Annotated in this window: 97 protein-coding genes, 2 tRNA genes and 2 pseudogenes; 46 read left to right on the forward strand and 55 right to left on the reverse strand. The window is 39.7% G+C overall.

Annotated features, from left to right (window positions below; all coding sequences use genetic code 11):
• The 3 genes from L8106_RS11795 to crcB all read right to left on the reverse strand — a co-directional run.
• Positions 1 to 404, reverse strand: a 404-nt coding sequence (locus L8106_RS11795) for a DUF2235 domain-containing protein (RefSeq protein WP_009784530.1), incomplete at its 3' end; no start/stop codon positions are given.
• 39 nt (positions 405 to 443) lie between these two features.
• A complete protein-coding gene (locus L8106_RS11800) occupies positions 444 to 2,084 on the reverse strand; it encodes a peroxidase family protein (protein ID WP_009784531.1) in 1,641 nt (546 codons plus the stop codon).
• Between the two features lie 453 nt (positions 2,085 to 2,537).
• Positions 2,538 to 2,990 carry a fluoride efflux transporter CrcB gene (crcB, locus tag L8106_RS11805; RefSeq protein WP_009784532.1) on the reverse strand — a complete coding sequence of 151 codons (453 nt, stop codon included), beginning with the start codon at positions 2,988 to 2,990 and terminating at the stop codon, positions 2,538 to 2,540.
• A gap of 177 nt (positions 2,991 to 3,167) precedes the next feature.
• Between crcB and L8106_RS11810 the strand changes: the two genes are divergently transcribed.
• The 3 genes from L8106_RS11810 to L8106_RS11820 all read left to right on the forward strand — a co-directional run bounded on the left by L8106_RS11810 (position 3,168) and on the right by L8106_RS11820 (position 5,486).
• Complete coding sequence (locus L8106_RS11810; RefSeq protein WP_009784533.1) at positions 3,168 to 3,869, forward strand: leucine-rich repeat domain-containing protein; 702 nt, start codon at positions 3,168 to 3,170, stop codon at positions 3,867 to 3,869.
• Between the two features lie 174 nt (positions 3,870 to 4,043).
• A complete protein-coding gene (locus tag L8106_RS11815; protein WP_009784534.1) occupies positions 4,044 to 4,925 on the forward strand; it encodes a zinc metalloprotease HtpX in 882 nt (293 codons plus the stop codon).
• 159 nt (positions 4,926 to 5,084) lie between these two features.
• Positions 5,085 to 5,486, forward strand: coding sequence for a hypothetical protein (locus tag L8106_RS11820; protein WP_009784535.1), 402 nt, complete (start codon positions 5,085 to 5,087; stop codon positions 5,484 to 5,486).
• Positions 5,487 to 5,581: 95 nt separating this feature from the next.
• Here L8106_RS11820 and L8106_RS11825 read toward each other — a convergent pair whose 3' ends face one another.
• The 3 genes from L8106_RS11825 to L8106_RS11835 form a co-directional block, all read right to left on the reverse strand.
• Entirely contained in the window at positions 5,582 to 5,998 is a 417-nt protein-coding gene (locus L8106_RS11825; protein ID WP_009784536.1) for a hypothetical protein, read from the reverse strand.
• 104 nt (positions 5,999 to 6,102) lie between these two features.
• A complete protein-coding gene (gene argS, locus L8106_RS11830; protein ID WP_009784537.1) occupies positions 6,103 to 7,860 on the reverse strand; it encodes an arginine--tRNA ligase in 1,758 nt (585 codons plus the stop codon).
• A 76-nt stretch (positions 7,861 to 7,936) separates the two neighbouring features.
• Positions 7,937 to 8,533, reverse strand: a complete 597-nt coding sequence (locus L8106_RS11835) for an allophycocyanin alpha chain-like protein (RefSeq protein WP_009784538.1) — start codon at positions 8,531 to 8,533, stop codon at positions 7,937 to 7,939.
• Positions 8,534 to 8,757: 224 nt separating this feature from the next.
• On the opposite strand from L8106_RS11835, the gene L8106_RS11840 reads away from it, so the two are divergent.
• Both L8106_RS11840 and L8106_RS11845 read left to right on the forward strand, forming a co-directional pair.
• Entirely contained in the window at positions 8,758 to 9,228 is a 471-nt protein-coding gene (locus tag L8106_RS11840; RefSeq protein ID WP_009784539.1) for a hypothetical protein, read from the forward strand.
• 346 nt (positions 9,229 to 9,574) lie between these two features.
• Positions 9,575 to 10,756, forward strand: coding sequence for an MFS transporter (locus L8106_RS11845; protein ID WP_009784540.1), 1,182 nt, complete (start codon positions 9,575 to 9,577; stop codon positions 10,754 to 10,756).
• A gap of 33 nt (positions 10,757 to 10,789) precedes the next feature.
• Here the strand turns inward: L8106_RS11845 and L8106_RS11850 are convergent, their stop codons facing one another.
• Positions 10,790 to 11,416, reverse strand: a complete 627-nt coding sequence (locus L8106_RS11850) for a ribonuclease H-like domain-containing protein (RefSeq protein ID WP_009784541.1) — start codon at positions 11,414 to 11,416, stop codon at positions 10,790 to 10,792.
• A gap of 30 nt (positions 11,417 to 11,446) precedes the next feature.
• Complete coding sequence (locus L8106_RS11855) at positions 11,447 to 11,872, reverse strand: CAP domain-containing protein (RefSeq protein ID WP_232228469.1); 426 nt, start codon at positions 11,870 to 11,872, stop codon at positions 11,447 to 11,449.
• A 14-nt stretch (positions 11,873 to 11,886) separates the two neighbouring features.
• Here L8106_RS11855 and L8106_RS32970 point away from each other — a divergent pair, with 14 nt between their 5' ends.
• From L8106_RS32970 to L8106_RS11865, 4 genes are all read left to right on the forward strand, one after another.
• Positions 11,887 to 12,030, forward strand: a complete 144-nt coding sequence (locus L8106_RS32970; RefSeq protein ID WP_198012934.1) for a hypothetical protein — start codon at positions 11,887 to 11,889, stop codon at positions 12,028 to 12,030.
• 192 nt (positions 12,031 to 12,222) lie between these two features.
• Positions 12,223 to 13,923 (forward strand): AAA-like domain-containing protein, encoded by a 1,701-nt coding sequence (locus L8106_RS11860; RefSeq protein ID WP_009784543.1) that lies wholly within the window; start codon positions 12,223 to 12,225, stop codon positions 13,921 to 13,923.
• Positions 13,924 to 14,422: 499 nt separating this feature from the next.
• On the forward strand, positions 14,423 to 14,590 hold the full coding sequence (locus L8106_RS30470; RefSeq protein WP_009784544.1) for a LysM peptidoglycan-binding domain-containing protein: 168 nt from the start codon (positions 14,423 to 14,425) through the stop codon (positions 14,588 to 14,590).
• 340 nt (positions 14,591 to 14,930) lie between these two features.
• On the forward strand, positions 14,931 to 18,587 hold the full coding sequence (locus L8106_RS11865) for an AAA-like domain-containing protein (protein WP_009784545.1): 3,657 nt from the start codon (positions 14,931 to 14,933) through the stop codon (positions 18,585 to 18,587).
• 400 nt (positions 18,588 to 18,987) lie between these two features.
• Here the strand turns inward: L8106_RS11865 and trpB are convergent, their stop codons facing one another.
• From trpB to egtD, 4 genes are all read right to left on the reverse strand, one after another.
• The gene (gene trpB / locus L8106_RS11870) at positions 18,988 to 20,226 is read right to left on the reverse strand and encodes a tryptophan synthase subunit beta (protein WP_009784546.1); all 1,239 of its coding nucleotides are present in this window, start codon (positions 20,224 to 20,226) and stop codon (positions 18,988 to 18,990) included.
• Between the two features lie 200 nt (positions 20,227 to 20,426).
• The gene (locus L8106_RS11875; RefSeq protein ID WP_009784547.1) at positions 20,427 to 21,758 is read right to left on the reverse strand and encodes a TRAP transporter large permease subunit; all 1,332 of its coding nucleotides are present in this window, start codon (positions 21,756 to 21,758) and stop codon (positions 20,427 to 20,429) included.
• 109 nt (positions 21,759 to 21,867) lie between these two features.
• Positions 21,868 to 22,428: a TRAP transporter small permease subunit gene (locus L8106_RS11880; RefSeq protein ID WP_009784548.1), complete on the reverse strand. Its 561-nt coding sequence runs from the start codon at positions 22,426 to 22,428 to the stop codon at positions 21,868 to 21,870.
• Between the two features lie 212 nt (positions 22,429 to 22,640).
• Positions 22,641 to 23,687, reverse strand: a complete 1,047-nt coding sequence (gene egtD / locus L8106_RS11885; RefSeq protein ID WP_009784549.1) for an L-histidine N(alpha)-methyltransferase — start codon at positions 23,685 to 23,687, stop codon at positions 22,641 to 22,643.
• A gap of 322 nt (positions 23,688 to 24,009) precedes the next feature.
• Between egtD and L8106_RS11890 the strand changes: the two genes are divergently transcribed.
• Positions 24,010 to 26,328 (forward strand): GAF domain-containing protein, encoded by a 2,319-nt coding sequence (locus L8106_RS11890; RefSeq protein ID WP_009784550.1) that lies wholly within the window; start codon positions 24,010 to 24,012, stop codon positions 26,326 to 26,328.
• Positions 26,329 to 26,530: 202 nt separating this feature from the next.
• Here the strand turns inward: L8106_RS11890 and L8106_RS11895 are convergent, their stop codons facing one another.
• A complete protein-coding gene (locus L8106_RS11895; RefSeq protein WP_009784551.1) occupies positions 26,531 to 26,950 on the reverse strand; it encodes a hypothetical protein in 420 nt (139 codons plus the stop codon).
• A gap of 136 nt (positions 26,951 to 27,086) precedes the next feature.
• Between L8106_RS11895 and L8106_RS11900 the strand changes: the two genes are divergently transcribed.
• A complete protein-coding gene (locus L8106_RS11900) occupies positions 27,087 to 27,851 on the forward strand; it encodes a hypothetical protein (protein WP_009784552.1) in 765 nt (254 codons plus the stop codon).
• A gap of 35 nt (positions 27,852 to 27,886) precedes the next feature.
• On the opposite strand, the gene L8106_RS11905 is transcribed toward L8106_RS11900, so the two are convergent.
• From L8106_RS11905 to L8106_RS11915, 3 genes are all read right to left on the reverse strand, one after another.
• A complete protein-coding gene (locus L8106_RS11905; protein WP_009784553.1) occupies positions 27,887 to 29,248 on the reverse strand; it encodes a mechanosensitive ion channel family protein in 1,362 nt (453 codons plus the stop codon).
• A 242-nt stretch (positions 29,249 to 29,490) separates the two neighbouring features.
• Positions 29,491 to 30,156, reverse strand: coding sequence for an SDR family oxidoreductase (locus L8106_RS11910; protein WP_009784554.1), 666 nt, complete (start codon positions 30,154 to 30,156; stop codon positions 29,491 to 29,493).
• Positions 30,157 to 30,228: 72 nt separating this feature from the next.
• A complete protein-coding gene (locus L8106_RS11915; protein WP_009784555.1) occupies positions 30,229 to 33,156 on the reverse strand; it encodes an NACHT domain-containing protein in 2,928 nt (975 codons plus the stop codon).
• 173 nt (positions 33,157 to 33,329) lie between these two features.
• Between L8106_RS11915 and L8106_RS32115 the strand changes: the two genes are divergently transcribed.
• The 5 genes from L8106_RS32115 (at position 33,330) to L8106_RS11935 (ending at position 37,344) form a co-directional block, all read left to right on the forward strand.
• A tRNA-OTHER gene (locus L8106_RS32115) sits at positions 33,330 to 33,456 on the forward strand.
• Positions 33,457 to 33,495: 39 nt separating this feature from the next.
• A tRNA-Arg gene (locus L8106_RS32120) sits at positions 33,496 to 33,639 on the forward strand.
• Between the two features lie 267 nt (positions 33,640 to 33,906).
• Positions 33,907 to 35,508 carry a TROVE domain-containing protein gene (locus tag L8106_RS11925; RefSeq protein ID WP_009784557.1) on the forward strand — a complete coding sequence of 534 codons (1,602 nt, stop codon included), beginning with the start codon at positions 33,907 to 33,909 and terminating at the stop codon, positions 35,506 to 35,508.
• 421 nt (positions 35,509 to 35,929) lie between these two features.
• Positions 35,930 to 36,265 carry a hypothetical protein gene (locus L8106_RS11930; protein ID WP_009784558.1) on the forward strand — a complete coding sequence of 112 codons (336 nt, stop codon included), beginning with the start codon at positions 35,930 to 35,932 and terminating at the stop codon, positions 36,263 to 36,265.
• A 647-nt stretch (positions 36,266 to 36,912) separates the two neighbouring features.
• A complete protein-coding gene (locus L8106_RS11935) occupies positions 36,913 to 37,344 on the forward strand; it encodes a hypothetical protein (protein WP_009784559.1) in 432 nt (143 codons plus the stop codon).
• 42 nt (positions 37,345 to 37,386) lie between these two features.
• Here the strand turns inward: L8106_RS11935 and L8106_RS29575 are convergent, their stop codons facing one another.
• Positions 37,387 to 38,889: a Hemolysin-type calcium-binding region, RTX gene (locus tag L8106_RS29575; protein ID WP_009784560.1), complete on the reverse strand. Its 1,503-nt coding sequence runs from the start codon at positions 38,887 to 38,889 to the stop codon at positions 37,387 to 37,389.
• 727 nt (positions 38,890 to 39,616) lie between these two features.
• Between L8106_RS29575 and L8106_RS11945 the strand changes: the two genes are divergently transcribed.
• Positions 39,617 to 40,486, forward strand: coding sequence for an SHOCT domain-containing protein (locus tag L8106_RS11945; RefSeq protein ID WP_009784561.1), 870 nt, complete (start codon positions 39,617 to 39,619; stop codon positions 40,484 to 40,486).
• Positions 40,487 to 40,636: 150 nt separating this feature from the next.
• Here L8106_RS11945 and L8106_RS11950 read toward each other — a convergent pair whose 3' ends face one another.
• From L8106_RS11950 to L8106_RS11980, 7 genes are all read right to left on the reverse strand, one after another.
• A complete protein-coding gene (locus L8106_RS11950; RefSeq protein ID WP_039896107.1) occupies positions 40,637 to 41,464 on the reverse strand; it encodes a transglutaminase family protein in 828 nt (275 codons plus the stop codon).
• A gap of 304 nt (positions 41,465 to 41,768) precedes the next feature.
• Positions 41,769 to 42,923 (reverse strand): hypothetical protein, encoded by a 1,155-nt coding sequence (locus L8106_RS11955; RefSeq protein ID WP_009784563.1) that lies wholly within the window; start codon positions 42,921 to 42,923, stop codon positions 41,769 to 41,771.
• Positions 42,924 to 42,973: 50 nt separating this feature from the next.
• Positions 42,974 to 43,600 (reverse strand): HPF/RaiA family ribosome-associated protein, encoded by a 627-nt coding sequence (locus L8106_RS11960; RefSeq protein ID WP_009784564.1) that lies wholly within the window; start codon positions 43,598 to 43,600, stop codon positions 42,974 to 42,976.
• A gap of 59 nt (positions 43,601 to 43,659) precedes the next feature.
• A complete protein-coding gene (locus tag L8106_RS11965; protein WP_009784565.1) occupies positions 43,660 to 44,427 on the reverse strand; it encodes an SH3 domain-containing protein in 768 nt (255 codons plus the stop codon).
• A 176-nt stretch (positions 44,428 to 44,603) separates the two neighbouring features.
• The gene (locus L8106_RS11970) at positions 44,604 to 47,729 is read right to left on the reverse strand and encodes an anion permease (RefSeq protein ID WP_009784566.1); all 3,126 of its coding nucleotides are present in this window, start codon (positions 47,727 to 47,729) and stop codon (positions 44,604 to 44,606) included.
• Between the two features lie 529 nt (positions 47,730 to 48,258).
• Positions 48,259 to 49,761 (reverse strand): TrkH family potassium uptake protein, encoded by a 1,503-nt coding sequence (locus L8106_RS11975; RefSeq protein ID WP_009784567.1) that lies wholly within the window; start codon positions 49,759 to 49,761, stop codon positions 48,259 to 48,261.
• Between the two features lie 221 nt (positions 49,762 to 49,982).
• Positions 49,983 to 50,354, reverse strand: coding sequence for a phage holin family protein (locus tag L8106_RS11980; RefSeq protein WP_009784568.1), 372 nt, complete (start codon positions 50,352 to 50,354; stop codon positions 49,983 to 49,985).
• 239 nt (positions 50,355 to 50,593) lie between these two features.
• Here L8106_RS11980 and L8106_RS11985 point away from each other — a divergent pair, with 239 nt between their 5' ends.
• Positions 50,594 to 50,779: a YqaE/Pmp3 family membrane protein gene (locus L8106_RS11985; protein ID WP_009784569.1), complete on the forward strand. Its 186-nt coding sequence runs from the start codon at positions 50,594 to 50,596 to the stop codon at positions 50,777 to 50,779.
• Positions 50,780 to 50,854: 75 nt separating this feature from the next.
• Here the strand turns inward: L8106_RS11985 and L8106_RS11990 are convergent, their stop codons facing one another.
• The 3 genes from L8106_RS11990 to L8106_RS12000 form a co-directional block, all read right to left on the reverse strand.
• Positions 50,855 to 51,694, reverse strand: coding sequence for a hypothetical protein (locus tag L8106_RS11990; protein WP_009784570.1), 840 nt, complete (start codon positions 51,692 to 51,694; stop codon positions 50,855 to 50,857).
• Positions 51,695 to 51,891: 197 nt separating this feature from the next.
• Positions 51,892 to 52,374, reverse strand: coding sequence for an ankyrin repeat domain-containing protein (locus L8106_RS11995; protein WP_009784571.1), 483 nt, complete (start codon positions 52,372 to 52,374; stop codon positions 51,892 to 51,894).
• Between the two features lie 113 nt (positions 52,375 to 52,487).
• Positions 52,488 to 52,814 (reverse strand): TMEM14 family protein, encoded by a 327-nt coding sequence (locus L8106_RS12000; protein WP_009784572.1) that lies wholly within the window; start codon positions 52,812 to 52,814, stop codon positions 52,488 to 52,490.
• Positions 52,815 to 53,061: 247 nt separating this feature from the next.
• Here L8106_RS12000 and L8106_RS12005 point away from each other — a divergent pair, with 247 nt between their 5' ends.
• The 4 genes from L8106_RS12005 (at position 53,062) to L8106_RS12020 (ending at position 57,215) form a co-directional block, all read left to right on the forward strand.
• Positions 53,062 to 54,399 (forward strand): ATP-binding protein, encoded by a 1,338-nt coding sequence (locus L8106_RS12005; protein WP_009784573.1) that lies wholly within the window; start codon positions 53,062 to 53,064, stop codon positions 54,397 to 54,399.
• Positions 54,400 to 54,543: 144 nt separating this feature from the next.
• On the forward strand, positions 54,544 to 54,969 hold the full coding sequence (locus L8106_RS12010; RefSeq protein ID WP_039896108.1) for a tellurite resistance TerB family protein: 426 nt from the start codon (positions 54,544 to 54,546) through the stop codon (positions 54,967 to 54,969).
• A 211-nt stretch (positions 54,970 to 55,180) separates the two neighbouring features.
• Positions 55,181 to 56,230 carry a hemopexin repeat-containing protein gene (locus tag L8106_RS34450; RefSeq protein WP_009784575.1) on the forward strand — a complete coding sequence of 350 codons (1,050 nt, stop codon included), beginning with the start codon at positions 55,181 to 55,183 and terminating at the stop codon, positions 56,228 to 56,230.
• A gap of 37 nt (positions 56,231 to 56,267) precedes the next feature.
• On the forward strand, positions 56,268 to 57,215 hold the full coding sequence (locus L8106_RS12020; RefSeq protein WP_009784576.1) for a putative 2-dehydropantoate 2-reductase: 948 nt from the start codon (positions 56,268 to 56,270) through the stop codon (positions 57,213 to 57,215).
• A 10-nt stretch (positions 57,216 to 57,225) separates the two neighbouring features.
• On the opposite strand, the gene L8106_RS12025 is transcribed toward L8106_RS12020, so the two are convergent.
• From L8106_RS12025 to L8106_RS12045, 5 genes are all read right to left on the reverse strand, one after another.
• On the reverse strand, positions 57,226 to 58,656 hold the full coding sequence (locus L8106_RS12025) for a 2-succinylbenzoate--CoA ligase (RefSeq protein ID WP_009784577.1): 1,431 nt from the start codon (positions 58,654 to 58,656) through the stop codon (positions 57,226 to 57,228).
• A gap of 65 nt (positions 58,657 to 58,721) precedes the next feature.
• A complete protein-coding gene (locus tag L8106_RS12030; protein ID WP_009784578.1) occupies positions 58,722 to 59,696 on the reverse strand; it encodes an o-succinylbenzoate synthase in 975 nt (324 codons plus the stop codon).
• Positions 59,697 to 59,702: 6 nt separating this feature from the next.
• Complete coding sequence (gene menH / locus L8106_RS12035) at positions 59,703 to 60,497, reverse strand: 2-succinyl-6-hydroxy-2,4-cyclohexadiene-1-carboxylate synthase (protein ID WP_009784579.1); 795 nt, start codon at positions 60,495 to 60,497, stop codon at positions 59,703 to 59,705.
• Positions 60,498 to 60,535: 38 nt separating this feature from the next.
• Positions 60,536 to 60,724: a hypothetical protein gene (locus L8106_RS12040; RefSeq protein WP_009784580.1), complete on the reverse strand. Its 189-nt coding sequence runs from the start codon at positions 60,722 to 60,724 to the stop codon at positions 60,536 to 60,538.
• Between the two features lie 235 nt (positions 60,725 to 60,959).
• Positions 60,960 to 62,459: a type II CAAX endopeptidase family protein gene (locus L8106_RS12045; RefSeq protein WP_009784581.1), complete on the reverse strand. Its 1,500-nt coding sequence runs from the start codon at positions 62,457 to 62,459 to the stop codon at positions 60,960 to 60,962.
• Positions 62,460 to 62,639: 180 nt separating this feature from the next.
• Here L8106_RS12045 and L8106_RS12050 point away from each other — a divergent pair, with 180 nt between their 5' ends.
• Positions 62,640 to 62,858 carry a helix-turn-helix domain-containing protein gene (locus L8106_RS12050; protein WP_009784582.1) on the forward strand — a complete coding sequence of 73 codons (219 nt, stop codon included), beginning with the start codon at positions 62,640 to 62,642 and terminating at the stop codon, positions 62,856 to 62,858.
• Positions 62,859 to 63,452: a ScaI family restriction endonuclease gene (locus L8106_RS12055; RefSeq protein ID WP_009784583.1), complete on the forward strand. Its 594-nt coding sequence runs from the start codon at positions 62,859 to 62,861 to the stop codon at positions 63,450 to 63,452. It begins immediately after the preceding gene.
• Here L8106_RS12055 and L8106_RS12060 read toward each other — a convergent pair.
• A complete protein-coding gene (locus L8106_RS12060) occupies positions 63,436 to 64,311 on the reverse strand; it encodes a site-specific DNA-methyltransferase (RefSeq protein WP_009784584.1) in 876 nt (291 codons plus the stop codon). The genes L8106_RS12055 and L8106_RS12060 overlap by 17 nt on opposite strands.
• 79 nt (positions 64,312 to 64,390) lie before the next feature.
• Positions 64,391 to 66,073 (reverse strand): dihydroxy-acid dehydratase, encoded by a 1,683-nt coding sequence (gene ilvD / locus L8106_RS12065; RefSeq protein ID WP_009784585.1) that lies wholly within the window; start codon positions 66,071 to 66,073, stop codon positions 64,391 to 64,393.
• Positions 66,074 to 66,412: 339 nt separating this feature from the next.
• Between ilvD and L8106_RS12070 the strand changes: the two genes are divergently transcribed.
• The 3 genes from L8106_RS12070 to L8106_RS12080 all read left to right on the forward strand — a co-directional run bounded on the left by L8106_RS12070 (position 66,413) and on the right by L8106_RS12080 (position 69,305).
• Positions 66,413 to 67,246 carry a pentapeptide repeat-containing protein gene (locus L8106_RS12070; protein ID WP_009784586.1) on the forward strand — a complete coding sequence of 278 codons (834 nt, stop codon included), beginning with the start codon at positions 66,413 to 66,415 and terminating at the stop codon, positions 67,244 to 67,246.
• 85 nt (positions 67,247 to 67,331) lie between these two features.
• Positions 67,332 to 68,348 (forward strand): pentapeptide repeat-containing protein, encoded by a 1,017-nt coding sequence (locus tag L8106_RS12075; protein WP_009784587.1) that lies wholly within the window; start codon positions 67,332 to 67,334, stop codon positions 68,346 to 68,348.
• Between the two features lie 27 nt (positions 68,349 to 68,375).
• Positions 68,376 to 69,305 (forward strand): 3'-5' exonuclease, encoded by a 930-nt coding sequence (locus tag L8106_RS12080; protein WP_009784588.1) that lies wholly within the window; start codon positions 68,376 to 68,378, stop codon positions 69,303 to 69,305.
• Positions 69,306 to 69,317: 12 nt separating this feature from the next.
• Here L8106_RS12080 and pgsA read toward each other — a convergent pair whose 3' ends face one another.
• From pgsA to L8106_RS12100, 4 genes and pseudogenes are all read right to left on the reverse strand, one after another.
• A complete protein-coding gene (gene pgsA, locus L8106_RS12085; protein WP_009784589.1) occupies positions 69,318 to 69,836 on the reverse strand; it encodes a CDP-diacylglycerol--glycerol-3-phosphate 3-phosphatidyltransferase in 519 nt (172 codons plus the stop codon).
• A gap of 171 nt (positions 69,837 to 70,007) precedes the next feature.
• Entirely contained in the window at positions 70,008 to 70,706 is a 699-nt protein-coding gene (locus L8106_RS12090; protein WP_009784590.1) for a sugar transferase, read from the reverse strand.
• A gap of 440 nt (positions 70,707 to 71,146) precedes the next feature.
• Positions 71,147 to 72,532: an alanine/glycine:cation symporter family protein gene (locus L8106_RS12095; RefSeq protein ID WP_369748243.1), complete on the reverse strand. Its 1,386-nt coding sequence runs from the start codon at positions 72,530 to 72,532 to the stop codon at positions 71,147 to 71,149.
• Between the two features lie 184 nt (positions 72,533 to 72,716).
• Positions 72,717 to 74,079, reverse strand: a pseudogene (locus L8106_RS12100) (DUF3370 domain-containing protein).
• Between the two features lie 393 nt (positions 74,080 to 74,472).
• On the opposite strand from L8106_RS12100, the gene L8106_RS12105 reads away from it, so the two are divergent.
• The 6 genes from L8106_RS12105 to L8106_RS29580 all read left to right on the forward strand — a co-directional run bounded on the left by L8106_RS12105 (position 74,473) and on the right by L8106_RS29580 (position 80,648).
• Positions 74,473 to 75,024 carry a transposase gene (locus L8106_RS12105; RefSeq protein WP_009784594.1) on the forward strand — a complete coding sequence of 184 codons (552 nt, stop codon included), beginning with the start codon at positions 74,473 to 74,475 and terminating at the stop codon, positions 75,022 to 75,024.
• Between the two features lie 706 nt (positions 75,025 to 75,730).
• Positions 75,731 to 76,291: a Uma2 family endonuclease gene (locus L8106_RS12115; protein ID WP_009784595.1), complete on the forward strand. Its 561-nt coding sequence runs from the start codon at positions 75,731 to 75,733 to the stop codon at positions 76,289 to 76,291.
• A gap of 140 nt (positions 76,292 to 76,431) precedes the next feature.
• Positions 76,432 to 79,107 carry an alanine--tRNA ligase gene (alaS, locus tag L8106_RS12120; protein ID WP_009784596.1) on the forward strand — a complete coding sequence of 892 codons (2,676 nt, stop codon included), beginning with the start codon at positions 76,432 to 76,434 and terminating at the stop codon, positions 79,105 to 79,107.
• Positions 79,108 to 79,160: 53 nt separating this feature from the next.
• A complete protein-coding gene (locus tag L8106_RS12125) occupies positions 79,161 to 79,379 on the forward strand; it encodes a DUF2283 domain-containing protein (protein ID WP_009784597.1) in 219 nt (72 codons plus the stop codon).
• Between the two features lie 32 nt (positions 79,380 to 79,411).
• Positions 79,412 to 79,615, forward strand: coding sequence for a hypothetical protein (locus tag L8106_RS12130; protein ID WP_009784598.1), 204 nt, complete (start codon positions 79,412 to 79,414; stop codon positions 79,613 to 79,615).
• A 205-nt stretch (positions 79,616 to 79,820) separates the two neighbouring features.
• Positions 79,821 to 80,648: an HNH endonuclease gene (locus L8106_RS29580; RefSeq protein ID WP_009784599.1), complete on the forward strand. Its 828-nt coding sequence runs from the start codon at positions 79,821 to 79,823 to the stop codon at positions 80,646 to 80,648.
• Positions 80,649 to 80,718: 70 nt separating this feature from the next.
• Here the strand turns inward: L8106_RS29580 and L8106_RS12145 are convergent, their stop codons facing one another.
• Both L8106_RS12145 and L8106_RS12150 read right to left on the reverse strand, forming a co-directional pair.
• A complete protein-coding gene (locus tag L8106_RS12145) occupies positions 80,719 to 80,997 on the reverse strand; it encodes a DNA-binding transcriptional regulator (protein ID WP_009784600.1) in 279 nt (92 codons plus the stop codon).
• Entirely contained in the window at positions 80,998 to 81,252 is a 255-nt protein-coding gene (locus tag L8106_RS12150; RefSeq protein ID WP_009784601.1) for a helix-turn-helix transcriptional regulator, read from the reverse strand.
• A 162-nt stretch (positions 81,253 to 81,414) separates the two neighbouring features.
• Here L8106_RS12150 and L8106_RS12155 point away from each other — a divergent pair, with 162 nt between their 5' ends.
• The 3 genes from L8106_RS12155 (at position 81,415) to L8106_RS12165 (ending at position 82,335) form a co-directional block, all read left to right on the forward strand.
• Complete coding sequence (locus tag L8106_RS12155) at positions 81,415 to 81,609, forward strand: hypothetical protein (protein ID WP_009784602.1); 195 nt, start codon at positions 81,415 to 81,417, stop codon at positions 81,607 to 81,609.
• Positions 81,610 to 81,725: 116 nt separating this feature from the next.
• Positions 81,726 to 81,968, forward strand: coding sequence for a hypothetical protein (locus L8106_RS12160; RefSeq protein ID WP_009784603.1), 243 nt, complete (start codon positions 81,726 to 81,728; stop codon positions 81,966 to 81,968).
• Entirely contained in the window at positions 81,949 to 82,335 is a 387-nt protein-coding gene (locus L8106_RS12165) for a type II toxin-antitoxin system VapC family toxin (RefSeq protein ID WP_039896111.1), read from the forward strand. The genes L8106_RS12160 and L8106_RS12165 overlap by 20 nt, the downstream gene beginning before the upstream one ends.
• A gap of 58 nt (positions 82,336 to 82,393) precedes the next feature.
• Here L8106_RS12165 and L8106_RS12170 read toward each other — a convergent pair whose 3' ends face one another.
• The 4 genes from L8106_RS12170 to L8106_RS12185 form a co-directional block, all read right to left on the reverse strand.
• Positions 82,394 to 82,579 carry a type II toxin-antitoxin system HicA family toxin gene (locus L8106_RS12170; protein WP_009784605.1) on the reverse strand — a complete coding sequence of 62 codons (186 nt, stop codon included), beginning with the start codon at positions 82,577 to 82,579 and terminating at the stop codon, positions 82,394 to 82,396.
• Positions 82,579 to 82,800: a type II toxin-antitoxin system HicB family antitoxin gene (locus L8106_RS12175; protein ID WP_009784606.1), complete on the reverse strand. Its 222-nt coding sequence runs from the start codon at positions 82,798 to 82,800 to the stop codon at positions 82,579 to 82,581. The genes L8106_RS12170 and L8106_RS12175 overlap by 1 nt, the downstream gene beginning before the upstream one ends.
• A gap of 150 nt (positions 82,801 to 82,950) precedes the next feature.
• Positions 82,951 to 83,520, reverse strand: coding sequence for a GNAT family N-acetyltransferase (locus tag L8106_RS12180; RefSeq protein WP_009784607.1), 570 nt, complete (start codon positions 83,518 to 83,520; stop codon positions 82,951 to 82,953).
• Positions 83,521 to 83,560: 40 nt separating this feature from the next.
• Positions 83,561 to 83,998: a GNAT family N-acetyltransferase gene (locus L8106_RS12185; RefSeq protein ID WP_009784608.1), complete on the reverse strand. Its 438-nt coding sequence runs from the start codon at positions 83,996 to 83,998 to the stop codon at positions 83,561 to 83,563.
• Positions 83,999 to 84,097: 99 nt separating this feature from the next.
• On the opposite strand from L8106_RS12185, the pseudogene L8106_RS32125 reads away from it, so the two are divergent.
• From L8106_RS32125 to L8106_RS12195, 3 genes and pseudogenes are all read left to right on the forward strand, one after another.
• A pseudogene (locus L8106_RS32125) lies at positions 84,098 to 84,280 on the forward strand (nitrate ABC transporter ATP-binding protein); the annotation flags it as partial.
• Positions 84,281 to 84,441: 161 nt separating this feature from the next.
• Positions 84,442 to 85,278, forward strand: a complete 837-nt coding sequence (locus L8106_RS12190; protein WP_009784610.1) for a nitrate ABC transporter ATP-binding protein — start codon at positions 84,442 to 84,444, stop codon at positions 85,276 to 85,278.
• Positions 85,279 to 85,439: 161 nt separating this feature from the next.
• Entirely contained in the window at positions 85,440 to 90,992 is a 5,553-nt protein-coding gene (locus tag L8106_RS12195) for an ATP-binding sensor histidine kinase (protein ID WP_009784611.1), read from the forward strand.
• Between the two features lie 4 nt (positions 90,993 to 90,996).
• On the opposite strand, the gene L8106_RS12200 is transcribed toward L8106_RS12195, so the two are convergent.
• Positions 90,997 to 92,259 (reverse strand): YihY/virulence factor BrkB family protein, encoded by a 1,263-nt coding sequence (locus L8106_RS12200; protein ID WP_009784612.1) that lies wholly within the window; start codon positions 92,257 to 92,259, stop codon positions 90,997 to 90,999.
• Positions 92,260 to 92,325: 66 nt separating this feature from the next.
• Here L8106_RS12200 and L8106_RS12205 point away from each other — a divergent pair, with 66 nt between their 5' ends.
• On the forward strand, positions 92,326 to 92,955 hold the full coding sequence (locus L8106_RS12205; RefSeq protein WP_009784613.1) for a hypothetical protein: 630 nt from the start codon (positions 92,326 to 92,328) through the stop codon (positions 92,953 to 92,955).
• A 25-nt stretch (positions 92,956 to 92,980) separates the two neighbouring features.
• Here L8106_RS12205 and thrC read toward each other — a convergent pair whose 3' ends face one another.
• The gene (gene thrC / locus L8106_RS12210; RefSeq protein WP_009784614.1) at positions 92,981 to 94,072 is read right to left on the reverse strand and encodes a threonine synthase; all 1,092 of its coding nucleotides are present in this window, start codon (positions 94,070 to 94,072) and stop codon (positions 92,981 to 92,983) included.
• A 272-nt stretch (positions 94,073 to 94,344) separates the two neighbouring features.
• Between thrC and L8106_RS12215 the strand changes: the two genes are divergently transcribed.
• Positions 94,345 to 94,614 (forward strand): hypothetical protein, encoded by a 270-nt coding sequence (locus L8106_RS12215; RefSeq protein ID WP_156803651.1) that lies wholly within the window; start codon positions 94,345 to 94,347, stop codon positions 94,612 to 94,614.
• Positions 94,615 to 94,911: 297 nt separating this feature from the next.
• Positions 94,912 to 95,955, forward strand: a complete 1,044-nt coding sequence (locus L8106_RS12220) for a fatty acid desaturase (protein WP_009784616.1) — start codon at positions 94,912 to 94,914, stop codon at positions 95,953 to 95,955.
• Between the two features lie 78 nt (positions 95,956 to 96,033).
• Here L8106_RS12220 and L8106_RS12225 read toward each other — a convergent pair whose 3' ends face one another.
• Complete coding sequence (locus L8106_RS12225) at positions 96,034 to 96,465, reverse strand: DUF29 family protein (RefSeq protein WP_009784617.1); 432 nt, start codon at positions 96,463 to 96,465, stop codon at positions 96,034 to 96,036.
• Positions 96,466 to 96,778: 313 nt separating this feature from the next.
• On the opposite strand from L8106_RS12225, the gene L8106_RS12230 reads away from it, so the two are divergent.
• Positions 96,779 to 98,305, forward strand: a complete 1,527-nt coding sequence (locus L8106_RS12230) for an AAA family ATPase (protein WP_009784618.1) — start codon at positions 96,779 to 96,781, stop codon at positions 98,303 to 98,305.
• Between the two features lie 2 nt (positions 98,306 to 98,307).
• Complete coding sequence (locus L8106_RS12235) at positions 98,308 to 99,033, forward strand: hypothetical protein (RefSeq protein ID WP_009784619.1); 726 nt, start codon at positions 98,308 to 98,310, stop codon at positions 99,031 to 99,033.
• Between the two features lie 143 nt (positions 99,034 to 99,176).
• On the opposite strand, the gene L8106_RS12240 is transcribed toward L8106_RS12235, so the two are convergent.
• The 3 genes from L8106_RS12240 to L8106_RS12250 form a co-directional block, all read right to left on the reverse strand.
• Positions 99,177 to 100,526: a DNA-processing protein DprA gene (locus L8106_RS12240; protein WP_009784620.1), complete on the reverse strand. Its 1,350-nt coding sequence runs from the start codon at positions 100,524 to 100,526 to the stop codon at positions 99,177 to 99,179.
• Positions 100,527 to 102,626 (reverse strand): RecQ family ATP-dependent DNA helicase, encoded by a 2,100-nt coding sequence (locus tag L8106_RS12245; protein WP_009784621.1) that lies wholly within the window; start codon positions 102,624 to 102,626, stop codon positions 100,527 to 100,529. It lies immediately after the preceding gene.
• A 238-nt stretch (positions 102,627 to 102,864) separates the two neighbouring features.
• Positions 102,865 to 104,694, reverse strand: a complete 1,830-nt coding sequence (locus L8106_RS12250) for a serine/threonine-protein kinase (RefSeq protein ID WP_039896116.1) — start codon at positions 104,692 to 104,694, stop codon at positions 102,865 to 102,867.
• Between the two features lie 355 nt (positions 104,695 to 105,049).
• Between L8106_RS12250 and glcD the strand changes: the two genes are divergently transcribed.
• Positions 105,050 to 106,525, forward strand: coding sequence for a glycolate oxidase subunit GlcD (gene glcD, locus L8106_RS12255; protein ID WP_009784623.1), 1,476 nt, complete (start codon positions 105,050 to 105,052; stop codon positions 106,523 to 106,525).
• 407 nt (positions 106,526 to 106,932) lie between these two features.
• On the opposite strand, the gene L8106_RS12260 is transcribed toward glcD, so the two are convergent.
• Both L8106_RS12260 and rpiA read right to left on the reverse strand, forming a co-directional pair.
• Positions 106,933 to 108,114: an aldo/keto reductase gene (locus L8106_RS12260; protein ID WP_039896120.1), complete on the reverse strand. Its 1,182-nt coding sequence runs from the start codon at positions 108,112 to 108,114 to the stop codon at positions 106,933 to 106,935.
• A 104-nt stretch (positions 108,115 to 108,218) separates the two neighbouring features.
• Positions 108,219 to 108,929 (reverse strand): ribose-5-phosphate isomerase RpiA, encoded by a 711-nt coding sequence (rpiA, locus tag L8106_RS12265; RefSeq protein WP_009784625.1) that lies wholly within the window; start codon positions 108,927 to 108,929, stop codon positions 108,219 to 108,221.
• A gap of 351 nt (positions 108,930 to 109,280) precedes the next feature.
• On the opposite strand from rpiA, the gene L8106_RS12270 reads away from it, so the two are divergent.
• Positions 109,281 to 112,604, forward strand: a complete 3,324-nt coding sequence (locus L8106_RS12270; RefSeq protein WP_009784626.1) for a tetratricopeptide repeat protein — start codon at positions 109,281 to 109,283, stop codon at positions 112,602 to 112,604.
• Between the two features lie 23 nt (positions 112,605 to 112,627).
• On the opposite strand, the gene L8106_RS12275 is transcribed toward L8106_RS12270, so the two are convergent.
• The 3 genes from L8106_RS12275 to kaiC form a co-directional block, all read right to left on the reverse strand.
• Positions 112,628 to 112,960 (reverse strand): circadian clock KaiB family protein, encoded by a 333-nt coding sequence (locus L8106_RS12275; protein ID WP_009784627.1) that lies wholly within the window; start codon positions 112,958 to 112,960, stop codon positions 112,628 to 112,630.
• Between the two features lie 45 nt (positions 112,961 to 113,005).
• Entirely contained in the window at positions 113,006 to 113,329 is a 324-nt protein-coding gene (locus L8106_RS12280) for a circadian clock KaiB family protein (RefSeq protein WP_039896123.1), read from the reverse strand.
• A 67-nt stretch (positions 113,330 to 113,396) separates the two neighbouring features.
• Positions 113,397 to 115,124, reverse strand: coding sequence for a circadian clock protein KaiC (gene kaiC, locus L8106_RS12285; protein WP_009784629.1), 1,728 nt, complete (start codon positions 115,122 to 115,124; stop codon positions 113,397 to 113,399).
• Positions 115,125 to 115,343 lie beyond the last annotated feature (219 nt).

Genomic DNA, 115,343 nt, shown 5'->3' on the forward strand with positions numbered 1-115,343 from the left:
TTCGGTTTGATAAAAGAATCCCGGTAAAGTTCATAGGCTTGGGAGGCGAGGCGAATGTAGGGACGGGAAAGTAAACCGGAATTGTAAATTAATCCGGCTAAACTCCGAACCGTATAAGCACCCCGACTAAAACCAAATAGATAGATTTCATCTCCTTCATTATAGTTGAGACAGAGAAAACGATAACCGTCTTGAATGTTTTTATCAATTCCCTGACCAAATGCTCCTCCCAGTAGCAAATCCAATCCGCCTTCACTGCCAATTCCCTCGTCATAAAATACGATTTGGGGAACACCATCGCTGGCAATTGTTTTAATCGCTTGAGCAATTTTGACGACATTTGTGGGGTAGGGATTATTCAGTTTTTGCCAAGTTCCGTCACAACAAACGACCAAACGTTTCATGGGTTAAACTTCCTTTGTAAGTCTCTATTTTTTGTCTAATTATCGATGATCGTTACGATAAAACGTGACTTTATAAGGCTGATCTTTTTGAGGGACGTTACGATTAACTAAATCAGAGACAAGCTTGGTTTCGTGAAGAATTTCCCAACCCACTGGAGAAAAGGTATCTTGATTAAAAACTGGCGGGGCTAATAGAGGATTGGTTAAGACTTGAGAAAAGGCATCTACCCCAATTAATCGTCCGACTAACGACCCTAATGCTGAATTTTCTCGCGGATCTTCGGCATAAAGTCCGACGTAGAATTCTATATTTTCGACGTTACCATACAAGCGTGCAAGTTCTTTTTGAGCGTCTTCGTCGCTGGTAATTTGATCGAAGTCTGTTACCCGAGGAAATTTACACATTTCCCGGTAATCATTGTAGCTTGCCATTTGTGCTTTTCGTCCCAGTTTAATACTCGGAACTTCAGTCATATCTACCAGAAAATCGGGGGTATTATGTAAACCTATTTGGGTCGCAGGTTGAGAACAAGTTTCTTCCATTAATGCCCCAATTCCCTTGTCGATAATCATCTGATTATTCCACAAAGAAGAATACAACGAAACCGGTTCACCATTATACAGAAATGTTTCGGGAATGGCACTATGCCAGCGATAGACAAAATCAAATTCTAATGTCACCCAATTTTCGCGATACCATCTTTCATCCGTAAACGCAAAGGGATCAACAACGAAGTTAAAATGGTAGGGCGTGATATGATTAACATAGTCTTCCGCCACCAGTTTTAACATAATGGCAACGAGAATATTTCGGGCGGTTTGGAAGAGACGTTCATCATCCCATTCTGTATAATTTTTGGCTAAAATATCACAAAGGCGATTGTGTTCCCGCAGACAAATTACATTCAACATCACATAGCCAATCTGGACGTTAGCCCGTTCAACTCCCATTGCAAATAGTTTGGCTTTTCGTTCGGGTGGGAGTCTTTTTTCATCATTTAACGTTTCGTAAAGTCCTTCAAATTCGGGTTTGACTTTGCCTTGTTCAGCATCTTCGTAATAAAATGGAGGATATTCTTCACCGTTGATGATTTGGCTTTTGAGTTTACCGCCTTGATGGGTTCTTAATAAATGGGTTTGTTTGGGTTTTAGTCCATAAACGTTACACAAATCAATATGATGATTGGAAGTGTTTTTAAATTTATTGTTGTGATCGATGCGAAGAAATCCATCGGTAAACCACTGCACAAAATAAGGAAAGAGTAATGTTGATTTTTGGGAATAACGGGTGATAGGCTTGCCGTTTGCATCCTTTTTTTTATGATACAAAATCGCTAAATCTTCGACGGGGGGAAGATTTCCTTCTCGGTTAAATTTGGGATCGGGGGGTAAATGACGCCCAACATAGGTGCGATCAGTGAGTGATTCCCAGGAGGTATAAGTGTCGGTTTTCTTAGGAATATCCGTTCCGGGAATATGTTCTTCTAGCGTCATCATGCTAAAAGGATAGGGACGAGGTGGAATTTTATAAATGGCACTGTTAATCAGATATTTATTAACACTAAGTTTGAGATGTTCATTGTCTTGAATAAAGTTCCAAACTCCTTCAAGATTAGTTAGAGCAAAGGTTTCAATCTTATTTCTGAATCCATCTCTGGATGTATCTCTTTTAGCGTTCATAATTAAAGCTCCTTAGATTTGAATGAATCTATTTGTTCGCGTGCAAGAACCTCGATTAAGTATGAGGTGGATTTATTATAGATCAGAAATTAAAAACTATTCTGATTAACACATTGTTTTAACAAAATTGACTTAAATTCATTTTTATAAAAAAAAATTAACATAAGATGCTGTTCATTCTTGCTCTTTTCAACTGGACAACGAGTGATAGATTGGCTACTGCTCTTAAACCAGCTTAAGACTTAAACTCCAGTCAGAAAAAATAAAGTCTATAAAGTTAGTCTTTTTCCTGACTTTTTTGGATATTTTTTGTCTTACACAGAAAAACTCTCTAATGTCAATCTATAAAGTTAGTTCAATTATTAAATTTTTCCGATCTTTTTTTGGTGAGGTTGAAGGAAGTGAAAGCCAACAATTCTTCGAGTTGTAATTGTAGAGAACTTAAGGGCAATTCTATCGCATCAATAAACGAGCGCAACTCATTCCGATTTGAATTCCAATAATACCGATAATTGCACTTCCCATCCAATAAAAAATAGCCGTTTCTAAGCGACTATCTCGCAGCAAGCGATGGGTGTCTAACTCGTAGGTAGAGAAGGTGGTGTAAGAACCCAAAAAACCCACAGCAAGTAATAAAACTAACTCCGGTGAAATCACTGCAATTCGTTCAGAAAAGGAAACCAAAAAACCCATTCCTATACATCCGGTGAGATTCACAAAAAACGTCCCATAGGGAAAACTTGTACCGAAACGACTGGCTAACCATACCGTTAAATAATAACGAGTTAACGCCCCAGCGATCGCCCCCAATCCAATCGCTATCGGATTACGGATCATCGGTTGACTAAAAGCATCAGAGAAGGAAGTTGATAAAGAACTCAAAAAGGCAATTAAAATTCTGATCATTACAACTGATCCGCGCAGCAATTAACAAAAACAGGCTGAACTTGATTATAATACCACTGAGGTGATCGTCTCTACAGAATTTTGGAAATATCACTCTCACCAATTAACCGAACTTTAAAGTATGAATGCTATACTATAAATGATACAAACAACTAATAACTCAAAAGAGAATTATTCGTGAAACGTCAGTTATCATTCCTAATCAATCTCTTATTGGCGATCACAGTATTTGTTGATCCATATACAGGAATCGCTGAGTCTAAATCCCCAAAAACTGAACTGCTAACAGAATCCGAATTAACCCCAGACGAAACCACTCATACCGAATCGGTTGCAGAAGAAGATAGCTTTATGGACTGGTGTCTGAATCGAGAGCAACTTCCGATCGCAGCCAGACGAACAATGAGTGTTATTTTACAACGAGCCGGAACCTTTAACTGCGCTCGCGCTTCAGAAAATCTCACCAGCCTTTCTCAACTGGATTTGAGTACCAGTCAAATCTCTGATCTTAGTCCAATACAATCTTTAAAAACAATTACCCGACTGAAGCTAATTAATAATCAAATCACCGATTTAACGCCTCTGAAATCTTTAACCAATTTAACCGAACTCAACTTAAGTTATAACCAAGTTAAAGATGTTACCCCTTTACAGTCTCTAGAAAATTTAAAATTATTAAACCTTAGTTACAATCAAGTTAAAGATATCACCCCTTTACAATCCTTGAATAAGCTGAATGAACTCAACCTCAACCATAATCAAGTTGCCGATATTAGTTCACTTCAGCCCTTAGAACGATTAACTTATTTGTTTGTTCGCAACAATCCGATTCAGGATGAAACTTGCCCAATTAGGCCTAAGTATATTTGTCAGTTTTGAATCTAGCCCAACATTTAAACTACAAGATTGATCAGGCTGATTCCCCAAGTCTGAGCGTGAGTTAAACCGTAATCAAAAATCGGTATTCCCGTCTTAACTTGAGCGAATCATCTCCCGTTACAATAGAGGCAATCTTAACAAACTCCGGGTTTGAGAGCCAAAGGAGAGAAACGGATGAACCTCTTAAAAACAGTTGTATTATTAGGAATACTGAGTGGTTTACTGATTGCGATTTGCTCTTGGGTCATCGGTGGAACAACAGGTTTAATAGTCGGATTAGGAATCGCCGCCGTCACGAACCTGGGGTCTTGGTTTTACTCCGATAAAATTGCCTTAGCTGCTTATCGCGCCCAACCCGTCAGCTATGAACAAGCGCCCGAACTCCACAACATGGTCAAACAACTGTGCGATCGCGCCAATTTACCCATGCCAGGGGTCTATATTGTCCCCACTCAGGCGCCGAACGCTTTTGCAACAGGTCGCGACCCCCAAAATGCCGCAGTTGCCGTCACAGAAGGGATTCTTAAGCTCTTACCCGAAGATGAACTCGAAGGGGTAATCGCCCACGAACTGACCCACATCAAAAACCGCGATACGCTCACTCAGGCGGTAGCGGCGACCATTGGGGGGGCAATTTCGGCGATCGCTCAATTTGCGACTTATGCGATGTGGTTTGGAGGAGGTTCACGCAATAATAATCAGGGTGGAAATCCAATCGGTATTCTGTTAACGGTGATGCTGGCTCCGATCTCGGCGACGGTAATTCAAATGGCGATTTCCCGAACCCGAGAATATTCGGCAGATGCGGGGGCGGCAAAATTAACCCAAAATCCGAGAGGACTCGCCCGGGCGCTGCAACGATTAGATAGTATGGCGCGACAGGTTCCCCTCAGAGCAAATCCGTCTTTTGAACCACTTTTGATTATGAATGGATTTTCGGGTCAAAAAATGGCGAATTTGTTCTCGACTCATCCTTCGACTGAAGCTCGGGTACAAGCGTTATTGAAGATTGAGCAAGAAATGTCTAGTTTGCCATCTGATTCGCTCTCAGGTTAAAGTTAAAACGGATTTGATTATTGATGGTGGCTCGTATATTCTGAAACGATAGAAAGTATCGCAAAACGATACGATACAATAGGTGAAAAGGTTTACTTTTTCCCGAATTAACTGAGATAAAACTGAAAGATAGATTGATCAACCGACTGAGGATAAATAATGACTGAAGAACAAAATGTACCGAAAGAATCTGCTTTGGTCGAAACCCCTTCTACTCAAGTGACTGCTACTTCTGAATCTTCCGGGACTAAACCCCAGAAAGAAACAGAAGCTTTACTCGAAGCGATTCAGAATTTGGTCAAAGTTGAAATGCAAACCGCAGCCGAAATCAATCGTGATGCTTATACTGAAGCGGTGAAAAATGTTAGAGAGAGAATTGAGCAGATTCGATTGATTGATAAAGATCAAATTGAGTCCTCTTTCAAACAGTTTGAGACGGATGCAGAAAGCAACTTTCAAGGAATTGTTAAAGATTTATCCGATTTAGGTGAACGCTTAACCAAAGCCACTCAAGCATTCTGGGATGTCTTAACTGCATCGGATGACTCTAAATCCAAATAAATCCAAATCTACATCAGTTCAGTGATGAGATAGAAAAGCCCGGTTTCTCAATGAAATCGGGTTTTTAGTGAAGTATTCAATTGGAAAAAATTAGTTTATTGTCGAACCATTTCCTCTCTAGAGACTCGACATCCAGTATTGAAAATACTTGCACCACATTCAAGCGGAAAAACTTTCTGTTCCATCTTGGCACTACAACTAATGTAACCATTATCATCGGTATCGCGCATCATACAATCAATCGCTTCCGCGCCAGACTCAGAAGACCATGTTCTTAAACCCATCATGGCAACTTTATGAGGATAATAGAATATAAAAAGACCCACACCCACTGCAATGATCCCTGCTAAAACTAAACCCAGTTTAAACTTCCAACTGTTGAGGAATCCTCCCACTCCACCCGTATTATCAGGGGGTGTAGAAGGACGAGGCGGGGGTACTACGGGGGCTGTCGTTTTAGTTTCGGCGACTGTTTCAATCTTTTTTGTGCTTTCGGGTTGAACTTCAGACATAAAATTGCTCCTCTGTATTTTTTAATCTAACGAATCTCTACAATTTTTTTAGTTAAAATTCCACATTGTTTCCCGAGTATAATCTTAGTGGAACTTTTCTCAACTTACATCCGCTCTAGGACAGATATGCCCAACAGGGATAATCCTAATTTTAACGTGCGTGCGGTCAAATCGCATAGCCCTAAACGAGAGATTCGTTGAGCGTCTTCTGCTTTCAACACGGGACATTGATCATAAAATTGATTAAACTTTTGACTGAGTTCAAATAAATATTGACACAAACGGTTCGGAAGCAACTCTATCGCCACCGTTTCAATCACTTCATTTAACTGTAATAAATGCTTGGCTAAGGTAAACTCTGCTTCTTCTTGAAGCTGCATTTTTGCCTCGGTTCCCACTTGTTTAAAATCTATTTCTCCTTTGCGACGAATTCCTTGAATTCTGACATAAGCATAGAGTAAATAGGGTGCTGTATTTCCTTGCAGAGAAAGCATTTTATCAAAACTAAAGACATAGTTACTGGTGCGATTTTGGCTGAGATCTGCGTATTTTACCGCACTCATTCCCACGACTTGCGCTACGTTTTCAATAAACTCTTTTGACTCAGTTCTTCCTTCTTCTTTTAAGCGAGTTTCTAAATCTTTTCGAGCGCGATTAATCGCTTCATCCAACAAATCTCGCAGTCTCACGGTTTCCCCAGAACGAGTTTTTAACTTCTTGCCATCTTCGCCTAAAACTAACCCAAACGGAACATGAATAACGTCCACTTCATCGGGTATCCAACCGGCTTTTCTCGCCACCTGCCAAACTTGAGTAAAATGATTAGCTTGACCAGAATCAGTCACATAAATCATTCGATCTGCTTGATCTTGATTAATCCGATATCGTAGCGCCGCTAAATCCGTTGTTGCATAATTGTATCCGCCATCAGACTTCTGTACAATTAACGGTAACGCTTCCCCTTCTTTATTTTGAAACCCATCTAAAAAGACACATTTCGCACCTTGATTTTCTTCGAGTAACCCCGTTTTCTCTAAATCTTTGACAACTTCCGATAAAAACGAATTGTAAAACGATTCTCCTCGTTCTTTGAGTTGAATATCCAATAAATCATAAATGACTTGAAATTCTCGTCGAGATTGTTCACACAAAATAGTCCAAGCCCGACGACTATCTTCAGCACCCGCTTGTAACTTCACCACTTCTTGACGAGAGGCTTCTTTAAACTCATTATCTTCATCAAAGCGAACTTTGGCTTGGCGGTAAAAAGCAACTAAATCTCCGATATCTAACGCATCGGCTGTCGTTAACGCTTCGGGATAAACTTCTCGTAAATAAGTAATTAACATTCCAAATTGCGTTCCCCAATCTCCCACATGATTGAGACGCAAAACATCATCATCAAGAAATTCTAAAACCCTCGCAATCGAATCCCCAATAATCGTCGATCGCAAATGTCCAACGTGCATTTCTTTAGCAATATTAGGGCTAGAAAAATCAACAATTACCTTTTGCGGATTGTCAACCGTTGGAATTCCTAAGCGTTCATCTGTTAAAATATTATTCAGTTGAGCTTCTAAATATTCTGGCTTCAGACGCAGATTAATAAATCCTGGCCCGGCAATTTCTGGCGGTTCACACAGATCACTGATCTCTAATTTTTCTATAATTTGAGTGGCGATCGCCCGGGGATTACTTTTCAAAGCCTTCGTGAGAGACATCGCCACATTACATTGATAATCCCCAAATTTAGGATTACTCGTCGGAACCAACATCGGATCAGTTCCCGCCATTTCCTGACCAAACGCAGCGACAATCGCGTGATCAAATTTAGCTCTTAAGTGTTCGACGGTAGAAGGCATGGAAAAGGATCAAGTTTTGATAGGGGATTACCAGTTCTTATCATAAAGGAATCTTACTCCAAATCGCTGATCAATCTCAGGGGAGGAAGCGACGCATTTGGGTAATGAGATGATCAAAGTAAGGGGCGATCGCTTGGGGATCAGTAACAGGTAAACGTTTTAAACTGGCGGTTTTCAAGCCTTCTAGCCCAGAAACCATCGCCTGTAGCGGCACATTTAATTCTTGATACAGCAATTCCATATAATATAGTCCTTCTTCACTGGTGTATTCAGTTTGGCCTCCAGCGATTCCGTAGGTGATACTGCGGAGAAAATGCCAAAAATCCCGCCAGCAAGCCTTAGCCCGTTCTGGAGGATAAAGATCGCCCCCTGGATCGGTAATCGCTGGATATTGACTTAAAAGGGTTTCGCGGCTTTCGGTAACGATTGTATTGGCCTGATCGCGCAGCAAACGAACCACACCAACTCGGGCGAGGGCGGCGGATTTTTCAGCTTCGGGGAAGGTTCCGAAGGTGGCGACTAACTGATCGAGATCGGTATCACTGGGATAACGTCCTTCATCATCTGCGGCTTGAAACATCGCAACAGTCGCCGGAGGATAGGTGGATTCCCAATTCGCAAAGCTGACTATTCGGGCTTTGGGAATGAGTTGTTTGGCTCGTTCGGTGAGCATAATTTTTTTGGTGTTTATATCCTATTCCAGATTATCAGATCTTTATTTTTTCTAGAAAAGTTAATTGATCGGATCGTACTGGAGGTGAAATCTGGTCAATCACACTTAGATTCCGGAAACTTTAAGAAAATTAACACTTTATTCCGTGAATCTACCAATACCATAATCAGAACGCTATGATAGCTTTGAATCAGGCAGGACTATTAACAAAAGGTAGAAAGATAATGGATTCCCTAAATACAAAAGAAAATTTAAAAACATTAGAAAAAGTAACCCCTGATACATCAAAAGCAATGGAGAACTCTAACTTAACAATGATGAGTAGCTTAGGAGTGGTCGGTGGATTTGGAAGTGCTGCAATCAGTACACCTGCAACGTTTGCCGGGGTAGTGGTGTGTGTGGCAGCTTATGGTGCGAAAAAAGCGATTCAAGACAAGGACAGTTGCGCTCTAATTTCAGTGGCGGGCGGTGCATTTACAGGCGTAGGAATTTCGGCAATTTTAAGCGGGATGAGCTTAGTTGCCGCAGAAACAGCAGTCGGCATCAGTATGGCGCCGGTGGTTGCCGCAGGTGCCACGATTGGACTCGCCAGTTATGGTTTAACAAGATTGGCTCAACGAGTGATGACCCTTCAGTTTTCTAATCCTTTCCCTTCTAAAAATACGATTATTATTCCCGTGCGTTCTAAACTTTAAGCCGATTCAGTCTATTGTTGAAACAGCGATTGAGAAGTAACGCTTTAATTAGTTTGTGGAGTTAAACATCTTCAACAGGGTGTCTTTATTAGAAAATAAGTCTTAAAAATCAGGGGATTGCTAAAAATTTCTACTTAAATCCTCATTTGAACCCTCGAAAAACCATTACAAATTGTTAAGCATCGGGTTGAGTTCTCCGTATATTCACGGAAAGAGTGAAAAAATCAACGGAAGCTTTTGATGAATTGCAGCGTTAATCGATTCCCCTCAACTGTATTTGATCAAAGTGGTGAGCGTGACGGACTTATGATAAAAACAAGGGGTTAACTTTTGGTTTAGATTCAGCATGAATTCCCCCTCTAGAAACGCTGCGTTTAAATTTGTGGTTCTGTTGGGAATTGTCAGTCTATGTGCCGATGCAACCTATGAAGGTGCCCGGAGTATCAATGGGCAATTTTTAGGATCTCTAGGTGCGAGTGGTACTGTTGTGGGACTGGTTGCGGGATTTGGTGAATTAATTGCCTACGGGTTACGTCTATTTATTGGTTTTCTCAGCGATCGCACTCGTCAGTATTGGCGGATCACAACGATTGGATATGCGATTAATACTTTCGCTGTTCCCTTGTTAGCTTTAGCGGGGAGTTTACCTGTAGCGGCGGGACTGATGATTGCGGAACGGACTGGAAAAGCGATCCGAACTCCTCCCCGAGATGTTTTATTATCTCATGCAGTGACGCAAGTGGGGACAGGGTTTGGTTTTGGTGTACACGAAGCGTTGGATCAAATTGGGGCGGTATCTGGGCCATTAATGGTGGCGGCGATTTTGTCTCTGCAAAATGATTATTCTGCGGGTTATGCAGCGTTAATGATTCCGGCGGTGATTGGGTTAATTGTACTACTCACTCTACAAAAAGTTTATCCAAATCCCCGTGAATTTGAACTCGCAAATCGACCAATTCTCAAAGCTGAAAAATTTCCCAAAGCCTTTTGGTTGTATTTGGGATCAGTGGTGTTAATCGCCGCCGGATATGCTGATTTTCCCTTGATTGCCTATCATTTTCAACAGGTGAATCTGAGTGATACTAATTCAATTCCGTTGCTGTATGCTTTAGCAATGGGCGTTGATGCGATCGCCGCTATTTTATTTGGACGACTCTTTGATCGAATTGGACTATTGAGTTTAGCGATCGCGGCTTTTTTGGCTTCAGTATTTGCACCGTTGGTTTTTTTAGGAACGCCTCAACTGGCTATTGTTGGTATGATTCTCTGGGGAATTGGTATGGGGGCGCAAGAATCGATTATGAAAGCTGGAATTACCCGAATTGTTTCTGCGGATCAGCGAGGTTCTGCGTTTGGAGTTTTTGCAACAGGTTATGGTTTAGCCTGGTTTTTAGGGAGTGTGTTGATGGGGATTTTGTACGATCGCTCTCTCCTAGTTTTGGTGATTTTTTCTGTTGTCATTCAACTGCTAGCATTCCCGCTTTTGTTGTGGGTTAATCGCCAGATGAATACATCCAACCCTCAATAAGTTCTTGGTTTGTATATTTGGAAATCTCCGATATTAGTGATGCTCAAAGATATCTTTATAATGCAATAAATCTAAGGTGACAATCGTTGGTAGACAATCAAAGCAATTTTGAGCTAAATCTAAGCGTTCTTCTCGCTCTAACATCACCATCAGTTTTTGCTGAACATTCAACAAATATCGCACATCATTAGCGGCATAGTTGAGTTGATCTTCGGAAAGATTGCCCACATTTCCCCAGTCTGAACTTTGAGAAGATTTATCGAGTTCGACTTGTTCGAGTTCTTGAACCAGTTCTTTTAAACCATGTCTTCCGGTGTAGGTTCGAGCGAGTTTACTGGCAATTTTTGTACAAAAAACCGGATTAACATCAATATCTAAATAATACAGCAGCGTTGCCATATCAAACCGAGCAAAGTGAAAAACTTTCAGCGTGTTACTGGCTTCTAACAGCTTTTTTAAATGAGGGGCTTCTGTTTGATCTTTGGCAATTTTAACCGCCGTTACTTGACCTTTAGGATCACAAAGCTGCACCAAACACAAGCGATCACGCCAGGGAAGTAAACCCATTGTCTCCGTATCGACAGCTAACCGATCAGCCGTTAAATAACTTGATAGAATGTCTTCTGAAATATCGCGATCGCAAACTTGAAAATTACTCATAAGGAAAAAACAATGAAACTCTAAATTGGATCACCGACTACGAACAAAAATCTGAGTAAAATAATACTCTCCCTTCGCATTTCTGGCAATCCCAATCCCAGTTAAATTAAAATTTCCTTCCATATTGCGACGATGACCCTCACTATTGATCCAGCCTTCAACTACTTTTTTACCTGGGTTAGCATATCCCATATTATACCCCACATTTTCGGCAATCATTCGATAAGGAATCATCTCGCCAATTGCCTGAAATCGTTGTTTTGATCCATCGTGGCTAAATTCGACTTGTCCACTCGCCATCGCCTCGCTATGCTTGAGTGCTTCCTCGCTAATACGCGGATCAAGTTTGAGGGGAGGTAAATTTTGTGAGGCGCGATATTCATTGACTTGTTGATGAACAGACTGTTTTAACTCATCCACATCAGAAACACTTTGAGCAATTGGAAAAGAGGACATTTGAGGAATAGAGAATGAAGAATCAATGGGGGTTTGAAAATCCCGTTCCTTCAAAAATAACACAATTATCACCATTGCGGGAATGGCAAAAGGAAGAATATGCGATCGCGGCTTGGACATCGGTTTGTAATTCTAATCAATTCTATTCTCTATTGTAATTATTTTTCTCCAGTTTCGAGTTAATGATAATAGTCTTCAGCCTTTAGAAGGGTTAGAAAATCTCCCAATTCCCTTTTAACTCTCCCTAAATCTTTCCGGGATTTTTTAGAGTATTAATTAATAGAATATGTTAAGATCGCCTATAAACCTTAAACTCAGTCGGAATTCGGGATTGTTTCATCTATCAATTTATGAGTAATTCTAGCCGAAAGAAAAAAACCATATTATTTCTAGCTGCAAACCCCAAACAAACAAACCATTTGCGACTGGATCAAGAAGTAAAAGAGATTCAAAAAGGATTAGAAAGAGCCAAAAAACGCAGCCAGTTTAATCTAGAGTCTCGTTTTGCTGTTACCGCCAGAGAAATGCAACGAGCGGTGTTAGAATTACAACCCCAATTTGTCCATTTTTCTGGGCATGGTGCAGGAGAAAATGGTTTAGTTTTAGAAGATGAAACCGGACAAGTTAAGTTTGTTAGTGCGAAGGGATTGACGGATTTATTTCAGTTGTTTAAAACTGATATTGAATGCGTTGTTTTGAATGCTTGTTATTCAGAAATTCAAGCTAAAGCGATCGCCTATCATATTCCCTACGTGATCGGAATGAAGCAGCAAGTCGGAGATCAAGCCGCTCAAGAATTTGCTATCGGATTTTATGATGCGTTAGGGAATGGTAGAGATATCGAATTTGCCTACAAATATGGTTGTACAAGTATCAGTATGGCGGGAATTCCTGAAGAACTGACACCAGTTATTAGAACAAAACCCGATGAATCAAACGCCGAAGATATTGAGGAAATAGAGGAAGATTCAAAGCCCGAAAATACAGTGATAGAAAATCCCCGTTCCTCTGAAACTTCCACTCTTTTACTTACTGAATTAGAGAACCCAGAAGGTTCAGTTAGTCTCAATTCTCCCTTTTATATCGAACGTCCACCCATAGAATCAGACTGCTATGAAACTATCTTAAAACCGGGAGCATTAATCAGAATAAAAGCACCCCGACAGATGGGAAAAACCTCTTTAATGCAGCGCATTCTCGCTCACAGCAAACAAAACGAATACCACACCGCCTATCTAAATTTTCAGTCAGCCGATAGCGATTTTTTCAGCAATATTGATGATTTTTTGCGCTGGTTTTGTGGAATGATAACAGAAGAATTAGAACTCGAAGATCGGCTAGAAAACTTGTGGAAAGGTAGCCTCGGAAGTAAAGCAAAATGTACAAACTATTTTCGTCGCTATCTTCTCAAGACAATAAATGAACCTTTAACGTTAGGCTTAGATGAAGTCGATCAGGTTTTTCAACACTTAGAAATTGCTCAAGAATTCTTTAGTTTGCTGAGAGTTTGGCACGAAAACGGCAAGAACCAACCCGACTGGAAAAAACTCCGTTTAGTAATTGCTCATTCTAAAGAAGTTTACATTCCTCTGAATATCAATCAATCCCCTTTTAACGTGGGTTTACCGATAGATTTACCCGAATTAACCTTTGAACAAATTAGCGAGTTAGTCAAAAGACACGGGTTAAACTGGTCGGTGCGGGAGGTAAACTCGTTAATGGAAATGGTAGACGGACACCCGTATTTAGTCAGAAAAGCGCTCTATGAAATGACACGCCATCAGTTAAGTTTTGCCGAATTTATCGAGACAGCACCCACCCAAAGCGGAATCTACAACGATCATTTACGGCGACATTTGTTGAACTTGCAAGATAATGAAAAATTAGCCGAAGCCATGAAGAAAGTTGTCTTCAAAAATGAACCCGTTCGACTCGAAGAAAGTCAAGCCTTTCAACTGCGAAGTATGGGTTTAATTAAACGGGTGGGAAATGATGTGGTTCCCCTTTGTAATCTCTATCGTCTCTATTTTAGCGATCGCTTTGGGGAATAATATGACCTGCCAAAAACCCGGTTTATCGGAGTTACTGGGTTTTTATTCCAACTGTTCTTTGATAAAATACAAACAGCAATAGGGGACGGGTTTATATAAGTGACTTCCGGAAAATATACATTTATACAGAACTCCCCTATAGTAATATTATCAATCATTTGTAGCAACAAGTATTTAAAGATTTTATAGGAATTATTTAAAACAAATTATTTGCTGATAGCTACGAAATGTTAATATTAGAGGAGTCGAATCGAAGCGCGAGAATTGTTAAGCAAAGTGAATTTATAAAGTTCGGGGAATCCCCGAAGTTAAATCATTTACCCCACTGCCTAAACCTAATACAGAAGCAGGTTTCAGCCTGTAAATTGGTTCATTTGCTTGGGTGCAGTAAGTCAGAATATCCTCGAGAAAACATCTCTAAAAAATGGTGATGTTGATATTAGTGTCGCTCATTTAAGCGACAAAACATCTACCTCAATGAGCACAGGAAGGAGAATCTATGTCTCGAACTTTTGCCATCAAAGCTATCAAAGCAGGTGACACCCTATTCAAAATCGCTGAACAATTTTATGGGGATGGTAATTTATGGACAAAAATTGCTGCGGCTAATGGGGATATTTTACCGGAAAATTTGAAACCGGGTCAATATATTACGATTCCAAATTAATCAGAATGTCGGGTGGGTGAGAAGAATTCCCCTAAATCTTCTGCCCCCTAAATCTCCCTTAGAAAGGGGGACTTAATTTCCCTAAATGCCCCGGAGAGATCCCCCTAAATCCCCCTTAGAAAGGGGGACTTAATTTCCCTAAATGCCCCGGAGAGATCCCCCTAAATCCCCCTTAGAAAGGGGGACTTGAATCCCTCTTTTCCCCCTTTTTTAAGGGGGGCTAGGGGGGATGAGAAGTCGGAAGTTTTCTTAAAAATTTTTGAAGAGTATTAATTCATTGAATATGGTAAAATATTTGAGCAAGCGTTTTGAACCGTAAAAGGCGATCGCACGGGGAAAAATGAGTCATTCATCTGAGTCGAATTTTAGCTATCAGGTGGGAGGAAGTCTACCCGCAGACGCCCCAACTTATGTAAAAAGACAAGCGGATGAACGCTTTTATCAGAGACTCAAAGCGGGTGATTTTTGCTATGTTTTCAACTGTCGTCAGATGGGGAAATCTAGCTTAAGAGTGCGGACAATGCAACGACTTCAAAGCGAAGAAATTGCTTGTGTGGCGATCGATATTACCGGAATAGGAACGTTTGATATTACGCCGGAACAGTGGTATTTGAGCGTGATTGATGGGATAATAGATAATTTAGACCTCTACGAAATCTTTGATTTAGAGGAATGGTGGGAAAGTCTCAACTCTCTGTCTATTATTCGCAGATTTAGTAAATTTTTTAGCGATAAACTCTTACCACTTGTTCCTCAAAATATAGTTATTTTTATTGACGAAATTGATAGTATTCTCAGCTTACCGTTTAATATAGATGACTTTTTTGCCGTTATTCGAGACTGCTACAACAAACGCGCCGATGAACCCATTTATCAACGTTTAACGTTTGCCTTATTAGGCGTAACAACTCCGGCAGATTTAATTCAAGACCAACGACGAACCCCTTTTAATATTGGTCACGCTATCGAACTCAACGGCTTTCAACTTCACGAAGCCGAACCGCTCAAAAATGGGTTTATTTCATTAACAGAAAATCCCCAAGCGGTGTTAGAAGCGGTGTTGTATTGGACAAACGGACAACCCTTTTTAACGCAGAAAGTTTGTAAACTAATTCGGGAAAATTCGGCTGAAATCACACCGGGAAATGAGGCTGACTGGGTGGCGGAATTAGTACAAAATAAAATTATTAATCAGTGGGAATATCAGGACAATCCCGAACATTTAAGGACGCTACGCGATCGCCTATTGAAAGCGGAAGAAAAACGCACCGGACGTTTATTAGGACTCTATCAACAAATCCTGCAAAACAAAGAAATTCCCGCCGATAATAGCCCCGAACAAATGATATTGAGACTGACGGGTTTAGTCGTGCAAACCGGGGGAAAATTGCGGGTTTATAACTCAGTTTATCAAGCAGTTTTTAACTCCCATTGGGTCGAAGAACAACTGGCTAAATTACGACCCTACGCCTCAGCCATTAACGCTTGGGAAAAATCCGGTCGAACCGATGAGTCCCGGTTGTTGAAAGGGGAAGCGTTAACCGAGGCGAAAACCTGGGCAACGGGCAAAAGTTTGAGCGACCAAGATTATCAGTATTTGGCAGCCAGCGAACAACTTGATAAACGAGAAATTCAGGCAACATTAGCCGCAGAAAAACAAGCCAATGAGATTTTAAAACAAGCTAACGATGTTTTAACGAAAGCCAAAAAACGCGCTACTATTATTTCTGTCTTAATTTCGATAGGAATATTGGGTTTATCTTCAGTGATAGCAGTTTTGTCTATTAAAAAAGCGGAGGACAATCTCAAGTTAGCAGAAGTCCACCTCACCAGTGCGAATGCAAAGGAATTACTCATCTCCGGTCAAGGACTGCAATCAATAATAACAGCACTGGAAGCAAGCCAAGACCTGAAAAAATTACCGACTTCTCTCTGGTCAAAAGTGAATACAGAGGGGACGGTGATGTCAGTCCTTCACAAAGTTCTTGATCGACCCCAAGAACAGAATAGTATCAATGGGCATGAGAGTGGTGTCATCGCTGTGGCATTCAGCCCGAATGGGGATATGATTGCCTCTGGGAGTGCGGACAACACGGTGAAACTGTGGAAGCCCGATGGCACCTTAGTTCAGACTTTGCAGGGGCATGAGGATTCTGTCATCGGTGTGGCATTCAGCCCGAATGGGGAAATGATTGCCTCTGCGAGTTTTGACAACACGGTGAAACTGTGGAAGCCCGAGGGCATCTTGGTGAAGACTTTGGAGGGGCATGAGGATGGTGTCAACGGTGTGGCATTCAGCAGAGACGGGGAAATGATTGCTTCTGGGAGTTGGGACAAGACGGTGAAACTGTGGAAGCTAGATGGGACTTTAGTTAAGACTTTGCAGGGGCATGGGGGTTCTGTCTTCGATGTGGCCTTCAGCCCGAAAGGGGATATGATTGCAACTGCTGGTCACATGACGGTGAAACTGTGGGAGCCAGATGGGACTTTGGTGAAGACGCTATCAGGGCATGAGAATGAGGTCAGGGGTGTGGCATTTAGCAGAGACGGGGATATGATTGCTTCTGCGAGTTTAGACAAGACGGTGAAACTGTGGAAGCCCGATGGGACTTTGGTGAAGACTTTGCAGGGGCATGAGAATCTTGTCTACGGTGTGGCATTTAGCCCCAATGGGGATATGATTGCAACTGCCAGTGCTGACAACACGGTGAAATTGTGGGAGCCAGATGGCACTTTGGTGAAGACGCTATCAGGGCATGAGTATTCTGTCTTCGGTGTGGCATTCAGCCCGAATGGGGATATGATTGCCTCTGCGAGTGGGGACAATACGGTGAAACTGTGGAAGCTTGATGGCACTTTGGTGAAGACTTTGCAGGGGCATGAGGATGGGGTCTTCGGTGTGGCATTCAGCCCGAATGGGGATATGATTGCCTCTGCGAGTGATGACAACACGGTGAAACTGTGGAAGCTTGATGGCACTGAAGTCGCAACTTTAGAGGGGCATGAGAATACTGTCATCGGTGTGGCATTTAGCCCGAATGGGGATATGATTGCTTCTGCGAGTGAGGACAACACGGTGAAGTTGTGGAAGCCGGATGGCACTTTGGTGAAGACTTTAGAGGGGCATGAGAATGGTGTCTACGCTGTGGCATTCAGCCCGAATGGGGATATGATTGCATCTGCGAGTGATGACAACACGGTGAAGTTGTGGACGGTTGATCTGGATGACCTGATCGCAGAAGGTTGTACAGTAGTGAGAGACTACCTGAAAAATAACCCCAATGTCACCGAAAAGGAACGGCGTCTTTGTGGGGTAGAAGCTTCCGCAACGGCTTGGTTTTTGCAGGGCGAACAGTCAGCAAGACGGGGTAATATTGATGAAGCGGTTGATCGGTTTAAACAGGCTGTTAAACTTGACTCGAATTTCAGTTTAAATTTAGCCGCAGCGAGTTTAGTGAGAAGTGGAGAGTCGTTAGCACGGAATGATGTTGATCAAGCGATTTTAGCGTTTCAAACTTCGTTAGAATTTGACCCCAGTTTAACGTTTAACCCGGAGAATAAAGCGAATGCTATTGCTTCGATTTCGGAAGGAAGGAATTTAGCAGGAAATGGTAAAATAGATGAGGCATTAGCTCTGTTTGAAAAGGCTCAAAAATTAGATGCTGATTTAAAAATAGATGCTCGGGATTGGTATACACTTTGTTGGCAAGGTAGCCTGAATAAGCAAGCGGAAAAGGTGATGTTTGCTTGTGAGAAAGCAGTTCAACTCAGGCCTAAAAATGAAACTTTTATCAATAGTCGGGGTTTAGCTAGGGCGTTAACGGGTGATTTTGAGGGGGCGATTAAGGATTTTGAAATGTTCGTTGAATGGACGAATAATGATTTCGTTGAATGGACGAATGATGAGAAGAATAAAGCACAGCGAAAAGGTTGGATAGAGTCGCTGAAAAAGGGTGAAAATCCGTTGACTGATGAGGTATTGAAGGGGTTGCGTTGAGGTTAATTTTCTTGGGAGATCCCCCTAAATCCCCCTTAGAAAGGGGGACTTTCATTTCAATTTAACTTCTTAAAAAGGGGGACTTTCACCGCTCTTTTTCCCCGGCCTCCCCACCCCCCTTTATAAGGGGGGATCAAGGGGGGATTAAGGGAGGTGCCGTAGGCGGAGGGATTAAGGGGGCTAGGGCGGATAAAAGGGGACTTTCATTTCAATTTCGTCTCTCTAATTCCCCTTGGAGATCCCCCTAAATCCCCCTTAGAAAGGGGGACTTTCATTTCAATTTAACTTCTTAAAAAGGGGGACTTTCACCGCTCTTTTCCCCTTCTTTTCCCCCCTTCCAAAGGGGGGCTAGGGGGGATTATTGGGGATCAAGGGGGGATTAAGGGGGCTAGAAGGGATCTTAATCGAGGAACTTGGCAACCGTTTGAACATCTTTGTCACCCCGTCCTGAACAGTTTAAAATAATCCGAGGACTGCCTTCTAACTGCGGACAAAGAGTTTCTAAATAAGCGATCGCATGGGCGGTTTCTAGCGCTGGAATAATCCCTTCTAACTGCGACAACCGTTTAAACGCATCCAAGGCCTGTTGGTCGGTGACACTATAATACTCCGCCCGTTGGCTGTCTTTCAAAAAGCTATGTTCTGGCCCAACACCGGGATAGTCCAACCCCGCACTAATAGAATGGGGTTCGATCACCTGTCCGTCATCATCCTGCAACAGATAACTCATCGCCCCATGCAACACCCCAACTTGTCCTTTTGTCAAGGTAGCAGCGTGTTTCCCCGTCTCGATGCCCTCACCTGCGGCCTCAACGCCTATTAACCGCACCGAGGGTTCGTTGACAAACTCGTGAAACAGTCCCATCGCGTTAGAACCCCCGCCCACACAAGCCATTAAAATATCCGGTAAACCGCCCCATTTTTCCAGACATTGGCTGCGGGTTTCAACGCCTATCACCCCATGAAAGTCTCGTACCATCATTGGGTAAGGATGTGGCCCGGCAACAGAACCGAGGATGTAGTGCGTTGTTTCTACGTTCGTTACCCAGTCTCGAATCGCCTCAGAGGTGGCATCTTTGAGGGTGCCAGTCCCCGCCTCGACGGGTTTAACTTCCGCCCCCAGCAGGCGCATTCTAAACACGTTCAGGGCTTGTCTGTCCATGTCGTGAACGCCCATATAAATCACACATTGCAAGCCAAACCGCGCACAAACCGTAGCTGTGGCGACGCCGTGTTGACCTGCCCCGGTTTCGGCGATAATCCGCTGTTTCCCCATTTTGAGGGCTAATAACGCTTGAGCCAAGGCATTATTAATCTTATGGGCGCCGGTGTGGTTGAGGTCTTCCCGTTTCAGGTAAATTTGCGCTCCGCTGCCGTCGGGTTTGGCGTAATATTGGGTTAAACGTTCGGCAAAGTACAACGGACTCGGACGCCCGACATAATCCCGCAACAGTTGTTGTAATTCTTGTTGAAATTCGGGGTCGTTGCGGTATTGTTTGAAGGCGGTTTCTAATTCCGCTAAGGCAGGCATCAGGGTTTCGGGAACGTATTTGCCCCCAAATTTGCCGAAGCGTCCAAGGTCGTCGGGGCGTTGGGTGGAAGTGGGTTGAGAATCTGGGCGGAGGGGTGTTGTAGTCACTGGCTCAAAACGTTAACTGAACGATTGATATATTATATAAAAAATTGGGTTTTGAGATGGGGTAATCAGTTTGAGACGGGTTCAAAACAGTGATCACTGATTACTTCCCAGAATTGTAGGGCGGTTTCAAAAACATCTTTCCTTTTCCCTTTCCTCGTAGGAGAGGGTTAGGGAGAGGTAAAAGGGAAACTCAACCCGACTCAATTTGCTGCGGTCAACGAGGGTAAAAAGCTGACAATTTGTGGAAAGATCACAATCAGGGCTAAGACGATTAATTGCAGGATAATAAACGGAATTGCCCCTAGATAAATGTCTTCTGTTTTGACTTCGGGCGGCGCAACACCTCGTAAATAAAATAAGGCAAATCCAAACGGAGGAGTCAGGAATGAGGTTTGAATATTGGCGCCGATAACCACCCCAAACCAAACTAAATCCATCCCAAAATTTTGGGCGATGGGAACGAGTAACGGCACGACAATAAACACAATTTCAAAAAAGTCAATAAAAAATCCCAGAATAAAAATCAATAACATCGTAATCAATAAAAAGCCGATTTCTCCTCCGGGTGTATTAGAAAGGGAGTCTCTGACTAATTGTTCGCCGCCGAGTCCACGAAACACTAAACTAAAGGCTTTGGAACCGATTAAAATAAACATCACCATGCAGGTTGTTCGCAAGGTGGCATCACAAACTTGACTGAGATTTTCCCAACTGAGTCGGCGATTTGCTGCGGCTAAAATCATCGCCCCAACACAACCCACGGCACCCGCTTCTGTTGGAGTTGCAATCCCAAAAAAGATAGTTCCTAAAATTAAGGTGATCAGTAATATTGGCGGAATTAAAACTTTAATAATTCGGCCTCCGAGTCCCGGTGCATCTAAGACTTCTTGGGGTAATGCCGGGGCAATATCTGGGCGCAAAAAGGCTACAATTAACACATGAATTAAAAACGCTGCCGTCATTAGCAAACCTGGAATTAAAGACCCCATAAATAAGTCGCCAACTGAAACCCCAAGTTGATCGCCTAAGACGACTAAAACCACACTGGGCGGAATAATTTGTCCGAGGGTTCCTGATGCGACAATTACTCCGGTTGCTAGTTTTTTGTTGTAGCTATATCGCAGCATTGTGGGCAAAGAAATTAACCCCATTGCAATTACAGTAGCCGCGACAACACCTGTGGTTGCTGCAAGTAATGCGCCGACAATAATCACTGCAACGGCTAATCCTCCCCGTACTCGTCCGAATAAAATCCCCATTGTTTCTAAGAGGTCTTCAGCAATGCCAGATTTTTCTAACATTGACCCCAAAAAGATAAAATAGGGAATGGCAAGTAGGGTGAAATTATTCATTGTCCCGAAGATTTGTTGAGGCATTGCTGACCAAAAAATCGGGTCAAATATTCCCAACGCCATCCCCACAAAGGTAAAAATGAGGGCGACTCCTCCCAGGGAAAAGGCGACAGGATAACCAATGGCAAGGAAGACTAACACTGCCGCAAACATCACAAGACTTAACAGTTCCGGGTTCATAGAGTTTGATAATATTAAATCTAATTTTAGTTAAAAAAACGGGGGATTTATTATGCAGATTTAGGAACTTGACAACCTAAAATAACTCAATAAAATTCTGAGTCTTCCGCTATTCTATTGCTCGGCGATTTGGATCTTCTGTTTCCGGTGAGAGAATTCCTTTGAAGATCGCAAAGTTTTTAATAGCCTCAGAAATGCCTTGAATAATTAACAACACAAAACTAACAATAATTAAGCTTTTAATCGGATAACGCGGTAAACCACCCGGATCAGGTGAAGTCTCTAAAATTTTCCAGGAATTGCTAATTGTCCCCCAAGAATAAAAAATCACCATCACCGAAAATGGAATCAGAAACAATACACTTCCCAAAAAATCAACTAAGGCTTTGTATTTTGTATTGAGGCGACTTTGTATCACATCAACCCGAACGTGTTCATTATGTTTTAAAGTGTAAGCAGCACCCAACAAAAAGATCACATCAAAAATATACCATTGGGTTTCAATCAGGGCATTAGAACTTAGGTTTTGACCGACAGATCGCCCAATATAGCGACCAACAACATTCCAAGTTCCCACACCAATCATCAATAAGGCAAACCAATAAACAATCCGACCAATAAATTCATTAAACTGGTCAATCAATCGAGAAATCTGCAACAGAACTTGCACAATTAACTCCAATATGTAATCAATTTAACAGATAGACTTTCGTTAATCTTATATCATTAAAAGTAGGGTGCATCAAATGAATTACTTTCCATCCGGTAAAAGAAAGATAAAATCACTTAATGCACCGACAGATCATAGGATCTATCAAACAGATTGCTACCCATTCTACTCAGGAAAAGATTGGGCAATCATTTGATCCACTTTACACCCCGTTAACTGTTGGCTTCAACCTGACACAGCAACACCGCAAACCAGGGGTGAGAATCAGTCCAAACTTTTAAGGTTGTCAACCCCTGAGACTTCAGGTAAGCCTGCATTTGGTCTAAGTCAAACTTCCGAGAAATTTCAGTGCGAAGGGTTTCTCCAGCGTCAAATTCAACCGTTAAGTCCAGACTCCGTAACTGAACAGTTTGCGATCGCAGACTTCGCAGGTGCATTTCAATCCGATGCTCTTGTTGATTGTAAAATGACCAATGTTCAAATTGCTGTAAATTGAAATTCCCTTGAAAACGGCGATTGAGATGTTGCAGCAGATTCAAATTAAACGCCGCAGTTACTCCTTGAGCATCGTTATAAGCCGCTTCTAAAATATGAGGAGGTTTTTGCAAATCTATCCCCAAAAGAAAATATTCTCCGGGTTGTAATGCGGTGGTAATGTCAGCAAAAAATTGATCCGACTCCACAGGTGAAAGATTTCCCAAGGTACTCCCGAGAAAACTAATCATCCGTGTCGGTAAAGGAGAAGGATTGAGTTGAGCGAGTGCTTGTTCATAGGTACTCACCAAACCGTGAACCTGGAGAGAAGGATAATCTTCTAACAATTCATAAGCACTTTTTTCTAAAATTCCTCCGCTAATATCAATCGGTAAATAGCGTAGAGGATGACTTAAGCTTTGGTAAGCATCCAGCAGAATTCGAGTTTTTGTCGAACTCCCACTTCCCAACTCGACCAGTTCACAAGGCCCTGTTAAACGAGCAATTTCTGAGCTACAGTTTTTGAGGATAGCGGTTTCTGTGCGAGTCGGATAATATTCCGGCACCTCACAGATTTGCTCAAATAACACCGAACCACGATCATCGTATAGATACTTAGGCGAGAGGGTTTTAGGCGTTTGAGTTAACCCGTGAATGACATCAGTTGCTTGAGCAATCTCTGACTCCAGAGAAGCCGCTTCACTAACGAGATGTTCGATCCACAGCCGTTTTTCGAGTAACGAGTGATCGCTTGAAGTGGAAGTTGATGGGTTTGAAATTTGCATTGCAACTTAGCTAGACGTAGCAATTGAGAAAAACGCCGACTTGTCAAGTCATTTTGAGATAACACTAACAAATTTAAGACGATCTCGTTAAATATTGTCTCATAATTGGTGAGCTTGAGTCGAACTTTGACAAACTTCAATTAGAAGTTATTTCTTTTGGCGAACTCATAAATAACTCTAAAGACGCATTCTGGCATCTATCTGGTGGTTGATGGTAACGGGTCAGTCAAAAATTGTGCTACGATCGCGACAAATAGGGAGTGATATCCCTGATGTCATCCACCCTTTAACCTAATCCGCTATTGCTGTGGGAAACTCGCTCATGTGCGTCTCTCTGTCTAATTCTGAACACTACCAATCCCCATCAGAAAAAACTGCTCCTACTCCGAAAAAATCTAAGCGTTTGAATACTCAGTCGTCTACTGAATTGTCTTCTTTATCCCCGATTACTCCCGAACCCGAACCCAAAACCGAACTGCAAGCCTGGCAACTTCCATTTAATCTTCAGCATTGTAGTCGCACTCTACTGGCTGTTGTGGAACCCGATAGCTTTAGATTGCACTATGGGAATCGTTCTTTTTGTCAGTTACTTGAAATTGACAGCGCTTACCTGTGTTCAGAGGATCATCAACTGAACATTTTTAATCAATTTCAACCTATTACAGAAATTAACTTAGAGCAACTTTATCGCTATCATCTACTTCAACAAATTTTATCTAAATATTATCACATTAATCTCGAATCTTTACAAATCATCGAGCAATCTGTTCTTGTTTCTCATCATTTTTCCTCTAAAAAAAAGAACTGTTTTATTCGTTTTTGGTTAAACTCCCAAAGTTGTGAAATCAATCGTATTGATCCCCATCTGGATGAATTTGCTCAAATCCGCGAACAACTCGAACTTTCTCAACTCAAGCAACCCGGTAAACTAGCAGCCCTCGCTCAACAATTACAATTAGACAACTACCGCATTGAAGGAATGATCGTTCTTGAAGGCGTAGATGTTACCTTGAGTGAACAAAAGCGTCTATTGATTGATCAACTTCTCAATCGCAATTTAATTCGTCAGCGTCAAGGTTGGGAACAAATCGAACAAAGTTTGCGATCGCTGTTTCAAGCCAATTCTAGTCTTCTTCTCCGGTTTAAGGGAAATCAAGCCAAGCTATCTTTCAGTTTAGATACTAAAGCCGCAGCTCCGACTGTTTATAATTTAGAAACTTTAAAAGACTCTTATTTATTTGAGGCGGCTCATCGCAATCAAGTGATGATTATTCCTGAATTACAACGAGATTTTCCGACTGAATGTGAACGTCTACTCTACAATCAAGATATTCGCTCTTTGTTGCTGATTCCGTTGGTGATTCAATCTCATTTTAGTTCTTCTCCAGAGGAACAAATTTTAGGAATTATTGGACTGGGAAGTCATCAGAGCGATCATTTTCATCCTAATGATATTAAACTTGCTCAAGAACTAATTCCGGCTTTAATCACAGCTTTTCACTTCTCGACTCAGCAACGATTGAGTAATATTCGCAATCTTCATCCTTCTGTTGAATGGCGGTTTTTGCAAGAAGCTGAACGTCGGAGTTGGGGACTTTCACCTCAAGCCATTGTTTTTGAACAGGTTAATCCTCTCTACGGAATTTCTGATATTCGGGGTTCGTCGGAGGAACGAAATCACGCGATTCAGGCGGATTTACTCACCCAGTTTCATTTGGGGTTAGCGGTAATTGAGGCAGTTTGTCAGGCTCAACAGACGGCTCTCGGTGAACAATTGCGTCAAGATCTCGTTGAATATATTACTCAGATTGAAGAAAAGATAACGGTTGATGGTGAAGTGCGAGCAACTGATTATTTAAAGACTCATTTAGAAATTTATTTTGACTACTTTTGTGAATGTTCTGCGGATGTAGAAGCCGCAGTTTATGCTTATCGTGAGGCTTGTGATAATAAGCATCGCTGTGTTTATACTGAGCGATCGCGGTATGATGAGATGCTGAATTTAATTACAGTTAGTCTGCAAAAAAGCTGGAATAAATGGCAAGAGGAGATGCAAAAGATTATTCCTCATTACTGTGATGTTGAGTGCAGTGATGGAATGGATCATATGCTGTATGTCGGGGAGTCAATTGATGCTCGGTTTAGTTTTTTTCATCTCAAAAGTTTGCGTTATGAACAGTTACGAGCGGTTTGTGATTGTGCGAGAACGGCGTTGAAATTGAAAACAGAAGGGAAGATTAGTTTGGAGTTGGCGCATCTAATATTAGTTCAGCATACGACAATTGATATTTTTCACGATGAGAATACAGAACGAGTGTTTGATGTACGAGGAACTCGGGATATTCGCTATGAAATTGTTAAAAAGCGGATTGATAAAGGGGTTGACTTAGAAACTCAAGAACGAATTACACAACCGGGAAAATTAACAATTGTCTATTCCACTGAAGAAGAATCAGATGAATATCAACAATATTTACGGTATTTAACCCGTGAAAACTGGGTAGAATCTCAACTAGAAGTGGGTTCAGTTGCGCCTCTACCTGGTGTTAATGGCTTGAAATATATTCGGGTGAAAGTGATTGCAGATAAAGAAGAAGGGGTGCATCATTCTTTAAAATTCTACACCCCTCATCCTGAGTAGCATTCACTCATCAAACCCTTAATCAGGAGTTAAGGTCTTTACCTTAACAGATAGTTAATGGCAAAATCAAGCTTCAAAAAATGGGAAATTCTTACATCACAGATAAAGTAAACTTAACAGTAAAAAAGGACATTCAAGCTGATAATTTGCCATTCAGTTAACGAAAAGATATCGGACAAATCAGTTAACTAAATCCTTGGAGTTATTTGCTAAAAACGACTTCTTTTTGAGCAGATTCTTCTTCTGAAGTTGCGGTATTCTCTTGTATCTCTAGTTCGCCGCCAGGAGCTTCTGGATGCACATTCGCCCCATCGTTGACTTCATCGGTACTGTCAAAAGACATCGCTGCCAATTCAGCATCACGCCGACGCTGATACCATAAACCCAGTCCGAGAAAACCCGCAGTTCCAGTCGCCGCAGCAATTCCGGCTGCTTTAGCGATGTCTTTGGATGTCCACAAGTTCTTCCAATTGACAGAAATTTTATCGGTTGAGTTGAAGCTGCTAGAGCCGGATTTTAACTTATTGTATAAACAAGCTTCCGCAGAAGTTGAACCTAAAATCAGGCTTCCTGCAATGGAAACCGTTGAAAGAGCGGTGATTAAGAATTTAAACTGAGTCATGGTCATTCAAAAAGAAAAATTTTGCCTATATCTTAATACAACTCCTAAATTTTTGCAGTATATTCTTGTACCAATTTTTGTAAAACTTGTCATACTTAAAGATAAGTTGTGCTAATACAAATTAAGTTGATTTGATATGAACCTTTTGACTCAAGTTCTTCACATTGTTGGGAGTGGCGCGAGTGCCTACATTACCGCTCGTAACCTGCGAGATGCTCAAACTCGCCCGAACTTACTGGCTGGCTTTCAACTGGCGGAGTCGGGTTCAGTTCCGTTTTTGGAGAAACTTCGCGATCGCGCCTTCAGCGAAGGAGACACTTGGCTGGCCGAACATTTGGGACGTCATGCTAATGACGAAAAACGTCATGGTCAAATTTTTGCCCAAGCCCTCAAACGCCATCAGAAACAAGTGATCGACTTCAAGCAACAAGCCCAACAACAAGACAAACAAGATAAAAAAGAACGTCAGCGTAGTCCTTTTTTTGATGCGTACTTTAAAGATTATACCTCTGAACAACTCAAGGCGGAAAACATCGACTGGATCGTGTTTATGGGGAGTACCTACATCCTTGAACTCGATGCCAGCAAGGACTTTGCACGCATGGCGAATGTTTTACCCGATGATGATCTGGTGACGGCTAGCACGAAAAAAGGCATTCTCAGCGTCGCACAAGATGAAACCCGTCACGCGGCTTACCTTCTAGAAGCTTTACATCGTCGTTTGACTGCGGTTGAAATTGCCAGCGTTGTCGATCAGTGGCGCACTCGCAAAGTTGATGCGTTATTAGCGATGGTGACTAATTTTGTCGAACGTCAAGGTCAAATGCGATCGTTGGTTCAAGATGCGACACCTTCTGAAACAAATGACGAAACTGAACTCACAGAATTAACCGCAGCATAATTTGTAGGGTGGGTTAGCGTAGTGTAACCCATCTTTTATTCTTGATTTAATTGAGCGGTAACATTGCCATTGACTTGATTGGGTAGATTGCGAAAAACCAAGGTATAAATATCCGTTGGCATATCAATATTTGCCTGTTCTAATGCTTCTTTAATGGCTTGAGTGACGTGAGAAGTTGTGGCTAAATAGCCCGCTCGTCGAGAATCTACCCAAAACCGTACTTCTAAGTTAACGGTACTGGGCGCTAGTTCTTTAACTAAAATATCAGCAGCCGGATTTGTTTCCACCTCGGGCATATTATGGAGAGCATTTAAAATAACTTTTTGCGCTGTACTGAGATCCTCACCATAATCAATTCCTACAATGACTGAACTACGACGACGAGGAGAAGCTGTATTGTTAATAATGCTCGCTTGGAAGACTTCTTGATTAGGGATATAAACCAAACGTCCGTCGTAGGTTCTCAGTGTTGTTCCTCGCAGTTGAATTTGAGTAATCGTGCCTTCAAAATTGTCAATCACCACCTGATCGTTAATTCTAAACGGACGAGCTGCGAGTAAAATGACTCCAGAAATATAGTTACTTAAAACATCTTTGAGACTAAAACCAATTGCCACACTGGTTAGTCCCAAAGCACCCAAAAGAGCTGCAAAATCTAACCCTAAAACACCCAAAGCCACAATACTTCCTAATACCCAAATACCACCATAACTCAACCGCCCAATTAAGACTTCGGTGTTAGAATCGCCTTCGGTTTTTTGCGCCCATTTGAATGCTGCATAACGAACACCGCTCGCTACTCCCCAAGTAAAAAAAGCAACGATTAATGCACCAATAAATGCAGGTAAATTGCTAATCGTATCTCTAAAAAATTGGCGAACGGTTTCATATAAGCGCTGTCCAACATCAATCGCTAAAGGACGTTTATCAAAGGCTATATTGAGTTGCTCTTTCCACCTTTGCGCCAGGACTTCTAATTCTAAACCAAAATCTTGAGCATCTTGCTGAGTTACGGTCATTAAAACACGGTTTTTTACTTGTAATGTAGCAATATTTTGATTGGAGTTAATATTAACTGAAACCGGGGGAATTGAGTCAGATTGAGACAGTAAACTAGCAATTCTACGGTTAATAATTTTAGCGCGATCGCTAGCACTCACTTCAGCCAAACTTCCAATCTGAAAAATTGGTCTTCCTCGCACTAAAACATCTGAAAAATATAAGCCATCTTGACTTTGATTGACTGGACCCGCTGAAGATTGCTGCGGAGTAGGAACGATAACATCTTCAGTTTGAGCAATACTCAGGGGTGTAATGAGAACAAATATCGTTATACTAATAAAAAGAATAAAGGGAAGCTTAAGTTTTCGACGTAAAAATAACTTAAAATATTTCATTTAGATAATTGTGATTCAAGTTAAAATCAAATCAAAGTTCAATAATTAATATAAATAAGATAAATTATTAGGTAAGATTTTACTTCTATCTTAAGATAGATTATTATTTGTGATTTTTGGTGTAACGCAGATATCGGTGAGATGCTTGATTTTGTTCAGAATGACATTCAAAAAATTATCAGCTTTTATTCTCCTTATTATTCCTCCTCATTTTAAGCGTTATCAGCCCAATTGAAAATCAATTACCAAGGTAAAACTTCGCCATTAGAATGCCAAAATGTTCCGGTATTTTCTAGGTTCAATTGATCAATTCGAGCCAGTAATCCCCGGACTGATTCTTCGGGAGTAATTCCCGAGTCGGTAAAGTTTGTCATCCGAGTTTTTACTAATCCGGGATGCAGGATAGCAACTGCAATTTGACGAGGTTTTAAGTCATGGGATAAGGATTTTCCAGCCATCGATAAGGCGACCTTTGACATCCGATAACCATAGGAACCTCCAGAAGTATTATCTTCAATTGAACCCATTCTACTGGTCATTATGATGACTTTTGAACTATTTCTTAGCTTCGGAAGTAACATCTGAGTTAAGCGTAATGGCCCGATTGCATTGATTTCAAACTGTCTGCGAATACTCTCAAAATCGAGGTTATCAAGAGAGATTCTTTCAACAATTCCAGCATTATTAATTAATACATCAATCATCCGATCACCCAAACGTTTAACTAGCTCAGAAATACAGCTTTCAGAAGTAATATCGATATTGGTTATAATTTCTATATTTAAAGCCTTAAGTTCATCGGAAGCTGAACGACAAACGGCAATCACATCATCTCCTCGCCTTTGAAGTTGGCGACAATATTCTAACCCAATTCCTCGATTTGCTCCTGTAACCAGATAAGTTGCCATTTTATTTTTAAATCCGTAAAGTTTCTATATTCGTTAGTTTAAAGTTAATTAGAGGAGACGTCAAATCAAAATTTAAACCTGATGCCAAGCAGCATAAAAATCTACATAGGACATTTGTTGAACAGCGTACCACAACAACTTATAAATTTCTAGGGCTTGAGGAGAGCGATCACCTTGATTTACAGCAATTGCATACTCTTTTAAACTCGTGACAATTAATGGAAGCTGTTCTTCAAGCAATCCTAATTTCAAAGCTTCTACAGTGTTTCTATAGGTTCTCTGAGTTTGTTGGGGGATTTGTAAACTCTCAATTAAAACAGAGATAGCTTTTGAATATCCAGGGTGTAGCTTCAGTAAAGAAATTGCATATTTCCGTTTTGATTTAATTTCATTGGTTGTCGCCAGTCTATGCTTGAAAACGGTTATTGCTTTATCTGGATTTTTGTGTTGTTTTTGGATCTGAATTTGAGTCGGTTTAGCTTGCCCATAATCGAGGGAAAACTGTGTTTTCAAGAGAGAATTTTCCGGCTCAATTTGGTACAAATCTTTAATCACTCTTGATCTAATTTTTTGAGGAGTTGAAGGGGATTTTATAAGATCAACTAAAGTGTTAATTGCAGTTGTATTTCCAGAATCTATTTTTCCCAGTCGATAGGCAGCTTTACGGCGAAAACTTTCTTGGGAAGCCGAGTGCAGAATTTCCGTTAAAGTCTTGATGGCGAGAGGATGACTGATACTCACTTGTCCTAAGCTGTAAGCAACCTCCATTTGAGTGATTTCATCTGGTGCAGTTTCTAATAATTTTAATAACGTGTTTTCAGCAACTTTGTTACCCCGATCAAAGTTTTTCCCTAAACTATAAGCAATTAGCCAACAAATTCGGGGATGCTTTAAGGATTGTATATAATTTTCAAGCTGTTTAATCACTCGAAGTCGATCTGTAGAAAATAAAGCAATTCTCACTCGTTCCAAAATAGGTGCTGGAAAAGTTAACCATTTTTGTTGAGTCGGATTAAATTCACCATAACACCAATGAATTAATTGACCAATTATTTCATCTGCTTGACTAAACTCGGAAAATTCTGATAGTCCAGAAGCGGCTAAACAGTAAGCTTGATATTGATAAAATTGACCACAATCATCGTCAAAATTGGCTAAAGCTTGAAGAAATTCTTCTTTCTCTGAATTCTCTAGATCTAGCCGACCTAACCAGAGTAAAATGATTTCTTGCCATTGAGGTGCAAAAATGCGATAATACAAATCTGTTTTATCTAGAAAAAATTGCCAGTTTGCAATCGCTTGAGCCGCAAAATATTCTTGAAAAGTTGAATGATAAAAGGCATAAATTCGCTCGCCTGTTGTCGCCGAAATCCCCACCGGATGCAACCAACCGAGTTGTAACGCAAAAGCAAACAAGTTGATTTCGTCAGTATCAAGAACGGTTTCGATAAAAGATTGACTGAAACGAAACTTCATTTCTATTTGTAAGAATGCGTTTAAAGCTAACTTACCAAGCACTTGATTTAATCGTTGACGCTGTGCTAAACTTGTTGGAAATCTATCTTGTTTCCAGTCATAAAGTATTTGCACAAATTGTTGATATAGTGCAGCTTTTGTACTCGGAAAATTTCCCTGCATGACTGTCCAAATTCGACAGAGAAGCGCTAAACATAGAGGATTTTTAACAGTATCTTGAATTCGCTGACGTGCGGGCTTTTCAAGTTCAGTAAAAAGATGATCACCCAGTTGTGACTGATGCTGAAACCATTTTTTAATAAACTGTTCAATTTGATTTAAGGATTTAGAATGATGATGACAAAAACTTAAATTGCGATAGGTAACAAAATCTTCTAGGGGATTTTTACCCATTTCCCAAACGTTAATTCGACAGGTGAGAATAATATGAGCATCTGCTATCCAACCCCGCAGTTGACGCGCAACTGAACTTAATGCGGCACTCGATTCAATTGCCATTTCATCAATCGCATCTAAGAGCAACCAAACTCGTCCCTGCTGAAATAATTCTGCAAATTGCTGTTGGAGTTCAGGCGAAATAATAACTTGACGGGTGGAAATTTTTAGCCAATCTTTGAGTAAATATTGATCGAGAGTTTCTCCTTGTAAATCCGCTAAAGAAATCCAAATTGGAAAAAAATTATGTTCTAATAATTCATTAGCAATTCGTTGTAATAATGTTGTTTTTCCTGAACCGGGTTCTCCGATAATGGCAATGCGTTGAGAGACTTCACAAGTCAGTAACTGTTGTAGAAATAACTCAGGATTGATAACGTCTTGAATCTCAATATCCTCAGCATCATTAAATTCCCAACTTTGATCACTTTGGAGTTCTGTTTGTGATCGCCATTCAACTAAACCAAGAGGAACATAAACTTCCTGAAGTTCAAACGTCACACCATCACTCACCGTTAAAGGATTTGTCGTTAAGCGTTGAATTTGTTGAGTCTGCAAACTCTCTCGACACCATTTCAACCAAGGATTAGAGTCTTCATTAGAATTTTCTAGCTTTTGAAATTTTTTTTGATCGCCAGTAACTTGTTTGGATTTTTGCGGGCGGCGTTGTTCCCATTCCTGATTAAACTGTTGTAAAATAGCCGTGCGATCGCGTCGCTTGTACCAAAACGTTAAAGTAAAGTGCCAGGTTTCCGAACCTCGCTTAACTGGACGATGATCTTCTAAAATTTCTAAAAAATCTGTAAGACGGTTTAACGCTTCTTTAATTTGAGGAACTGTTAGCGCATTTCCAGTCAGTTCGATCAACGCTTCTAGAAATCGCAGCTTTGTTTGTACGATTAATTGTCGTTCATCTTTCCAATCGGTTTTAATCTCTCGTTGCAAGCGTTCTAAAGCGATTTCATCACAGTCTAACTCGTCGTTTGCATAGTCCAACAAAGCGGTGAGTAACTGTTTAGTGCGGTTTTTGGCTTGTGGGCCATAACTGGTTCGCGGCATTTTTTCAACAAAGTTGGGGGAATCCCCCATCTCAACAACTTCCCCTATCTCTCAAGTGTAGTCTACATCTAGCTTTGCGGTGTCAAGCTCAAAATTCGATTAGGGGAATATTGTCACTTTATCTTATAAACATAGCAAACGAGAAGCAAACCAAAAGTTAGAAATAATGTGGGTTTTAATCCGATTAATTGCTAGTCATTTATGTGGCGGGTCGCTTAATTGGTAAAGCACAATTTTGCCCTTTGGGACGCAGATTTAGGGTTATCGTCTGTAACACGAATCCCCCCTTAATCGCTGAGATGCGGGTTCAATTCCTGCTCCGCTACACCAACAAAATTCGGAAATTAGAATCAAAATTTCCACGATCTTTGGCAGGTAGTTTAACGGTAGAACGCTAAAAATTCCTGATTCACTGATTGTCTGAAAAGGCTTAAGAATGAGGGTTATCGCCTTCTAAGCGAGAGGTGTGGGTACTCTGCGAGAAGGCTTCGCCAACAAATCCCACTCTGCCAATTGGGATTCATCTCAAAACAGAATTTTTTCAAACAAATTTGCCTTAAAGGGCCGGAGAAAAAATGTTCAATCATACTCTTTATTTACGATTTATATTTCCGATTACTTTAATAATCTTAATTATTAATTCGAGTAAAGTATGGGCTTCTGTCGCCAATCACGATTTTCATTATTCTCAATATCAGCCTCCAGTTACTAATAATGGTGGTTCTCTATTTTATCGTTTTAATTATAACAAATTAATTAATAATTAACAAGGACAAAAACATGAAATATAACTTTTTTGTGTCTCAAAATAAAACTCCTCAAAATCAACCACTTCCGGGGCGTAAAACTGAAATGACGCAAGGACGTTCAGGCGGATGGATGTTCAAAGCAGATATTTGGCAAGTGTTAAGACGTTGTTTATTAATTGGAACTTCTCAAGGTGCTTTTTACGCTGGAAAATATGAACTAACTCAAGAATTTGTCGATACCATTCAACTTGCAATTGAAGCCGATCCTCGTCGAGTTGGCGATGAAATTCTTTATGCTTCCGATGGACGTTCTATTAATAATAGTGCTCCGATTTTAGCCCTGGTTTTGTTATCGATGGGAGAAACGCCAGAAGCGAAACTTGCCTTTACAGAAATCTTCCTACAAGTTGTGCGTACTGGAAGCCATTTCTACGAATGGTTAAGCTATACCAAAGCAATGCGAGGATTTGGTAAAGTTGTTCGAGAAGCAGGAAAAGCTTGGCTGTCTAATCAGGATGTAAAAGGACTCGCTTATCAACTGTTAAAATATCAACAACGTCAAGGATTTTCTAGCCGCGATGCGTTGCGTTTGTTTCATGTTAAACCAACAACAGAAGACCATGATTTACTCTTTAATTGGGTGATGAACGGTTGGGAAGAATTACCTTCGGATATTCCTTCGGAAGCCTTAAAACAAATTTGGTGGTATGAATGGTTAAAACGTCACCCAGACAAAACTCACAAAGCAATTTCTCAAGGTCGTTTAACCCATGAAATGGCGGCACCTGTAGGAAAAATGGACAAACAAGCTTGGCAGTTATTATTCAATGAAATGCCGATAGGTGCAGTGTTAAGAAACTTAGGTTCTCTAACTCAATTAGGAATTTTAAGTATGAATGAACGGAAGAATATTCAACGAGTAGCTCATGTTCTAAACAACCGTGAATATCTCCGAAAAGCACGAATTCACCCGATTGATGTGTTAAAAGCACTAAAAACCTACCAGTCTGGGGGAAGTTTAGGACGGAGCAAAAAAACTTGGACTCCTGTTTCTCGAATTGTAGATATTTTAGAGGAGGCGGTAGAGTTGTCTTTTGATGTGATTGAACCGACATATCAAGTGTTTGTACACGCTATTGATATCTCTAGTTCGATGTCTTGGAATACTGTTTCTTCTATCGGTTTAACTTGCTGTGAAATTGCGACAACGATGGCGTTAGCAACTGCAAAAGCTGAGAAGGATTACTTTATTCGAGGATTTTCAACAGAGTTTATAGACTTGAAAATTACCGCAAAAGATTCTTTTAAAACGGCAATTAACAAAGCCAATAGTAAAAACTTTGGTGGTACGGATGCGACGGTTGTTTATGATTGGATGATGCGTCAAAAGTTACAAGCAGATGTGATTTGTTTTTGGACAGATAATGAAACTTGGGCGGGACAAAAACATCCTAGCCGTGCATTAGCAGAATACCGTCAAAAAATTAATCCAAAAATCAAGGTGGTTTATGTGACGCTTGCGCCCTATAATATCACCTTAGTTGATCCAAATGATGATAATTCTTGGGATATTGCAGGATTTGACCCAGGTACTCCGCGACTGATTCAAATGTTAGCAACAGGTGAACTTTAACTAACTTGATTTCTTGATCTTCCCAAAAACAATGAAGATCCAGTTATCGGTAGTTTAATTTAACCAAAAACTTCAGAGAAATAATCTTAATTTTTCTTAAAACGGATCACACCTCTCCACCTCAAGAACTCTGAATTTTATTTGAGTTCAATATTGTCCCTTTACCAAGAATCTGTCTATATGGGTAAAAGGAAATGAGGAAAATTGTTCTGGCTCAATTCCGGGGGGGGTGGATCGCATTTTTCTCCAAAATATTTAGAATCCATCAAGGTTCGATGATCTCTGTGGTGGCCACTGTGAAAAATATTAAATTTTTCATAAATTTAGATCATTCTGCACAGATACATTTATAATTGCAGTGTTAAACACTGTATTGTGTTGATTTTTATTAAGAAACACAGAGAAAATAGGAGATAAATTTATGGGCTTTCTAGGAAAACTATTTGGTAAAAAAGAAGAGGAGAAAGCTGCCTCAACACCTAAAGTAGCGGTTTCAAAAGCAGCAACCGAAAAATCTATTGCACCCGAAAAAGTAGGGATTGATGGTGACTTTGATGAAAGTGGTTTAGCTAAACGTGTTGCTCAAGCATTAGATGATGCAAATATCTCAGATAACGTGGGTCTTTGGGTTGCACAAAAAGGTAGCACTGTTATCTTGAAATATAATGAAGATGCCAAGGACGTTTTAACAAAAGCAGAGCAAGTTGCAAAAGGAGTAGAGGGCGCAACTGGAGTAGAAACAGTGCCTAATAGCTAATAGATTGACTTGAAAATAAAGTGAGATAAACTGCATTAAAATACGTTGAGTGTGAGTATCTGGCTTAGTAAAATTCAGAACTCACACTTAATTTTAAACCTTTGAACACAACTAAGTCTGATCGACCTTTCCTGTTTTCTCAATTTTTTCAATAATCTATCAGCTAACATTTTTTGACTCTACTAAACTTGGTATCAAACCAGAAGTTTTGTGATCACAAACAACATTCATTTAAGGTAAAAAATATCAAATAAAGACAATGCAGAAAAAAACTTATTATTTAGCATCTTTTATCTTCTTCATTGTAGGGTTTCTCTGGATGTTCGTGAAGTTAATCGCTAATACTGAAAGATTTACAGTCATTATGATTGGTTGTTTTATTGTTGGGCTAGTTTACTTTTTTTTGGGATCTCGACTCAAAAATTAAAATCAGAATAAAACAGCTCCCTACTCTGAAGTCTGTTTATATAGTAAGATTGAGTGAGTTATAAACTTTCGGCAAGCAAGATTCCCGCACTATAAGCTTTTTGATCTCGTCAGCCTTCACCAATTATTTCTTATTGCTATATAAATCTGAGTTAATGTTATAATAGTTAGGGAATAATCTAGACTAAAATTTTTTAATGTAGATCTGATCAAATTTTAGAATGATTATTCATGTTCCCTCTAAAGCAGGTCAACGAAAAAAATATTGGCGGCGCGTAATTGATTTTGTCGATCTAAATCAGACAACCGGATATGCTTTTCAAGGATATCGAGTTGAAGCGGATCAATTAATTGAATTAGAAATTGGTAATTTTTTACTCACCTACGATGAAATAGGTTCTATGAAACGTTGGTATCCTCACGTTTGCTTATATCAAGTTCGAGCTGATATCGAATCTCCTTTAGAAGAAAGATTTACTTGGCGTGGAAAAACCGCTAATCGAAATTGGAACCGTTCTTGGGCTTTGTCAGTGCGCGATCCCATTGCTGAAATTGTGAATGAAGACCGTTTATCCTATGAAGATTTGATTGATTGGGATAAAATTTCAACAGATCGCTTAAAGGAAGAATTGAAGCGTAGAGGAGTTGTTTAATCTACGCTTTTGTATCCTGGAAATTATTTAATAAGAGTTAATCTAGACTACAATAAAAACTTCTTGTGTCAGTACCACGGGATTAAAAACAGCAAGTATCTGTTCGCCAAAATTAATTTGAGTCCCTTGAAATATGGGTTCAATTGTTAACTGTTCAAACGTTAGATTATCTGTTAAACCAATAAAATCAATACCAATTTCAAAATCTTGAATTTGATCAGTTTCTTCATTCGTTGCTAGAATAAAGACATCTACTCCTGGACCTCCCTGTAAAGTATCAAAACCCATACCTCCTCTTAAGATATCATCATCAAGTCCCCCAAATAACTGATCATTTTCTGAGCCACCAATCAAGATATCACGACCTGCATCTCCGTTAATCAAATCATCACCAATCCCTCCATAACTCGTGTCATTTCCCTCACCTCCCCAGATTACATCATTCCCCGATAAACCGCTGATCAAGTCATCTTCTGCATATCCGATTAATTCATCTCCTTGATAGGTTCCAGCAAGATTATCTCTGTTATTTGTTCCTTTAAAACTCAAGTCTGTATTGAATAAAACTCCCTGTTTTTGATCTTTGGTATTGAGATCAACAATCCCTCGATTAACACGTTCATCTTCGGTTAAAATTCCTTGTCTGAGAGTATTAAGAGAAATTAAAGGATAAGTCAATCTGAATTGATTTTCAACTAAGGGATTATCAAGTTGGTCTAAACTTTTAGAACCGCTAACAGATAACTCAGAGGGTAAATTAAACCCCTCACCTGCAAGTAATTGAGTAAAAAAATGATGAGCATAACCATGTGCTTTTGCTCCAAACCAGTCATTAAATCGATTAGAATCGGGTTGATTCCATGCCTCCCCTTGATTAAGATAAAGATCAAGAGTATTTTCATTATCAAAATTCAGTACAGGTAGAGGATTTTCATATCCGAGATTACTCGTTGTATGAATTGCAATGACTCGCGTTGCGTCTCCTTTATCCAAGCGTTCTGGGATAGATTGAAAAGTTGCTAATGTTCTCTGATTAAAATTTGCATTTTCAAATCCTGGCCCTGCGGGATCTAAACCAATAATCGTTCCAATCTTCTGATCATTCGGCGAATATTGTCCAGCAAATCCAGCAACTTGAGCGCCTAAACTATGACCAATTAATGTAATTGTTTCGGGTTGAATAACATCAGAACTAACATATCGATAAAGCATTTCTTGAACCGCTTTTCCGACAAACTCTGTCTTTTGAGCCTGTTGAGGATAGTTGAAAAAATCTGTAACTTTTTGACCCGCATCCCAACTAACTAAAATAACGTTAGCATCATCTTCTTGTTTAGAGATTTCCGTCGCTATTTTTCGCATCCAATTATCTGATTCAACCTCATTAGGTATTCCGGGATTATCGCGAAAGCCATGAGTAATCACATAAGTAGGACGCCCGGAAGTCAGATCAGAATCTTCAAGTTCTTTAAGGGTTTTATTGTCGTTTAAAATATAAAATTTAGCCCACTCACTCACAGGATGATTAACAGTTAAGTTATCCATGAGATCTTTCCCCAAGTTGATCATTTTAGTATAGATACATTACCTTTATTTTAATCAACTTATCTAACGGTTATATGCGTTCCTGAGCCACTCTTTCAGGTGTCATGCAGAAGGTGATGACTTTTTGATGTTATTCATTTTAATCATCATGCTCTGAGTGGTTGTTTAAACACTTGTTAACCCAGGAAAGATATTCTCCGCCAGTAACCAATTTTAGGAGTGGCATAGTCCTCGAAGTCAGGGCCTTACGCCCTTACAGAGAACAGGAGACAGCCAATAGCGGATCGCTCAAACCCTCTCTCCAAGGGCGCGCTTACAATGCTGACGAAGAGAGGGAACAGGGATAAGAAAAAACTGGGTACGGCTACGCCTCCGAGAGATTTAGGTATCTGATAAACAATTTAGTGGGGGGGTTTGCTGAGGTTATTTGTTAGAGACCTCGATCTAGCTAGGTGGAACCTGCCCCTACGAAACTGGTGAGGTGTATTTGAAAGGGGTACAGACTTGCTGAATCAATCAACTCGTAAAATTACTGAGATCTCTGAGATTTTTAGTACATACAAGATTTGAAAGTTCAGTGATTGTACGCTGGCATATCTAAGAATACAAGTTTAATATTAAAGATAGAGATAGAAACTTTGAGATTGTCACTGGCACAACCAAGCTTATATTTCTCGGAAATATTCATCTCTCTACTTCTTACTCAATCAGCTTAAAGGAGAAACAAATGGCAATTAACTATTACTTAGAAAACAATGAAGATTCTCGAGAATTCGTCTACAAAAATCTTTTACTTTGGTTTAAAGATAAGCAATACAAAGTTGAAGGAACAGAAGCTGATGGTACTTACTTAATTCAAGCGCAAAAAGTTGGTAAAATCAGGACTGTGCTGGGGACAAATCTAGCTTTCAAAGTCAAAGTCTATAAGTCAAATGACCTCACGAATCCGCCTGAATTTATTGTAGAAACTAGCACAGGTAAATGGATACAAAATATTGCTGGAGCCGGAGTGACTGCGATGTTTTTAGGAGGATTGACTGTATTAACAGGTTTAGCTGGAGCGGGTTGGGCTTTAGTCGTAGAAAATGAAATAATCACCTATATTGAAGAAGAATTGAAGTTTAAAAAGATTCAAAAATCTATAAATTCATCTGAGCTTGAACCTCTAAGAACCTCTATTCATTCGTCCGAAAAAGAGAATCATTATAAAGCTCAAAATAATTCTGCTCGTCAAAAAGCAATATTAAAAGCAGATCAAGACTTAAAAAAACTCGAAGCAGCCTTAGCTAATAATGTTCTAACCGAAGAAGAATTTGCCGCTAAAAAGCAATATGTAGAGAATCAAATCGATGAATACGAAATTGAGTTGATAATTGAAGAAAAGTTGATTCGGTTTCAGGAAGCGTTTACAGATGGGATTTTAACAGCAGATGAATTTGAGGCTAAAGTTCACCAAGTTGAAGAAGAAGTGAGACATCAGATGATTGATCAACGGCTTGAAGAAGAAAAAGAGCAAGTTTTAATGAAATTGAAAGCCGCATTAGATAACGGTATTTTGACACAGGATGAATATGCTCAAAAACTAGCACTTCTGTGATTTCTCCCGAAACCAAGCTTCGCTTCGCTTGTACGCATCGTCGAGAGAACTGGAGAGAAACCTGGTTTCGCCGAAGTTACCAGGTTTTTAGAAACGTTTAATATGATTGATTTCGTAATTGTTAGTCATCTCGTTTCAATGACGAACAGCCTAAATACAGGTAATTGCCCCTAATGTTGCTTGCGGAGGTTCTTCAGTTAAACAGTCTACTGAAACGCTGATATCTTCGAGTTGAGCTGTTCCAAAAATTGTAGCAAATGACATATCAGCCGCATCTCGTCCAGTGCCAATTCGCACAAATCCTTTACGGGGAATTAAACGAGTTGCATCAAATAAATACCAGCGAGAGCCTAAATAAGCTTCAAAAACCGCATGAAAATCTGGTGGTTCTAAACCATAAGCATAGCCACTGACAAAGCGAGCAGGAATATTTAAAGCACGACAAAATGCTATACCTAAATGAGCAAAATCACGGCAGACTCCAGAGCGTTGAGTAACGATTTCATAAGCGGAAGTATGAGCATCTGTACTTCCAGATAAGTAAGTAACATTATCATAAATCCAATTACAAATTGCAGTCACTCTAGAATAATCTGGCAAAAGATGACCAAATTCATGATTGGCTAAATTGAATAATTGATCTGACTCACAGTATCGCGAAGGATAAACATAGTTTAAGACTCTTAAGGGGAGTTTTTCTGGTGAAATTTCCGGAATTAGATTAGGGTTATCTTCTCCTAAACAAAGAGCGACAGTCGCTTGATAAGACACTTGCAATTTTCCGGGGGGAGCGGTTAGTCTCAAGATTCGGTTTTTCAGCGTTGGTGACACATATTCTTCAGAGTTTATTGCAGGTTCAATCTGAAGATGTTCTTCTAAAACCTGTTGGTAACTATTATTAACAGCACTAATGTTAAAAATAAATGTGCTATCGGTTGTCAGATCGTATTTTAATTGACATCCCACTTGAAACTTCATACTTTTGATTTCCTTGAGTTTATGTGAGCTTAAAAAAGAAGCAATTGATTTGAACTTAATTTTTGAAAAATTGAATGTAGTTTTTTGATTAATATTCAACTATAGCATAGTTATTATTTTTTTAAAACCCATCTTTATTTTCCCTCTACTTATATTAAGAGAGTGAATGGGGTGGATATTTAAATATTCTTCTCTCTCTCTATCAGAAAAGGACATTTATTCCTATATAAAAAAATCAGAGTCAAGAAGAAGATTAACTCCTGTCTTAACTCTAAATTATTATGCAATTACTCACCCTCGATTTTTAGTAACGAAATGTCGCAGCAATTCGAGCGTGATCCGGAAGCTTTTCAGGAACATCGATATAAACTGCACCACCATTAAGGAAGGTATGAATCGTTGCAAAGTCTAATAGATCCTCATTTTCGGGCTGATCTTCTCGTTGCAATGTAATTTCATGGGTTTGAGGATTAAACTGACCCCATTGCTGCTCATTTATTGCTACAAACAGAGAGTCAATACGTTGATCATAAGCTGCTTTCATAATTTCTTTGAGATCACGAGAAGCTTTTTCAGGGTTATTTCCCATCAATTCTTGATACTCAGTCGCTGCTTTTTCTTGAGACTCTTGGAAATAAGAGCGAATAATTTTCCAAGCCTGTTCGTGTAATTCTTTGGGACTCGTATTTTCTGGATTTCCAGCAATCCCTTCTTCTACAACATTCGGATAAACGGTAATCTCTTGATACATGGTCATCAAAAATTCTACTCCAGCTAAGATAATCGGAGCTTGTTCCTCTTTTAGAATCTCATGTAAACCGCGATCAACCTTTTGTAAAAAACGGCGAATTTGATCTTTATTATCCGTTGTTCCTACACCTTGACCATGATAGATTAAAGATTGACCACTCGCCGTTGAAGGGTTTCCGGTGTGCATCTGAAGCTGTTTTTCTGGGTCATCATATTTCAGTGCTTCTTCTAAACTCAAAGGCATTTGTTGGAGATAAACTTCACTAATTTGATAGTGACTTCCCTGAAATAAACGCACCTGATTTTGACTCAAAGCTAATACATAAAATCGTCCATCGTGCATTAACAAAGGCATTAGCGGTTTAAGATGAAAGCGATGACTAATAATCACATCTTCATCAAAATTAAGCGGAAGACGATAATAACGAAACTCATTGGGAGAAATAAATAAAGCTAGTCCTTTATTTTGATTTCGCCAAAACTCACCCTGATCGAGTTTGTAAGCTTGTTCTAAAAGTTGTTGAGCATCAGTATCTCGCCAACCCGCCTGCACTAATTTTTCCTCAGCTAAACTCAAAACATTCTTAAAGCGAATTGGATCTTGGCGAATTTCTAGCCCAGCAGTATGTGTAGGCATAAAAATCGAAATACAACTTTTATCCCGATATTCCATTAAGTCTTTAATTTCGCTTGTCGATAAAATATTCATACTTTAAATCTCCAATTTACATTCATTATTTTGGGGAAACTTAACCCCTTTTAGGAGTTCCATCCTAATGGAGTTTCCACCTCGGTTTTGGAAACTTTATCAGCACTCACTCCTGGTTTATTTACAATTTTTACCGTTGTCGCTTGCGGGCCTTTTTCACCTTGTTCTTCAGCATATCGCACACCAGTACCGACTGTTAAGCGCTCAAATTCATTGTTTAGAACACTATTTTTATGGAAATAAATCTCACGATCTACGTCAATAGTTCGCAAAAAACCATATCCTTCTTCGGGAAAAAGTTGGGTAACAATCGCAACCATTTGTTGTTGAGAAGGAGAGTTTCTATCCCATTGTCGTTGACGTTCCACTAATTCCACAAGTTGACGACGTGCTGCATCAAAAGCTTCTCGAATAACAGTTTCTAATGCTTCGTATTGAATCCCTTCGTCGGGACTACGATCTACTACTAATTCGTGACCTGGAGGAACAGTAATATCTAGCCGTACACGATAGGGAGAACCCATTTTGGGGTGATCGTGGGTTTTCTCTATCACAACTCGACAGCTATTCATATAGTCACAGAATTGCTCAAGTTTGGCAATTTTTTCTCTAACTAAAGAATCAATCGCTTCAGTTTTTTCGAGATGATGATAAGTAATTTCTGTTGGAATTTTCATCCTTATTATCCTAAATTTACGGTGCGTCTATTGTATTTACCCCTAAACTCAATTAAATCCTATGGACAAAGTTCAAGAAAGTTAGCAGCGACATATCCCTCAATCGGAGCAAAAACAGGAACCCAGCCATTTTTACCTCTATTTTCAATAGAAATGTCTTGTCCGGCTTCTAAACTTCCGATAATTTCTCCTCCGGGTTGTGAGCGGACATTTAACCGCGTATTGACATTAACTTCACGACAGCTACTTGTGGGAAAAGTAGAGCCTACTGTATCACAATAAGCCAGGTTTGCTGAGGTTACATAACCTTCGATGGGATATTGAACTTGAACCCAACCATTCTCGCCTTCGTCTTCGATATAAACCTTTTCATCTCGCTCTAAGGTACTAATAATTTTACCTTGAGGTCGATCTCTGAGTGTTACTAATGAAGCATTAACTTCACGACAACCATTCACGGGGGGAGTCAATAAAGCCTCTCCATCAGGAACTTCTGAAAGACTATCAGCTCCTGTACAAAAACGGAGATTTTTTGCATTAACATAACCACTCGCAGGATTTTCTATCGGTACCCAACCGTTTCTTCCTTCGTTGGCAATATAGACATTTTCTCCTTCTTGTAATCGACCGATTTCATTTCCTCCCGGTTTATCTCTAATGATTAAATTAGTGATTTTTGCTTCCCGACAGTTACTTCCGGGAACTGTAGAAGTCTGAGCCTTTGCACTTTCTACAGGCATAATTAAGGTTGTTGCTAATCCTCCTAATGCAGTTAATCCCAGTGTTATCTTAAAAGAGTTTAGGTCTAAGTCATAAGCTTTCATCATTTAATCTTTTTATTCTCAAATATTCATTTCTATACTTATATTATAATTGTTTTATTCTAAAAACTCATCTATCTGAAGTTGGAAAATTTTCTACTCTATTTTGTCTCATCTAGATTTGTGGATAAAAAAAATCCCCTAAAAATAGGGGAAATTTAAACCGAATAAACTCGATATTCTTATGCTGTAACACCTAATGCTCCGGCTCCAGCAGAAGCTAAGGCTGAGATCAACGCAGTCACAAATAACCACCAAGCGGCTGCGGCTGCGGCTTTTTGGGTTTCTTCAACTTGTTTCTGAGTTTGATGTTTGACTTGTTCAAGTCGTAATTCAGCTTCTTTTTGAAAACGCTCTGCTTTTTGTAAAACTCGGCTACGAGTTAGTTCAACCTGATCAATAATCCGATTAGCATCTGCTTCAGAAATATCTTGGCGAGAACTCATCAATGCAACCAAAGTATTCCGGTCAAACTGAGACAAACGCTCTCGTAAAGCATCAAAACCTGCTTGTGGATCATCAAACAATGTGCGGAAATCATCACGCACTCCTTCATAGTTCAGTTCGGGTCGTTCTAAGCTATTAAGATAAGCTCGAATTTTAGCAAAGATACGATCAAGCACTAATTGAACTTGAGTATTAATCGTGTGTAACTGTTCAAAGAAGCGATCACGCACGCTTAAAATACTATCAACAATCTGATTAGCCTCATGTTCGGAAATATCATCTCGCTGAGATAATAGTGCAACCAACGTTGAACGGTCAAATTGGGATAAGCGATCCTGCAAACTTTCCATTCCTAAACGCGGATCATCAAGTAATAATTTCAGATCTCGTTGAATACCGTCAGGATTAAGTTCTGCCTTATCCGTAGATTTTAAATAATCTGTCATCGCACCTTGAAAATCTTGCACTTTTTGCTGAGTACGACGAGCCAGACGACGGGGTGATTTAGCAATTGTTTTCAGCGTGTTTTGTACTTCGTCAATAACTTGATTAACTTGTTGTTCACTCAAGTCATCTCGTTGCGCTAATAACTGCACTAAAGTATCCCGATCCATCTCCGATAAACGTCTCTTAATAGATCGACTTCCGACGGCTGGATCTTCAAGTAATTGAGATAGATCTCGTTGTATTCCATCGGGATTTAATTCAGGTTTACCTGTACTATACAAATAGTCTGAAATCGCTGATTTTGCTTGTTCGTACTGTTGTTGAGCTTGAGCGGTGAGTTGCTGTGGCTTGTAAGTTATGCGAGTCCAATTTCGTTCAACTCGACCTAAAATTTTATCAACTTGTTCTTGACTCAAATCATTACGTTGACCCAGTAATTGTACTAAAGTATCGCGATCAAATCGAGACGCTCGCGCTCTTAAAGCCGACATTCCAGCTTGGGGATCATCTAGTAATAGCTTTAGTTCTCGTTCAATCGCTTGAGGATTGAGTTCAGATCGACCTGTATCTCGCAGATGAGACTGAAATTTGAGCCATTGTTTTTCGGCTTTAGCTTGAGCGGCTGCATCGACTTCATGAGCTTCTTTAAGAACCTGATCACGAGCAATTTCTAACTCGTTTGCAATCGCCGCAACTTCTACAGGGGTTAACTCGGGACGATGTAATAGAATTCGTTCAAAAGTTAAGCGGTCTAATTGAGCTAAACGGTTATTAAGATGCTCATAATCGGTATCTGGATCTTTAAGAATGGGTCGGAAATTGAGATTAATTTTCTCCGGAGTTAATTCTTCTTTGGGTGTTGAGAGTAAGTATCGTTCAACTTCTGTCAATAATTCGATAGCTTCTTCTCGTTCTTTTGCAGCTACAGCAGTATTTAAGACCTCTAAACGAATTCCGTTTAAGGTATGAGAAATATGCTCAATTTCATCCTGACTGAGCAGTCCTTTCTCTTCAAGATAGTCTACAAAGTCGGTGCGATTAATTTGTTCTAATTGTTCTACCACCTGACCCGCATCGGCTTCGGTATCATAAAGCAAGTCGCGAAACTCTCGGTGCAAGTTTGTGGATTTGAGTTGCCACAGATGAGCGTTAGAGAGATAATTTTCAATATCTGCTCGTAAGGGGTTGTAAGTTGGGCGACTTCCACTCAATTGAGCCTTAACTTTCCCCGGTTGATCGCTCAAATATTCTTTGAGTTGTTGCAGTTGTCCCATGATTTTTTCGGCGTCGAGATCGGATAAATCTGTCCGTCCCATGACTAAACCTGTCAAACTATTAAATCCCATCGTTAACCCCTGAGTTAGGGGATTTGTGTTTTGAGAATGACGGCGCTTCCGCATTTCTTCAATTACAGCATCTAACTTGCCAGAAAAATCTTCACCCAGTAATGATTTTCGAGGAGCAGATTTGAGATAATCAACAAATTTGGAGAAGTTATTTTGAGTAGGTAACTGAGAAGATGTTTTATGCCAAGCTGTTTCTAATTGTCGAGCAATGCGATCAATTTCTTGTTGGGATAAGTCGGTACGACTACTAACAAGATCAACAAACGTTTGACGGTTTACATTCGGTAAGTCGCCGCTGGCTAAAGCGTCTTGGAGTTGCGGATCACGCAGAAGATCTTCAAAGTCAGAACGAATATTTTTTAGGTCAAGTTGGGGAGGACGTAACGCATCGAAATAATCTTCTACTTTTTCGCGTAAGTCAACCGGATCAAGTCCATCTGTTAATTCTCGACGAACAGCAGCAGCAGTGGCTTCAGCAGTGGCGACGACTTGTTGAGATGCGGCTTTTGATCCAAGCGCGGCAACGGCGGTTCCAAATAAGGCTTGAAATCCAGAAGTTGCACTATTAACAACTGATCCAATTAAGGTTCCTGCGGTTGTTGAACTCACCCAAACTAAGAGCGAAAAATAAGCTCCCCAGATGACTAATCCGACTATCGCTCCAGAAACAGCAGAGACAAATAAACTCAGTTTGACGGCAAATAGACAGGCAAAAAATAGGGAAATTGTGACACTAATTAAGGTGCCTAAACCTAATGCTAAACCAATTTTTTTAATCGTTTTTCCTGGTGATTCAGAATGGGAATTAGAATGATCGTGATGATGATGGTGATTTGAGGATGATGAGCTAGCCAGTACCGAAATACCTGTTGCAACTCCCAAGTTAGTCAGTAACATCTGGAAGGCAAATGCTAAGACAATCCCCGTGATTAGAGCGGTGAAAAATTGCGGCCCACTAAAGACCATTGCTGCATCTTCTACGGCTTCAGGTTGGGGTTCGACGATAACTTGAGCTAGCCAACTCAGATGAGATATTAGCTTTAGTGTAGTGAGTTCTCCTAGATTCATTTTGTTTTTCTAAGTGAATGAGTAGGTGTAAAAGTAATGGATACAAGATTGCTTCTCTGAATATATTTAGCAAATCTTATCAAGATGAAAATAGTATCTCGGATTACCAGGCAAAGATCGTCTGTCTGGAGTGGGAACTTTGCTGATTTGTGTGTGGACATCCCTCTATCTTATGGAATAGTAAAAAAACTGAATATTTACAAGTTCAGTATCAATAAAACGACAGCTTTGTTTACTTTTTGTAACAGGGTTTATTTTTTTTACGAATTATTTGGGGAAGGATGCTATAGTAAGAATTGGAGAGAAACTAAAAACTGACTTATGTTCTCACCAATTGCTACTATTTTCATGATATAGCCACGTTTTCTAGGTCATAAATTGAGCTAAAATACATGGGCATCTATATAATATCTCCCCAAGCTTATAGTTGCAACTCTTGGTGGTAGGTTGGGAAGTTTAGTATGTATTTCTATTAATCAGCTTACAACCTCTCTGTGAAGACTTCATCTATCCACAGATAGAGATCAAACTAAAAGATTTTCTCAAATCGCACTCTCACCCAAGCCAATAGAGAAGTGAGTAAGATAACCACAGGAATGACCTCTAGTCGGCCCATCCACATGAACATCATTAAAACCAATTTTCCGGCCCAATGAAGCAAGGGGTCAGTAATTCCTGTTGACAAACCCACTCCACCTAACGCAGAAGTGACTTCAAAAATGACATCACTGAGAGTATAGATAGGTTTAGCAAAATTAACTAAAATAATTGTTCCTAAAACAATTAAACTAATCCAAAATACAGCTAAAACGGCAGCCCCTTGAACACGATTATTGGCTTCTTCTTCGGTTAATTTTTGATTATCGATTTTATAATGAAGTACACCATCGGGTTGCTTGAGAATGTGTTTAACTCGCCAAATAATTCCTTTTCCGAGCGAAACAACCCGACTCAGTTTTAGGCCTCCTGCGGTAGAACCTGCGGCGGCACCTGTAAATAATCCCACGCTTAGGATTAATTTTGCGGAAGCACTCCAGTCTTGAATTTTTACGGTATTAAAGCCACAAGTTCCCAAAGCAGAAACCCATTGAAATATCGTATCTAAAATTAAAGCTGATCCTTCAAATTGTCTATTTGCCCAAGCTAAAACCAGTATTCCTAAAAACAAAATAGACCAAAATAGACGGTGTTGGGAGTCACTCCACAGCACCGAAATTCGCCGTTTTTTAATCAGCTTTGAATGAATATAAAAACTAATAGCTCCAGCCGTCATAATCAGAATTATTGCAATTTGAATAATCGGATTATAACTACCAATACTATTATCTTTGATCGAAAAACCTCCTGTAGAAATACCTGTCATCCCATGATTAATCGCATCCCACCAAGGCATTCCGGCGACTCGCAGTAAGAGAATACTAGCAATCGTATAAAGTAAATAGATTTTCCAAATCCATCGTACGGTATCCGTTACTGAGTCAGCCAGATTTGTGTTGCGTCCTTCGGCTGAATAAAGTTTATAATTACTTAGACTCGGTTCGAGTATCGAGAGAATCAATACAATTACTCCTACACCCCCAATCCACTCCATAAAAGAACGCCACCATTGCAAACTATGAGGAAGTTGACTGGGGGAAACAGCCATCGATAAGCCTGTACTGGTAAAGCCTGAAAACGCCTCAAAAAAAGCATTCCAAGGATTATTAAATCCTAAAACTGTTAATGAAATATCAGGAGGAGATTGAGAAACGGTTAATAAAAAAGGGATTGCTCCGATTATTGGAATCAATCCCCAACTTAAAGCCACAGTCAGCATTGCTTCTCGCAGATGAGTATCTGCTTTTTTCCGAAATAAACGATAGAATAGTTGACCAAAACCTACTGAAATAATAGCGGTTATAAGAAAAGGTAAAATGCAATAAAATTCTTGAAATATTAAGCAGATGGGTAAAGATAGAAGTGCCATTCCTCCAGGAATATGAACCAATAAACCCGTATTACGAATAACAGTTTGCGTTTCGGCTTTAATCATTCCTTTTGAATACTTAACTAACTTCTTCGTCTCAAATTTTGAAGCGACTATAAATTCTCAATAATGAAATTTAGTGATTAAATAGATGAATCCGACGGTGAGACAAAAAATGCACAACATTTATCTATCTTAAACTTTATTCTGTAACTTAACCGTCCACAGAAAATGAGTTAGTACCGTCGGAAATCTAATTCAAATCAGACTTGAATTAAATTAGAATATTATTCCAGGTTGGCTTCTGGATATCTCTCTACAAAGTAGTTCGTTAACAGAGTATTAACAAAAGACAAAATTACTGGCCCTAAAAGAAAAGACAGAATCCCCGTTACTTGAAACCCAGGAACCGCAATGGAAGACAACCAAAAGCACAGTCCGTTTACAATCAATGAAAAGCCTCCCAAGGTGACAATATTGACAGGTAGGGATAGAACTTGCACAACGGGTTTAACAGCCCCATTAACAATTCCGATAGAAGCCGCAGCGATTAACGCAGCCGGAAAAGTTGCTAAGTTAACACCCGGAAAAATAATATCAACAACCAGCAAACTTAAAGCTGTTGCTAGTAGGGGTAAAAGTGTTTTCAAAACCATCATAATTATTTTGATCTCCCTTGCAAATTTTTCAAAAACTTCAATCTTTATGACTCTTAACTTAGAATAAATTAAACCCGTTCTAAATGACTTCCTCACTTCGATAGATTTTTAGACTTAATCTTTTTTAACATCAAGAAAGGATAGTCTTAAACAATATAGCTAAAGATAGAGGTATAAATCTGTTTAATTAGAGATAATATGAATTAGTGAAAACATTAAAGTATAGGATTTAAGAAAAAATGAGACTTTTAAGAATTCTTTTGGGTATTTTAGTCCCTCCCTTGGGCGTTTTCCTGACAGTTGGAGCGAGTTCGGCTCTGATCATTAATATTTTACTCACCCTTCTCGGTTGGCTTCCGGGTTCGATCCATGCAGTTTGGGTGATCACAAAACACGCTGAAAGAGCAGATGAGAGAGCATACTAATCTTAGATTAGAGTGAGTTTAATCAAGTTTCTAAAGCCCGGTTCTTTGATAAAAACCGGGTTATTATTCTGTCAATTAAACAGATTTATCTTTTCCCTCTAAAATTTTAGGATGTTCTCCTTCTAAAGATTTGGAACTCCCGTCAGACTTACGGTTAAATGACTCAGATAGAGAGTCCCATAACTCTTGGAGACGGAGTTTAACTTGCCGTTCTTTTTTGGCAATTGCACTTCCGGTTTCACTAAGTTTTTCTTCAAAGTTCGTGCGAGTGGCGGCTACTTTATCATTCACAATATCTGGATCTTCTTGGGCTTTTTCATACCAAGTTTTAGCTTCATCTAGATAATCCTTAACTTGCTCATATTGTTCTCCATAACGAGCCGATAAATTGGCTTGAACAATCGCCAGTTGCGCTTGAAGTTGAGCATATCGCTTTTTCATCAAGGTAACTTCTTCACTATTTTGAACGGTTTCAACGGCTGAATTAATAGAGGTCTTGATTTGTTCAGATTTATCTTGACTCGACTCGGCGATATCACTTAAGGTGCTGTCAATTTCTGCTTGTAATTTATCTTCTTCGCTGTCAATCTTTTGTTGAAGCTGTTTAACTTCAATTTGTGTTTTAGAAATAGCTTGGCGTCGGGTGCGACTAATCGCTTCAATCGCCCCTTCAATCGAAGCTGTTACTTCTTCTTTGAGTTCTCCACCTTTATCACCTAAACTTTCAACCACCGCAGAAATAGCATCTTTAACAACAGAACGAATTTCACTCGAACCTGCTTTAACTTCTGATATGCTTTGAAAAATGGCGTCTTGGACAATTTCTCTAATTTTTTCTGAGCGAACTTGGCCTTCTGTTTTTGCTTTCTGTAAGTTGGTGGTAATTTTCTGTTTAACGTTTTCAGATTCAGACATAGTTAATGATTCCCCAAATCAAACTCAATCCAAGGTCTATTTCTATTTTGACGAAATCTAAGTCAAGCTTGGTCATCCTAAAGATAGAATAACTGCTTACCTCCTCAAATTTATGTCTTTAGAGAGAGGACTGATCAGAGAAGACGGCTTGATTCGATCACTTCATGCTTTCAGCCTGAATACTTTAAAATCAATTTTTATTTTTCAGTGCGATCGCGTGCTTGTTTGATCAATTCTACAACTTCTGAATGTCCCTCTGAGGAAGCCCAAATTAAAGCAGTCCAAGTATTATTATCTTTCAACGTTAAGTCCGCATTATGATCCAGTAAAATCTGTACAATCTCTCGATAACCTTTTGCCGCCGCCGTCATTAAAGCCGTTACTCCAAAGTGACTGGAGGCGTTAACATTAGCCCCCGCATCAAGTAGCTGTTGAGTTGCTTTTTTGTGTCCGGCGGCGGTGGCTTCCATCAAAGCTGTCCAACCATCGGGATCACAACCATTAACCTCTGCACCTGAATCAAGCAATGCAGCTATGATATCGGTTTTTCCAATTCCGGCGGCGGCAATTAGGGGGGTTGTCCCTTCCTCATCCGGGGCGTTAACCTCTCGATTCGCTTTTAATTGGGCTTGAATTTCAGCTAAATTACCTGTTTTTACCGCTGTAATTAACTCCGTCATACTTATTTCTCCGGTTTTTTATCCGATACTTTTCTTTTTTAATAGACTAAAGTTAAGCTGACCCAAGAATATCTTCGGTCAACAAAAGTTAGGTTAAAATTACCAGAATGAAGTTAAGCCGGAATCGAGAATTGCAGTTGATAAATCATGGCAACTGCTGCGGCTAAACCTCCAATAATCATTAATAAAGCTGGCATTAACTTACGAGTTTTAATCAGACGAACAATAAACACAACAACTAATAAAATAGAAATAGCCGTTGCTAATATTAATCCCCACGGGATACCCTGCCACTGCAAGACCCCCCCGGTAATCAGCAAAAACCCACAAATTCCGCCAGAAATCAAGGAAATTTTACTGTTTCCTTTGGTATATCCCAAAACTCCGCCCACTAGAGCCAATAACCCATAGGCGATCGCTGCTACAATGCCAATATTCATCTGCTACTGTCTCTCACTTGTGATCTCGAACTTCAGTTATACAACCGATGTTGTCAAACACTCTGTATTGTTCCAGAATTTATCAAATCTTGACACCAAACTGACACAAAACTTATCAAAATTGTAAATTCTGTTGAGAAGCTCCCTTATCCGATCCACTATCCGATACAATACAGTAGCATCCACTTCCGAATGACTTAAACACCTTTTTTCTTTTTAACTTTTAATTAAATTTTAAATTAATCGAATGTCTTCTCTGAATCCTCAACTTATTGCTCAGGTGCGTTTTCTTCAACGTCAGGCTGCCTCTTTGCTCCTCTATCAATCGGTACTGAATGAGGCGATGGGACAGGCATTTCTGAACTTACTCGTTGCTTTAGAACAGGAAAATAACGCTTTAGATTGTCTACAAGCTTATGGAATTTTCTTCCAAGAACAAGCAGCCCATCAACACTGTTGGCAAGATTATTTAATTGCTCAGATTTTACGGGCGGATAACCCTTTTACCCAACAAGCCCAACAAACAGATTTAAATAATTTGCCTTCGTCTCTAGTCGCCGCTGCAAAGTCAGATTTACGCTGTTTACAAAGTCTCTATCAATGTAGCGGTGAACAACTGAGTCAATGGATACAACAGTTGATTCCGTTATCGGAAGCCCCGGTGGTTTGGCAACAAGAACCGGAGCGTGTTGAAAGAATTGAAGAATTGCCCCTCAAATCTCAATTCGCTCAGTTGGAAGATTGGGCGGATACGATAGCAGAATTAGCAGCTCATTATCGACAGTTTGGTATCGGTTTATTTGCAAATTCTCAAGCATTTCGTTGGCAGAATGGAGAATTGATCAGTATTTATCATCCTGATCCGGTTCATCTCAGTCAATTAATAGGTTATGATTCTCAACGGAAACTTTTATTACAAAATACTAAGTTTTTGTTAGCTGGATATGCAGCGCAAAATGTGCTATTATATGGGAGTCGGGGTTCAGGAAAGTCGTCTTTAATTAAGGCATTATTACATCAATATGGCGATCGCGGTTTACGGTTAATTGAAGTGGCAAAGTCGGAACTCCAAGATTTACCGATCGTGATTGAACAATTGCGGGGAAGTCCTCACAAATTTATTATTTTTGTCGATGACCTCTCCTTTGAGGAAGATGATGATACATTTAAAGCCTTGAAAGTGGTACTCGAAGGTAATATTACCGCTCGTCCTCAAAATGTGGTGGTTTATGCCACGTCTAATCGTCGTCATTTAGTGCGAGAATATTTTGCAGACCGACCCCAACCCCGAGAGGTAGATGAGGTTCAAGCTTGGGATACCGTCCAAGAAAAACTGTCCTTTAGCGATCGCTTTGGTTTGACCTTAACCTTTGAACCGCCCGATCAACAAACATACCTGAAAATGGTTGATCATCTAGCGGCTTTAGCGGGTATTCGTCTGGAAACTCAAGAATTAGAATTTCGCGCCCTGCAATGGGCCACTCGTCACAATGGCCGTTCTGGACGCAGCGCCCGTCAGTTTGTAGACTTCCTCACGGCTGAACTCGCCCTATTTTCAGTCACCAGTCATCGTAGAGATCATTAATAGAATTATCCCTACACTGCTTCCTCTGGCTTTCCCGATGCGCGTTTCTTAACTCTATTGGAAAAAATCACCATCCTTGCTCAACATCTATTATCGTGAGGAAATACTCTAAGCTAAAAAATAGTCGCAAGTAGGGATAAATTTATGTCTTCTAGCATGACCAATACTATCGAACTCACTCCTGCTGAAGCTTTTGCTGCGATCGCATTAACGGCCGTTGCTGCTGATGGTATTATTACCGATAGTGAATCGCAAATCATCAAAAGTACCTTAGCCCGGATGGATTTATTTGGTGAGTACACCGCAGAAAATAAAACTAAAATGATCCAGCGATTGTTGGAACAAATTGAAAACCAGGGCTATGAGCCTTTGATGCAATCTGCAATCACCAAATTACCCGCAAATCTCAAAGATACAGCCTTTGCTGTGGCGACTGATATCATTCTCTCAGATGGAGATCTTGCTGATGAAGAAGAAGAGTTGTTAAATGCTCTTTATAATGCTTTAGGGATCTCAGAAGAGATGGCAACAAAAATCATTGATGTCATGTTGATCAAAAACAAAGGGTGATGCCCAATTTTGGTGTCAAAAATGAACTTGTTTGTCCCTGGATAAACCAGGGCTTTATTCAAATATTTTAGCCAAAAGCATTATTGACCGTTTTAACTTTCTTCAGTTCTGAAATTAGAGTAACATTCTCCTAGTTTTCAGAGTTTGATTAATCTATTTTTAGATTTTTCTCTAAACTTCTGCCTTCTCTCATGTGTAATTTTAAAAGGTTATGGCTTACATCCGAACAGTTCGCTTTCAAGATACGGATGCTGCTGGCGTGGTGTACTTTGCCAATATTTTAACGATTTGTCACGAAGCTTATGAAGCCTCCTTAGCAGCAGCTAAAATTAATCTCAAAACATTTTTTTGTAACCCTGACTTTGCTATTCCCATTGTTCATACGAGTGTTGATTTCTTTCAACCGCTTTTTTGTGGCGATCGCCTCGTGATTCACCTAATGCCTCAACAGATTACAGAAAACACATTTGAAATCAACTACAATATACTTCTACATGATTCCGAAAAATGGGTTGCTAAAGCCATTACCAAGCACGTTTGTATTAATCCAAATAGCCGGATCAGACAGCAACTTCCCGATGAAATTTTGCATTGGTTAAATGTAGAAACAATTGAACGCATCTTGAATAGTGTTGATGCAGTTGTTGTTTGGAATAATGGCAAAGCTTACTTTTTTAAAGACGATGAATATCTCAGTTATGATCTCAATTGGAACTGTATTGATTACGGTTATCCTCAGAAAATAAGTCAGGGAAGATGGGCAAGTTTTCCACCCCGTTTTACTCAAGGAATTGACGCCGGATTAGTTTGGCATAATGGCAAAGCTTACTTTTTCAAAGGAGATGAATATATTTGCTATGATTTGTATAAAGATCAGGTAGAACCGGGTTATCCTCAAAAACTAAATAGTGGACTTTGGGTGGGATGGCCGAATCATTTTTATAGTGGTATTGATACAGCAGCATTGTGGAAAAATGGGAAAGCTTATTTTTTCAAAGGAGATGAATATATTTGCTATGATTTGTATCGAGAAGTTACTGAATTAGGCTATCCTAAAAAAATAGCAGATACTCATTGGCACGGATGGCCGAAAAAATTTACTCGTCGTATTGATGCCGCAGCCGTGTGGAAAAATGGGAAAGCTTATTTCTTTCGAGATGATGAATATATTTGTTATGATGTTGATCACAACTGCACCGATCCAGGTTATCCTAAAAAAATCAAGGACAACTGGTTAAGTTTTTGGTGTCAACTCTTATAGAAAAATTGAACGTCTAAGTTTAGATGAATCTAGATTTATGTTAACTCGCAGCTATGCTATTTTAGGAACAGGAGCAATTGGAGGTTTTTACGGGGCAAAACTGCAACAACGAGGAATAGATGTACATTTCCTACTACATAGTGATTATGAACAGGTTTGTCGTCAGGGTTTATCAATAGAATCTCCGACTGGAAATTTTACTCTATTTCCAGTTCAAGCTTATCACGATCCTCAAAAAATGCCTGCTTGTGATGTTGTGATCGTCGCTTTAAAAACAACCCAAAATCATCTTTTACCCCAACTTTTACCGCCCGTTCTCAAAGAAGATGGTGTCGTGATCATCTTACAAAATGGATTAGGAATAGAACCCCAAGTTGCTGAAATTGTCAACTCTAAACGAATCATTGGGGGAATGTGTTTTATCTGTTCTAATAAAGTCGGAAAAGGTCATATTCGTCACTTAGACTATGGGATGATCACCATAGGAGAATATCAGGAAAATTATCAGCCACGGGGAATTACGCCTCGAATACAACAAATAGCAGAAGACTTTAATCATGCTGGAATTCCTGTAGAATTAACTCAAAATTTACTTTTAGCTCGTTGGAAAAAGTTAGTTTGGAATATTCCCTATAATGGACTTTCTGTAGTTCTCAATGCCAAAACTGATGAATTAATGAACTCTCCAGAGAGTCGGATTTTAGTTGAAGAAATCATGCGAGAAGTTGTTAGGGGTGCAAAAGAATATCATTGTATTATTCCCGAAGAATTCATCCAGAAAATGCTGAACCATACGGAGAAAATGACACCTTATTTCACCAGTATGAAACTCGATTATGATCGCAAACGTCCTTTAGAAATTGAAGCCATTATCGGAAATCCCTTGCGGATGGCTATGGAAAAAGGTGTTAATTTACCTTATATTGGAATGCTGTATCGACAACTCAAATTTCTTGATTTAAAAAATCAATTACCTGACGCCTAAATTGATAAAATCAGCGAGAATCAGTCGAACGATTGAGAAACTTTTCAGCCAGTTCTTCTAACTGTTTAAAGTTGAGTTTTCCTTGAATATTCCGAGGTAAAGACTCTACAGCAACCCAATATTTAGGCTGTTTAAACTTACTGAGTTTGTCTTGCAACGCTGTTTGCAAATTGGAGATAGAAACATCAGGAAAAGTAGGAATATAAACCGCAGTTACCACCTGTCCCCAATGATTATCCGATAAACCGACAACGGCGACATCCGCCACCAAACCCGTTGAACGAATAGCGGCTTCTACTTCCACCGGATACACATTTTCACCCCCCGTAATAATTTTATAGCTATTTCGCCCTACAATCGTTAAATATCCCTGTTCATCGAGATAACCCAAATCATCAGATTTTAGCGTTTGCAGGGGAAATTGGGGATTATACAGACCATAATATCCTAACATCAGAGAGTCTGCTTCTATCGAGAGAATTCCCAGTTTATTGACAGCTAATTCTTGATTTTTTTCACTATAAACTTTAATTTTAGCATGAGGTAAAACTTGACCATAACTGTTATTTCCTGCTAAAAAATCCTCCGGTTTGAGCGTAACAATTTGAGAGGCTGTTTCCGTCATTCCATAAGTAGGAGCGAGTCGAATTTGATGAAGTCTAGCCTGTTGTAATAAATCTAACCAAGCAGGCGCTCCCCCCAACAAAACGGTTTTAAATTGCGACAACCAATGAGTTATTTTAGGACTATTTAAAAGGCGTTGGAGTTGGGTAGGAACCAAAGAAATACAAAATTCGGAAGGGTTAATATTCGGGAATTCTCCGCTTTCCACCGCTTTAAACGGCAAAATTGCTAACTTTCCTCCCGTTGTAAAAGACCGTATAAATTGCATTAATCCGCTAACATGATATAATGGCAACGTACAGAAAGAATTGACTTTTTTTAAGTTAAAATATTGTTGGAATCCTTGCACCGACGCGATTAATGTTTCCCAAGTATGAATCACAAACCGCAGATTTCCCGATGAACCGCCAGTGGGAATCATAATTGAGTTGGGAGGAGTTGGAATAACAGAATTAGTCTGAATATAGGACGGGTTTAACTCCTCGAAATTTCCGAAAATCACATCGGGATGAACGATTTGAAAAACCTGTTTCCATTCCGCTTTTACCCAATTGGGATTACACAAAAAAACCGGACATTTGGTAACAACTGCGGCTAAAAAACTCGCTAAAAAAGCAGTGGGTTCAGGTTCAGCAAGGATAATTTTGGGATAAATTCCCTGAGTATGAATGAATTGAGTCAGTTCTTGAAAGCGATGTTGATAAATTTCATCAAACTCAACCCTATTATATCCAATTAACCAATCATCGGTTCTCAAATTGATATAATTTTTAACATCAGTTGATGAAGAAGTGATTTGAACTTGAAAAGATACCACGCTAATTTTTAACTCTAATATTTCTGTTTCTCACTTTATCAGAAAGTCGAACTGAATTCACCCCATCAACTTACATCATTTTCTTGAAACCAATGTCCAATTCCAAAACCAACCGCACGTTTAGAATCAGAAAGTTCAGCAGCTAACCTCAAAGCCGCTTGTCTTCCCAGTGAGGTTTCAAAGACTGATGAAAATACCGCATCAATTTGATTTTCAAGACACAACTTTCGCAGTTTTCGCGGAGAACCCACAATAGCAGGTTTAATCACAAAAACACCTCGCCAACCCCGTTGATAACAGTCTTGAATATGTGTAAGGTTAGCAACAGATTCATCTAAAGCAATAGCTGTAGAATAATCTTGACTCAACACTAAGATTTCATCAAACTGATTAACAGATAAAGGTTGTTCTATAAACTCTATTTTGAGACGATTAGATTGGATTTTATCACAAACCGATAACCATTGATTCGCCTCCTCCCAATTCAATCCCCCATTTGCATCTAACCGTAAGTAGACAACTTCTTGCTTTTCTGTTGATGAATTTATGATCTCTAAAATTTGCTGAGTTAACTGTTGAAAAATTAGAATTTCTTCAGAAATTGGATAAACTGCTATTTTCCATTTAAACGTTCTAAATCCTTGATTAAAAAGGGTTTTAAAGACTTGTAATGCAGCATTTCCTGATGGTAAAAGTCCACTAAACTTAAGTTTTTGTTCTAAGTTTAGAATATCCGATGAACAGTTAATCATTTCTAAAGCTGACTCAAACCCAAACTGACAAGCCGGAAGTTCATCAGGAATTGTAAAAACAAATTCAGACGTTAACTTTTTGGGGAGTTGCTGACAAAAATCTAAGGCTTGTTGTAGAGTTTCTGAACCAAACCAACTCAAAGGTGCAATTTCACCCCAACCGCTTTTTTCTTGTTCGTTGGTGAGGTGAATAATAATTCCTTCCCGTTTCTCCCAAATTCCGTGATGGGTTTTTAACGGTTGTTTAAATTTACGAGAATAGGGAGAAAAATTAAACAGGTAAACCATTACATTCTACCGACAAAACTCTTTCACCACTTTAACCCATTGTTGAGGATTTTCCAGATGAATATTATGACCGCAATTAGAAATAATTTCAAGCTTTACACTTGAACATAAATTCGCCATTTCTTGATTGATTTTAATAAACTTTTTATCCAATTCACCCACTAACAATAAAAATGAAATTTGACTCTCTGAAAGTTTTTCCCAAAGTGAAGGTTGATTTCCCGTTCCCATCCATCGCAAAGATTTTGCCAACTCGATTGGATTATTTTGCAGACGTCGTGCTAAAATGGTATTAAAGTCAGGATGATTTTTAAACGTTTTAAATAACAGCTTGTCGTACCAACTTTTTAAAAAATCTTCTAAGTCTTGTTTTTTCAGTTCTTCAGCGAGATTTAAGTCCGATAAATAACGTTGACTTCGCTCTTTTTCCGTTTTGAATCCCGGAGACGCTGATTCTAAAACAACTTTTTGGAAATATTGAGGATAGTGTAAGGCGAGATAAAGTGCTAACCTTCCTCCCATCGAATAACCAACCAGAAAACACCGTTTAATTTTTAATTCTTCTAACCAATTAATTAAGCCGTTAGCCGTATTTGCAAGGCTGTAAAACTCATCTCCTGCGTTAACTTGAGTATGTCCATGTCCGGGTAAATCAACCGCCAAACAATTAAATTTTTCTGATAAAAGGGAAATGACCGCGTTAAAATCCTTGCCATTTCCCATAAATCCATGTAAAAATAAGAGAATTGGTAAGCTGGTATTTTCCGTGCGAAAATAGTGAAAGTGATAAATTTGTGTCATCTACACCGAGTATTTATGAAGCTGAAACTCCACAGACATCAATCATAAATCCAGTGCAAAAAAGGAACAGCCGCCGCACAAAATGCCATAAAAACAAATAAACCGCCTAACATCCCAAATAGGAAAAATTCTTCACCTCGTTCTTTTGCTAATTTAACGATTAGATAGCTATAACCATAGCAAACGAGAAAGAAAATAACCGTGAAAGCTGTGAAGTAATATTCCATAAGTTAGATCACCACAAACTTGTCTGAAAACATTTTCAATTCAGCTTGAATTTTTTCAACTGACTTGAGACGTTTCATTTTCTATTGTAACGAAATTCCACAAAAAATGAGACTAAAAAAGGTGAATAATGTTAAACTATTATAATTTCTTTACAAAAGTTTGTATCACCCCTTTGTCTATCGAATAACCGGAGATTTAGGAGAAATGCCTGTTCTCTTTTATTTAAGGTTTCTATTAAGCAGAACCACTTCCGAGAATATACAAACTCAATAACGTGCCGCTATTCCACAAACAATGCAACAACATAGATGATAGCAAATTTCGCGATCGTGTATAGACAAACCCCAAAACAATCCCTAAAGTCATTAACGGAATGATTTCAGAAATATTCATGTGGGCGACAGCAAAAAATAAACTACTCAGTAAAATTGCACTTCCCATCGACATATATCGAGTCAGAGACGGGAGTAAAAACCCGCGAAACATAATCTCCTCAAACACAGGCGCCGCAATAGAAGCCGTTACAAAAAAGATCACCAAAGCAACCGGATCTCGATTTTCCAAAGCAATCGGTAAAAGCGGATTACTTCCCCCTTGTCCATGCCATAATTGTTGGTTAATTAAAGAGACTAAAATCACCAAAGGAAGTGCAGAAACATAACCCCCTAACCCCCAAAGAAACCAGTTTTTCTTCCAATCAAAATTAAACCATCCTTCGGGTAACGGGAAAAAAGGTTTCAACGAGAAAAATAAAACCGAGAATCCACCCGCCATCAAAAACCCATAATTTGCCCAGACATAAAAGGCTTTGCTGCGAACATCAAAACTCGCTGGATTGAGATTTAATAAGTTAAATATTAAACCCAATGTTAGCGGTACAACTAATTGTCCTACCAAGAAAAAACCAACAACAAATACCTGAATCAGCGTTTCTGCATCCCAAGGCGTTAACCAAGTAACATCAGTATTCTTAGCCAGAATAGATTCTTTTCCCTTCAATAGCAATTGAATCCCTAAAAGCACTAACAAAATCACACCAGCAAACAATCCAATTCCAGGAATTGCACTGATTATTGCAAGTTTAACCACTGCTTGTTTAGCAATTTGTTTTTCTTTTGCTTGCAGTGCTTGTAAATCTTCTTGCCGTTCTTGAACTTCATAAAGTCGAGACAACGCTTGATAACTAAACCAGCCTTCTAAGTTGTTTTCTATAGTTGATTCAGCCTCCGGTAAAATTCGCGCTGGATCACTCCAAATTCCCCTTAAAACTTGAGCAATTTGAATCTGTTGTTGAGTTTCATAGGATTGATTTGATTCAATCCAAGTCTGCCAAGTGTTTAATGCTTTTTCTGTTTTTCCTTGTTCGACTTGTAAAATTCCAATGCGAATTTCCAACTCATCTTGTAATTTTTCTAACGTTTCAATCGATTGAGAATTCGGTTCTAAGGTTTGAATTTTTTCGAGATTATCTTGCGCCGCTTCTTGTAAATTTTCATATTGTTGTAAAGCTGATTTAGAAGCATTCTCACCAAGTAAATTAGTTTTCAGTGTGTTAAAATCTTGTTTAAATTCCGGATCAGGTTGCCATTCTGTTGCGTGAAGAATAAGATTAGTTTGATAGAGTTCTAGACGGCTTTGAATTTGGGGTTGAGTAATACTATCAATTAAAGAACTCCCCACCAGTATAATCGTCAGTAAAGTCAGAATTCCTAAAATAATTCGCTTCGGTGTCATTGAGTCTCCCGAGAATCTTCAAGTTCACAAAGACGTTTATTATAACAAATTTTATGCTTCTTTATGATCAGGTATATTAACCCCCGAATCGACACCTAAACATCTCTTAATTGAATCCTTGTGTGAATTGCTACTTATAGTCTGTAGACAGAGAATCATCAGAGATAACATCATTGCTGAATGAAGCATGAGCCAAGAAAAAAGTTAGGGAGCAATATTAGACAACTTCGTAGGTCACAAGGACTTTCACAGGAAAAACTAGCAGAAAAAGCAGATCTACATCGAACTTATATTGGTGCAATTGAACGAGGTGAGCGAAATGTTAGTTTGGATAATATTGTCGCTATAGCTCATGCTCTGGGTGTCCCCGCTAGTAAACTTTTAGAAGGAGTTGATTAATTGCTAACATCTCCCTATAGAGGCTATCAAGAACATGAATGGTCGGCAATTACAAGGCAACTAATTGAGGAATTTCCGCTTTCAAGTGAAGTTATAATTTCTACGGTAGAGGCTGCATGGGAAGATCTTTATTCTTCAAGCTTTGGTGATTTTAGATTACAAATTGGTCGAGATATCTTTTTACCCGCTCAAGCGATAGGAGTTATTTTAGAACGTTTAATTGCTGTTCGTCTCGCTCATCAAAATTCGGGTTGGAGAGGAAGTCAAACCAAGCCAGAAAAAGATATCGTTTGTACTTTTAATGAGCGTTATTCCTTTGAAATTAAAACATCTTCGAGTAAAAATAGTTTTTATGGAAATAGGAGTACAGGTTATCGTTCAGATAATCGCTTGAAGTCCAGAACAGGTTATTATCTCATTATTAACTACAAACTACCTAAAGAAGATGATTTGGAGCGAAAAATATGGAAAATCCGTTTTGGTTGGATTGATGATGAAGACTGGATAGGTCAAAATAAACCGACAGGACAACAAGCATCTATTGGTACTAAAAAAGCAGGTTTGAAGTTAGTAACACTCAAGAGTAGTCAGTAAGCAACTCAAATAAACTTTTCTGTTCAACTCGATTTGATTGTTCGTCAAGAAATGTTTTAATTCGCTTAATTGCCATATCAATATATAAATCATTAATCTCAAAACCTATTATCTTGCGACCATTACGGATAGCGGCTTCTGCGGTTGAACCCGAACCCAAAAAAGGATCAAAAACAATATCTCCTAAATTACTACTGGCTAGAATAATACGGCTAACAAGCTGAATCGGAAATTGAGCAGGATGAGAAGTTCTTTCTTTTGAACTACGATTTTTTCCCGATGTTACTTTAGGAATTTGCCAAACATCGGTAGGATTTTTACCTTTAGTATTACATTTGAGCTTACCGTTTTTCTTTTGATGGGGATATTTAACATTTGGATCGCGCACATCATCTAAATTAAAAATATAATGATTAGCGTCCTTAACATACCACAAAAATTTTTCATTACGAGGAGAAAAAAATAATTTTCCCGCCACACCTGCACTATAATTCCAAACAATTTCTTGAATTAAATAAAAAGGCACTTTATCCCAAATTAGATAAGGAATCGGAATAGCTTTAGCTTGATGAGGAAGGGATAGATATCCTAAATTCAACCAAAATGCTCCGTCTCTCGATGTGCAGCGATAGACTTGAGCAATCCATTCAACCATCCAAGCAATATAATCCTCTACAGATAACACTGATTCATATTCTTTCCCAATATTATAGGGAGGAGAAGTTACAGTTAAACTAAAATACCCTTCAGGTAATTGATTCATTAACTTTAAACAATCACCTTGATAAATTAATACATCCTGATCTTCATAAGCAGGACTTCCTAAAAATGACTTAAATTCCTCTAACTCATTCCTCATTTTTCACTCATCAAATCAATATCATATCAGTTCAAGTTGGGTACAAGATCAAGGGCGCTTGCACCCAACATTGAATCAATTAACAGTCTAAATCCGTCACCGCCCCCACACTACTCGAAGACACTAACTTCGCATATTTAGCTAAAACACCTTTTGTGTAACGAGGTTGAGGCGGTTGCCAATTTTGACGGCGTTGTTCCAATACCTGATCAGAAATATTCACCTGCAATAACCGTTGTGAAGCATCAATCGTAATACTATCGCCCTCTTGAACCAACGCAATATTACCACCAACGGCAGCTTCTGGGGCAACATGACCGACAACCAAGCCATAAGTTCCCCCCGAAAACCGTCCATCGGTAATCAAGCCCACAGAATCCCCTAAGCCTGCCCCAATAATTGCGGAAGTCGGCGCCAACATTTCTCGCATTCCGGGGCCACCTTTGGGGCCTTCATAGCGAACCACCAAAACATCTCCAGCTTGAATTTTACCCGCTAAAATCGCCTCTAAACACTGTTCTTCCGACTCAAATACCCGTGCGGGGCCAGTCATTTGCGGTTTTTTCACGCCTGTAATTTTAGCAACACTGCCTTCTGTGGCGAGATTTCCCTTCAAAATCGCTAAATGCCCTTGCTTGTACATCGGATTATTCCAGGGGCGAATCACCTCTTGATCCGCAGACGGTTGAGAGGGAATATCAGCCAACTGTTCGGCAACCGTTTTCCCGGTAATCGTTAAAGCATCACCATGAATTAAACCCTGTTCGAGAAGCATTTTCATAATCAGCGGAACGCCACCCGCTTTGTGAAAATCCGTCGTGACAAATCGCCCACTGGGTTTAAGATCACATAAAACCGGAACCCGTCCCCGAATTGTTTCAAAATCATCAATCGTCAGTTCCACATCTGCTGCATAAGCAATCGCCAACAAGTGTAATACCGAGTTTGTCGAACCGCCCACCGCCATAATCACAGCGATCGCATTTTCAAACGCCTTGCGGGTGAGAATTTGCTTCGGTAAAATCCGTTGACTAATCGCCTCACGCAACACAAACGCAGACTTTTCGGTACTATCAGCCTTTTCCGCATCTTCAGAAGCCATTGTGGAAGAATACATTAAACTCATCCCCATCGCTTCAAACGCCGAAGACATAGTATTTGCCGTAAACATTCCCCCACAAGACCCCGAACCCGGACAAGCAAGGCGTTCAATATCGAGTAAGCGATCATCATCAAGTTTCCCGGCGCTGTATTCGCCGACAGCCTCAAACGCACTGACAACCGTTAAATCACAACCGTTTAAATTCCCCGGTTTAATCGTACCGCCATACACAAAAATTGCCGGAATATTCATCCTCGCGATCGCAATCATCGCCCCAGGCATATTTTTATCACAACCGCCAATCGCCAAAACGCCATCCATACTCTGCCCATTACAAGCAGTTTCAATCGCATCGGCGATCACCTCTCGGGAAACCAGAGAATATTTCATCCCCTCGGTTCCCATGGCAATGCCATCACTAACAGTAATCGTCCCAAACATTTGAGGCATAGCGTCGGCTTGTTTTAATGCCGTTTCAGCACGATGCGCCAAATCGTTCAATCCAATGTTGCAGGGAGTAATGGTACTGTAACCATTAGCAATGCCGACAATAGGCTTATTAAAGTCCTCATCCCCAAACCCTACCGCTCGGAGCATCGCCCGGTTCGGTGTGCGTTTCTTTCCTTGGGTGATGGCTTGACTTCTAAAGTTATCTGACATGAGTCTCTCCTGTCTCCAGGTTTAATGGTATTGTGGTCTGTTGCAAGTGGGGCGCGATTCTCCCATCTATCGGTGGTACGCGACGATCTACCAATCGGGTTTAACTCAATTGTTACCCCGTTCCCTTTCTCTATATTTCTATTGTCGCAGAGTGTGGAGATTTCTCCTCAACCAAGTTGAGGTTGTTAGAGTGCAGGTGAGTGACGATGCCAATCTCAGAGTTAAGATGGCAGTGTTTTCACCCTCAATCCTCTGGGAAGATGGGAGGGCGCGGAAAACGACAGCAGAACTCGAAGTATGAACTCGAACTTATAAAAAGAATCAATAGAGGTAAATTCTATGCAAGTTGATGAACTTTTGGAACGATATAAAGCAGGCGAACGGATGTTTCGAGCCGTTAACTTAATTGGAGTAGATCTAAGAGGTGTAGATTTAAGCGAAGCCATTCTAGTACGAGCAAACTTGCAAGATACAAGCTTTGTTAATGCCAACCTGACTCAAGTGAATTTCCGCGAAGCTAAATTGATGGGGGTTGATCTCAGCGATGCGAACTTAATGGAAGCCAACCTGATCGGCGCTAACCTCACCAATGCTAAATTTGATCGCTGTGATCTGACTGGATCAAATCTGCGGGGATCTTCGTCTAAGTTGGTCAGTCTCACCCAAGCCAATCTCACCGATGCCAACCTCACCGAAGCCAATCTCGCCGAAGCGAATTTTGTCGGGGCGAATCTCACCAATGCTACCCTGATTCGGACTAACTTAATGAAAGCAAACCTGACTGGGGCGGTTCTTGAAGGGGCAAATCTCACCAACGTTATCCTCAGAGAATCGATCTTAGAAGGAGCGAATTTAATTCACGCAACGCTCAGTGGTGCATTATTAATTAGTGCCAACTTCACCGACGCTGATATGAGTCGTGTGACGATGATTGGTGCCGATTTGAGCGATGCCAACTTGAGTGGAGTCAACCTACGTGCGGCGAATGTGAGTTGGACAACCCTACGCGGGGCTAATCTCAGTCGGGCGCGACTTTATCGCACGAAACTCAGTTGGTCAAATCTCAGTGGGGCGAATCTGATTGAAGCGGTACTCCTCGATACTCGCTTAGATCACGCTAATCTGCGAGATGTAGACATCCGAGGCGCAATATTACCCGATCGACGCGAGTAAATAACTATGTCAAATCGTAACAAATCTGAGTAACTTCCCTAGTGTACCGTGCCACAATTGAAGAAGAACTTGGAGACCCTAATTAATGGAGATCAAAGAACTTTTACAGCGTTATGCCACTGGAGAACGAGATTTTAGAAAAATTAATCTCATTGGGGCGCGTCTTGTTCACGCTAACCTACCAGGGGTTAACTTTGAGTCAGCCTCCCTCGCGGGGGCGAACCTCACCCGCACCAAACTCAATGAAAGCAATCTCAATAATGCTTTCCTCTACGCGAGTAATCTTAACTATATTCAACTGGGTAAAGGGCAACTCGTCGCCGCTGATCTCACCAAAGCTAACCTCGAAGGCGCATTTTTGGTGAAATCAAATTTACAGGGAGTTAAACTCAGTGGTGCAATTTTGCGCGGGGTCAACTTACGTTCAGCGAATCTCTCCGGTGTAAACTTATGTGGGGCAAATCTCAGCGGGGTAAATTTGCGATCGGCAAATCTCACAGGCGCTAACCTCTGTTGGGCAAATCTCAGCTATGCTCGTTTAAATGGTGTCACACTCCATGAGACTCGTCTGACGGGGGTGATTTTGAATCATGCTCATTTGGTGGAAGTAGACTTCTCAGAAATGGATTTAAACGGGGTTGATTTCTCCGAAGCAAACCTCAAAAAAGCTAACTTACAAAAGACGGATCTCACCGCCGCTAACTTCCATCTCGCCCAAATGACACAAGTGAACCTCACAAAAGCCACTCTCAATGGAGCAAACTTAACTGAAGCTATTTTAAAACACAGTAATCTCACCGAAGCTGTTTTACTTCGAGTTGATTTAACTGACGCGAACTTAACTGAGGCGAATTTAAGTGGGGCGAATCTCAATTTGTCAACCCTTGCAGGGACAAACTTCACAAACGCAAAACTCCAACACGCTTACTTATGGAAAGCTGATTTACGCGGTGCAAATCTAGAAGGCGCTCAGTTACAAGGTGCAAGTTTACGCAGTGCTAATCTAGAAGGTGCAAATCTCACAGGAGCCAATTTAACCGATACTATTATGCCAGATGGTTCGACTTATCATGATGTCGCGAATTTAAGTCTGTGTTCCTGATTTTAGCTTCAAATCTGCTCAAAATTTATGTCTTATTTAACCACACCTGAATCCATTCAAGCTGTTATTTCTCAACTCTCTTCTGCTGAAATATTATGGCTCGATACCGAAGTTGCAGATTACAAAAACAAACCTCGGTTATCTTTGATTCAAGTTTTAACAACACCTAACGAGATAAAAAGCGATCATCTCTACCTCTTTGATGTTTTAGATCAACCCGAATTAACGACTCTGTTTATTGAGGAAATTATGGCAAATCCGGCCATTGAAAAAGTCTTTCATAATGCCAACTATGACTTAAAATTATTAGGAAAAAAACAGTCTAAAAATGTCACCTGTACTTTGGTAATGGCAAAAAAAATCCCCTATTATTTGCTTCCCGTTCCCAACTATCAACTCAAGACATTAGCCACTCAACTCGGTGACTTTACCAATATTGATAAACAAGAACAAAGTAGCGATTGGGGACAACGCCCACTCACCGAAAAACAGCTTGAATATGCTCAAATGGATGTAGTATATTTAGCTCAGATTCATCAATGTTTGCTCAAACTCCAACCCCTTGCTTCACCCGATCCAACAACAGAAGATCTCAACAAACTCGCCACTCGTTATCAAGAAATTGCCCATGACTGGAAACAACTAGACTCGGAAATTACCCACATTCAAGATCGTCTCAAACAAGCGATGAAAACTCAACAGGTTGATCAGACAGACAGCTTTAAATTATCCAGTTCCCAACGCAAAACCCTAAAAACCACCTTTGCTCAACTCTCAGAATTTGTACAGACTCAAAACCTAGAGCTTGATTTCCCCCTAACCTTAACTCAAGCCTTACAAAAACAACTCGGAGAAACAATTCAACAACTTCCTACCCAAGAAGAAAATACAACCGTCTGGCGTCTGATTCCCAAAGCAAAAGATCACAATTCCGAGTCCGAGTTTCCCCCATTCTGATCTTCTTCTGTCCTAAGTTTCTGTCTCAGGTTTAGCAGGTAACAGATAAATTATTCCTGAAATTAACGTTAAAGCCACCGCCGCCCAAAACCCGACTAAACTGGCAATTTCCCACTCAGAAGGTAAAGGTGCAATTAACAAACAAATCGCAATAATCTGCACAACCGTTTTGAGTTTTCCCCAGATATTCGCCCCTGAAATTTTAGTTTTATTGACTCGCCAACCTGCGATCGCCAATTCTCGCGCTAAAATCAAAAATACACCCCAAGCTGGAACTTGTCCAAGTTCAACCAACGCCAAAAGTGGCGCCAACACGAGCAATTTATCCACCAACGGATCAAGAAATTTCCCGAGATCAGTTACTTGGTTGAGTTTCCGGGCGAGATAGCCATCTAGCCAGTCTGTAGAAGCCGCGACAACAAAAACCGCAAAACAAATCCACCGACTTTCTAACGTCGGTTCGTGTAACCCATAAAGAAGTATCGGAACACCCAATAAACGAGAGAACGTGATCCAGGTGGGTAGATTCATCTCTAACTCCTCGCCTTCTATTCAACAAACAGAAATCCAATTTGATCAGACCGTATCTATGAGTATATAACCTTTTCAAAATTAAAATCTAGCCAGGAGTTCCTCAGCTAGACTTTCGGTTATGACAGATTTAAGGGTTTCTAGGACAACTGATGGAGTAATGAAGGGTGATTAGTAAGCTCCATCTTTATTGAGAACGGCTGTAATTGTTTTGATGATCAGCACGATATCATAGAACCTAGACCACTTGCGTTGATAGTTAATATCCATCATCACAATTTCTTCAAAATCATCAATACTTGAACGACCATTTGCTTGCCATTCTCCGGTAATTCCAGGTTTTACATCTAATCGTCGCCAGTGATGATCTTCGTATTTCTCAACTTCATCGGGAGTCGGAGGACGAGTTCCAACGATGCTCATTTCTCCCTGTAAAACATTCCAAAATTGCGGAAACTCATCGAGACTTGTCTTTCTTAAAAATTGACCTAAACGAGTAATACGGGGATCGCAATCATTCTTGAAAATATGACCTTTAGCTTGGTTTTCTACCAAATGTTTCATTTGATCGGCGTTAACAACCATTGATCGGAATTTCCACATCCGAAAGGGTTTCCCTCTAAAACCACAGCGAACTTGACTGTATAAAAGCGGCCCTGGATCATCAAAACACATAATAATCTTAATCGGAATCGCCACAGTAATAGTAATTGTTAATCCAATTAATGCCACAAAAATATCAAGAATACGTTTGAATTTTGAACGAACTGAAGGATGTATTCTTTTCCCAAAGGAGAAAGGATTAGAATGATATCCTTTAATTAAATATTTGTCCGCTGCATGGATAGAGGACTTAAAAATACCAGTCATAACACTTAACCCCGGTTATTTGTAAAACATAAGTTGGACTCTAAGTTCATTCTAAATAAAATTGTTATTCAGTGGAAGTTTTGTATTGAGGTTTGACTAAATTTTTACGAAAGCTTTAAAAATTTGATTCGTTTTTTCACAAATCCCCCATATTTGTAAATATTTAGTGGTTAATATTTAGAGATAGATTGGTGAACAGGACAGAAAAGGGGATAAAGCAGGAGGAAATGAACAACTTGATGGACTCCAACCTTTTATATCAAAATTAAATTAAACAACAAAATGTAACTTAGGATACAGTTTATTGGTTTGAATATGTGTTTTTCTACGCACAGGCAAGAGACAAAGAAGACTGGCAATTAAAGCATCCGTAAAAACTCGTTAAAATCCATTCCCATCAGCACGACTGGAGTTCAAACGGGGATTTGAGGATATTATGACTAGAAACGAGAAAAATAATCCTTTAAATCTTGAGAAACTTGACTCGCCAGAAAATACATCCCGAACAAGTTTGGTAATGCCATTGTCAGATACATCGCATCACTAAATTGAATCACAGAACTGGGGTTCGCAACAGATCCCATAAAAATCGCCAGTAAAAATAGAAGTTTATAAATAATCGCTGTGCGACTTCCTAATAAATATTCCCAACAAAGTTGACCATAATAGCCCCAGGAAATCATCGTCGAAAAGGCAAATAAAAACACGGCCAAAGCCAAAACATAAGGAAAACCAGGAATAACTGTAGAAAATGCCGCAGACGTTAATTCAGAACCGCCTAAACTTGAAAATTCAGGATTGTGATCAGCACCCGTGAGAATAATCACTAAAGCAGTCAAATTACAAACAATAATCGTATCAATAAAAGGTTCTAAAACTGCAACAATCCCTTCCCGAACAGGTTCATCCGTTTTAGCTGCTGAATGGGCGATCGCTGCAATTCCTAACCCCGCTTCGTTAGAAAAAGCCGAACGTCTAAAGCCCTGAATAATCGCCCCTAACGTTCCTCCCGTTGCTGCTTTAAAACTAAACGCACTGGTAAAAATTGTGGTAATTGCAGCCGGAATTGCGGTAAAATGAGTTAATATGACATAAGCTGCGCCCAAAATATATATCCCACACATAAACGGTACAATTGTCGCCGCCACCGAAGCAATCCGACGAATCCCGCCCAAAATTACTAACCCCACTAAAAATACCATTAAAATCCCATAAATCCAGCCCTGTTCTGCTATGATTGGAATAACCTGAGCAACCCCAACTTTAGACTGATTGGATTGATAAATACTCGAACTTCCTAACGCCCCACAAATCGCTAAAATTGCAAATAAAATGGCTAAAATTCTTCCGAGTTGCGGTTGACCTATTTTAGCTAAACCCTCGGATAGATAATACATCGGCCCTCCTGCAACTGTTCCATCTGGCTTAACTAAGCGGTATTTTTGACCTAAAGTACACTCAACAAATTTAGTGGTCATTCCTAAAAAGCCCGCCAACGTTAACCAAAAACAAGCCCCAGGCCCTCCTAAACGAATAGCAATTGCAACTCCCGCAATATTCCCCAGTCCAACAGTTGCAGATAAAGCCGTTGCCAAGGCTTGAAAATGGGAAACTTCCCCCACTTCATTCGGGTTATCGTATTTTCCCCGAACAATATCTATGGCGTGTTTAAATGCCCGAATATTAACAAACCTCATCCAAACTGTAAAAATAGCCCCGCCAGAAATCAACCACAGAACAATTAAGGGCATTCCACCAATCTCAAAAAAGATGATATCATTAATCAGTTTGAGAACTTGGGAAAAGCTGGCTGAAAGATAATCCAGAGCATTTATGTCAGTTTTAATGAAATTAATTTGCACAATAATTCGCCTAAATACCAATCAATAATATAACAGTAAATGACGTAAAAAAAGCATCTTAACTGTGAACAAAAGGTAAAACTGAAAACACTGGTCACTGTTCACTGGTCACTGTAAAGGCGCAAGCCTTGCGCCCCTACGAGTTGAATTATTTAGAGGTTTTATCGAGGGTTTGAACGGTTAAAACTTGCGGTGGAGTTGCATCGGGGGGATAACGAAAATCAACTTGAACCATTCGTTTTTCCTGGGGTTTTAATGTGACTGTTAACAACGGTTCAACCTGTTGACCTCGACGTTGCCACAAGTGAACATAACGAGTTATGGTTTTATTCTGTTCATTCCGATAACGTAACCGTACTGTTCCCCGAAAATAGGGAAAATCCCAAGACGGTTGACGAAACATTAACCCGCCTTGTGAAAGACGTTCTTCTTTGTTGGGAGTTGCCAAGGTTAACGTTACCGTTTGCGGGGTATTCGTGGGGTTCAATAAGGGTAATTTCAAATCATAATGTAACCCATAATTTCCATGAGACTCATAGGCTGTATCGGGATATCGAACTAATAATTTTGCCGCCTGAACTTGTTTCGTTCCCAAGGTTCCCGCCCGAACTGTACTAATTACATAAGAAAATCTTTTTCCAACTACAGGAATTGTTAAAGTCTCTTGACCCTCATCGGCTAAATTCGCCACCCACTGCGAACCCTGCTGAACCCCCGCTACTCGACTATAAATTAACTCACCCCCAACTTGATCGGGAGGAGTTGGTATTTTATCGCGAGGTTGTGCTAAAGTTTCTCTGTTGAGTAATTGTTGCCACTCAACTAAAGTCGGGGCAATCTCTCTACCGTCCGGGTGTGACTTCGCGTACATGGCTAAACTGGCAACATAAACCCCAGCAGGGGAATTGGGTGTATCGCCCCGGCTGTTTAATTTCATAAAGGTAGAACGACCATTTACCGGACGTTCTAAGCCTTTAACCGGAATGGGATGATTGAGTAACATTCGACTTTCCCCAGGCGGAATAACCAACTTTTCAGGAAAACCCACTTGTCGAACCCCTCGTAAAACGGTATCTACAGCCCGAATACCCGGGCCAGAATAAACCTCTCCTTTCGGGTTTTCACTCAGAGGTGGTTTCTGTTTAAATGGTGCGTCTGGTTCCATTAGATAACTCGCCGCTGCTAAAATATCGAGTGTTACTTTTTCTGTTCCGGGGTTATTAACAATTATTCCTAAATATAGGGTTTTTGACTCCGGTGGGGTATGAACAAAATGATGGGCAAAGAGTTAAAACTTGCCGCTAAAAGGATAGTTTAAATGGGCTTGCGCGTACCGCTTTTCCGTTCGTTGGAAAGGTGGAAAGTAAAATTCCTTCTTTTTTGACCCACTCAGGACTATTGCTGTTAAACATCGGAATATTATCCGGTTTTCCGGGTAACGGACGCACTTCACCGGGCTGAATAATCACTTCTGGAGTCGCTGCTTGTAAGGTATCTGGTTGGGCTTCCATCTTGAGAAATAAGCCACAACCACTACACAAGGTTAACGCGACAACAATAATAGAAACAACAGGATTTTTCATGGGTTCTGAACCGTTGAGATATTGTAGGGTGCATCAGACCGTTAAAATATTATTCCTAGAATAGACCTTTAGATCTGATGCACCCTACCAATTAATAGAATATGCTTTCATTAAATGACGATTACCGGATGATTTTTGCACCTCCTCGGTTGGGTGAATCTCCAAATTAATCTCGGGTGATATGATTAACTTTTCAGTCTGATGAACCCCAAATAAACATCCTGTAGGGTGCATCAGAAAATTAATTGAAGATTGTATAATCAACGTTTCCATCTGATGCACCCTACGAATATAATAGTTTTAGCTTCTATTTTTTCCATTATGCCAAACTATCGCAGATTAGTTATACCAGGTGCAACTTATTTTTTTACCCATGTTACTTATAAAAGAGTACCTTGGTTATGTAGTGATATCGGTCGAGAAACTTTACGCAAAGGTTTCCAAAGGTTACAAAACTTATATCCATTTTCTCTAGATGCAATTGTACTTTTACCCGATCATTTTCATTGTATTTTAACTCTCCCAGAAAACGATAGTAATTATACGGTTCGTTGGCGTTATTTAAAAAGTTTTGTCAGTCGCAGTTGCGGACATAAATTGCAAATCAAAGCAGAGCTTAGTGTTTCTGGCAAAAAACGTCACGAAAAGAATTTATGGCAAAGGCGATATTGGGAACATTTAATCCGAGACGAAAAAGACTTTAGTAATCACTGTGATTACATTCATTATAATCCTGTAAAACATGGTTTATGTCAATCCCCTAAAGATTGGAAATATTCTAGCTTTCACCGCTTTGTTCAGCAAGGAATTTATCCGACCGATTGGGGTGCAAATGAATCTATTAATATTCCTAAAAACATCGGCAATGAATAAATAAGTCTCTAGTCTGTAGAGTGCATCAGATTTAAAAGTTAATTGAATCATTACCAACTTAACGGTCTGAGGCACCATTTTTCAAATAAGTTTGTAGGGTGCATCAGATTTAAAAGTTAATTGAATGATCACCAACTTAACGGTCTGATGCACCATTTTTCAAATAAGTTTGTAGGGTGCATCAGATTTAAAAGTGAATTGAATGATCACCAACTTAACGGTCTGAGGCACCATTTTTTAAATAAGTTTGTAGGGTGCATCAGATTTAAAAGTGAATTGAATGATCACCAACTTAACGGTCTGAGGCACCATTTTTTAAATAAGTTTGTAGGGTGCATCAGATTTAAAAGTGAATTGAATGATCACCAACTTAACGGTCTGAGGCACCATTTTTTAAATAAGTTTGTAGGGTGCATCAGATTTAAAAGTGAATTGAATGATCACCAACTTAACGGTCTGAGGCACCATTTTTTAAATAAGTTTGTAGGGTGCATCAGATTTAAAAGTGAATTGGATGCTAACTAACTTAACGGTCTGAGGCACCATTTTTTAAATAAGTTTGTAGGGTGCATCAGATTTAAAAGTGAATTGGATGCTAACTAACTTAACGGTCTGATGCACCCTACAGAATATTATGATGCACATAAAATCAAAACAATGATAAAATAAAATTAATTTTATCCATAAATTAGACATTTTTACTCTGATGTTAGTTCAACAATTAAAACGACGGTTTACCATTTCCGAATATCATCAAATGGCAGAAGTGGGAATTCTAACGCCCAGCGATCGCGTTGAACTCATTAACGGAGAAATTTTGGAAATGTCACCCATTGGAAAACGTCATGCAGCTTGTGTAAATCGGTTAAATCAGTTATTTTCTCAAACATTAGGCGATCGCATTTTGATGAGTGTTCAAAATCCAATATTACTGAATAATTTATCCGAACCGCAACCCGATATTGCATTACTCCAACCCCGAACCGATTTTTATGCGTCAGGACATCCTCAACCTGCTGATATTTTTTTAATTTTAGAAGTAGCCGATAGTAGTATAAACTATGATCAAGAGGTGAAAATTCCCCTTTATAGTGCCAGTGGAATAACCGAAGTATGGTTAATTGATTTGAATCAAAATACTTTGCAAGTTTATCAACAACCCACTCCAAGCAACTATCAGATCATTCAACAATTTCAACCCGAAAACAGCCTATCTTCTCTCGCCTTTCCCGAAATTAATTTTCGAGTTGATCAGATGATTTTATAATTGAATTGAGAAAAATTTAAAATTCAGCAAAACCAGACTCACGAAAGGTCAGTTACAGGACTACAATAGAGATTACACGATTTACGGGTATTAAAATTCTTTTACCCGATATTATTGCACTGTATTGACCTTTAGCGATTATGTCTTTTTCTCCACAGTCTCTTAGCGGTTCAGAAATTCGGCAAAAATTCCTTAACTTCTATGCCGAACGGGGTCATAAAATTATGCCCAGCGCTTCCTTAGTTCCAGAAGATCCGACGGTACTTTTAACCATCGCCGGAATGTTGCCTTTTAAACCCATTTTCCTCGGACAACGCCCTCCAGAAGTTCCTCGCGCCACCACCTCGCAAAAATGTATCCGTACCAACGACATCGAAAATGTGGGACGCACCGCCCGCCATCACACGTTTTTTGAAATGTTGGGCAATTTTAGCTTTGGTGATTATTTTAAAACACAAGCGATCGCCTGGGGTTGGGAATTGTCAACTGAAGTTTTTGGTTTACCCCCCGAACGTTTGGTGGTGAGTGTGTTTGAAGATGATGACGAAGCCTTTGAAATATGGCGCGATGAAATAGGCATTCCCGCCCACCGCATCCAACGCATGGGAGAAGACGACAACTTTTGGAAGTCCGGCCCGACGGGTCCCTGCGGCCCTTGTTCGGAAATTTACTATGATTTTCATCCCGAACTCGGTGACGATAAGATTGACTTAGAAGATGATACCCGGTTTATCGAGTTTTATAACTTGGTTTTCATGCAGTATAACCGGGATGCAGAGGGAAATCTGACCCCATTACAAAACAAAAATATTGACACAGGAATGGGGTTGGAACGAATGGCGCAAATTCTCCAAAGTGTTCCCAATAATTACGAAACAGACTTAATTTTTCCCATTATTAAAACGGCAGCCGATATAGCGGGAATTGACTACAAAAAAAGTGACAAGAAAACTCAAGTTTCACTGAAGGTAATTGGCGATCATGTGCGGGCTGTAGTTCATCTAATTACTGATGGGGTAACAGCATCTAATATTGGTCGCGGTTATATTCTCAGACGGTTAATTCGGCGGGTTGTTCGGCATGGGCGGTTAATTGGAATTGAGGGAGAATTTACCACCAAAGTTGCAGAAACGGCTATTCGTTTGTCTGAAGAAGTTTATCCTCAAACTCGTGAACGAGAAACGGTAATTAAAGCAGAATTACAACGAGAAGAAGAACGGTTCTTGGAAACCTTAGAACGAGGGGAAAAGCTGTTAACTGATATCATCGAAAAAGCCATTAGTAAGGAAATCCCCCCTCAGTCCCCCCTTAGTAAGGGGGGTGGGATGATATCGGGGAAAGATGCGTTTGTTTTATATGATACCTATGGTTTCCCCTTAGAATTAACTCAAGAAATTGCCGAAGAAAGTGGCTTAACGGTGGATGTTTCTGGGTTTGAAGTCGAGATGGAAGAACAACGGAATCGTTCTAAAGATGCCCATGAAACGATTGATTTAACCGTTCAGGGTAGTTTAGATAAACTAGCAGAAAATATTCATCCAACTGCATTTCTGGGCTACTCTGAACTCGTTTCGGAAGCGGTAGTAAAAGTGATATTAATTGAAGGAAAATCGGTGGAGTCGGCTGAGGCGGGAACAAAGGTGCAAATTGTTCTCGATCAAACACCTTTTTATGCAGAGTCGGGCGGACAAATTGGCGATCGCGGTTTTCTCAGTTTTGGGGATACGGTGGTTCGGGTAAAAGATGTTCAAAAAGAGTCGAATATCTTCATTCATTTGGGTAAAGTTGAACGGGGAATATTAACCGTTGGGATGACTGTAAATGCTCAAATTGATCGGGCTTGTCGGCGTCGCGCCCAGGCTAATCATACCGCAACTCACCTATTACAATCGGCGTTAAAATTAATTGTTGATCCGACTATTTCTCAGGCGGGTTCTTTGGTATCTTTTGAACGCCTGCGGTTTGATTTTAATTGTCCCCGTTCGTTGACGCCAGAAGAGGTTCAACAAGTCGAAGATCAGGTGAATAGTTGGATCGCAGAAGCACACCCGGCTATTGTTGCAGAAATGCCTCTAGAAGACGCTAAAAACAAGGGTGCAACGGCGATGTTTGGGGAGAAATATTCTGATGTTGTGCGAGTGGTTGATTATGCAGGAGTCTCGATGGAATTATGCGGCGGAACTCATGTGAATAATACCGCAGAAATTGGCTTGTTTAAAATTGTCAGTGAGACGGGTATTTCTTCGGGTATTCGTCGCATTGAAGCAGTGGCGGGACAGTCGGTTTTAGACTATCTAAAAGTGCGGGATAATGTGGTGAAAGAGTTGGGCGATCGCTTTAAAGCCAAGCCGGAAGAATTACCGGAACGGATCACGAATTTGCAAAATGAGTTAAAAGCAACTCAGAAACAATTGGAAGCGGCTAAAGGAGAACTCGCGATCGCAAAATCCGATCAATTGTTAGCAGAAGCAGAAACAATTGGAGATATTAAAATACTCGTTGCGGAACTTCCTGGTGTTGATGCAGACTCCTTAAAAAAGGCTGCGGAACGGTTGCAACAAAAGTTAGGAGAAAGTGCGGTTGTATTAGGTTCATCGCCGGAAGAAGGGAAAGTTAGTTTAGTTGCGGCGTTTAGTGCAAAAGTTCACAAAGAGAAGAAGTTACAAGCCGGAAAGTTCATCGGAAATATCGCTAAAATTTGTGGCGGTGGCGGTGGCGGGCGTCCGAATTTTGCCCAAGCAGGAGGACGAGATGCGAGTAAATTATCAGAGGCGTTAGATACTGCAAAAACTCAGTTAGTTGAGGGGTTGAAGTAGTTTGTTAGGGTGGGCAATGCCCACCTTTAAATTACAATTAAGAGAGAATAAATATGGCTTCAACTGTAAAAATCTGGTACGACAAACAAGGGGATTTTTTAGAAGTTATTTTTTCGGATAAACCCGGATACATGAGAGAAACAGATAATGATGCCATTATGGAACGGGTCGATCAAGATGGAAATTTGTTGGGGTTTTCTGTGCTGGCGGTTAGCCGTCTTTCGGCTGATAAACCGTTAATTGCAGAGTTAATTGCTAGTGTTAAAAGTTGAAGAAATGCGAGTGAGTTAAATAAGGCGTTAGAATGAGTACAACACCCAACCCAACTTTAAAACAAGTTCAAGAGTTAATTCTAAAGTTACCCATTGCCGAGCAAATTGTTCTGCTTGAAGACTTAGAAGAAAGACTAGATACCGTTATTATGATGAACCTGGCAGAAACGGGATTTCAAGAATGGAATGACCCCGAGGAAGATATTTACAATAATCAAGAGTTAGTGCAGAGTTAATTGCTAGTTTGAAAGAATTACGAAATGCTACTAAGTTAGTTGAGGGGTTGAAGTAGTTCGTTAGGCTGGCTATTGGCTACCTTAATTTAATTAATTATACATTAGCATATAAATTTATGTAGGTTGACAGTTTGTATAAATGCAAAATAGAATAGTAATAGTTTAATTAATTATTTTTTAAGATTAATAGAGCAGGTTTGTGTAAATGATCCGAAATAATGTTCCTAGAATTGCTATTATAGTTTCCTATTACCTGTCTAGATTCGATCATAAAGCCTATAACCAACTCCATTTTGGCAATACGGGAGAGACACATAAACAAATAGGGAACATTTTAAATGTTAAAGAATCTTCAATTAAAAACTATCGAGACATATTTGATCCTTATTATGACAATCCTCGTAGAGGTTGGGTTCAATATAAATTAGGTAGTAGCGAGAAAGAAATTATGGTCAATTTTCAGGAATTTAATTTTGAAGATATTACTTCTCTTATCTTAGAAGTGCTAAAAAATTCTATTTTATACAGAGAGGAAGAAAACATTTATTATCTTATTAAGAAAATAAAATTCAATATACAGAGTAATTTGTTTAAAAGTAAAAATATTACAGATGCCAATGATTACTCTGGAAAAAATATTAAACGTGAAGTGAATCAGAGGCAAGGACAGGAGCAGTTTAGACAGAAAGTTCTTGATAACTTTAGAAATCGTTGTTGTTTAACAGGTGAACAAAATATCAGATTATTAGAGGCAAGTCATATTATTCCTTGGAGTATAAGACTCGATACACAGCTAGATCCTAGAAATGGATTGTGTCTTTCATGGATTTATCATAAATTATTTGATGAAGGTTATTTTACAATAGATAATCATTTAATAGTTCATATTTCCAATCAATCTGTTAAATTATGTGATCTCAACAAATATTTGTTGAATATAATTAATGGGACTGAAATTCAAAAACCTATTCAATACAATATCCATCCTGAATATTTAGAATATCATAGAAATCATATATTCAAGCATTTATGAAAACTTTTTATCAAGCGATCGCCTCAACACTTAAAATTACCAAAGTCTGATCGCTTATAACAAAAAATATTTAATTGTCCGTTAAATCAACAGGCTCGAAATCATCGGGAATTTCCTCAATAGATTGAATATTCAATATCTGTATCATCGCCTTCCACTGACGGGGAGTTGGTTTGGCTTCCGTCTCCCCAGAAATCCAACGCTGATAGGTTCGCAAGGGAATCCCGCACAACACAGCAAATTCCGCTTGAGACAGTTGGGTTCGTTTCTCCTGCGGAGACGCTACGCGAACAAGTCTGAGCGTTTCTATCGGTGAGGCGCTGTCTTGGGGTCTACGATCTTTTTTCATCTAATCGTCCGATGGCCCAAAATGATCGGGTAAATCTTCTATCGTTTTTCCTTTCGACTCCAGCAAACGTGCTAAAGCCTTAATTTGCGGAATCGTGAACGTCGGTACATTATCCCCCGCTTCCCAACGGCTGACGGTACGCGAAGAAATACCCAACTGTCTCGCTAACTCCTCTTGAGACATTCCCAGTTCATCTCTTAGCTTTTTCAGGGGTGATTCCCCAACTCCTTCTCTTGATGGTCTTCGTTGAGGCATAGGGCAACATAACAAAGTATCTAGACACCTTGACAAAAAGACAAAATATCTAGACAATGTGTCTATACAGAAAATGACATGGGCAGATTGCACCTAAACCCGGGCAAAACTGCCCCTACTTTCTAGTGTCTCATTTTGTTTGTCACTCATCGCAACAAAACTATGAATTACCAACAACAACTCTATCCTTGGGTCATCTATCGCCTGTTACCCAACCTGAAACGCCTGATAGTTGCTCGGTTTCGCCGTCGCAATGATGCCGAAGAACACCTCAAAATCCTAAAACGGTTGCTTCCCCAAGTGAAATTTGCCATTTCATTTGAAGTTTCTTCCGAGCAAAATTCTTCCGTTGATTGAATAAATTAAGTGCATTCACAAGTTTAATATTAGCAAAAATGCGTTTACGAAGTGATGGTCGGCGATCGCCTTGACCTGTGGCATAATAAGAACTAGAGTTGATAAAAACCATTTTTATGAACGAAAAATTAGTTAATTCATTGGTAGAAATCATTAGTTCTCTCTCCGAACCCGAACGAAATCTACTTAATCAAAAACTTCTGGCAAAGCTTCAAGCGTCTGAATTCAATTCGGAAAATTGGCAAGATGAACCCTTTGTCGGGATGTGGAAAGATCGTCAGGATATCGAAGAGAGTACCGCTTGGGTTCGTTCTATTCGTCATCAACACTGGATAGGAAATGCCAAAAATCCTGATTGATACTGATATTTTAATAGACGTTGCTCGTTCTGTTAATACTGCAATTGAACGACTAAACTTAGAAACTCAAACGGCAAGCCAAACAATTAGTATTATTACTCAGATGGAACTGATGATCGGGTGTAGAAATAAAACCGAATTACAACATTTAAAACGCTTTCTACAGAGATATGAAGTTATCCCCGTTGATGAAACAATATCAAACAAAGCAAGGAAACTCTTAGAGGAATATTATTTGAGTCATGGTTTATTAATTCCCGATGGGTTCATTGCAGCAACAGCGTTAGTGAGAGAAATACCACTCTTGAGTAAGAATCAACGAGACTATCGTTTTATCTCACAACTTAACCTACTTCCCTATCCGTAATGATAGAATATTGCTGACACCAAACTTGGCGATCGCTAATTATATAGGTTATCAAAAACTAGGGGGGTAATACTCCCAAGTCTCGACAAATTTTCCGCACAAGAACATCCACAACTTCCCGGTGTCTGGGAATTGTTGAAGTTTGGCGGTTAGCAGGATTATAGTAAACCGTATGTTTTCCCCCTTCACGAAGTAAGAGACATCCCTGTTTTACTAAGTGTTTAATTAAGTCTCGCCGCTTCATTATATTGTCACTTCCAGAGACTCACGAATTACGTCTTTCCCGATAATCTCCCGTTCCGCCATTTCTCGATTTGTGTGTAGAATCAATTCAATAGCTTCTTTTAAACTCTCTCTAGCTTCATCTAACGTCTTCTCCTGAACATTTGCACCGGGTAACTCGGCGACATAGCCAATATACCAATTATCAACTTTCTCAAAGATTGCAGTAAAAGTATTCATCATATCTTCAAAACTGAAACTTAATATATTCTCATTCTATCACTGGGAGAAGCGGAAAAAGGCGATCGCGATCTTATACTCTAATATTCATCCATTCCAAAGCATTATCTTGAGCGAAGACGCAATCTTAATGTAACAACATTGTCCGTTCAATCAATATTGCCAATTATAATTAATTAAACTGGTGAGAATATGATCTTCCCAGTCTCCATTAATCATAATATAATCTTGACAAAATCCTTCGACTCGAAAACCCAACCGTTTTAACAGCTTTCCACTGCGTTGGTTGTGGGGAATATAAGCCGCAGTGATTCGCCGCAAATTCAACTCGTTAAACACATAATCAATCGCGACATTTAATGCTTCACTCATGTAGCCTTTTCCTTGTTGAGAAGCGGCTAAACTGTATCCCAATGTACAAGAATGAGACATTCCTCGAATAAAATTCGCAAAATTAACCGCTCCGATTATTTCACTAAGGTTTTCTCGATGAAATAAAAACAGTTTACAGGAGCGATCGCCTTGAAATTCCATCAACCGCTGACTGACTTCACAAAACCAATAGGGTTGAGTATAAAATTCTGGGGTTCTGAGGGGTTCAAAAGGGGTTAAATGTTGTTTATTTTTCGTATAATATCCCAGAATTTCAGGAACATCATCCGCCGTCGGTAAACGAAGCATCAGTCGTTGGGTTTGAAGCTGAGGAGGAGTGCGTTTTATCATCAACTTTTCTTGAATGAAATCACTAGCTTATTTCTAGCAATCACAGAGAATGATAAGATGATGTTGGTTTAACCCGCTTCATTAACTTCAAGTCACCGACGTCGCTGGTAAACCCTAACTTTTCATAGAAAGGAATCGTGTCGGGTAAACAAACCAAAAGAAAGGCTTCTATCGATTGTAACTGAGGATGATCTAAGAAAGACTGAATGAGAGTCTGTCCCAATCCTTGCTTTTGATAAGTCGAATCAACAATCACATCCCAAATCACAGCCCGATATACATAATCTGTTAAGACTCGCGCAAACCCAATTAACTTTTGATTATCTGGGTGATTAATTCCTATAATCAGATCAGAATGCTGCAACATCTTGTTAACATCTTCTATTGTTCGTCCTTGACCCCACCAAGTTGACTGATAGAGTCGAACTAAATCCTGAACTTGGGATTGATTAAGTTGACTGATGAATTCTATATTCATAGATTAATGGAGTCTCTCAGAATCGATTGTCTCCTCAACAGGGGAAAGCGTCAACTCCCGAAACTATCGAAATCATAACCTAGAACGCTACAACAGCCTAGTGGCAGGGGTAATGCTATCGTTGCGATCGCCCGTGCTTTGGCCCTGCGCCCGAAACTGCTGCTTCTCGATGAACCCTTCGGAGCGTTAGATGCGCTAACTCGCGGTAACTTGCAAGAACAACTGATGAAAATTTGTGAGGAACACTGCATTACCGCTTTGATGGCAGAAATTCACCTCGATTCACCACAGCGCATAGCTGCTTAATAAAGATTTGTTTTTAACGGTTTTATTACTGCCCGTTGAAAATAGAATGATTGTGAGAGTTTATCCGGTTTGCGTCAGACTGTAAAACGATCAGGTATTCACCCATGAACACACGAGTTAGGAATAGTCAAAAGTCAATGGTTTCACCAATTCAAACCCCTGTCAAACCTCAAACCAATCATCAAGCTTTTTTGAACTTTGAAAATGTCTCCAAAATTTATTCCACACCCCAAGGCCCTTACACTGTTCTAGAAAATGTTAATCTCACGGTTGAACAAGGTGAATTTATTTGTGTAATTGGTCATTCTGGTTGTGGAAAATCAACGCTTCTAAGTATGGTTTCCGGGTTTAATCAACCCACTGATGGCAACGTTTTATTGCAGGGAAAAGCGATCCAACAACCCGGCCCGGATCGGATGGTTGTCTTTCAAAATTATGCGCTATTGCCCTGGCGAAGTGTTTTTGATAATGTTTATTTGGCTGTTAATGCCGTTTATCCCAATAAGCCCCAAGCTGAAAAACGGGCGATTGTTCGAGATCATTTAGCTTTAGTTGGACTCGCAGAAGCCGCAGATAAAAAACCCACTCAAATCTCGGGGGGAATGAAACAACGGGCAGCGATCGCACGGGCTTTGGCTATTCGTCCAGAGGTGTTGATTTTAGATGAACCCTTTGGGGCGTTAGATGCGATTACGAAAGAAGAATTGCAGGAAAAATTGCTAAAAATCTGGAATGATCATCGCTGTACGGTGTTGATGATTACTCACGATATTGATGAAGCGTTATTCCTCGCCAATCGATTAGTGATGATGACAAATGGGCCTCATGCAACCATCGGTGAAGTGTTAGAAATTCCCTTTGAACGACCTCGCGATCGCACACAAATTATGGAAGATCCAGAGTATTATAATCTTCGTAACTATGCGCTCGATTTCCTCTATAATCGTTTTGCTCACGATCACGATGCGGCTTAAATCCAGTTCAAGTTTTTTGTATCGTCAGCCGAAGATCAGTTACAGGTAGGAGAGAAGTTGACCTTTTCTACCTGGATTTTTATTGATAAAAATAAGATGGAGACTGTTCTCTCCAGGGTTCATTAAAATATAATGATGTTAACTCTTGTGAGTAACACTTTATGAAACCCGTTATTGGCTACCAGTTCCACGAGCAAATCTATGTCAGCTCTCGTACATTAGTTTATCGCGCCCTCCGAGAATCGGATCAAAAACCTGTTGTTGTCAAGCTGTGTCGCCATCTCTATCCCAGTTTTAGTGAACTGGCTCAATATCGCAACGCCTACGCCTTAGTCGCCAACTTAGATTTACCCGGAGTGGTCAGAATGCTCGCTCTTGAACCCGTTGAGCAACGTCTGATGTTGGTGATGGAAGACTTGGGTGGAGTTTCCTTGAGCCAACACCTAAATCAACGAGACACTCCTTGGGGAAATGATACAAATAGTTTAACAGAATTTCTCCAAATTGCGCTACAAATTGCCGAAACTTTAGAACAGTTACACCACCATAAAATTATTCACAAAGATATTAAACCTCATAATATTATTATTCATCCTCAAACTCAAAATATTAAACTAATAGACTTTAGTTGTGCGTCTCAACTTCCCAAGGAAACGCCCGAAATTTGCAGTCCGAGTCGGTTGGAAGGAACACTGGCTTATCTATCGCCCGAACAAACCGGACGGATGAATAGAGGGATTGATTATCGCAGTGATTTTTACTCCCTGGGGGTGACGTTTTATCAATTGTTAACAGGTCAACTTCCCTTTGATTCTGATGACCCTATGGAGATGATTCACAGTCATATTGCTCGTCAACCTAAACCGATCATTGAACTCAATTCTAATATTCCGGAAGTGATCAACGATCTTGTACTGAAGTTGATGTCAAAAATGCCAGAATCTCGATATCAAAGTGCATTAGGAATTAAAAAAGATGTAAAAAAATGTTTATATTTATTGCAAAAAACAGGTAAGTTTAAAAGATTTGATTTAGCTAGAAATGAAATCAAAAATCACTTCTTGATCTCCGATAAGCTTTATGGTAGAAAGGAAGAAGTTAAAATATTATTAGCCACGTTTGAGAGAGTTTCTGGCTTATTTAATCTTGAACAGAACAGTTGTCAGTCAAAACTAGAGTTAATGCTCATTGTTGGATTATCAGGGATTGGTAAATCTGCACTGGTTAACGAAATACATAAACCGATTGTTGAAAAAAAAGGATATTTTATCTCCGGTAAATTTGATCAATATCAACGAGATATTCCTTTCTCTGCTTGGATTAATGCGTTACGGGATTTGATTAAGCAGATTTTGAGCGAACCTGAAAATAAAGTTAAAGTTATGACTGCAAAATTACAGAAAGTTTTAGGAGAAGAAGGACAGGTTTTAGTTGATGTTATTCCAGAGTTAGAACTGTTAATTGGTGAACAATCGCCTGTGACTGAACTTTCTTTTTCTGCGGCTCAAAACCGTTTTAATTTATTATTTCAAAAATTCATTCGGGTATTTGCTCAACCTGAACATCCTTTAGTCATCTTTTTAGATGATTTACAATGGTCAGATTTGGGTTCATTACAATTAATACAGTTGCTAACAGAAGTGAGTGCATCCTGTCATTTATTATTGATTGGTTCCTATCGAGATAATGAAGTGAGTTCTTCCCATCCTTTAATTCATACCATTGATAATATTAAAAAATTGGGAGTTCCGGTTAATAAAATTACATTACAGCCTTTATCTCAATCTGCATTAAATCAGTTAGTTGCTGATACCTTAAACTGTTCTCTAGAGATAGCATTACCTTTGACTCAACAGGTTGAATATAAAACGCAAGGAAATCCCTTTTTTACTGCTCAGTTTCTCAAATCTCTCCAAGCCGAAGGATTAATTTTTTACGATTTAAAACACAATCAATGGCAATATAAACTTAACCCCATAAAAGTTTTAGCTCAAAATCAAGATATTATCGAGTTAATCGCGAGTCAACTCAAAAAGTTACCCCCAGAAACTCAGGAAATTTTGCAATTTGCGGCTTGTATTGGTCATCAGTTTGACTTAGCAACCTTGTCACTAATTTTGGGAAAAACTTGGTCAAAAACAGCTTCAGCTTTTTGGCGTTCATTACAAGAAGGATTTATTTTACCCGAGGATGAAAGTTACAAATTTTATCAACAAAGCTGTGACGACAGACTCCCTTTAACGATTCAAGAACTCAATAATCCGAATTATCATTTCTTACATGATCGAGTTCAACAGGCGGCTTATTCTTTGATTTCTGAAGACAAAAAAGCCTCAACTCACTTGACAATTGGTAGGATTTTGTTACAGAATCTTTCCTTAAAAAAACAAGAAGACAAAATTTTTGATATTGTTAATCACCTGAATTATGCTTTTGAACTTATAACTCAGCCTGAACAACGAGAAGAATTAGCACGTCTCAATCTACAAGCTGGAAAAAAAGCAAAAGCATCAATAGCCTATCAAACATCAAGTTATTATTTTGATTTAGGGATTAATTTATTAGACTCTCTCTGTTGGCAAAGTCAGTATAATCTTGCTCTTTCATTATACGAAGAAGCAGCAGAATCAAACTATTTAAGTGGTGACTTTAAATCAATGAGTTTATTGATCGATACTGTTCTAGAAAACAGCCATGAAATTTTAGATAAAATCAAAGTTTATGAAATAAAAATTCAGGCTTACATTGCTCAAGGCAAAACTAGAAGTGCTTTAAAAACTGCTTTATCGGTCTTGGAAATGATGGGAATTAGTTTACCAGAAAACCCGAGTCAATCCGAGATTAAAAACTACATAAAAAGAACCCAAACAGCTTTAGCTGGTCGAGAAATATCAGAGTTGTATAACTTACCTTTCCTTGAAGATGAATTAAAATTGGCACAAATTAAAATCTTATCAACCTTGTTTTCAATTGCTTTTGTGAGTCAACCGAATTTACTACCTATAGTCGTTTGTGAGCCAGTTCGTTTATACTTAGAAGCAGGTATTTATGAAAATTCAAGCTTTTCTTTTGCCACTTATGGCTTGATTTTATGTAGCTTAGAACAAAATATAGAAGCCGGATATGAATTTGGAAGGCTAGCTTGTAATTTGTTAGATAAATTTAAAACAAAAAATAATCAAGCTAAAGTTTTTAATGTCGTTTATAGTACAATTGAGCATTATAAAAACAAAATTAGGAATACATTAGCACCTTTGATCAAAGGCTATCAAGTCGGTTTAGAAACTGGAGATTTGGAATATGGAAGCTATTGCATTCTTCATTACTGTAATTATTCTTACTGGGCTGGAATTAATTTAAATATTTTAGAATTAGAAATGTGTCAATACAGCAGTTCTTTATACAATATAAAACAGTATAATAACTATTACTATAATGAAATTTGTCATCAATCTATCCTAAATCTGACCGGAGAATATAAAGTTTCTCAAACTCTTTTGTTATCAGGTTCTGTCTACGACGCTCAAAAATTTATTCCGATTTATGAAAAAAATAATGATCGTTATGGATTATTTCAAACTTATTTTAATCAACTTGTTCTTTCTTTTTTATTTTACAACTTCAGTCAATCTCAACACTATGCTGTTTTAGCAGAAGAATATATTGATGGAGTTACGGGAATGATTTATATTCCTGTTTTCTACTTCTACAGCAGCCTTTCACAACTTGCAACTTATTCTCAAACCGATCAAAATCATCAAGTTCAACTCTTACAGCAAGTAACTAAAAAGCAAGAAAAAATGAGATTATTTGCAGATCATGCGCCGATAAATTACTTACATAAATATCATTTAGTCGATGCTGAATATCATCGAGTGAAAGGGGAAAAAATAGAAGCAATTGAAGCATATGATCACGCGATTACTTTAGCCAAAGAAAACGAATATCATCAGGAAGAAGCACTAACAAACGAACTGGCGGCTAAATTTTATTTAGACTGGGGAAAAACTAAAGTTGCTCAAACCTATCTAATCGAAGCATACTATGGTTATGTAGCTTGGGGCGCAACAGCAAAAGTTCAACACCTAGAACAACATTATCCAGATTTACTGACTCCTATTTTAGTTCGAGAAAGTGAAGATGATCCTTTACTCAGTTATAGCTCAGTTTCATTCACTGGATATTCAAACGGTTCTAGCAAAAAAACGCAGAATTTACTCGATTCCAGCACCGTCATTAAAGCGTGTCAAGCTCTTTCTAGTGAGATTCAACTCGATAACTTGCTTTCTACTTTACTGCAATTGGCAATCGAAAATGCAGGAGCGCAAAAATGTGCTTTAATAGAATACAAAAATGAGCAGTTAATCTTAGAAGCAATTGCCCATGCTCCTGATCATACTTTCAAAGATAAATCCCTTTCACAACCATCTTTTGATCGTCCTTCTCTAGCGATAGAAGACTGCACCAATATTCCTCAAGCTGTGATTAATTATGTTTGGCGAACTTCAGATGCTTTAGTCTTTGAAGATGCGACAACTCAAGCCAATTGGATGAATGATCCCTACTTACAGCAGCAACAACCGAAGTCGGTTTTATGTTGTCCGATTGCCAAGCAAAATCAAATTATTGGTATCTTGTATTTAGAAAATAATTTAATTACAGCCGCCTTTACTCCCGAACGGTTACAACTTTTAAAGTTAATTACAACTCAAGCCGCTATTTCTCTAGAAAATGCTCGACTCTATAACAATTTAACAATCGCAAAAGCGGATTTAGAAACAGCTAACCAAACTCTTGAACAAAAAGTGCAGCAACGCACCCAAGAACTACATGACAAAAATCAAGATTTAGTCGAGACTCTCAAAACGTTAAAACAGACTCAAACTCAACTGATTCAAACGGAAAAAATGTCGAGTTTAGGACAGTTGGTGGCGGGAGTTGCTCACGAAATCAATAATCCGGTTAACTTTATCTATGGTAATCTTGTTCCGGCTCAAGAATATACTGAAGATTTATTAAAGGTGATTACAGCGTATCAGCAATATTATCCTGAACCCAATACATTTATTCAAAATATCATTGAACAAGTTGATTTAGAGTTTCTCATTGAAGATTTGCCTAAACTGTTAAATTCTATGAAAATTGGTGCAACTCGGATCAAAGAAATTGTTGAATCTTTGCGAAACTTTTCTCGTTTAGATGAAGCCGAAGTCAAATTAGTCAATATTCATCACGGAATTGACTCCACTTTAATGATTTTGCAGAATCACCTCAAGGCAAAAGCGGATTCACCTGGAATTCAAATTGTCAAAAACTATGGGAATTTATCACAGATCAACTGTTATCCAGGCCAGCTTAATCAGGTATTTATGAATATTATTGCCAACGGGATTGATGCTCTAAAATCTGGTCAACCCAAAGCTGACACTCCGGCAACTCTTACGATTACTACAGAAGAAACAATCGATCAAATAGTCCGAATTCGCATCGCTGATAATGGTATGGGCATGAGTGAACAGGTGCAGAAACAGATTTTTGATCCGTTTTTCACGACTAAACCTGTAGGTAAAGGAACAGGGCTGGGCTTGGCGATTAGCTATCAAATCATCGTTGAACGTCACCGAGGTCAATTACATTGCATTTCTGCTTTCGGTGAAGGGACAGAATTTATCATTGAAATCCCACTCCAACAGACTGCTACTAGCAAAGCCTAACCTTTTATGGAATATTTGCCGGAGGAAGTCTGGGGATAGATTTTCGGAGTCGCATGGCTTCGCCGACAGTAACATTAACTTGAGCGCCAATCAACATCACTAACGAACTAATGTAAAGCCACAAAAGCAAAATAATAAACGCACCAATCGCGCCATAAGTGAGGTTATAATTGCCAAAATGGGTAACGTATAGGCGAAACAAATTAGAAATCACAGCCCATGAAATCGCGGCTAAAATTGCTCCTGGAACAAGAGGCGTTTCGGGTTGTCGTTTACTCGGCCCAAAGCGATAAATTAAAGCAAAATTAGTCGCTACAATTCCTAACGCAATCGGCCATCGTAACTGTTTCCAGGTACTCGGTAAGGTTTTGACTAATAAACATTGCTGTACGGGAGGTTGTTCCAGACAGTCTTTAATTTGATCGAGGGGACAGGTTCCCACGGTTTCGAGAATACAACTTTGACGGGCGAGAATTTCAACAACGATATCACTGATAAACACCAACCCACAGGCGATAATCAGTAATAGGATACTACCCACAGCCAGAGCAATCGCAATTAATTTGGCTTCCCAAAAGGGTCGGAGGCGATCTTTGGGGACTCGATGGATGTGGTTGAGGGCCACCATTGCTGAACCAATCACCGCAGAAAACAGCCAAATCGAAACTAAAAAACTAAAGGAAAATATTTCTTCGCTGTTGTTGAGCAACATTCGTTCCCAAACGCTGGCAATTTGAACTTGGACTTCTTGGGGAACAACAACCGCGACGAGAGTTGCCATTTCCTGAAGGGTATTCTGCAACGAGTTTGATAAACTAATTGCCGCAATAATCGCCAACAAAGCCGGAAACAGACCTAAGATAGAGTTATAAGCCATTTCTGCCGAAAGACCATTCAGGCGTTGTTCAGCAGTGCGAATCGCGACTTGCTTGATGGTTGTCCAGTTGATATACAGAAAAAAGCCAAAAAAGCGAAAGATGACCTGGGGAATTTTTCTAAAAATGCCTTTGAGATAGCGGTACAGACGAATTAACAGATCGGCTGTTGTCTCCGCTGCATCTTCGAGGGAGGTCTTGAGTTTGTTATCAGAGAGAGCTTGTTTCCATTTTCTTGGGTTAAACTCAGGTGAGATCCCAAACAGTCGAGCCACTCGTTTAAATAAGGTTTTGAGAATAGCCCAAACCCAGGAAAACAGAGTGACTAAGAGATTGGCGACTAGCTCTGCCAACCGTTCGACGAGCCGATGAATCGAGATCAGGTTGAACACTTGTCGAAGTCTAAACTATCCTCATTTTAAAATGTCAGTATTAAACAGTCCCCAGAAAATTTTGATATGTCTCAGGATGTCCGGCAGTGGTTAGATGAGATTAAACGGTTAAAGCAGCAGTTGACGCAAGTGCAACGGGATCGGGATGCGGCGATTGAGAGTGCTAACCAGTGGCGTCAGCTTTATAGTACCGAAGCTCAACAACGACGTGAAGAAGTTAAACGTAACCAAGAGATGATCGCGACTTTGCGATCGCAGCTTGAACAGTTGCAACAAAAGTTCTCGGTTCCGACATCTGAAATTTTCTCGAAGGTGTCGATTAACCGAGAGATTGAGCGACTGGCTTCAGAAGATGAGTTGAAGGTGAAATTAGTGGAAGTGATGCTCGAACGCGATCGCGCTCGGGATCAAATTCGTCAGTTAGATGAGTCTCTCGAAAAAGAAAAGGCGAATCATCTCCAAACCCGCAATAGTTTAACGACGGCTTTGGGAGATACTGTTGATTTGTTAACCAAAGCCCAAGGTCAATCTTCATCCGATCATCGGGCTAAAAAGAAACCCCAAATTGAACTGTTACCCCCGGAGGCTTTTGAGGAAGAAGGTTCTTCTCAATTTGCTCAACTCCCCGAAGGTACTCAACTGCCTTTACCTCAGCTTCCGCCAACTGATGAATCTACTTCTGAGTCTGAAGACTAGACAGTTGGTTGGGGGTTGAGGACGCTTAAAAGCCCATAACTTTAGCTACTTCTTCAATATTGGGGGCGATTCCTTGTTTGAAGGGGTTATTGCAGTGTTCGATAGCGGTGCTGGGATCTTTTAAGCCATTTCCAGTCAGGACACAGACAATTGTGGCTCCGGTGGGGACTTGATCTTTGACTTTGAGTAAACCTGCAACCGAAGCAGCACTGGCGGGTTCACAAAATATGCCTTCTTCTGAGGCGAGTAGTCGATAAGCGGCTAAAATTTCCTCATCGGTGACAGCAGAGAAACTTCCCTGACTGGCTTGTTGGGCGGCGATCGCTAGGTTCCAACTGGCGGGGTTGCCGATGCGGATGGCGGTGGCTATGGTTTCGGGTGCGGCGATCGGATGACCTTGGACGATGGGGGCGGCTCCGGCGGCCTGAAATCCCATCATTTGGGGGAGGCGGGTACAACGGTTATCGGCGTGATATTGACAAAATCCCATCCAGTAGGCGGAAATATTTCCAGCGTTGCCAACGGGGATACACAGCCAGTCGGGAGCATCCCCTAAAGCATCGACAACTTCAAAGGCTCCGGTTTTTTGACCTTCTAAGCGGTAAGGATTGACGGAATTGACTAAGGTGACGGGATAATGATCCGCGACTTCTCGGACGATGTTTAAGGCTTGGTCAAAGTTGCCTTGAATGGCTAAAACTTCGGCGCCGTAGAGCAAGGCTTGGGCGAGTTTTCCCATCGCCACATAGCCATCGGGAATGATCACAAAGGCTTTTAATCCGGCTCGTCGAGCATAGGCAGCCGCTGAAGCGGAGGTGTTTCCGGTACTGGCACAGATGACGGCAGAACATCCTTCTTCCTTGGCTTTGGAAATAGCCATCGTCATCCCCCGATCTTTGAAGCTGCCTGTGGGGTTGAGTCCGTCGTATTTGACGTAAACTTGGACTTGTTTGCCGATGATTTGGGCGATCGTCGGGACTGGAAGCAAGGGGGTGTTGCCTTCTTGCAACGTGATCACGGGTGTTGCTTCGGTGACAGGCAAATAAGGGCGGTATGTTTCAATTAAACCAGGCCAGTTCTTGAGTTGAACTTGATTTGGCGATAGAGTCAGCGTCATCTCAGTTTGGGGTTTGATTTACTTTTTAAGGGGTTGACAAATCAAAGATTAAGTGCAGTGTGGCGAATTATGGAAATTTTCACCGTTAGGATGCTCAATCAGTTGACAGAGCGGAGGGTTAAATGCGATTCTTAATCCCAGTTTACCGTGTTTATCACAACTGATTAGAAAAACAAAACGATTTTGCACTACTCTTAATCAGAGTTTACGTTTAGGTTACGGTATAGTTAACACTTGTAAGTAAATATATTCAGATGCCTAGTCAACTGCTGATGTCAACACATTCATCTACTTTATCCCGGCCTGAGAACTTGGATGCAACGGTTAAACAGGCTAGCCGTCCGGCGGACTCATCTGCTTCTAAACCCCTACAACTCGGCTTGCTTAAGTGTCCATACAATGTTGATCAGCAAGTGAAACTGCTTCACCTGCAAGCTGAGGTGGATACGCTGCTATTGCAACTGCAAACCCTCAAGCAGCAACGTTCGATCACTCCGATGTCAGAAGACCTCGACACCGTATCCAGCCAGCACAAGCCGTAAGAGTACAATTTGATTGAGCAAATGCCATTGCTCTTGTAAACTGAGAGAGGGCTAACATTGCATTACCCATTTAATCTCATTCTTGATCGAAGGTTAAATTGGGTTTATTCCTGCTTTCTCTGATGACAAAAGTCGGAAAATTGCTCTACAATTATTTGAGCTTCCACCTCAACCCTTTAATTCCTATCTGGGAGTTAGAGTATTTTCCAGGGTTAATTGTCCTGGCCATTTAAAACTGTATTAAGAACACGCCAACTCCACTGTTTGGTGTGTTGATTCTACTGAGAAAAATCATCCATGACCCTATCTATCGAAAGTCCAGAGAGTCTAAAATCGACTCAAAACAAGTCTGATTTGCGTTTGAGAGATATTATAAAAACTTTGCCGCGTGAAGTTTTCATCAAAAACAAACGTAAGGCTTGGAGTGTAGTCATTATCAATGTCAGTCTTGTGATTTTAGGCTACATTGCCATTGCCTTTTCTCCGTGGTACTTACTTCCTATAGCTTGGATTTTTACCGGAACTGCATTAACCGGTTTTTTTGTGATTGGCCATGATTGTGGTCATCGTTCTTTTGCCAATCGTCGCTGGGTGAATGACTTGGTGGGTCATCTGGTCATGTTGCCCCTAATTTACCCGTTTCATGGGTGGAGAATTGGTCACAATCACCACCACAAACACACCAATAAAATGAGTGAGGATAATGCTTGGCATCCCTGGACGACTGAAGTTTATGAAAACTTTGACCGAGTGACTCAGGTAGCCTATCACTTAGGTCGAGGACGGGCCTGGTGGATTGCTTCTATTTTACACTGGGGAAATGTCCATTTTTACTGGCCAGAATTTGAAGGCAAACAACGAGAACAGGTGAAGTTTTCGGCTTTAGTTGTGATTGGATTTGCTGCCATTGCCTTTCCCACTTTAATTGCAACCACCGGAATTTGGGGATTTGTTAAGTTTTGGTTGGTGCCTTGGTTGGTCTACCATTTCTGGATGAGTACCTTTACTTTAGTTCACCATACTTTTCCTGATATTCCGTTTAGCACTCCCGAAAAGTGGCATGAAGCAACCGCACAATTATCTGGGAGTGTTCACTGCAATTATCCGGGTTGGGTAGAGTTTCTCTGTCACGATATTAACGTTCATGTTCCTCACCATATCTGCACTGCTATTCCGTCTTATAACCTGCGAACAGCCTACAGCAGCATCAAGGAAAATTGGGGAGAATATCTCTATCCTGAACAGAATTTTTCTTGGGAATTGATGACGGAGATTACCGATCAATGTCACTTCTACGACGAAGAAAACTGTTATAAATCTTTCAAGGAGTATTATCGATAAAACCTTGATTTAAAATAAATTTTAGAGGCGTTCTCCCAGAACGTCTTTTTTTTGGGTCAAAGTTTGATTGATTTTGAATTAGATACCCTCGCTCTCAATCAACTTCATCGCTTGATTTAAAAGTTCTTCTCGATTAACAATTTCTTCTAATTCTTGCGGGTCATAACGCCCTTCTTCAACTTCGAGGGAGGCTTGATCAATTGCGTTTAAATAGGCTTCTTCTAGAGTTTCTAGCAGTTCTTCTTGATTGAGATAATAACCTCCCGTTTGGCGGCGTTTATTTTCCCGTTGAATTTCTCGAACTGAATTGCGAATGGAAACATCCCATGAACGAGTTGTCCGATTTTCAGCTTGTTTTTTAATTAAATGTAGCAGCAAAATAATCCCGTAACTGCGAATTGTCTTTAAAATTGCTTTTCGACCCATTTCTTCTAACTCGTCAATTAGGGTTAATGATCCTTTGAGATCACCTTTCAGTAGTAATTCTTTTAACTCTAGAATTTCTTCCATAACCCGAGAATAAAGTGAGGATGGTTTTATTTTAGCGTTTCAGTTAGATCCCATTGAGAAGAACCTCTCCCTAAATCCCTCTCCTAAAAGGCGAGGGACTTTGAAATTGATCGGGGTTCGGAGGGTGAGATCAATAGTCCAATCAACTTTGATTGAATTAATCAGTCAATATGTGTTTCCATATTATCAAAATAAAACCTCGTTTTAATTATAAGTTTTTTAAACAAAAAAATTAGGAATTGGGGAAGCCTCATGATAGGATAAAAACAGAGCAAGTCCTTCCGATCAGATTAACGTGATACGGAGTTAACCCTTGAGTTTTAATCCTGCATTGTGTCGAAATGAAAGGGAAGTTGAGAGTAAACTGATTGTTAGTTATTTGTTACCGCAGTTGGGATATACCCCTAATACTTGGCATCAAGAAGTAACATTCGGCAATATTCGGTTAGATTTCTTATCCTTTGCAGCACAAGTTATTCCCTTTAAAGTTGATGCTGATTCTCCATTAAGTGTTGTGATGGAGGCGAAGCATCCCAATCAAAATTTGAATCGTCACCTTCAAAAACTGCGGCGTTATTTAACCAGTTTGAGCGTCAGATATGGACTAATCACCAATGGGAAAGAAATCCGAATTTATCAACGGGTTGATGATAATATTGAGTTAGTTTTTCAATGTATTGGGGAGGAAGTCGAAGCCAAAATCGAGGAAATTCGAGGTTTAATTGGTCGAGAATCGCTTAAATCTAGACACGAAATTACTCCTGTATCTTCTGATGAATCAGATGATAATAGTCCAGTTATTGTCGAAAATGAAGACATAAAACCGATTCCGATTTCCGAGAAAAATTCTGAACAGACTCCAATTTCAACAGAAAACGAACAAACAGAATCCAATCAAGAATTCTCTCCATTTCCATCAGTTGTATCTCAAAGTTCTATTCTGGAAAGGACAAGTAACATGAAAATTATTGCCGTTTATCATAATAAAGGTGGTGTCGGTAAAACCACCACTGTTGTTAATTTAGCAGCCGCTTTAAGTAAGAAAGGTTATCGAGTTTTAGTGATTGACTTAGATAGTCAGGCTAATACAACCTTCGCAATGGGATTAGTCAAGTTTCAATTTGATGAGGAAGATAATATTAAAGATTCCTATGTTTATCATTTTCTAAAATCTGGAGAACTTGACTTTGTTTCTGATGTTGCCAAAAAGTCTGATGGATTTAATGAGCCAGAAATTGATGTCATTCCTGCTCATATTGACTTAATCCAACATCAAGATTTTTTAAAGAATATTCAAGCGACTCCTTTCAGACTCCCGAGCAAACTGAAGCGGGCAGAGAATGACTATGATATCGTAATTATAGATACTCCTCCATCCCGTGATTTATATGCACAACTCCCTCTGATTGCTGCCGATTATTTAATTATACCATCGGATCTCAAACCTTTTGCGAATCAAGGATTATCTAATGTTAAAACCTTAATTAAAGACGTTAACGAGTTTCGGATGTCAAGCGGACGAACCCCAATCAATCTTTTGGGTGTTCTTCCTTCTAAAATAGCCACTAACGCTCGATACTTACAATATGTATTTCCGCGACAAAAAAAAGTAATTCCTGAAAAATATGAACTTCCACTCATGGATAGTGTTATTTTTGAAAGAACGGCTTTATCTCAATGTCTAAATGAGACAATTATTGTAGGAGAATTAGAAATTGCCGAACCCCAGTCTATTTTTAAATACGCAGAAAAAAATTCCTCAGCAAGTAATGCTGCTAGTCAATCTATCGAGGAATTTGAAGCACTGGCTACAGAAGTTTTAAGAAAAATGGGAGTTTAAAAGTGATTAAGTTTTCCTATGTGGATGTTAAATCAATTACCTCAGATGTTCCCCGTTCAGAATTTTCTGAAGCTGAAATTGACACTTTAGCCGATTTAATTCTAGAGTGTGAGGGAGTGTTAAAACCGATATTCTTACAGCAGGTTGATTTAGAACATTACAAAGTGATTGAGGGAGATTTAGAATATTATGCTGCGGTGAGAGCGAAGGAAAAAAACTTGCGTCAAGGAGAGATGATTAATGCAATTATTGTTTCTCCTGCTCAAGAACAATCGATCAAGCAACAACTCAACTTTTTCAATAAATCTCAATCTTTAAATGTTCCAGAAAAAAGAGACAACAACCCCAGTCAAACGAATTTTGAACCCCGTTTGATGAATCTAGAATTGCGTCTGGAAAGAACAATAAATGAGATTCGAGAGGAAATAAAAGACGATAAACGAAAAACCGAAGAAAGATTCAAAGCAATTGAAGGCGAAAAGAAAAAGCAGATTAGTCCCCTCGAAATCCTCAATACCTGGGAACAAGGAGAACTGTTTAAAATCCTCCAACGAAAACGAGTTAAGAATGCGGATAAACTTGCAGATATGATTTGCAAAGCTCGTGCTAAAAATAACAGTTTTGCAGACTATACTGATGTATATGATTCGGTGAAATCTCTCAATATTAAAGGTGTTTTTGGTCAAAAGACAATGTTCTCGATTATTGATGCACTCTCAAATTATTAGTAGGGTTCATCAAACATATTTCTGTAAAAATTTACAAAAATTGTGAAAATTTGATTTACCCAATCAAAAACGGGTGGGGTGCATCAAAGAGATTTCTGTGAAAATTTTCAAAAATTGTGAAAATTTGATGCACCCTACATGGGTTAATTGATGAAATCAAGTAATTTTTTATCAGCAATAACATAGGTTTTAGCTGGCTTTTTGAGCTTCTTAACTTTATCTTCTGCTACCGCTTTTTTTAACCATTCTTGCAGTTGTCCGATTTTTACATCTAAACGTTCAGCGAGAGATTTATCATCTAATTGCTCTTGTAGATGTTTTAATAGAATGGGTAGAACCGCTTGATAAATTTCTTCAGCAGGAGAAACAGAACTAATTGGTTCTTCTACTAACGGGTTTTCTTCAGAAGTTGATTCATTATCACTCAATTTATCCTCTATTTCAGCCGGATGTGTTTCTACATTTTCTTCTAAATTAGACTGATTTTCTGATTGTTTTTCTTCCTCTTGCTCGTTTTTATCCTCAATATTTTGTAAAACCAATTCTGGCGATTTTAAGAGAAAATTATGTAGATAATCATTCCACTCAATCAGTCTAAACGCTCTTGCACCTTGCTCAACCAATTGTTGATTTCCTTCGGGAACATTGTCTTCCATTCGCACCCAAAGCGGAACCTCTTTCATTTTTTTTAACGCTTCAATTGCACCCGCCCAAGTTCCACCTTTCCCCACAGAAGAACTAATAACTAAAGCATAATTTGCCAAAGCATAAATATATTTATTCCGTCCCATTGCATTACCGACAGAAAAACCAGCGTTGGGATCGTAGGTCGAAATTAAAGTTAGTTGACCCTCTCGAATACTGTCTCTATATTTGCCCAAAGTTGCAGCTTTGAGTAAACTATCTGCTAACACACCGATCGCTGTTCCTCCCGCTTCTAATATCCCCAACATTGACGCTTGATCAACTCCTTTCGCTCCCCCTGAAATAATTTGAATTTTTTCTTCTGCACAAATTCGAGCAATTTTTTGAGTATATTCTACCGCTTCATCGTCAATATCTCGCGAACCAACAACTGCTAATCCTCCTTTAGAAAGTAATTCTATCTCACCCACACCATAAAGAATAGCAGGTGCAGAATGTTTCAATCTTTGCTTGAGAAATTGAGGATATTTCCCATCACCCCGACCTATAATCCAAACTCCTTGATTCGTCCATTTTTCCACTGCAAAAGCGAGCATTGCACCCCGTTCAAGTAAAGCCTGAATTCGGTTAGGATCGAGTTTATCATTATGGAGATTTTGCAGATCTATTTGAATATTTTTATCCAATAAATCTTGAGGTCGCATCTGATTTTCTTGCAACCATTTCGCCAAGAGATTATACTCTCTCAGCGTTAAGGGTTGAGGTTCGGTTTGTCGATTTTCTCCAAAACTTGCACAGAGTAATAATATCGCTTCAGTATCAGCAGAAACAGTAGAATTCACCATCATTTAATCACTTGTAAAGCCTAAAGAATTCTGAGTCAAAGCAATCGGAAAAACGTTTTCACTTCCGGCTTGACGTAAAAGAGCAGCAACGACTGTAAATGTCCAGCGAGAATCAACAAAATCATCCACTAAAAAAACCGATCCTTTCATTCCTTCCCAACTTTCAACTACAAACACACCATCTAAATTATGAGCTTGTTGGTAGCTATTACTCATCGTTTTTTGAGGTTGATTTTGACGAACTTTTTTCACCACTGGAACAAACGGTAATTGTAATTGATGGGCGAGTCGTTGGGCGAAGTTGGGAACCAATTCAGGACGTTTTAGGGAGGGTATACAAGTCACCCAAGTTGGAAAAGGTTGAGGCTTCCAGCGTTGAATCATCTCTGCCATACCTTGAACTAAAGTATCACTAAACTGGCAATCTTCATACTTTCCTTTTTTTACCAATTTTCCCCATCCCGCATCCCCCCAAAGAGATAACGCCCGTCCTTCTTCTGCTCTTAAATTCTCCCGAATATTACCAGAAAAACCGTAAATTTGCAAGGCTTGTGGAGTCCATTGTTTGCGAGGTAAAATTTTGTGATCACTGCGGCGAAGATATTGAATGGCTTGATTTGTTCGTTCAATTGAAGAAGTGATCGGAAGTAAAGGTTTTCCCAAACAAACCGCACATTTACCGCAAGGAACACAATTCGGATCATCAAGAGCGTTGGCGAGAAACTGCATTAAACAGTTTTTAGTTTCCATATATTCTCGCATTTGTTCTTGTTCTTGATAGCGAAGTTCTGTTAATTGTTGAATTTTTTTCTGATTGGGTTGATAAATAACGGGTGTAGCAAACCATTTAGAACCCTGTTTGGTTACGGGAGTTGGAGATTCCAGCGATAACAGTTTTAAGACTTTGCTAATTTGACCTTGAGAGAGGTTTAAATATTGCTGTATCTGAGGAATTGATAACCCATTTTCGGCTTGATTTAAACAGTCTAAAATTTGTTGGGTGTGAGCCTCTGGGGGGAAAGCGGTTTGAATAAAATAGTTGGTGATTTCTTCGTCTTCTTCCCCACTTAATAAAATACCATAGGCTGATTCCACCGCTCGTCCGGCTCGTCCCACTTGTTGATAATAATGAACCACCGAACCCGGACGTTGATAGTGAATTACAAACCCCAAATCTGGCTTATCAAAACCCATTCCTAACGCTGTGGTTGCGACTAATGCTTTGAGTTCATTATTCAACAGTTGATCTTCAAGAAGTTCTCGGTTTTCTTTAACATCAGCATGGTAAGGTTTTGCATTAATTCCATTCTGTTTTAACCAATTTGCAATTCGTTCGGTATCTTTGACAGTTAACGCATAAATTATACCACTTCCGGGTAACTTTGGGAGGTTTTCAACTAACCATGCTAAACGTTCAGCAGGACTCGAAAGTTTAATATTTTGTAGTTTTAAACTTGAACGGGTTAAAGTTCCTCTAAATACCCAAAGTTCCGAACCCAATTGATCGATAATATCGCGAACAACTCGATTATTTGCGGTGGCGGTTGTAGCCAAAGCGGGAATATTGCGGGGTAATGCTTGTAACACTCGAACTATGCGGCGATAGTCGGGGCGAAAATCATGTCCCCAGTCCGATATACAATGGGCTTCATCAACAACAAATAATCCTATTCTTTGAGAAATTTGGGAGAGAACCGTGTTTTGAAATTCTTCATTTGCTAATCGTTCGGGAGAGATTAATAAAAGGTCAATTTTTCCGTTAATTAATTGACTGCTAACAGCTTCCCAGTCTTCGGTATTACTAGAATTAATCGTTGCAGCTTTAACGCCAATTCGTTCCGCAGCTACAATTTGATTTCGCATTAAGGCTAACAACGGTGAGATTAATAATGTCGGCCCGCTTCCTTGTTCTCTAAACAGACGAGTTGTGAGAAAATAGACTAAACTTTTCCCCCATCCTGTCCGTTGTACGACTAACAATTGAGAGCGATTTTCTACCAATTCTGCGATCGCTTCCCACTGTCCCTCCCGAAAATTTGCATCGGGATTTTTCAGGGCTTGACGTAATAGCAACAGAGCCTTATCTTTTAACGGGTTATTCATTTTTAATGCACACTGATTATTTAATTTGGCGATATTATTCTATTTTGAATGGTGTTTTTAGTTCGGACAAACTTTCTTAAAAAATCTTAATTTTAGGGTAATTATACTAACTAAAATTGAAATGAAATCACGTTATATTGATTGTTAATTAATAGTATAGCGGGTTCTGTATAGGGGGGTTCGAGTTCAGTTAGAATTCTCACCAAAAAGTATTATAAACCCGCCCCGACAAACGTTTTTACTGTCCCCGCCACAATTTAATCGTGTTGTCATAACTCCCACTGGCTAAGGTTCGACCATCGGGACTAAAGGCTACAGAATTGACAGTATTTGAACGTCTGGTGAGAGTGGCAATTTCCCGTTGAGTCTGCACATCCCACAATTTTATCGTGTCGTCACCACTCCCACTGGCTAAGGTTCGACTATCGGGACTGAAAGCTACAGAATTGACCCAATTTGAATGTCCGGTGAGCGTGGCAATTTCCCGTCGGGTCTGCACATCCCACAATTTTATCGTTTTGTCATTACCGCCACTGGCTAAGGTTCGACCATCGGGACTTATGGCTACAGAATTGACCCAATCTGAATGTCCGGTGAGAGTGGTAATTTCCCGTCGAGTCTGCACATCCCACAATTTTATCGTCTTGTCTTCACTCCCACTAGCCAAGGTTCGACCATCGGGACTGAAAGCTACAGACCTGACAGAATTTGAACGTCCGGTGAGAGTGGCAATTTGTCGTTGAGTCTGCACATCCCACAATTTTATCGTCTTGTCACCATTCCCACTAGCCAAGGTTCGACCATCGGGACTGAAAGCTACAGACCTGACAGAATTTGAACGTCCGGTGAGAGTGGCAATTTGTCGTTGAGTCTGTACATCCCACAATTTGATTGTGTTGTCCCAACTCCCACTGGCTAAGGTTCGACTATCCCGACTGAAAGCTACAGACAAGACACCATTTGAATGTCCGGTGAGCGTGGCAATTTCCCGTTGAGTCTGCACATCCCACAATTTGATCGTGTTGTCCCAACTCCCACTGGCTAAGGTTCGACTATCCCGACTGAAAGCTACAGACCTGACAGAATTTGAATGTCCAGTTAAAGTCGCGATTAAAGTTGGATTTTGCCAATATATCGGGGAAATTTTAACACGTTTTGGTTGAGGAGAAACAGGAGATTGATTTTTTAACGCTTGTAAAACTTCTGCAACGGACGAAAAACGATTTTCAATATCTTCTTGTAACAGCTTATCTAAAATTTCCCCCAATTCTTGACTCACCGAACCCTTTAAAGACGTTCGCCAGTTTCCCGTCCAACTGTAACCTTGTCTGAGGGATAATTCGTAGGGATTCACATCGGTTAACAGGTGAAAACAGGTCACTCCCAAACTAAATAAATCACTCGCCGGATAAGCTTCGCCGCCTAACATTTGTTCGATAGGTGCATAACCGAGCGAACCGATTTGAGTCCCGATTTGAGTTGATAACACGGTTTTTGATAACTCTTTGGCAACCCCAAAATCGAGCAGAACAAACTGACCATCCTCCCGACGCCGGATAATATTTTCGGGTTTAATATCCCGGTGAATTACATTTTTTTGATGGATAAACTCAATCACGGGTAACAAACTGAGTAACAGGTTTTTAACTTGCTGTTCGTTCCAAACACCTTGCTGTTCTAAAAGTTCTGATAAGTTCTCGCCTTCCACATATTCTTGAAGTAAATAAAGCTGGTTGTTGTCCTCAAAATAGGCGGATAATGTGGGGATTTGGTCATGTTTTCCCAGTTGTTGGAGTTGTCTGGCTTCCCGTTCAAACAGTTCGATTGCTTTTTGTAATGCTGCGGTTCCCTGCACGCTCGGCACAAACTGTTTAACCACACAATATTCATTTAGTTTATCATAATCTTCTGCCAAATACGTTCGACCAAATCCCCCCTGTCCCAACAGTTTAATGATGCGAAACCGTCCCCGCAGCAGGTCGGGTATTTTCACCCCGCAAGCCTGACAGTAAATTACGTTATCGGGGTTTTGCGGCTTAGGACATTGGGGGTTGATGCAGCATTTCATGGTTTTGAGGGGTAATTATTTTATTTCTATTTTGCCTAATTTTGCGGAAAATTAACCCGGTTGCGTTCATTGAATATTATATCCCAATTCGGCGGTTTTATGATCAAGATAAATTTGACAACCTAGTATTGTTTTTTGATCAAATATACCAATAAAATTTGAAATCAATAGTTTAAAATTGGGATAGTGCCAGCGTCTCGCTGGCTATATGCTTTTCTATATCCTCTTGGGGAATTGTAAGTAAAACGATCAAATTGGGGAATTCTAAGCGGGCAAGATGCCCGCACTATGTTTTTATAATGGATTGCTGTTAAAATAATACAATTACTAAAACGCTGTATCAATACACAACTCAATGCTAACCCAAGACAAACAACAAAAACAAAATTGGAAACCGATAATTAAACAATTTGAAGCAGTAGTCGGAAAACGAGGCGTAGTTCAACGCAAGGAAGAATTGTTAGTTTATGAATGCGATGGACTCACCAGTTATCGCCAACGACCCGCTTTAGTTGTATTACCTCGAACAACTGAAGAAGTCGCCGAAGCGGTGAAAATATGCGATCGCCATAACCTTCCCTGGGTCGCGAGAGGGGCGGGAACAGGCTTATCTGGGGGCGCTTTACCCGTCGAAGATTGTGTTTTAATTGTCACGGCGTTGATGCGAAAAATCCTCAATGTTGACCTCGAAAATCAGCGAGTTGTCGTACAACCAGGAGTAATTAATAATTGGGTAACACAAACCGTTAGCGGGGCGGGATTTTATTATGCACCCGATCCTTCTAGTCAAATTATTTGTTCAATTGGCGGAAATGTTGCGGAAAATTCCGGCGGGGTTCACTGTTTGAAATATGGGGTAACAACCAATCATGTTTTAGGCTTGAAAATTGTCACGCCCGAGGGTAATATTGTTGATATTGGCGGACAAGTTCCCGAAATGCCGGGATATGATTTAACAGGTTTATTTGTGGGTTCAGAAGGAACGTTAGGAATAGCCACAGAAATCACGTTAAGGATTCTCAAAGCCCCGGAACATATCTGTGTTTTATTAGCAGATTTCCCCACAATAGAAGCGGCGGGCGCTGCGGTTTCTGATATTATTAGTGCGGGGATTATTCCAGGGGGAATGGAAATCATGGATAACCTCAGTATTAACGCAGTGGAAGATGTTGTGAATACGGGGCTTTATCCGCGAGATGCGGGGGCGATTTTATTAGTAGAAGTTGACGGTTTGGAAGTGGAAGTTGCCGAATATAAACAGCGTGTTGCGGAGATTTGTAAGAATAACGGATCGCGTAATATTACGATAGAATCTGAACCGGAAAAACGACTAAAAATTTGGAAAGGGCGAAAGGCAGCGTTTGCTGCTGCGGGTCATGTTAGCCCGGATTATTATGTCCAAGATGGGGTAATTCCTCGGACTCAAATGGTTTATGTTTTGAAAGAAATTGAGGCTTTAAGTGAGAAATATGGTTATCGGATAGCGAATGTATTTCACGCCGGAGATGGCAACCTTCACCCGTTGATTTTGTATGATAATTCTGTAGAAGGGGCGTTAGAAGTTGTTGAAGAAATTGGGGGCGAAATTCTCAAGATTTGTGTAAAAGTTGGCGGGAGTCTTTCGGGGGAACATGGCATAGGTTCGGACAAAAGTTGTTATATGCCGGAAATGTTTAATGAAACCGATTTAGACACGATGAAATGGGTGCGAGAGGTGTTTAATGCTAAGGGTTTGGCTAACCCCGGAAAGTTGTTTCCAACGCCTCGAACTTGTGGAGAATCGGCTAAAGTTCAGAATGTGAAACAGTTTGAAGGCGCTGAGGTTTTTTAAAAAGAATCCCCCTAAATCCCCCTTAAAAAGGGGGACTTTATTCCCCTAAATCTCTCTCAATCCCCCTTAAAAAGGGAGATTTTATTCCCCCCTTTTTAAGGGCAGGGCCGTTTCGTTGCCCGAAAACTTGATTTGTGGGGAGGTGGGGAGGTAGGGAGGTAGGGAGGTAGGGAGGATTTTTATTAATAAAAAGCTATTTTTCCTCGGAAAAAACTCCTCTCCCCATCACCCCCTTCGGGTTCGCCACTCCCCTCAACGCGGGGAACCCGCGCACGGGGGTGGACTCACCATCACCCTTTCACCCCATCAACCCCGGCAATTTTTAACTGAGAATGAAACAGCCCTGCTTTTTAAGGGGGGCTAGGGGGGATCAAAGCGTGGCTGGGGAGAGGTGAAAAATATTAGGTTTAACTTTGAGATAACCGCTTAACTTCTCCTCCTCCTAATATCTGATCGGCTTCTGCTAAAAAAGTCGGAATTTTGTCAGCATTGGGGCTACTGGCTAAACATTCACTTAGGTCAACCTGTTCAACATTAGCGGCTTTCTGTCCAGGAAACCAATGCCCCCCATTTCCTAACAAGTTATACCGCATTTTTCCATACTCTACGAGATCATAGGCGATCGCTAAATTTCGCAACCATAAAATCACCGGGATGTTAATATTGTTGGGGGTATTTTCAGGATTGGGCAAGCCCATTTGCCAGGAGGTAAACCAATCTTTTCCTAATAATGCGATCGCCTCTTTTTCTAAACGTTCTAAAATGGGAGGTAAAATTTCATCCCAACGATCTAATAAATCAAGCGTTTTTAAATGTTCATCAAAATCACTGGGTTTAGAAGCCCCTAAACTCAAAGTATGAACCTCTGGATGACTCAAACAAAATAAGTCATTAAACACCATTGGACTCAAGGGAGAACACAGTTCAACTAATTTTTTCGGGGGATCATAGAGTTTTCCCCCTTTATCTGAGGGACTAATAATAAATACCCCCATATTATGGCGAGTTGCGGCTTCTATTGCCGGCCAATTTAACTGATTGATATAATACCAATGCAGATTCACATAATCAAATTGATCGGTTTCTATGGTTTTTGTAATCACATCAGTTGGGCCGTGAGTTGAGAAACCAATAAACCTTACTTTGCCTTGATCTTGAAATTTTCGGGCTTCATCGAGACAACCACCGGGTCTAATAGCCCAGTCGAATGTTTCTGGATTATTGATACCATGAATCCCCAATAAATCAACATAATCCAATTGCAAAAAAGCTAAAGACTGGTGAAATTTGCGGCGAAACTCTTGAGGATCTTTAGAGGGAGAAACTTTAGTTTGAATGATCAATTGTTCGCGGGGAAATTTCGGTAAAACTTGCCCAAGCTGCATTTCTGAAGTCCCATATCCCCTAGCGGTTTCAATATGATTAATCCCACATTCAAAAGAATGGCGAATGGTTGCTTCTAGATTTTTTTGATTCTCGATTGGAATTTTATGGGCTGGAATATCTTGCCATTTATGCTGATACCGCATTCCTCCGCAAGAGAATACAGGCATGGGCAATTCTGTACGTCCAAATCGTCTATAATACATCATATGGATGAGAGGACTAACAACTACAACTTCCCGGTTTATCTATTCTATTTTAATCAAAATAGAGACGTTCTGGCTGAACGCCTCCGAAGTGGTGAGAAAACTTAGGAAATTTCGCGGATTAAGGGTTTTCCGTCTTTGATTTCTCCGACTAAGATCACGTCAGCAACACCCACAAATAAACCATTTTCTAAAACACCGGGAATATTATTGAGGGTTTTTTCTAATTCTGCGGGGTTATCAATGGAGTCAAATTTGACATCAATCACCATATTTCCTTGATCAGTAATCACTGGCCCTGCTTTTTTGACACCCATGCGAAGGGTTGGTTTGCCCCCTAATTTTTCGATTTTGTTCATCACCGGAGTAATTGCTAAAGGAATCACTTCTACGGGGAGTAAAAATGTTGATCCAAGTTTATCAACGAGTTTAGAACTATCAACAACGACGATAAATTGATCGGCCAAACTATCAACAATTTTTTCACGAGTATGTGCGGCACCTCCACCTTTAATTAGATTCTTATTGGGATCAACTTCATCGGCGCCATCAATGGCAATATCCATGTGATCAATTTCATCTAATGTTGTTAGGGGAATACCATATTGTTTAGCGAGTACCGAGGATTGAAATGAGGTCGGAACGCCTTTAATATCTTTGAGTTCTCCACTTTGAAGACGTTCTCCTAAATACTGAAGGGTGTAGGCTGTGGTTGAACCCGTACCCAAACCCACAATTGAACCGGACTGGACGCGATCAGCTGCGGCTTTTCCGACTTGCTGTTTCATTAATTTAACAGGATCTTGTTCGCTCATGTTGAGGACTCCTCAATTTAGGATCGTTTTTGGACAATCGGCAATTAAAATTTTAATTACCCCCTGTTTACTGTAGCGCGTTAAGGGCATTCTAGAATAGTAGATCGGTTTAAATTGTTAGCTTTAAGGTGAATTATCAACATGATACCATCAAATTTACAACTGCTCTAAGAATTGGCTTAACTCGGCTGATTGAAACTGTTCGGTGAGAATATCGCCAAATTAATAGCAGCCTGATTGCACCCGAATACAATATTTTGATAAGCTTATAAGTATAGTACCATAATCATTAAAATCGAGCAAATCCAATTTTAATTTTAAATAGACAACTGTTAAATCAAGGAGTTTAGTGTGAATTTTGAATCAGTTGAGACTTATTTTAAAACCGGAATTGAGTTTCAAGAAGCAGGGAAATGGGGATCGGCGATCGCATCTTATCAACAAGCCCTACAAATTGCCCCACACCAAGCAGAAATTTATCAAAAACTTGCAGAAGCTTTTGTTTTGAATGGACAGCTAGAAGCAGGAATAAAAGCGATTCAAACCGCCGTTAATCTGAAGCCAAATTTTGCGGTTGCTTATCTTAGTATAGGAAATGTTTTACAACAACAAAATCAGATAGAACTTGCAATCTGGGCTTATACAGAAGCATTAGATGTAAAACCCGAATTTACCGAAGCCCAAGCCAATTTGGGCAGTATGTATTATCATTTGCAACGTTTTTCTGAGGCGATTCAGTGTTATCAAAAAGCCATTTATTTTGACTCTAACTCTGCTATTATTTATTGGATGCTCGGTAATGCTTTTTCTCAAACTGACCAACTTGAAAAAGCGATTTCTTGTTATCAAAAAGCGATTGATTTGCAACCAAATCAAGTTAAATTTTACTTGAAGCTTGCTGCTATTTTAGACATTCAAGGTAAAACTATACAAGCAATCTCTTATTATCAAACGATTCTCAGATTACAACCTGATTGTTCAGAAGCGATTGTCGCACTCCGTCAATTAACTCAAGTAGATGATCCCAATAATTGGGCAAATAATCTCACAGGTTTAAGCTTTGTTTCTAACTCTCGTGAAGAATTTGAAGAAGGCGGAGTTGATTTAGCGAGTCCCTTGACCGAAGCAATAGAAACTGAACAGCACTATCCAATAAATCATTCTCAAACTGATGATATTTTCGTTGAAAATGCGGAAAATATTACTCCGTTAGAAACAAAATATAATGAACTGAAAGCCTATCAATCTCAGGCTAAATTCTGTGTTGATCAAGGTCAATTTGAACAAGCGATCACGATTTGTCAGCAAGCCTTAAAAATACAACCTAAATTTTATCATGCCTACGTTATTTTGGGAAATGCACTTCACTTCCAAGGAAAACTCGAAGCCGCAATTCGCGCCTATTCTCAAGTATTAAAACTTCAGCCTAACTTTGCAGAAATTTATGGAAATCGAGGAACAATGTATGCTAAACTCAATCAAATAGACAAGGCAATTGCTGATTATCAACAAGCATTAGAACTGCAACCTAATTTTGCCGTTGTTCATTGGAATTTAGGAAAGATATTTCAACGCTTAGGAAGATTTGAAGAAAGCATTAAAAGTTGGAAAACAGCCTTAGAAATTCAACCCAACTTGAACGGTGCAAAACTACACATTGAACTCGGAAATCTTCTCACAGGTCAAAAACAGTTTAAAGCCGCAATTTCTTCCTATCAAAAAGCCCTAGAAATTCAACCCAGTGAAGTTGAAGCCCATCTCAATTTAGGGTGTCTCTATTCTGAACAGAAACAATATGAAACTGCAATCAAAACCTTTCAAGCGGGAATACAAATCAATCCTAAAAATCTAGATTTATATCTAAATATGGGCTTTGCTTTAGTTAAACTCAATCATCATCAAGAAGCAATTAACTGTTATCAAAACTTGCTCAATATTCAGCCTGATAACAAGGAAGCTTATGCGAGTTTAGGAAATATTTATGCGAATGCGGGTCAAGTTAAACAAGCGATTGAAAACTATGAACAAGCCATTAAAATCAAGCCAGACTGGGCAGAAATATACTGTCGTTTAGCCCATATTCAAAAGCAAGATCAACCCCAAGTTGCCATTGCTAATTTAGAAAAATCAATTGAACTCAACCCTAATTATATTGAAGCCCATCAGCAACTCTGTGATCTTCTCAGTCATTCAACAAATCTGACAAAAGCACGAAAAGCAGCAGATCAATACTGTCAACAATGTGGTGAAAAAGTTCCGGTTTTATCTGCCATTGCTTATATTTTTGCCTATACTCAATCCGGTGCTTATCAACAAGCCGTAACTAAACTGGTAGAACTAGAAAAAATTTGCAATGAACGAATCAAAACCTTCTCTCAGTTTGAAGTTAATTTGTTGTATGAAATTTTGATTTTTATTATTTCTCATGTCCGAGATGCTCTAGTTGAAAATGCTAATTTTTATCAACGGATTGCGGCTGAATATTATGAAAGACGAGTGCTGAAACCGTTAAAGGTTGTGAAAAATTCACCCAGTTTATCAACAAAATCATCACCGAATGCTTTAAAAATTGGTTTTATTTCCAAACACTTTCGCCGTCATTCTGTTGGTTGGTGTAGTGAAGCTTTAATTCGAGAATTATCTACCATTACACCTAACATTCATCTGTATGTAACTGGACGATTACAAGCTGATGAAGTCACCCAAAAGTTTGAAGAAATCGCCCAGAAGTTTTACTGGCCAAAATCCTATCCGAATGGTTTTGCATCAGCCGAAGAATTAGCCCAAGAAATTTTACACGATCAAGTTGATATTTTAATTGATTTAGATTCAGTAACCGTTCCGGCTAATGTACAGATTTTAAATTACTCACCTGCTCCGGTTTGTTTGACTTGGCTAGGTTTTGATGCGCCTTATATCACGAACAAACATTATTTTCTCTGTGACTGGAACACTCATCCGAGCGGACGAGAACAATATTATTGTGAACAATTAATTCGTTTACCTGAAACTTCTGTAGCTATTTCAGGATTAGCAAGTTATCAAGTTAATCGCAATTTAATTAGAAAACAGCTTAAAATAGATCAAGATAAATTAGTTTATTTATGTGTGGCTCCTGGTCGAAAAACAAACTTTGAAATGATCGAAGCGCAAGTCAAAATTCTTAAAGCCGTACCTGATAGTTTAATGATTAGAAAAGGTCAAGGAGATCATCTTTTAATTCGGGAAATGTATCATCAATCCTGTGAAGAACAAGGTGTTGATTTTAATCGAATTCTGTTTATTGGATTAACGAAAACCGAAGAAGAACACCGAGCTATTTATCAAGTTGTTGATGTTTTATTAGATTCCTATCCTTACAATGGCGGAACACATAATTTAGAAGCCTTGTGGTCAAATTTACCGATTTTAACGAGAGCAGGTGAACAGTATCTCTCTCGCATGGGTTATGCGTTTTTACAAGCCGTTAACTTGGATGTAGGTGTGGCTTGGAGTTGGGAAGAATATACAGAACTCGGCATAAAATTAGGAACGGATGCTGCTTTGAGAACTCAAATTCGAGAGCATTTAATTAACTCCAAAAAACCGGAAAACTTAGCGCCTTTATGGAATCCCCAAAAATTAGCAAAACAGATGTATCAGGTGTTTAAAAAATTACGCTCTGAACATCTTTAAGTTGTCTCGTATAAAACTTAACTTCAGATCAAACCCAAGGCGGTTAGAACCTTTTGTTTGTCTGAGAAATTCCCAATAATCCGTTGATATGGTTTAGGAAAAACTTTAAGCAGTGTAGGAATAGCAACAATATTTTCAGTTTGTAATCGTTCAGGCTGTTCGTAAATATCAATTACTTCTAGTTCATGTTTTCCGGGTAGATATTCATCACAAATCTTTTGAAGATTTTTGAGAGCGACGATAGACTGTAAGCCTGTTCCTGCAATATACAAACGTAAAGTGTAATGTACTTCTTTTTTTTCCAGTAAAACTTTCTCAAAGACTTCAGTTGAGTTTTCAATCGAGTTTTCTTTCATAACCTAATCACCTCTTTCGTTACTTTTGGGTTGCTGAAGATTAGTCTAAACTTTATTTATTTCTAAGCAGACTACAATCTTTTCTTGATTCGACAAATCTCCAATAACTTTCTTGAGAGGTGTCGGTAGTTTTCTCACTAAAGTTGGTAAAGCAATAATTTGATCTTGTTTAGCCAGGTGAGGATCTTTCAATAAATCAATCACTTCAATTTTATATTGATTATTCAAATACTCCTCACAAACTTTGGTGAGATTTTCAAAGGCTCTAATTGAGCGAGTTGTATGTCCAGCGACATAAAGTTTAAATTCCCAAATAGAATGGGGATCTAATGCTTCAAACTGTTCAGGAATTTCCACCAAGTTCTCCATAATTTTTGTTAGACATTTGGTTAAAGATAAAACACACAAAATTAACAATTTTGCGATAGATTAACGCTTATTTTTCGGGAGTTATATTTTGATCAGCTTGACGCATTTGAGCCATTGTTATTCGGTCTTGATACAAGATATCCTGAGAGTTTTCTTCATACTGAATCATCAACTCTAGTTCTTCTTTTTCCGCATCAATTTGAGCTTGTAGAGCATCGATTTGCGATTGCACAATCACTTGTTTACGCTCTAGCTGTCTTTGTTTACGTTCAAACTCCTGCTGACGAGCTAATCCATTTGCTTTTTCTTGAGCTTCTTGAATCGTGCGAGCCGTTCCCGTAAACACCTGACCTTGACCTAAATAGACATCACTCAGTTTAATCCCCTGTTTCGTTAACAGCATTTCTCGCATTTGATTTGAGTGTTCCATTCCTCGAGATTTCAATACATAGAGCAAACGATTCCGTTCACCATTCGTTTCCATCATTCGCACTTCCAACCAAGTATCCATCAAGGATGAAATGCCTATTTCAGTATACTCAACGAGATTGCTACCGGATATTAAATTGGTCAATAAAACCGTGATTTGTTTGCTCTTGAAAAAGTCAATTAGACGGAATAAAAAAGTTTTTGCTTGTGTTAACGTTCCACTCATCGTCAGATTACTCATCGGATCAATAATCACGACGCTGGGCTTGACTTGTTCAATCAACCGGTATAGTGTCACTAAATGTAACTCTAAACCCGTAGCTGTGGGGCGTTCAGCCTTGAATCGTAAGAATCCTTGTTCGACAAAGGGTTCTAAATCCACACCGACAGAACGCTGGTTGCGGATAATCTGGTTTGGGGCTTCCTCAAAAGCCAGATACAGACAGTGTTCTCCTCGCTGACATACGGCTTGAGCAAAATGGGCGGCGAGAGTGGTTTTTCCCGTTCCGGCGGTGCCTGTGATCAGAATACTGCTGCCTTGATAGTAGCCTTCCCCTCCCAGCATGGCATCCAAACGAGAAATTCCGCTGGAAATTCGTTCATTAGAAACCTCATGTTCTAAACCCACAGAAGTAATCGGTAAAACCGAAATCCCATTTTCATTAATTAGAAATGGGTATTCATTGCTTCCGTGATAAGAACCTCGATATTTGATAATTTGTAAACGACGAGTTGAGACTTCCTCTTGAATGCGCTGATCGAGTCTGATCACACAATCAGAAACATATTCTTCTAAACCATTTCGGGTGAGACTATTATCGCCCCGTTCTGCGGTAATAATGGCAGTGACTCCTTTGGTTTTGAGCCAGCGAAATAACCGTCGTAATTCCGCTCTGATGATTGCAGTATTAGAAAGTCCGGCAAACAGAACTTCAATCGTATCAAGAACAACTCGTTTAGCGCCGATCTGATCAATTGCACAACCTAACCGAATAAATAAGGCTTCTAAATTATATTCGCCGACTTCTTCGATTTCTTCGGGGTCAATGTGAACATAATCGATACTGATTTTATTTTCAGCCGTTAGTTGTTTTAAATCCCAACCGAGAGAGGCAACATTTTCAGTCAATTCTTCGGCTGTTTCTTCAAACGCTATAAATACACCCGGTTCATCGTATTGAACTGCACCCCGCACTAAAAACTCCATTGCCAATAGAGTTTTACCACAACCTGCTGTACCACAAACGAGAGTTGGCCGTCCTTTGGGAAGTCCACCTAAGGTAATTTCGTCTAATCCATTGATACCCGTAGAACACTTAGGCAGCTCTTTGTGTTTTGATGGTATTATACTGTTAAGTTCTATCATTCTGAATCGTCCTCAAGGATTAATTGAATTTTTGTCAAATTAATAGTGCTTTTCCTCATTTGCTGATGTTTATCCATTTTAGAACTTCTATTCTATTCTAGCTAGTTCTTATAAAGATAACATCCAGGCGGAAAAATTACCAGAATAAATTTGAGCCTTTTCTCAAAGAGATCGGTCGAGTTAAAAGTTTTGTCGTGCTAATCCGTGATTTTTTTTAGG

This window comes from Lyngbya sp. PCC 8106 (assembly GCF_000169095.1).
GTDB lineage: Bacteria > Cyanobacteriota > Cyanobacteriia > Cyanobacteriales > Microcoleaceae > Capilliphycus.

Bases quoted from the DNA above. Each gene is read 5' to 3' on its own strand.
- L8106_RS12245 (WP_009784621.1), bottom strand. From the start codon at position 102,626: ATGAATAACCCGTTAAAAGATAAGGCTCTGTTGCTATTACGTCAAGCC.
- L8106_RS11850 (WP_009784541.1), bottom strand. From the start codon at position 11,416: ATGAGTAATTTTCAAGTTTGCGATCGCGATATTTCAGAAGACATTCTA.
- L8106_RS11855 (WP_232228469.1), bottom strand. From the start codon at position 11,872: ATGTCCTCTTTTCCAATTGCTCAAAGTGTTTCTGATGTGGATGAGTTA.
- L8106_RS12175 (WP_009784606.1), bottom strand. From the start codon at position 82,800: ATGATGAATACTTTTACTGCAATCTTTGAGAAAGTTGATAATTGGTAT.
- L8106_RS11800 (WP_009784531.1), bottom strand. From the start codon at position 2,084: ATGAACGCTAAAAGAGATACATCCAGAGATGGATTCAGAAATAAGATT.
- menH (WP_009784579.1), bottom strand. From the start codon at position 60,497: ATGACACAAATTTATCACTTTCACTATTTTCGCACGGAAAATACCAGC.
- L8106_RS12115 (WP_009784595.1), top strand. From the start codon at position 75,731: ATGTTAGTTCAACAATTAAAACGACGGTTTACCATTTCCGAATATCAT.
- L8106_RS12010 (WP_039896108.1), top strand. From the start codon at position 54,544: ATGTCTTCTAGCATGACCAATACTATCGAACTCACTCCTGCTGAAGCT.
- L8106_RS11990 (WP_009784570.1), bottom strand. From the start codon at position 51,694: ATGTCTGAATCTGAAAACGTTAAACAGAAAATTACCACCAACTTACAG.
- L8106_RS12225 (WP_009784617.1), bottom strand. From the start codon at position 96,465: ATGGAAGAAATTCTAGAGTTAAAAGAATTACTACTGAAAGGTGATCTC.
- L8106_RS12000 (WP_009784572.1), bottom strand. From the start codon at position 52,814: ATGAATATTGGCATTGTAGCAGCGATCGCCTATGGGTTATTGGCTCTA.
- L8106_RS12280 (WP_039896123.1), bottom strand. From the start codon at position 113,329: ATGGAGAACTTGGTGGAAATTCCTGAACAGTTTGAAGCATTAGATCCC.
- L8106_RS12020 (WP_009784576.1), top strand. From the start codon at position 56,268: ATGTTAACTCGCAGCTATGCTATTTTAGGAACAGGAGCAATTGGAGGT.
- L8106_RS29580 (WP_009784599.1), top strand. From the start codon at position 79,821: ATGATCCGAAATAATGTTCCTAGAATTGCTATTATAGTTTCCTATTAC.
- L8106_RS12220 (WP_009784616.1), top strand. From the start codon at position 94,912: ATGACCCTATCTATCGAAAGTCCAGAGAGTCTAAAATCGACTCAAAAC.
- L8106_RS11900 (WP_009784552.1), top strand. From the start codon at position 27,087: ATGAACCTTTTGACTCAAGTTCTTCACATTGTTGGGAGTGGCGCGAGT.
- L8106_RS12080 (WP_009784588.1), top strand. From the start codon at position 68,376: ATGTCTTATTTAACCACACCTGAATCCATTCAAGCTGTTATTTCTCAA.
- L8106_RS11910 (WP_009784554.1), bottom strand. From the start codon at position 30,156: ATGGCAACTTATCTGGTTACAGGAGCAAATCGAGGAATTGGGTTAGAA.
- L8106_RS12250 (WP_039896116.1), bottom strand. From the start codon at position 104,694: ATGAAATGCTGCATCAACCCCCAATGTCCTAAGCCGCAAAACCCCGAT.
- L8106_RS12185 (WP_009784608.1), bottom strand. From the start codon at position 83,998: ATGAATATAGAATTCATCAGTCAACTTAATCAATCCCAAGTTCAGGAT.
- glcD (WP_009784623.1), top strand. From the start codon at position 105,050: ATGCTAACCCAAGACAAACAACAAAAACAAAATTGGAAACCGATAATT.
- L8106_RS11895 (WP_009784551.1), bottom strand. From the start codon at position 26,950: ATGACTCAGTTTAAATTCTTAATCACCGCTCTTTCAACGGTTTCCATT.
- L8106_RS11975 (WP_009784567.1), bottom strand. From the start codon at position 49,761: ATGATTAAAGCCGAAACGCAAACTGTTATTCGTAATACGGGTTTATTG.
- L8106_RS11825 (WP_009784536.1), bottom strand. From the start codon at position 5,998: ATGTCTGAAGTTCAACCCGAAAGCACAAAAAAGATTGAAACAGTCGCC.
- L8106_RS12040 (WP_009784580.1), bottom strand. From the start codon at position 60,724: ATGGAATATTACTTCACAGCTTTCACGGTTATTTTCTTTCTCGTTTGC.
- L8106_RS12150 (WP_009784601.1), bottom strand. From the start codon at position 81,252: ATGCCTCAACGAAGACCATCAAGAGAAGGAGTTGGGGAATCACCCCTG.
- L8106_RS30470 (WP_009784544.1), top strand. From the start codon at position 14,423: ATGTCTCGAACTTTTGCCATCAAAGCTATCAAAGCAGGTGACACCCTA.
- L8106_RS29575 (WP_009784560.1), bottom strand. From the start codon at position 38,889: ATGGATAACTTAACTGTTAATCATCCTGTGAGTGAGTGGGCTAAATTT.
- crcB (WP_009784532.1), bottom strand. From the start codon at position 2,990: ATGATCAGAATTTTAATTGCCTTTTTGAGTTCTTTATCAACTTCCTTC.
- L8106_RS32970 (WP_198012934.1), top strand. From the start codon at position 11,887: ATGAAGAATCAATGGGGGTTTGAAAATCCCGTTCCTTCAAAAATAACA.
- L8106_RS11960 (WP_009784564.1), bottom strand. From the start codon at position 43,600: ATGAAAATTCCAACAGAAATTACTTATCATCATCTCGAAAAAACTGAA.
- L8106_RS12195 (WP_009784611.1), top strand. From the start codon at position 85,440: ATGAAACCCGTTATTGGCTACCAGTTCCACGAGCAAATCTATGTCAGC.
- L8106_RS11860 (WP_009784543.1), top strand. From the start codon at position 12,223: ATGAGTAATTCTAGCCGAAAGAAAAAAACCATATTATTTCTAGCTGCA.
- L8106_RS11815 (WP_009784534.1), top strand. From the start codon at position 4,044: ATGAACCTCTTAAAAACAGTTGTATTATTAGGAATACTGAGTGGTTTA.
- L8106_RS12125 (WP_009784597.1), top strand. From the start codon at position 79,161: ATGGCTTCAACTGTAAAAATCTGGTACGACAAACAAGGGGATTTTTTA.
- L8106_RS12105 (WP_009784594.1), top strand. From the start codon at position 74,473: ATGCCAAACTATCGCAGATTAGTTATACCAGGTGCAACTTATTTTTTT.
- L8106_RS12215 (WP_156803651.1), top strand. From the start codon at position 94,345: ATGTCAACACATTCATCTACTTTATCCCGGCCTGAGAACTTGGATGCA.
- L8106_RS12190 (WP_009784610.1), top strand. From the start codon at position 84,442: ATGGTTTCACCAATTCAAACCCCTGTCAAACCTCAAACCAATCATCAA.
- L8106_RS12160 (WP_009784603.1), top strand. From the start codon at position 81,726: ATGAACGAAAAATTAGTTAATTCATTGGTAGAAATCATTAGTTCTCTC.
- L8106_RS11845 (WP_009784540.1), top strand. From the start codon at position 9,575: ATGAATTCCCCCTCTAGAAACGCTGCGTTTAAATTTGTGGTTCTGTTG.
- L8106_RS12145 (WP_009784600.1), bottom strand. From the start codon at position 80,997: ATGAAAAAAGATCGTAGACCCCAAGACAGCGCCTCACCGATAGAAACG.
- L8106_RS11985 (WP_009784569.1), top strand. From the start codon at position 50,594: ATGAGACTTTTAAGAATTCTTTTGGGTATTTTAGTCCCTCCCTTGGGC.
- L8106_RS12005 (WP_009784573.1), top strand. From the start codon at position 53,062: ATGTCTTCTCTGAATCCTCAACTTATTGCTCAGGTGCGTTTTCTTCAA.
- L8106_RS12060 (WP_009784584.1), bottom strand. From the start codon at position 64,311: ATGAGGAATGAGTTAGAGGAATTTAAGTCATTTTTAGGAAGTCCTGCT.
- L8106_RS12155 (WP_009784602.1), top strand. From the start codon at position 81,415: ATGAATTACCAACAACAACTCTATCCTTGGGTCATCTATCGCCTGTTA.
- L8106_RS12030 (WP_009784578.1), bottom strand. From the start codon at position 59,696: ATGGTTTACCTGTTTAATTTTTCTCCCTATTCTCGTAAATTTAAACAA.
- L8106_RS11970 (WP_009784566.1), bottom strand. From the start codon at position 47,729: ATGAATCTAGGAGAACTCACTACACTAAAGCTAATATCTCATCTGAGT.
- L8106_RS11980 (WP_009784568.1), bottom strand. From the start codon at position 50,354: ATGATGGTTTTGAAAACACTTTTACCCCTACTAGCAACAGCTTTAAGT.
- L8106_RS12050 (WP_009784582.1), top strand. From the start codon at position 62,640: ATGAAGCATGAGCCAAGAAAAAAGTTAGGGAGCAATATTAGACAACTT.
- L8106_RS11820 (WP_009784535.1), top strand. From the start codon at position 5,085: ATGACTGAAGAACAAAATGTACCGAAAGAATCTGCTTTGGTCGAAACC.
- alaS (WP_009784596.1), top strand. From the start codon at position 76,432: ATGTCTTTTTCTCCACAGTCTCTTAGCGGTTCAGAAATTCGGCAAAAA.
- L8106_RS11905 (WP_009784553.1), bottom strand. From the start codon at position 29,248: ATGAAATATTTTAAGTTATTTTTACGTCGAAAACTTAAGCTTCCCTTT.
- thrC (WP_009784614.1), bottom strand. From the start codon at position 94,072: ATGACGCTGACTCTATCGCCAAATCAAGTTCAACTCAAGAACTGGCCT.
- pgsA (WP_009784589.1), bottom strand. From the start codon at position 69,836: ATGAATCTACCCACCTGGATCACGTTCTCTCGTTTATTGGGTGTTCCG.
- L8106_RS12275 (WP_009784627.1), bottom strand. From the start codon at position 112,960: ATGAAAGAAAACTCGATTGAAAACTCAACTGAAGTCTTTGAGAAAGTT.
- L8106_RS12260 (WP_039896120.1), bottom strand. From the start codon at position 108,114: ATGTATTATAGACGATTTGGACGTACAGAATTGCCCATGCCTGTATTC.
- L8106_RS11925 (WP_009784557.1), top strand. From the start codon at position 33,907: ATGAAATATAACTTTTTTGTGTCTCAAAATAAAACTCCTCAAAATCAA.
- L8106_RS11945 (WP_009784561.1), top strand. From the start codon at position 39,617: ATGGCAATTAACTATTACTTAGAAAACAATGAAGATTCTCGAGAATTC.
- L8106_RS12170 (WP_009784605.1), bottom strand. From the start codon at position 82,579: ATGAAGCGGCGAGACTTAATTAAACACTTAGTAAAACAGGGATGTCTC.
- L8106_RS11875 (WP_009784547.1), bottom strand. From the start codon at position 21,758: ATGAACCCGGAACTGTTAAGTCTTGTGATGTTTGCGGCAGTGTTAGTC.
- L8106_RS12165 (WP_039896111.1), top strand. From the start codon at position 81,949: ATGCCAAAAATCCTGATTGATACTGATATTTTAATAGACGTTGCTCGT.
- L8106_RS11915 (WP_009784555.1), bottom strand. From the start codon at position 33,156: ATGGGGGATTCCCCCAACTTTGTTGAAAAAATGCCGCGAACCAGTTAT.
- kaiC (WP_009784629.1), bottom strand. From the start codon at position 115,124: ATGATAGAACTTAACAGTATAATACCATCAAAACACAAAGAGCTGCCT.
- L8106_RS12090 (WP_009784590.1), bottom strand. From the start codon at position 70,706: ATGACTGGTATTTTTAAGTCCTCTATCCATGCAGCGGACAAATATTTA.
- ilvD (WP_009784585.1), bottom strand. From the start codon at position 66,073: ATGTCAGATAACTTTAGAAGTCAAGCCATCACCCAAGGAAAGAAACGC.
- L8106_RS12240 (WP_009784620.1), bottom strand. From the start codon at position 100,526: ATGATGGTGAATTCTACTGTTTCTGCTGATACTGAAGCGATATTATTA.
- L8106_RS11840 (WP_009784539.1), top strand. From the start codon at position 8,758: ATGGATTCCCTAAATACAAAAGAAAATTTAAAAACATTAGAAAAAGTA.
- L8106_RS12130 (WP_009784598.1), top strand. From the start codon at position 79,412: ATGAGTACAACACCCAACCCAACTTTAAAACAAGTTCAAGAGTTAATT.
- L8106_RS11890 (WP_009784550.1), top strand. From the start codon at position 24,010: ATGTGCGTCTCTCTGTCTAATTCTGAACACTACCAATCCCCATCAGAA.
- L8106_RS12075 (WP_009784587.1), top strand. From the start codon at position 67,332: ATGGAGATCAAAGAACTTTTACAGCGTTATGCCACTGGAGAACGAGAT.
- L8106_RS12205 (WP_009784613.1), top strand. From the start codon at position 92,326: ATGTCTCAGGATGTCCGGCAGTGGTTAGATGAGATTAAACGGTTAAAG.
- L8106_RS11930 (WP_009784558.1), top strand. From the start codon at position 35,930: ATGGGCTTTCTAGGAAAACTATTTGGTAAAAAAGAAGAGGAGAAAGCT.
- egtD (WP_009784549.1), bottom strand. From the start codon at position 23,687: ATGCAAATTTCAAACCCATCAACTTCCACTTCAAGCGATCACTCGTTA.
- L8106_RS12070 (WP_009784586.1), top strand. From the start codon at position 66,413: ATGCAAGTTGATGAACTTTTGGAACGATATAAAGCAGGCGAACGGATG.
- rpiA (WP_009784625.1), bottom strand. From the start codon at position 108,929: ATGAGCGAACAAGATCCTGTTAAATTAATGAAACAGCAAGTCGGAAAA.
- L8106_RS12045 (WP_009784581.1), bottom strand. From the start codon at position 62,459: ATGACACCGAAGCGAATTATTTTAGGAATTCTGACTTTACTGACGATT.
- L8106_RS34450 (WP_009784575.1), top strand. From the start codon at position 55,181: ATGGCTTACATCCGAACAGTTCGCTTTCAAGATACGGATGCTGCTGGC.
- L8106_RS11935 (WP_009784559.1), top strand. From the start codon at position 36,913: ATGATTATTCATGTTCCCTCTAAAGCAGGTCAACGAAAAAAATATTGG.
- L8106_RS12180 (WP_009784607.1), bottom strand. From the start codon at position 83,520: ATGATAAAACGCACTCCTCCTCAGCTTCAAACCCAACGACTGATGCTT.
- L8106_RS11965 (WP_009784565.1), bottom strand. From the start codon at position 44,427: ATGATGAAAGCTTATGACTTAGACCTAAACTCTTTTAAGATAACACTG.
- L8106_RS11835 (WP_009784538.1), bottom strand. From the start codon at position 8,533: ATGCTCACCGAACGAGCCAAACAACTCATTCCCAAAGCCCGAATAGTC.
- L8106_RS11995 (WP_009784571.1), bottom strand. From the start codon at position 52,374: ATGACGGAGTTAATTACAGCGGTAAAAACAGGTAATTTAGCTGAAATT.
- argS (WP_009784537.1), bottom strand. From the start codon at position 7,860: ATGCCTTCTACCGTCGAACACTTAAGAGCTAAATTTGATCACGCGATT.
- L8106_RS11955 (WP_009784563.1), bottom strand. From the start codon at position 42,923: ATGAATATTTTATCGACAAGCGAAATTAAAGACTTAATGGAATATCGG.
- L8106_RS11865 (WP_009784545.1), top strand. From the start codon at position 14,931: ATGAGTCATTCATCTGAGTCGAATTTTAGCTATCAGGTGGGAGGAAGT.
- L8106_RS11950 (WP_039896107.1), bottom strand. From the start codon at position 41,464: ATGAAGTTTCAAGTGGGATGTCAATTAAAATACGATCTGACAACCGAT.